Annotated in this window: 103 protein-coding genes (2 of these 103 cut by a window edge); 41 read left to right on the forward strand and 62 right to left on the reverse strand. The window is 68.2% G+C overall.

What is annotated here, in order from left to right:
• Positions 1-18 carry the 5' portion of a sugar phosphate isomerase/epimerase gene (locus tag ASC87_RS26585; RefSeq protein WP_056670154.1) on the reverse strand. It extends 792 nt beyond the left edge of the window, so only the first 18 of its 810 coding nucleotides appear in the window; its start codon is at positions 16-18; the stop codon falls past the left edge of the window.
• A 286-nt stretch (positions 19-304) separates the two neighbouring features.
• Here ASC87_RS26585 and ASC87_RS26590 point away from each other — a divergent pair, with 286 nt between their 5' ends.
• Entirely contained in the window at positions 305-853 is a 549-nt protein-coding gene (locus ASC87_RS26590) for a chemotaxis protein CheW (protein ID WP_369820797.1), read from the forward strand.
• A gap of 33 nt (positions 854-886) precedes the next feature.
• Positions 887-2,656, forward strand: a complete 1,770-nt coding sequence (locus tag ASC87_RS33630; RefSeq protein WP_056670158.1) for a methyl-accepting chemotaxis protein — start codon at positions 887-889, stop codon at positions 2,654-2,656.
• Between the two features lie 26 nt (positions 2,657-2,682).
• On the opposite strand, the gene ASC87_RS26600 is transcribed toward ASC87_RS33630, so the two are convergent.
• From ASC87_RS26600 to ASC87_RS26620, 5 genes are all read right to left on the reverse strand, one after another.
• The gene (locus ASC87_RS26600) at positions 2,683-3,177 is read right to left on the reverse strand and encodes a hypothetical protein (protein WP_157604383.1); all 495 of its coding nucleotides are present in this window, start codon (positions 3,175-3,177) and stop codon (positions 2,683-2,685) included.
• Positions 3,178-3,339: 162 nt separating this feature from the next.
• Positions 3,340-3,678 (reverse strand): hypothetical protein, encoded by a 339-nt coding sequence (locus ASC87_RS26605; RefSeq protein WP_056670164.1) that lies wholly within the window; start codon positions 3,676-3,678, stop codon positions 3,340-3,342.
• An 86-nt stretch (positions 3,679-3,764) separates the two neighbouring features.
• Positions 3,765-4,139: a response regulator gene (locus ASC87_RS26610; protein ID WP_162255212.1), complete on the reverse strand. Its 375-nt coding sequence runs from the start codon at positions 4,137-4,139 to the stop codon at positions 3,765-3,767.
• A gap of 87 nt (positions 4,140-4,226) precedes the next feature.
• Positions 4,227-4,457, reverse strand: coding sequence for a hypothetical protein (locus ASC87_RS26615; protein WP_056670168.1), 231 nt, complete (start codon positions 4,455-4,457; stop codon positions 4,227-4,229).
• A 153-nt stretch (positions 4,458-4,610) separates the two neighbouring features.
• Complete coding sequence (locus tag ASC87_RS26620; protein ID WP_056670170.1) at positions 4,611-5,717, reverse strand: substrate-binding domain-containing protein; 1,107 nt, start codon at positions 5,715-5,717, stop codon at positions 4,611-4,613.
• Positions 5,718-5,823: 106 nt separating this feature from the next.
• Here ASC87_RS26620 and ASC87_RS26625 point away from each other — a divergent pair, with 106 nt between their 5' ends.
• The 3 genes from ASC87_RS26625 to fdhD are packed head-to-tail and all read left to right on the forward strand — an operon-like array spanning position 5,824 to position 9,183.
• Entirely contained in the window at positions 5,824-8,139 is a 2,316-nt protein-coding gene (locus ASC87_RS26625; RefSeq protein WP_056670172.1) for an FdhF/YdeP family oxidoreductase, read from the forward strand.
• On the forward strand, positions 8,120-8,383 hold the full coding sequence (locus tag ASC87_RS31305) for a hypothetical protein (RefSeq protein ID WP_082568979.1): 264 nt from the start codon (positions 8,120-8,122) through the stop codon (positions 8,381-8,383). Before ASC87_RS26625 ends, ASC87_RS31305 begins: the two co-directional genes overlap by 20 nt.
• Complete coding sequence (gene fdhD, locus ASC87_RS26630) at positions 8,380-9,183, forward strand: formate dehydrogenase accessory sulfurtransferase FdhD (protein ID WP_082568980.1); 804 nt, start codon at positions 8,380-8,382, stop codon at positions 9,181-9,183. The genes ASC87_RS31305 and fdhD overlap by 4 nt, the downstream gene beginning before the upstream one ends.
• 123 nt (positions 9,184-9,306) lie before the next feature.
• Here fdhD and ASC87_RS26635 read toward each other — a convergent pair whose 3' ends face one another.
• From ASC87_RS26635 to ASC87_RS26655, 5 genes are all read right to left on the reverse strand, one after another.
• Positions 9,307-10,257, reverse strand: a complete 951-nt coding sequence (locus tag ASC87_RS26635) for a hypothetical protein (protein WP_157604384.1) — start codon at positions 10,255-10,257, stop codon at positions 9,307-9,309.
• Between the two features lie 126 nt (positions 10,258-10,383).
• Complete coding sequence (locus tag ASC87_RS26640) at positions 10,384-11,280, reverse strand: DUF2145 domain-containing protein (RefSeq protein ID WP_056670178.1); 897 nt, start codon at positions 11,278-11,280, stop codon at positions 10,384-10,386.
• The gene (locus ASC87_RS26645) at positions 11,277-11,738 is read right to left on the reverse strand and encodes a hypothetical protein (RefSeq protein WP_056670183.1); all 462 of its coding nucleotides are present in this window, start codon (positions 11,736-11,738) and stop codon (positions 11,277-11,279) included. Before ASC87_RS26645 ends, ASC87_RS26640 begins: the two co-directional genes overlap by 4 nt.
• A gap of 46 nt (positions 11,739-11,784) precedes the next feature.
• On the reverse strand, positions 11,785-13,707 hold the full coding sequence (locus tag ASC87_RS26650; RefSeq protein WP_056670187.1) for an AI-2E family transporter: 1,923 nt from the start codon (positions 13,705-13,707) through the stop codon (positions 11,785-11,787).
• A gap of 44 nt (positions 13,708-13,751) precedes the next feature.
• The gene (locus ASC87_RS26655; RefSeq protein ID WP_056670189.1) at positions 13,752-14,414 is read right to left on the reverse strand and encodes a DUF3313 domain-containing protein; all 663 of its coding nucleotides are present in this window, start codon (positions 14,412-14,414) and stop codon (positions 13,752-13,754) included.
• A gap of 280 nt (positions 14,415-14,694) precedes the next feature.
• On the opposite strand from ASC87_RS26655, the gene ASC87_RS26660 reads away from it, so the two are divergent.
• From ASC87_RS26660 to ASC87_RS26670, 3 genes are all read left to right on the forward strand, one after another.
• Positions 14,695-15,312 carry a TetR/AcrR family transcriptional regulator gene (locus ASC87_RS26660; protein WP_056670192.1) on the forward strand — a complete coding sequence of 206 codons (618 nt, stop codon included), beginning with the start codon at positions 14,695-14,697 and terminating at the stop codon, positions 15,310-15,312.
• Positions 15,313-15,511: 199 nt separating this feature from the next.
• A complete protein-coding gene (locus ASC87_RS26665; RefSeq protein WP_082569001.1) occupies positions 15,512-17,053 on the forward strand; it encodes a methyl-accepting chemotaxis protein in 1,542 nt (513 codons plus the stop codon).
• Between the two features lie 109 nt (positions 17,054-17,162).
• Positions 17,163-19,790, forward strand: a complete 2,628-nt coding sequence (locus tag ASC87_RS26670; RefSeq protein ID WP_082568982.1) for a 2-oxoglutarate dehydrogenase E1 component — start codon at positions 17,163-17,165, stop codon at positions 19,788-19,790.
• A 70-nt stretch (positions 19,791-19,860) separates the two neighbouring features.
• Here ASC87_RS26670 and ASC87_RS31310 read toward each other — a convergent pair whose 3' ends face one another.
• The 6 genes from ASC87_RS31310 to ASC87_RS26705 form a co-directional block, all read right to left on the reverse strand.
• Positions 19,861-20,607, reverse strand: coding sequence for a TylF/MycF/NovP-related O-methyltransferase (locus ASC87_RS31310; protein WP_082568983.1), 747 nt, complete (start codon positions 20,605-20,607; stop codon positions 19,861-19,863).
• A gap of 96 nt (positions 20,608-20,703) precedes the next feature.
• Positions 20,704-21,951 (reverse strand): leucine-rich repeat-containing protein kinase family protein, encoded by a 1,248-nt coding sequence (locus tag ASC87_RS26680; protein ID WP_162255213.1) that lies wholly within the window; start codon positions 21,949-21,951, stop codon positions 20,704-20,706.
• 116 nt (positions 21,952-22,067) lie between these two features.
• A complete protein-coding gene (locus ASC87_RS26685) occupies positions 22,068-22,706 on the reverse strand; it encodes a PEP-CTERM sorting domain-containing protein (RefSeq protein ID WP_056670203.1) in 639 nt (212 codons plus the stop codon).
• Between the two features lie 1,046 nt (positions 22,707-23,752).
• Positions 23,753-26,371: a winged helix-turn-helix domain-containing protein gene (locus ASC87_RS26695; RefSeq protein ID WP_056670217.1), complete on the reverse strand. Its 2,619-nt coding sequence runs from the start codon at positions 26,369-26,371 to the stop codon at positions 23,753-23,755.
• An 11-nt stretch (positions 26,372-26,382) separates the two neighbouring features.
• Positions 26,383-27,612, reverse strand: a complete 1,230-nt coding sequence (locus ASC87_RS26700) for a cytochrome P450 (RefSeq protein ID WP_056670220.1) — start codon at positions 27,610-27,612, stop codon at positions 26,383-26,385.
• A complete protein-coding gene (locus tag ASC87_RS26705; protein ID WP_056670224.1) occupies positions 27,613-29,493 on the reverse strand; it encodes a hypothetical protein in 1,881 nt (626 codons plus the stop codon).
• 277 nt (positions 29,494-29,770) lie between these two features.
• Here ASC87_RS26705 and ASC87_RS26710 point away from each other — a divergent pair, with 277 nt between their 5' ends.
• The 3 genes from ASC87_RS26710 to ASC87_RS26720 all read left to right on the forward strand — a co-directional run bounded on the left by ASC87_RS26710 (position 29,771) and on the right by ASC87_RS26720 (position 32,824).
• The gene (locus ASC87_RS26710; RefSeq protein ID WP_056670232.1) at positions 29,771-30,478 is read left to right on the forward strand and encodes a LuxR C-terminal-related transcriptional regulator; all 708 of its coding nucleotides are present in this window, start codon (positions 29,771-29,773) and stop codon (positions 30,476-30,478) included.
• A gap of 205 nt (positions 30,479-30,683) precedes the next feature.
• Positions 30,684-31,595 carry a hypothetical protein gene (locus ASC87_RS26715; protein WP_056670235.1) on the forward strand — a complete coding sequence of 304 codons (912 nt, stop codon included), beginning with the start codon at positions 30,684-30,686 and terminating at the stop codon, positions 31,593-31,595.
• Positions 31,596-31,639: 44 nt separating this feature from the next.
• Positions 31,640-32,824, forward strand: a complete 1,185-nt coding sequence (locus ASC87_RS26720) for a hypothetical protein (RefSeq protein WP_056670237.1) — start codon at positions 31,640-31,642, stop codon at positions 32,822-32,824.
• On the opposite strand, the gene ASC87_RS26725 is transcribed toward ASC87_RS26720, so the two are convergent.
• The 6 genes from ASC87_RS26725 to ASC87_RS26750 all read right to left on the reverse strand — a co-directional run bounded on the left by ASC87_RS26725 (position 32,812) and on the right by ASC87_RS26750 (position 39,369).
• On the reverse strand, positions 32,812-33,918 hold the full coding sequence (locus tag ASC87_RS26725) for a mechanosensitive ion channel family protein (RefSeq protein WP_082568984.1): 1,107 nt from the start codon (positions 33,916-33,918) through the stop codon (positions 32,812-32,814). The two genes, ASC87_RS26720 and ASC87_RS26725, sit on opposite strands and share 13 nt — an antisense overlap.
• A 129-nt stretch (positions 33,919-34,047) precedes the next feature.
• Complete coding sequence (locus tag ASC87_RS26730) at positions 34,048-34,809, reverse strand: ChaN family lipoprotein (RefSeq protein ID WP_056670241.1); 762 nt, start codon at positions 34,807-34,809, stop codon at positions 34,048-34,050.
• Positions 34,799-36,031, reverse strand: a complete 1,233-nt coding sequence (gene senA / locus ASC87_RS26735) for a selenoneine synthase SenA (protein WP_235582310.1) — start codon at positions 36,029-36,031, stop codon at positions 34,799-34,801. The genes ASC87_RS26730 and senA overlap by 11 nt, the downstream gene beginning before the upstream one ends.
• 151 nt (positions 36,032-36,182) lie before the next feature.
• On the reverse strand, positions 36,183-37,451 hold the full coding sequence (locus tag ASC87_RS26740) for a hypothetical protein (protein WP_056670245.1): 1,269 nt from the start codon (positions 37,449-37,451) through the stop codon (positions 36,183-36,185).
• On the reverse strand, positions 37,448-38,218 hold the full coding sequence (locus tag ASC87_RS26745) for a LytTR family DNA-binding domain-containing protein (RefSeq protein ID WP_056670247.1): 771 nt from the start codon (positions 38,216-38,218) through the stop codon (positions 37,448-37,450). The genes ASC87_RS26740 and ASC87_RS26745 overlap by 4 nt, the downstream gene beginning before the upstream one ends.
• A 2-nt stretch (positions 38,219-38,220) precedes the next feature.
• On the reverse strand, positions 38,221-39,369 hold the full coding sequence (locus ASC87_RS26750) for a sensor histidine kinase (protein WP_082568985.1): 1,149 nt from the start codon (positions 39,367-39,369) through the stop codon (positions 38,221-38,223).
• Positions 39,370-39,506: 137 nt separating this feature from the next.
• Here ASC87_RS26750 and argH point away from each other — a divergent pair, with 137 nt between their 5' ends.
• From argH to ASC87_RS26780, 6 genes are all read left to right on the forward strand, one after another.
• Positions 39,507-40,904 (forward strand): argininosuccinate lyase, encoded by a 1,398-nt coding sequence (argH, locus tag ASC87_RS26755; RefSeq protein WP_056670250.1) that lies wholly within the window; start codon positions 39,507-39,509, stop codon positions 40,902-40,904.
• A gap of 23 nt (positions 40,905-40,927) precedes the next feature.
• A complete protein-coding gene (locus ASC87_RS26760) occupies positions 40,928-41,323 on the forward strand; it encodes a DUF6869 domain-containing protein (RefSeq protein ID WP_056670253.1) in 396 nt (131 codons plus the stop codon).
• Between the two features lie 31 nt (positions 41,324-41,354).
• A complete protein-coding gene (locus ASC87_RS26765; RefSeq protein WP_056670256.1) occupies positions 41,355-42,020 on the forward strand; it encodes an HAD family phosphatase in 666 nt (221 codons plus the stop codon).
• A 93-nt stretch (positions 42,021-42,113) separates the two neighbouring features.
• Positions 42,114-42,485, forward strand: a complete 372-nt coding sequence (locus ASC87_RS26770; protein WP_056670259.1) for a DUF5329 domain-containing protein — start codon at positions 42,114-42,116, stop codon at positions 42,483-42,485.
• 6 nt (positions 42,486-42,491) lie between these two features.
• A complete protein-coding gene (locus tag ASC87_RS26775; RefSeq protein ID WP_056670263.1) occupies positions 42,492-43,007 on the forward strand; it encodes a GFA family protein in 516 nt (171 codons plus the stop codon).
• A gap of 89 nt (positions 43,008-43,096) precedes the next feature.
• Complete coding sequence (locus ASC87_RS26780) at positions 43,097-44,059, forward strand: alpha/beta hydrolase (protein ID WP_082569002.1); 963 nt, start codon at positions 43,097-43,099, stop codon at positions 44,057-44,059.
• 90 nt (positions 44,060-44,149) lie between these two features.
• Here the strand turns inward: ASC87_RS26780 and ASC87_RS26785 are convergent, their stop codons facing one another.
• From ASC87_RS26785 to fliF, 14 genes are all read right to left on the reverse strand, one after another.
• A complete protein-coding gene (locus ASC87_RS26785) occupies positions 44,150-45,649 on the reverse strand; it encodes a polysaccharide lyase family 1 protein (RefSeq protein WP_056670266.1) in 1,500 nt (499 codons plus the stop codon).
• A 570-nt stretch (positions 45,650-46,219) separates the two neighbouring features.
• Positions 46,220-46,981, reverse strand: coding sequence for a flagellar biosynthetic protein FliR (gene fliR, locus ASC87_RS26790; RefSeq protein ID WP_056670269.1), 762 nt, complete (start codon positions 46,979-46,981; stop codon positions 46,220-46,222).
• A 20-nt stretch (positions 46,982-47,001) separates the two neighbouring features.
• The gene (gene fliQ, locus ASC87_RS26795) at positions 47,002-47,271 is read right to left on the reverse strand and encodes a flagellar biosynthesis protein FliQ (protein ID WP_056670272.1); all 270 of its coding nucleotides are present in this window, start codon (positions 47,269-47,271) and stop codon (positions 47,002-47,004) included.
• A gap of 9 nt (positions 47,272-47,280) precedes the next feature.
• Complete coding sequence (gene fliP / locus ASC87_RS26800; RefSeq protein WP_082569003.1) at positions 47,281-48,030, reverse strand: flagellar type III secretion system pore protein FliP; 750 nt, start codon at positions 48,028-48,030, stop codon at positions 47,281-47,283.
• A gap of 20 nt (positions 48,031-48,050) precedes the next feature.
• Positions 48,051-48,398, reverse strand: coding sequence for a flagellar biosynthetic protein FliO (gene fliO / locus ASC87_RS26805; RefSeq protein WP_056670275.1), 348 nt, complete (start codon positions 48,396-48,398; stop codon positions 48,051-48,053).
• 12 nt (positions 48,399-48,410) lie between these two features.
• Positions 48,411-48,842 (reverse strand): flagellar motor switch protein FliN, encoded by a 432-nt coding sequence (gene fliN, locus ASC87_RS26810; protein WP_056670278.1) that lies wholly within the window; start codon positions 48,840-48,842, stop codon positions 48,411-48,413.
• Entirely contained in the window at positions 48,835-49,836 is a 1,002-nt protein-coding gene (gene fliM, locus ASC87_RS26815) for a flagellar motor switch protein FliM (RefSeq protein ID WP_056670281.1), read from the reverse strand. Before fliM ends, fliN begins: the two co-directional genes overlap by 8 nt.
• Before the next feature lie 34 nt (positions 49,837-49,870).
• Positions 49,871-50,467, reverse strand: coding sequence for a flagellar basal body-associated protein FliL (gene fliL / locus ASC87_RS26820; protein WP_056670285.1), 597 nt, complete (start codon positions 50,465-50,467; stop codon positions 49,871-49,873).
• A gap of 127 nt (positions 50,468-50,594) precedes the next feature.
• Entirely contained in the window at positions 50,595-51,863 is a 1,269-nt protein-coding gene (locus ASC87_RS26825) for a flagellar hook-length control protein FliK (RefSeq protein ID WP_056670289.1), read from the reverse strand.
• Positions 51,864-51,883: 20 nt separating this feature from the next.
• Complete coding sequence (gene fliJ, locus ASC87_RS26830; protein WP_056670293.1) at positions 51,884-52,363, reverse strand: flagellar export protein FliJ; 480 nt, start codon at positions 52,361-52,363, stop codon at positions 51,884-51,886.
• A gap of 14 nt (positions 52,364-52,377) precedes the next feature.
• Entirely contained in the window at positions 52,378-53,748 is a 1,371-nt protein-coding gene (gene fliI / locus ASC87_RS26835; RefSeq protein WP_056670521.1) for a flagellar protein export ATPase FliI, read from the reverse strand.
• 65 nt (positions 53,749-53,813) lie between these two features.
• A complete protein-coding gene (locus ASC87_RS26840) occupies positions 53,814-54,599 on the reverse strand; it encodes a FliH/SctL family protein (protein ID WP_056670296.1) in 786 nt (261 codons plus the stop codon).
• Entirely contained in the window at positions 54,586-55,581 is a 996-nt protein-coding gene (fliG, locus tag ASC87_RS26845) for a flagellar motor switch protein FliG (RefSeq protein WP_056670300.1), read from the reverse strand. The genes ASC87_RS26840 and fliG overlap by 14 nt, the downstream gene beginning before the upstream one ends.
• A 38-nt stretch (positions 55,582-55,619) precedes the next feature.
• The gene (fliF, locus tag ASC87_RS26850; protein WP_056670304.1) at positions 55,620-57,296 is read right to left on the reverse strand and encodes a flagellar basal-body MS-ring/collar protein FliF; all 1,677 of its coding nucleotides are present in this window, start codon (positions 57,294-57,296) and stop codon (positions 55,620-55,622) included.
• A 190-nt stretch (positions 57,297-57,486) separates the two neighbouring features.
• Here fliF and fliE point away from each other — a divergent pair, with 190 nt between their 5' ends.
• Positions 57,487-57,828, forward strand: coding sequence for a flagellar hook-basal body complex protein FliE (gene fliE, locus ASC87_RS26855; protein WP_056670307.1), 342 nt, complete (start codon positions 57,487-57,489; stop codon positions 57,826-57,828).
• Between the two features lie 21 nt (positions 57,829-57,849).
• On the opposite strand, the gene ASC87_RS26860 is transcribed toward fliE, so the two are convergent.
• Entirely contained in the window at positions 57,850-58,998 is a 1,149-nt protein-coding gene (locus tag ASC87_RS26860; protein WP_082568988.1) for an AI-2E family transporter, read from the reverse strand.
• 151 nt (positions 58,999-59,149) lie between these two features.
• Between ASC87_RS26860 and ASC87_RS26865 the strand changes: the two genes are divergently transcribed.
• A complete protein-coding gene (locus tag ASC87_RS26865; protein ID WP_056670310.1) occupies positions 59,150-59,578 on the forward strand; it encodes a GFA family protein in 429 nt (142 codons plus the stop codon).
• A 65-nt stretch (positions 59,579-59,643) separates the two neighbouring features.
• Positions 59,644-60,324, forward strand: coding sequence for a TIGR02117 family protein (locus ASC87_RS26870; protein ID WP_056670313.1), 681 nt, complete (start codon positions 59,644-59,646; stop codon positions 60,322-60,324).
• A gap of 55 nt (positions 60,325-60,379) precedes the next feature.
• Here the strand turns inward: ASC87_RS26870 and xopX are convergent, their stop codons facing one another.
• The 10 genes from xopX to ASC87_RS26920 form a co-directional block, all read right to left on the reverse strand.
• A complete protein-coding gene (gene xopX / locus ASC87_RS26875) occupies positions 60,380-62,497 on the reverse strand; it encodes a XopX family type III secretion system effector (protein WP_235582311.1) in 2,118 nt (705 codons plus the stop codon).
• 245 nt (positions 62,498-62,742) lie between these two features.
• The gene (locus ASC87_RS26880; protein ID WP_056670318.1) at positions 62,743-63,492 is read right to left on the reverse strand and encodes a class I SAM-dependent methyltransferase; all 750 of its coding nucleotides are present in this window, start codon (positions 63,490-63,492) and stop codon (positions 62,743-62,745) included.
• A gap of 45 nt (positions 63,493-63,537) precedes the next feature.
• On the reverse strand, positions 63,538-65,217 hold the full coding sequence (locus ASC87_RS26885) for an alpha-amylase family protein (RefSeq protein WP_082568989.1): 1,680 nt from the start codon (positions 65,215-65,217) through the stop codon (positions 63,538-63,540).
• A 159-nt stretch (positions 65,218-65,376) separates the two neighbouring features.
• Complete coding sequence (locus tag ASC87_RS26890; RefSeq protein ID WP_157604388.1) at positions 65,377-66,528, reverse strand: ABC transporter substrate-binding protein; 1,152 nt, start codon at positions 66,526-66,528, stop codon at positions 65,377-65,379.
• A 221-nt stretch (positions 66,529-66,749) separates the two neighbouring features.
• Positions 66,750-68,099 carry a methyl-accepting chemotaxis protein gene (locus ASC87_RS26895; protein ID WP_056670324.1) on the reverse strand — a complete coding sequence of 450 codons (1,350 nt, stop codon included), beginning with the start codon at positions 68,097-68,099 and terminating at the stop codon, positions 66,750-66,752.
• Between the two features lie 31 nt (positions 68,100-68,130).
• On the reverse strand, positions 68,131-68,844 hold the full coding sequence (locus ASC87_RS26900) for an RNA polymerase sigma factor FliA (RefSeq protein WP_056670327.1): 714 nt from the start codon (positions 68,842-68,844) through the stop codon (positions 68,131-68,133).
• Positions 68,845-68,859: 15 nt separating this feature from the next.
• Positions 68,860-69,636, reverse strand: a complete 777-nt coding sequence (locus ASC87_RS26905) for a hypothetical protein (RefSeq protein ID WP_056670330.1) — start codon at positions 69,634-69,636, stop codon at positions 68,860-68,862.
• Positions 69,637-69,679: 43 nt separating this feature from the next.
• A complete protein-coding gene (gene flhF, locus ASC87_RS26910) occupies positions 69,680-71,311 on the reverse strand; it encodes a flagellar biosynthesis protein FlhF (protein WP_056670333.1) in 1,632 nt (543 codons plus the stop codon).
• A 79-nt stretch (positions 71,312-71,390) separates the two neighbouring features.
• Positions 71,391-73,481, reverse strand: coding sequence for a flagellar biosynthesis protein FlhA (gene flhA, locus ASC87_RS26915; RefSeq protein WP_056670336.1), 2,091 nt, complete (start codon positions 73,479-73,481; stop codon positions 71,391-71,393).
• A 3-nt stretch (positions 73,482-73,484) separates the two neighbouring features.
• A complete protein-coding gene (locus ASC87_RS26920; RefSeq protein WP_056670339.1) occupies positions 73,485-74,618 on the reverse strand; it encodes a flagellar biosynthesis protein FlhB in 1,134 nt (377 codons plus the stop codon).
• A gap of 207 nt (positions 74,619-74,825) precedes the next feature.
• Here ASC87_RS26920 and ASC87_RS26925 point away from each other — a divergent pair, with 207 nt between their 5' ends.
• Positions 74,826-75,716 (forward strand): methylglyoxal synthase, encoded by an 891-nt coding sequence (locus ASC87_RS26925; protein WP_056670528.1) that lies wholly within the window; start codon positions 74,826-74,828, stop codon positions 75,714-75,716.
• A gap of 21 nt (positions 75,717-75,737) precedes the next feature.
• On the opposite strand, the gene ASC87_RS26930 is transcribed toward ASC87_RS26925, so the two are convergent.
• Positions 75,738-76,490: an expansin EXLX1 family cellulose-binding protein gene (locus tag ASC87_RS26930; RefSeq protein ID WP_235582312.1), complete on the reverse strand. Its 753-nt coding sequence runs from the start codon at positions 76,488-76,490 to the stop codon at positions 75,738-75,740.
• 965 nt (positions 76,491-77,455) lie between these two features.
• Between ASC87_RS26930 and xopAI the strand changes: the two genes are divergently transcribed.
• Complete coding sequence (gene xopAI, locus ASC87_RS32260; protein WP_157604389.1) at positions 77,456-78,175, forward strand: type III secretion system effector XopAI; 720 nt, start codon at positions 77,456-77,458, stop codon at positions 78,173-78,175.
• A 344-nt stretch (positions 78,176-78,519) separates the two neighbouring features.
• Here the strand turns inward: xopAI and ASC87_RS33635 are convergent, their stop codons facing one another.
• Together ASC87_RS33635 and ASC87_RS26940 are read right to left on the reverse strand one after the other, a co-directional pair.
• Positions 78,520-80,448 carry a methyl-accepting chemotaxis protein gene (locus ASC87_RS33635; protein ID WP_056670345.1) on the reverse strand — a complete coding sequence of 643 codons (1,929 nt, stop codon included), beginning with the start codon at positions 80,446-80,448 and terminating at the stop codon, positions 78,520-78,522.
• Between the two features lie 164 nt (positions 80,449-80,612).
• Positions 80,613-82,241: an alkaline phosphatase gene (locus tag ASC87_RS26940; RefSeq protein ID WP_056670348.1), complete on the reverse strand. Its 1,629-nt coding sequence runs from the start codon at positions 82,239-82,241 to the stop codon at positions 80,613-80,615.
• A gap of 162 nt (positions 82,242-82,403) precedes the next feature.
• On the opposite strand from ASC87_RS26940, the gene ASC87_RS26945 reads away from it, so the two are divergent.
• The gene (locus tag ASC87_RS26945) at positions 82,404-82,982 is read left to right on the forward strand and encodes a DJ-1/PfpI family protein (RefSeq protein WP_056670351.1); all 579 of its coding nucleotides are present in this window, start codon (positions 82,404-82,406) and stop codon (positions 82,980-82,982) included.
• A gap of 70 nt (positions 82,983-83,052) precedes the next feature.
• Positions 83,053-83,421 carry a ribbon-helix-helix domain-containing protein gene (locus ASC87_RS26950; RefSeq protein WP_056670354.1) on the forward strand — a complete coding sequence of 123 codons (369 nt, stop codon included), beginning with the start codon at positions 83,053-83,055 and terminating at the stop codon, positions 83,419-83,421.
• A gap of 215 nt (positions 83,422-83,636) precedes the next feature.
• Here ASC87_RS26950 and polA read toward each other — a convergent pair whose 3' ends face one another.
• Positions 83,637-86,423, reverse strand: a complete 2,787-nt coding sequence (polA, locus tag ASC87_RS26955) for a DNA polymerase I (protein ID WP_056670357.1) — start codon at positions 86,421-86,423, stop codon at positions 83,637-83,639.
• 46 nt (positions 86,424-86,469) lie between these two features.
• Here polA and ASC87_RS26960 point away from each other — a divergent pair, with 46 nt between their 5' ends.
• From ASC87_RS26960 to ASC87_RS26975, 4 genes are read left to right on the forward strand one after another with little or no spacing between them, the layout of a single operon-like run.
• Entirely contained in the window at positions 86,470-86,775 is a 306-nt protein-coding gene (locus ASC87_RS26960) for a hypothetical protein (RefSeq protein ID WP_056670360.1), read from the forward strand.
• Positions 86,775-87,737 carry a homoserine kinase gene (locus tag ASC87_RS26965; protein ID WP_056670364.1) on the forward strand — a complete coding sequence of 321 codons (963 nt, stop codon included), beginning with the start codon at positions 86,775-86,777 and terminating at the stop codon, positions 87,735-87,737. Before ASC87_RS26960 ends, ASC87_RS26965 begins: the two co-directional genes overlap by 1 nt.
• Before the next feature lie 8 nt (positions 87,738-87,745).
• Complete coding sequence (locus ASC87_RS26970; RefSeq protein WP_082568990.1) at positions 87,746-88,567, forward strand: BPSS1780 family membrane protein; 822 nt, start codon at positions 87,746-87,748, stop codon at positions 88,565-88,567.
• Between the two features lie 2 nt (positions 88,568-88,569).
• Complete coding sequence (locus tag ASC87_RS26975; RefSeq protein WP_056670367.1) at positions 88,570-89,331, forward strand: SDR family oxidoreductase; 762 nt, start codon at positions 88,570-88,572, stop codon at positions 89,329-89,331.
• A 23-nt stretch (positions 89,332-89,354) separates the two neighbouring features.
• On the opposite strand, the gene ASC87_RS26980 is transcribed toward ASC87_RS26975, so the two are convergent.
• Positions 89,355-89,789: a hypothetical protein gene (locus ASC87_RS26980; protein ID WP_082568991.1), complete on the reverse strand. Its 435-nt coding sequence runs from the start codon at positions 89,787-89,789 to the stop codon at positions 89,355-89,357.
• 148 nt (positions 89,790-89,937) lie between these two features.
• On the opposite strand from ASC87_RS26980, the gene ASC87_RS26985 reads away from it, so the two are divergent.
• The 4 genes from ASC87_RS26985 to ASC87_RS27000 are packed head-to-tail and all read left to right on the forward strand — an operon-like array spanning position 89,938 to position 93,615.
• Positions 89,938-90,600, forward strand: a complete 663-nt coding sequence (locus ASC87_RS26985; RefSeq protein WP_056670372.1) for a response regulator transcription factor — start codon at positions 89,938-89,940, stop codon at positions 90,598-90,600.
• A complete protein-coding gene (locus ASC87_RS26990; protein ID WP_056670375.1) occupies positions 90,593-91,369 on the forward strand; it encodes a transporter substrate-binding domain-containing protein in 777 nt (258 codons plus the stop codon). The genes ASC87_RS26985 and ASC87_RS26990 overlap by 8 nt, the downstream gene beginning before the upstream one ends.
• Before the next feature lie 12 nt (positions 91,370-91,381).
• Positions 91,382-92,629 (forward strand): HAMP domain-containing sensor histidine kinase, encoded by a 1,248-nt coding sequence (locus ASC87_RS26995; protein WP_056670378.1) that lies wholly within the window; start codon positions 91,382-91,384, stop codon positions 92,627-92,629.
• A gap of 32 nt (positions 92,630-92,661) precedes the next feature.
• Entirely contained in the window at positions 92,662-93,615 is a 954-nt protein-coding gene (locus tag ASC87_RS27000) for a 2-hydroxyacid dehydrogenase (protein WP_056670381.1), read from the forward strand.
• A gap of 393 nt (positions 93,616-94,008) precedes the next feature.
• Here the strand turns inward: ASC87_RS27000 and ASC87_RS27005 are convergent, their stop codons facing one another.
• Complete coding sequence (locus ASC87_RS27005; protein WP_056670384.1) at positions 94,009-95,853, reverse strand: PhoX family phosphatase; 1,845 nt, start codon at positions 95,851-95,853, stop codon at positions 94,009-94,011.
• A 393-nt stretch (positions 95,854-96,246) separates the two neighbouring features.
• On the opposite strand from ASC87_RS27005, the gene ASC87_RS27015 reads away from it, so the two are divergent.
• Entirely contained in the window at positions 96,247-98,598 is a 2,352-nt protein-coding gene (locus ASC87_RS27015) for a cellulose binding domain-containing protein (RefSeq protein WP_082568994.1), read from the forward strand.
• A gap of 30 nt (positions 98,599-98,628) precedes the next feature.
• On the opposite strand, the gene ASC87_RS27020 is transcribed toward ASC87_RS27015, so the two are convergent.
• On the reverse strand, positions 98,629-100,977 hold the full coding sequence (locus ASC87_RS27020) for a UvrD-helicase domain-containing protein (RefSeq protein ID WP_056670386.1): 2,349 nt from the start codon (positions 100,975-100,977) through the stop codon (positions 98,629-98,631).
• Positions 100,978-101,157: 180 nt separating this feature from the next.
• On the opposite strand from ASC87_RS27020, the gene ASC87_RS27025 reads away from it, so the two are divergent.
• Complete coding sequence (locus ASC87_RS27025) at positions 101,158-102,135, forward strand: GMP reductase (protein ID WP_056670389.1); 978 nt, start codon at positions 101,158-101,160, stop codon at positions 102,133-102,135.
• A 179-nt stretch (positions 102,136-102,314) separates the two neighbouring features.
• Here the strand turns inward: ASC87_RS27025 and ASC87_RS27030 are convergent, their stop codons facing one another.
• The gene (locus tag ASC87_RS27030) at positions 102,315-103,568 is read right to left on the reverse strand and encodes a cation:proton antiporter (protein WP_056670392.1); all 1,254 of its coding nucleotides are present in this window, start codon (positions 103,566-103,568) and stop codon (positions 102,315-102,317) included.
• 185 nt (positions 103,569-103,753) lie between these two features.
• On the opposite strand from ASC87_RS27030, the gene ASC87_RS27035 reads away from it, so the two are divergent.
• Positions 103,754-104,086: an AraC family ligand binding domain-containing protein gene (locus tag ASC87_RS27035; protein WP_056670395.1), complete on the forward strand. Its 333-nt coding sequence runs from the start codon at positions 103,754-103,756 to the stop codon at positions 104,084-104,086.
• Here ASC87_RS27035 and ASC87_RS27040 read toward each other — a convergent pair.
• A complete protein-coding gene (locus ASC87_RS27040; RefSeq protein ID WP_082568995.1) occupies positions 104,031-104,765 on the reverse strand; it encodes a helix-turn-helix transcriptional regulator in 735 nt (244 codons plus the stop codon). The genes ASC87_RS27035 and ASC87_RS27040 overlap by 56 nt on opposite strands.
• A gap of 52 nt (positions 104,766-104,817) precedes the next feature.
• On the opposite strand from ASC87_RS27040, the gene ASC87_RS27045 reads away from it, so the two are divergent.
• Positions 104,818-105,933 carry a cytochrome P450 gene (locus ASC87_RS27045; protein WP_056670398.1) on the forward strand — a complete coding sequence of 372 codons (1,116 nt, stop codon included), beginning with the start codon at positions 104,818-104,820 and terminating at the stop codon, positions 105,931-105,933.
• Between the two features lie 27 nt (positions 105,934-105,960).
• Here the strand turns inward: ASC87_RS27045 and ASC87_RS27050 are convergent, their stop codons facing one another.
• Positions 105,961-106,176 (reverse strand): hypothetical protein, encoded by a 216-nt coding sequence (locus tag ASC87_RS27050; RefSeq protein ID WP_056670401.1) that lies wholly within the window; start codon positions 106,174-106,176, stop codon positions 105,961-105,963.
• Between the two features lie 201 nt (positions 106,177-106,377).
• Here ASC87_RS27050 and dbpA point away from each other — a divergent pair, with 201 nt between their 5' ends.
• Both dbpA and ASC87_RS27060 read left to right on the forward strand, forming a co-directional pair.
• Complete coding sequence (dbpA, locus tag ASC87_RS27055) at positions 106,378-107,760, forward strand: ATP-dependent RNA helicase DbpA (RefSeq protein WP_056670404.1); 1,383 nt, start codon at positions 106,378-106,380, stop codon at positions 107,758-107,760.
• Between the two features lie 103 nt (positions 107,761-107,863).
• Complete coding sequence (locus ASC87_RS27060; protein ID WP_157604392.1) at positions 107,864-108,088, forward strand: hypothetical protein; 225 nt, start codon at positions 107,864-107,866, stop codon at positions 108,086-108,088.
• On the opposite strand, the gene ASC87_RS27065 is transcribed toward ASC87_RS27060, so the two are convergent.
• Positions 108,082-108,915: a metallophosphoesterase gene (locus ASC87_RS27065; RefSeq protein WP_056670411.1), complete on the reverse strand. Its 834-nt coding sequence runs from the start codon at positions 108,913-108,915 to the stop codon at positions 108,082-108,084. The genes ASC87_RS27060 and ASC87_RS27065 overlap by 7 nt on opposite strands.
• On the reverse strand, positions 108,912-109,883 hold the full coding sequence (locus tag ASC87_RS27070; RefSeq protein WP_056670414.1) for a diacylglycerol kinase family protein: 972 nt from the start codon (positions 109,881-109,883) through the stop codon (positions 108,912-108,914). The genes ASC87_RS27065 and ASC87_RS27070 overlap by 4 nt, the downstream gene beginning before the upstream one ends.
• Positions 109,884-110,222: 339 nt before the next feature.
• Here ASC87_RS27070 and ASC87_RS27075 point away from each other — a divergent pair, with 339 nt between their 5' ends.
• Entirely contained in the window at positions 110,223-110,669 is a 447-nt protein-coding gene (locus ASC87_RS27075; RefSeq protein WP_056670417.1) for a hypothetical protein, read from the forward strand.
• 58 nt (positions 110,670-110,727) lie between these two features.
• Here the strand turns inward: ASC87_RS27075 and ASC87_RS27080 are convergent, their stop codons facing one another.
• Positions 110,728-111,387 (reverse strand): TetR/AcrR family transcriptional regulator, encoded by a 660-nt coding sequence (locus tag ASC87_RS27080; protein ID WP_056670420.1) that lies wholly within the window; start codon positions 111,385-111,387, stop codon positions 110,728-110,730.
• A 191-nt stretch (positions 111,388-111,578) separates the two neighbouring features.
• Positions 111,579-112,037, reverse strand: coding sequence for a BON domain-containing protein (locus ASC87_RS27085; RefSeq protein ID WP_056670423.1), 459 nt, complete (start codon positions 112,035-112,037; stop codon positions 111,579-111,581).
• 95 nt (positions 112,038-112,132) lie between these two features.
• Between ASC87_RS27085 and ASC87_RS27090 the strand changes: the two genes are divergently transcribed.
• Together ASC87_RS27090 and ASC87_RS27095 are read left to right on the forward strand one after the other, a co-directional pair.
• Positions 112,133-112,792: an RluA family pseudouridine synthase gene (locus ASC87_RS27090; RefSeq protein WP_056670424.1), complete on the forward strand. Its 660-nt coding sequence runs from the start codon at positions 112,133-112,135 to the stop codon at positions 112,790-112,792.
• A 6-nt stretch (positions 112,793-112,798) separates the two neighbouring features.
• Positions 112,799-113,379: the 5' end (the start) of an MFS transporter gene (locus ASC87_RS27095; protein ID WP_255359250.1), read on the forward strand. It continues 655 nt past the right edge of the window; only the first 581 of its 1,236 coding nucleotides appear in the window; its start codon is at positions 112,799-112,801; its stop codon lies off the right edge, out of view.

The raw sequence follows: 113,379 nt of genomic DNA on the forward strand, positions 1-113,379 counted from the left end.
GGAGATCGGTCGGGTCATGGCGCGCAATCTATCGAAAACACATCGATCGGAGAAGGCACCAGGCGTGGGGGCGATGGACTTCGTGGCGAAACCCCCATGGTGCAAATGAGGCACCTTTTGGGGCTTGTTCGACAATTTATGCCTCTCTGAATCAGAAATGATTCACAGGGTCGCGCCATTGGCCGATAGCCAACCTGGAGGCGGGATCGCCTTCTCTCCCGACCTGAACAGACATCGCAGCGCCAGCGACGGCTGCATGCCCCCCCCCGAAGCGTCGCCCTTACCTTCCATCCCGGAGGCACCTTTGAGCGCCCTGCAGAACATCGAACCGGCCGCGCACACCACCAACGTTGCGTTGAGTGCTGCGCCCCGCCCCAAGGCTGGCACGCCTGCCCGCGAATACCTGACCTTCCGACTCGGCGAAGAGGAGTACGGCATCGACATCCTGAAGGTGCAGGAGATTCGCGGCTACGAGAACCCCACCCGCATTGCCAACGCACCTGCGTTCATCAAGGGCGTGCTCGACCTTCGTGGGCTGATCGTGCCGATCATCGACCTGCGTTTGCGCTTCTGCCTCGAGCATGCCGCCTATGACGCCCTCACGGTGACGGTCATCCTCAACGTCGCCGGCCGCGTGGTCGGCGCCGTTGTCGACTCGGTCAGCGACGTGGTCGAGCTCAAGGGCGAACACATCAAGCCGGCGCCGGAGTTCAACGCCGCAGTGGACGCGCGCTACATCACCGGCATCGGCACGATCGACCACGCCGCTCTGCAACGCATGCTGATCCTGGTCGACATCGAAGAAATCATGTGTCGCGCCGGCATGGGGCTCGCCGCGCAAACCTTGCAGTGAACCAGCCCGACTCTCATTTTCAAAGGATCGACAATGAACTTCCAGAACGCGACACTCGCGACCAAATTCACAGCAGCAGTGATTGTTTCCGCCGTTCTCCTGGTCGCGATGATCGGGATGGGCACATTCAGCATGAGCACCATCAAGCACCACCTGGACAAGGTTGCCGACGACCGCGTGCCCAAGGTCATCGCCGCGAAAGACATGATCATCAATCTTCGCACCGCGGGCGTCGCGGTACGCAACATTGCGTTGCTGAGTGACGAGGCCGGAATGAAGAAGGAGAAGGATCGCCTCGACCAGTTGCGACTGGACTTCGCCAAGCTGGAGAAGCAGCTGAGCGCGACGATCACCTCGGATGCCGGGAAAGCCGCGTTGGCCAAAGTCAGTTCGACCGCGTTGTCGATGATGGCCCCCTTGGACAAGGCGGTGTCGTTGGCCCTGGCGAACAAGAACGAGGAAGCGACCAAGGTGTTGATGGGCGAGGTACGGCCCGTGCAGGCCAAGGCGCTCGAAGCTGCAGAAGAACTGGCCAGCTACCAGTTGGCGCTCACGGACAAATCGCAAGCCGAAGCCGACCAAGCCTACAGCGCGGCCTTGATGGCGATGCTGATCGGCGGCGGCGTGACGGTCGTCTTCCTCTCGTTCGGCGGCTGGATGCTCGCGCGCTCGATCGTTCGCCAGCTGGGCGGCGAGCCGGCAAGGGCCACGGAGCTGGTGCGCAGCGTGGCCGCCGGCGACCTTGCCGTGCGCATCCACCTCAGAGAGGGCGACACGACCAGCCTGATGGCGCAACTCAAGGAAATGCAAACCAGCCTGGTGAAGGTGGTGTCGAACGTGCGCCAGAATTCGGAATCCGTGGCCACGGCATCGGCGCAGATTGCCCAGGGCAACAACGATCTGAGCCAGCGCACCGAGGAACAGGCGTCGGCCCTCGAAGAGACGGCAGCCTCGATGGAGGAACTCAGCTCCACCGTCAAGCAGAACGCGGACAACGCCAGACAAGCGAATCAGCTCGCGCTGGGCGCATCCACCGTGGCCATCAAGGGCGGCGAAGTCGTCGGCCAGGTGGTGGACACGATGAAAGGCATCAACGACAGCTCGAAGAAGATCGCCGACATCATCAGCGTCATCGACGGCATCGCGTTCCAGACCAACATCCTTGCGTTGAACGCGGCTGTCGAAGCGGCACGCGCCGGCGAACAGGGCCGCGGCTTCGCGGTGGTGGCCAGCGAGGTGCGCAACCTTGCGGGCCGTTCGGCCGAAGCGGCCAAGGAGATCAAGAGCCTGATCGTCGCCAGCGTGGAGCGCGTCGAACAAGGCACGGCACTGGTCGACCAGGCCGGCGCCACGATGACCGAAGTGGTCAGTTCGATCAAGCGCGTGACCGACATCGTGGGCGAGATCAGTGCGGCCAGCACCGAGCAGAGCGCAGGCGTTTCGCAGGTGGGCGAGGCGATCAACCAGATGGACCAGGTCACGCAGCAGAACGCAGCACTGGTCGAAGAGAGCGCCGCCGCTGCCGAGAGCCTGAAGGTGCAGGCACGGCAACTGGTGCAGGCGGTGGCGGTGTTCAAGCTGACGCAGGGCACACAGGCCTCCGTCTCGTCCGGCTTCGAGGCGGCAGCGTCCGTGGCCGGCAGCCCACGCAGCGTCGAGCGCCGCGGACCTGACCGCGCGAAGAACGTGATACGGCCGGCCTTTGGAAAGACCAAGCCGGTTGTGGCCCCCTCACTGCCTTCAACACCACCCGCCGGCGCGATTGCCGCGCGCAACGGTACCGACGACTGGGAAGGCTTTTGACGGACGCTCGGCGGTCCAGCGGGGCGTCAGAACGACAACAGCGAGTCGCCTGCCGGGAAGGTGACCGCGCCGCGGGCCGGGGTGGTGGACAGCCCGATCACCGGCATCGCGCGCAGCGACTGGTTGGCCAACGCCAGCGCGTCGCGTGTTCGGGTGAGTGCCACCTGCGCTTCGCGTTCGGCGAGCACGGCCGCCTCGAACGCGCGGGCGTTGGCCAGCACCGCCGCCGCGTGGGCCACGAAGGTGTCGAGGTGGGCCATCTGGAACGCGGCCAGGCGTTCGCTGACCCGCACCACCAAGGCGCCCAGGGGGCCGTCGTCATGGGCCATGAGCGGCAACGTGAAGATGCTGGTGTGCCCCCCCTGCTCGACAAACGTGCCCTCACCTTCGGTGCCGAGCCACACCTGGACGTGCTCGGCGCCGCAGTCGACGAGGGCGCGGGCGATGGCGTCGCGAGCGCCGGCCACCGTGCGGTGCCGGGCGATCTCGGCCATGGCGCGCGGAAATTCGCCCGTTTTCATGGGCGCGGGCCCGAAGGCGTGTAAAGCATGCGGAGTCTCAGTGGGAACACGGTCGGTGCAAAACACCGCACCGGTGCCCACTTTACGCAATGACGATGCGGAAACGGGTCGGCTTTGCATTGCGTTACCAACACGTCCGGCCGGAAGGGGCCGGACGCACGGTCAAGGCGCGCTGACCACCGCCGGGCCGTACACGGCCGACTCCGTGCGTACACCCAGGCCCTGGCGGAACGTGCCGGGGTCGAACCCTTCGGCCGCATGCAGTGCATCCATCACGGCCTTGGCCGCGGTCATGGCACGGGCGTCCGCCCATTCCACCACCGTCATCAGGTTGAAGCCCTCGGCATCGGCCGGGCGCATCAGCGCGTGCGCCTGCCGGCAGCCGGGCTGCGCGCGCAGGCGGGCCTGGTTGCGTTCGACCTGGGCGAGCAAGGGGCCCATCGCCGCAGCGGGCACGGCAAGGCGGTCGATGCGGAACACGCTGGCGGAATCGTGGGACATGGATGACAGTGCCTGGTGAAAGCGCGGCACGAGACCGCAGGAACTGCAGTCTGGAACCTCAAGTCCCCTTGAGGTCAAGCGGTTGGTCAGTCGATGGGCGGCAGGAACCGCCGCAGGTCGCTTCCACCCACGGGTTTGGTGAGCAGGAAGTCGATGCCGGCGATTTCAGCCTCGTCGCGGTCGGCGGCGGCCGAACTGCCGGTGACCGCGATGATGACCAACTGGGTGCCCACCCGCTGGCGCAACTGGCGCGCCACCTCGCTGCCGCGGATGCCTGGGAGGCCCAGGTCGAGCAGCACGCAGTCGGGGGAGAAGTGGTCGAGCAGGCCGATGGCGGCCTCGCCGGAACTGGCGCCCTGCACGAGGTACCCGTCGGATTCGAGCAACATGGCGAGCGTGTCGCGCACGTCGGCATCGTCCTCGACGATCAACACTCGCACCTCTTCATTGGTGGCGGACATGGACATGGCACCCCGGAAACCTTGTCGAGCGCCCATTTTAAGGGGTCCGGGCCCACCGGGGTGCTCGAGGGACCCCCGGAGCGCCCGTCAGCGGGGGCGGCGCCGCCAGAGACGCTGGAGCAGCTGGCCGGCACCGAACAGCACGACCCACGGCAACGCCGCGAACTCGAACATCAGGATCAGGCCGAACACCCAGCCGAGCGCATCGCTGCCGAGGACCTTGGCCAGCATCAGCATGCTGACGGGGAACCCGAGTGCCACCGCGGTCACGAGCACCGCCGTGCCGCCGTGGTGGCGTTCCAGGTGATTGACGGACATGGGCGCCGCCGTCAGGCGGGAAGGCTGGACTCGCATGGCACAACGCTTTCGAACAGGGAGATCAAGGTCCCCATTGTTCGAATCCACTGATTCACGCCAATTGCGTCGGAGGGGTCCCCATGTTTCATTTGTTGCCGACGGAACAGTGGCCCGTCAGCCCTTCGCGCGCGCCCGGCCCCGCGGCGCAGGTGCAAACGACTGGAACGCCTCCGCCAACCCCAGCACACGGCCCGCGTCGGCCGCCTGGTATCCGGGCAAGCCGTCCACCGCGGCCTGGAATACCGGCCCGCGCAGGATGGTCAGCAACTCCTGCACGTCGTCGCGCTCCAGGCTGCGTTCGTCGCACAGCAGGAAGTAGCGCTCGCGGTGGCTCGGGATGAAGTCGAGCTTGAACTGGCGGGCCGGGGTTTCCACGCCATACGCCGCGTCGGCCATGCCGCTGGCCACGAAGGCCGCCACCGCGGCATGCGTGTACTCGCACTGCTCGAACCCCGAGATGCGCGCCGGCGCCACCTTGGCCTGTTGCAGCAGCAAGTCGAGCAGCAGCCGGGTGCCGGAGCCGGGCTGGCGGTTGATGAACCGCACGCCGGGCCGGGCCAGGTCCCTCGGTTCGTAGATCTTCTTCGGGTTGCCGGGGGCCACCATCAACCCCTGGCTGCGCACGGCCACATGGATCAGCCGGTAAGCCCGCGCGGTGAGCCAGGGCCGGTAGTGGTCCACCACGGCGGGTTCGAATTCACCGATGGGCACCGCGAACCCGGCCAGCTCGCACACCTGGTTGTTCAGTGCGGCCACCGCCTCCACGCTGCCGCAGTACCGGAACTCGTGTGGCACCCTCGACCCCAGCAGCCGGCTGCGCAACGCCTCGACGGCAAACCCGTGGTTCGCATGGATGCGCAGCAGCGGCGCGCTGGGCGAGCTGACTTTCTCGATCTCGGCCTCCAGTTCCGACGCGAGCGAATCCAGCACCGGCGACAGCCGGGCGCGGATGCGCCGGTCGGCCCAGACGAGCTTGCCCCCGAGCGGGGTCAGCACCGATCCCTTGCCCCGCGACTTCACCAGCAACGGGGCGCCCATGAGCTGGTCGCCTTGCCGGATCAGTTGCCACGCGTGCCGGTACGACACATTGGCCGCCTGGCAGGCCGCGAGCAGGCTGCCGTGTTCGTGCACCCCCACCAGCAGGTCGACGAGGCGCTGCGCGAGGGCGCTGCCGTCGGGGCCGATGATGCTCCATTGCGGGTGGATCGTGACTTTGTGCATGGTTCGCTTGTGCTGTGCACAGCCGATGAACTGCGCGTTGGGGCGCTTATTGTGCGCGTCACCGATGGTCGCTACAGTCGGGCGATCCTTATGCCGTCTTCCACCTATGAGCGAACAAAAGATCGAGTTCTACAAAGGCCCGGCCGGCGGCTGGGGTGCCCTCAAGAGCGTCGCCAAACACCTGCTGCAGGAAGGCGCCCCCGCCAAGGGCGCCCGCACCATGCTGTCGGCCAACCAGCCCGATGGTTTCGACTGCCCGGGTTGCGCCTGGCCTGACCGCAGCCACACGTCCACGTTCGAGTTCTGCGAAAACGGCGTCAAGGCCGTCGCGGCCGAATCCACGTCCCGGCGGGCGACGCCCGAGGTCATCGGCGCGCACACGGTGTCGTGGTGGGCCGAACAGTCCGACCACACGCTCGAGCACCAGGGCCGGCTCACCGAACCCATGGTGTACAACCCCACCACCGACCGCTACCAGCGCATCGCCTGGGACGACGCGTTCGCGCTCGTGGCCCGCGAACTGCAGGCCCTGCCCGACCCGAACCTCGCGAGCTTCTACACGTCGGGCCGCACCAGCAACGAGGCCGCGTTCCTGTACCAGCTGTTCGTGCGCGAGTACGGCACCAACAACTTCCCCGACTGCTCGAACATGTGCCACGAGCCGAGCGGCAGTGCACTCAAGCCCACCATCGGCGTGGGCAAGGGCACGGTCACGCTGCACGATTTCGAGCAGGCCGACCTGATCCTCATCTTGGGCCAGAACCCCGGCACCAACCACCCGCGCATGCTCGGCGAGCTGCGCGACGCGGCCAAGCGCGGCGCCCGCATCGTCAGCGTCAACCCGCTGCGCGAACGGGGCCTCGAGCGCTTCGCCAACCCGCAGAGCGTGGCGGAGATGGCCACCCTCGGCTCCACGCCCATCAGCTCGCACTATGTGCAGATCCGCATCGGCGGCGACTTCGCGTTCCTCAAGGGCCTGTGCAAGCTCGTGCTCGAGGCCGACCAACACGCGAAACTCAACGGCCTGGACCCCATCGTCGATTCGGCCTTCATTGCCGAACACACCACCGGCTTCGACACGTTCATGCAGGACGTGCTCGACGAAGACTGGGCCATGATCGAGCTGGAGAGCGGCCTGTCGAAGGCGCAGATCGATGCGGTGGCAAGCCAGTACATCTCGGCCGAACGCGTGATCGCATGCTGGGGCATGGGCATCACCCAGCACCAGCATTCGGTGGCCACCATCCAGATGATCCTGAACCTGCTGATGCTGCGCGGCAACCTGGGGCGCCCGGGCGCCGGGGTGTGCCCGGTGCGCGGCCACAGCAACGTGCAGGGCGACCGCACCATGGGCATCTTCGAGAAGCCCACGCCGGCGTTCCTCGACCGCCTGGGCCAGGTGTTCGGTTTCGAGCCGCCGCGTGCGCACGGCTTCGACACCGTGGGCACCATCGAGGCCATGCTCGACGGCCGCTGCAGGGTGTTTTTCGCGATGGGCGGCAACTTCGCCGCCGCCACACCCGACACCAACGCCACGTGGCGTGCCTTGCAGTCGTGCGACCTCACCGTGCACGTGGCCACCAAGTTCAACCGCAGCCACGTGATCCACGGGCGCCAGGCGCTGCTGCTGCCATGCCTCGGCCGAACCGAGATCGACATCCAGGCCGGTGGCAGCCAGGGCGTCACGGTGGAAGACTCGATGAGCATGGTGCACCTGTCGGCCGGGCTCAATGCGCCGGCCTCGGAGCACCTGCTGTCCGAGCCCATGATCGTGGCGAAGCTGGCGAAGGCCACGCTGCCCCACAGCAAGACCCCATGGCTCGACCTCGTGGCCGACTACCGCCTGATCCGCGAGCGCATCGAGGCCGTGTTCGACGACTTCGCCGGCTTCAACGACCGCATCACCGCGCCGGGCGGCTTCCGCCTGCGCAACACGGCGTCCGAGCGCACCTGGGTCACCGCGTCCGGCAAGGCCGAGTTCCGCGCGCATCCGATTCCGCGCGACACCTTCGCGCACCGCGCGCGCCGCAACCCCGCCCACCTCGACACCGTCGTGCTCACGCTGGCCACCGTGCGTTCGCACGACCAGTACAACACCACGGTGTACGGCATGGACGACCGCTACCGCGGCGTGTACGGCCACCGCCGCGTCGTGTTCATCAACAAGGACGACCTGCGCCAGATCGGCCTGAAGGGTGGCGACTGGGTCGACATCACCAGCCTCTACGCCGACGGCGTGGAACGCCGTGCCGACAAGTTCATGCTGGTCGAGTACGACATCCCGCGCGGCAACATCGCGAGCTACTACCCCGAGACCAACCCGCTGGTGCCGCTGCAGAGCTTCGCGATCGGTGCACGCACGCCCACGTCCAAGTCCATCCCGGTGAAGCTCACGTGCCACGATGCGGGCAAGGCCGCTTGACGACCTCGAGGCCGCCGCGCTCGCGCGGCTGGCCGAACTCGACACCGGAGATGGCGTGCCCCTCACCCGCCTGGCCAAGCAACTCGACCAGCGTGTCAGCGTGCTGATGCGCACGTTCACGATGCTGAGCGACGCCCGCCTGGGTGGCGTGGCCGGCCCCGGTTTCGTGCGCATCGCGGAAGACGAAGGCCGCTGGCGCGCGTGGGCCACCCCGGCGGGCCGCGCTTTCCTGGCACACCCATGACCGAACCCATTCGCACCGTCGACGTGTGGCGCAACGGCGGCCCGGCCCACACCGACCAGGTGGCCGTCGAGACCCCGGTGGCGCTGGTGTTCAACGGCATCTCGCACGCCGTGATGATGGCCACGCCCACCGACCTCGAGGCCTTTGCGCTCGGCTTCGCGTTGTCCGAAGGCCTGCTGCTGTCGCGCGCGGAGTGTTACGGCATCGAGGTGGTCGAGGGAGACGCGGGCATCGAGGTGCAGATCGACGTGGCCACCGCGGCCGAGGTGCGGCTGAAGGACCAGCGGCGATCACTCGCGGGCCGCACCGGCTGCGGCCTGTGTGGCATCGACAGCCTCGTGCGGCTCGATCTCTCGCCCGAGGCCCTCGTGCCGGCGCCGTGGGTGGCGTCGCTCACCCCCGACACCGTGCAGCGCGCGCTCGCCGCGATGGGCGGCCGCCAGCCCATCAACGCCGCCACCGGTGCCTGCCACGCGGCCGGCTGGGCCGACACCCGCGGCGACATCGTCGACGTGGCCGAGGACGTGGGCCGCCACAACGCGCTCGACAAGCTCCTCGGCCGGCGCGCCGCCGCCGGCCTCGCGAACGGCGAGGGATTCGTCGTGATGTCGAGCCGCGCGAGCTACGAGCTCGTGCGCAAGTGCGCCCGGCTGGGAGTGCCGGCGTTGGCGACCATCTCGGCGCCCACGTCGCTTGCGATCGACATTGCACGAGCGGCCGGATTGACGCTCTACGGGTTCGTGCGGCCGGGACAAGCCGTCCGGTATGCGGGCGGCAATCCGGGTAGACCGCTTGTGTGATGTGGGCAGGGGCCCGGAACGGAACAGCACACCATCGGCGTTGCCGTCACCTGCAGGCTTCAAGTGCGGCGGAACATTGGCCTATGGCCCAGGACCTTCTCAAGTCCGGGCCTTGATGTCGCGTCAGCGGCCCGGTCGATTGAGTTCCGCAATGCGTGCGTCGATGGTGTCGAAGTACGCTTCCCCGCGAGCCGCCATCTCCATCCGCGGATGTGGTTTGTCCAGACTTTCGAACGCGTCAATCAAGTCTCCACGCCGCCTCTCGGGAAGTTCGGCAAGCGCGGCCAGGATCTCCTGTTGGGGCGTCGCTTCTTCAGTGATCTCGTGCAAAGCATGTTCCTCCATGCGATGCAAATGAGGGTTCTCGATGATGCTCTGCAGGAGCGCCTCCGCCTCGTCCGTGGAGCCGGGGTTGAGTTCCTTCAGACTCAAAGCGGCCGTATGCAGCAGATAGTCGCTGTAGCTGCGCTGCTTGTCTTCGAACGCGCGAATGACGTCTTCGTGGTCGACTTCACCGGGGTTTTTCATTTGCGCAAGCAATTCCTCGGGAATCTCCCCTCGTTCAAACTCGGCATCGAATGCCCCTCGGGGATGACCCTTCATCAACTCAAAGATCTCGGCACCAGCGTCTCGAGCTTTCGCCTTGGCAGTGCGATTCAGCTGGGTCGTGTCCTCAGGCCCTTGGTGGATGACTTCGTGGCCTGAGGTGGCCTTGGCTGCCCGGTCATAGTTCACTTTTGCAGTCTTTTTCTGGGCAAGCCTGGCCGCTTTCTCCTCTTCCCCGCGGATGAAATTGGCCGTGAACGCGGTTGGTTCATCGGCGTGCATCAGTCTCGCGAGCGAATTTTCCCCAAGCACTTTGCCCGGCTTTGGCTGCAGTGCGCTGCGGGGGGGCATGGACGGTGCCGATGCCGAGGCGGAGGTCGAACTACGCCGCTTCAAGCCAGGCAGCGAGAAGCCAAATATCTGGCTCTTTTCACTGCGCGGCTGCGGCGCTGGCGCGGAGTTGTCCCCGGCACTCGCTTTGGGCTTCTTGGTGGCATGCGAAAGGCCAATGCGACTGAAAACGGACATGGTGTAGGCCTGCGGGATGGAAAGATGTCGCCAAACGGCTCGAACTCACCCAGTGTGGCCCCCTCGGAGACGGATGCGCTGCCACAGGCGAAGCCAAGCTCTGCTACGCGAAAATCGCCATCCAGGTCAATCCAGCGAAACCACCCGGTCCCCTTCGCCAGGGCGGCACCCATCCGCGATCGGTGTCCACCCCCGGTGGACGACGGCCTGCCGGCCATCGTGGCAGATCTCGACACGCTCGCTGCCGGGCAGGCGTTCCCGCACGAAAGCTTCGAGTGCGGATGGCAGGCTGACCCGCAGCTTCATGGCGAATCGATCGCTCTCCGGATGGTCGTCCAGGTGCAGCATCGGCACGAACGCCGAAGCGAACATCAAGGCGTGCGAGTCCACATTCACGGGTTCCGGCGCGTAGTCCGCATCGTGGAGCCAACGCTGGGCTCGCCCGCGCAAGTCTGCGCCGTCGGCCAGGCCGCCCCAGGCCACGGCAAGCAGTTCCGCCACCCATTGGTTGCAGTTCTGGTAGCGCAGGCTGAACGGGTAGGCATTGGCGCTGTAGCTCGCCGCCAGCAGGTTCAGGACACGCGGCGTGTCGAGCGAGGCACGTCGCAGCGACTGCGTGGCCTCGGCCGGAAGCCGCACGATCGAGATGTAGCCGGCCGAAGGGTCATCCATGCCCATGGTGAACCCGGCGAGCCCCTGATCGTAGATCCGCGGCCGGCTTTCGTCGCAAGCGTAATAGAGCTGGCGCGCCGCCCATGCGCCGCTGTCGCTCCGCCACGCAACGGCAGCATGGGAGTAACGGATGCGAAAGCGCGAGAGATCGAGGCCGGAGCGGCTGATCAGCGCGGCACCATCCTCCGTGGAGCCGAGTTCTTCGCGAACGACGGCTGCAAAGCGCAGCAGGCGGGCCTGCTGGCCGGCCGACATCGAGGCGGTACGGGTGCAGAACTCGGATGACCCCCGGGCCTGGGCCGTGCCCGCCGCGACGGCGGCCACCAGGACGATCGCGCGGCCGATTTTCAAAGGCGCACCGGACGCGCGGCCAGTTCGTCGTACCAGTCGTCGGCCAGCACCAGGTAGAACGGCTCATGGACCGTCTCGCTGTGCGCGAACTCGAACCCGTACACGCGCCGCTGCGCGTGGACGAGGTCGCCACGACCCAGGCCTTGCTTGTCGGCGATGGCCTGCGGCAGGTCGAGCACGATGCGCTGGTCCACCGCCGCATCGGCTTGCATCGTCACCCGCGTGATGCCGGGGCGATCCGGTGCCTTGGCAACTTCGACGATGCGGTAGTCACCAGTGGCGGTCTTGTCATTGCCCGTCGAGCTGTTGCTCGATCCGCGAAGCGAGTCGGACACACTGCCGCTGGACGCCGAACCCGCGCTGGAGGCCGACGAGGTGAAGCTGTCCGCATTCGCATGCGACGCGCACCCGAGGACGGTGGCGAGGCAGGCGACTCTGAAGGCGATGCGAAAGGTCATCAAGAACTCCTTGAAATGAAACAAGATGGATGGGGCCGGTGGCCCGCTACCCGGCGAATGGACCAGGTTCGAAGGAACGATCGATTGTGTCGTGAACGGCCCGCGTCTGCGCGGGGCCTCCTGCAAGGCGCGCGTGCATTTCGGCGGCCACCTGCTCGTAGGAGCAGATGGTGCGATCGAGCACCTCCCCGAGTTCGGGCTGCTCGAAGCCTTCCGCCATGCCCCCCAGCAGCAATGCCGACAGGTCCGCGCCAGGCGCTTCGGCTCGCATTCTTCGAGCCAGCGGAACAATGCTGCCCGGCGCGGCGGCCGGTACCAGCGTGACCAGGCAGATGGCCCGGACCGCAGGCACCGCCGTGCGCAGGTCGGGCATCGATTGCATGTCTTCGAACGACAGGTGGCGGGCATCGAGACTCAGCTGCCGCAGGATGCGGACCAGCAACTCGGTGGCCAGGTCGTCGCCCGGGGCACCCAGGCCAACGCACAGCACGATCGGCGCCGCATCCTGCGGTGCATTCGATTCAGTGCGCTGGCGAAACATCCGCCTCTCGCGAAGCATGCGGCCGGAGCTGGTCTCTACCAGCACCGTGGTGCGTTCGGTGGGCGAGGCCGAGGGCCGTTCGGCACCCGCGAGCGTCTCGACGACTTGCACGATGGCCGTTCGAAGTTCGGTCTGCTGTCGAAGGGTGGTGCGGCCGTTCGCGAAGTCGACCACGCCGAATCGAAGCGAAGGCATCAGCACGGCGTCGCAATAGGCCGCGAACGACCGTCGCTTCAGGAACTCGCGCGCCCCTGCGATGATCTCGCCCGAATCCCCGGACAAGGCGCGCTGGTAGAACTTCTGGGCCATGGTCAGGGCCGGGCCGTCGCCCAGCACGATGTCCAGGAAACCCAGGGATTCGGCATGGCGGCCGGCGACGGCGAGACACAAGGTCAACGGCGTGGCGATGATGACGCCGGCAGGCCCCCACAGCCAGCCCCAGAAAAGCGTTGCCAGCACGATGGAAAGCCGTGACAGGCCCGTCGCCTGGCCGTAGACGCGGGGCTCGATGACATGCGCGGCGAGCAAATCGATCACCAAGAAAACCGCCGCCGTGAGCAGCATGAGCGTCCAACCCTCGGACACACCCAACGCGAGGGCCATGGCAAGCAGCGCCACGACCGGAACGCCCACATACGGCACGAAGCGCATCACCGCCGACAGCGCGGCGAACAATGCAGCCTCCGGCAAACCCACGCACGTCAATGCAACCCAGATGGCCAGGCCGAAGCCGATGTTGACGGCGAACTGGCGCGCCAGGTATCGGGAAAGCCGTTCACCGGCATCGTTGATCGCTGACGTGGTGGCACTCAGGTCGGCCCCTCCGACCAGGCGGATGAACCGATCCCTCAGGGACTCCCGTTCCAGGAGCAGGAAGATCAACACGAGGACGATGATGCCGGCGCTGCCGATCGGTCCCCACGCCCAGGACAGCAGGCGCTGCACCCGCTCCATCGGGGCCGGCTTTGGCGGGCGAACCTCGACCGGGATCGCTTGCCCCGCCGGCACAAGCTGGGCGGAGCCATCGGGCGCATCGAGCATCTGCTCGGCGGCGCCCCAGGTGCGGTCCATCGCCGAGAAGGCGAATCGTCGAAGCGCGTGCAGGTTCTTGTCGAGCCGTGCCTGGTAGGCCGGCAGGTTGCCGGGGATCCGCAGCGCATGGAAGCCGATCAGGCCGCCCAGCAAGGAGATCACCACCACCGATGACAAGACGGCGGCCAGCACCGACGACACATGGCCGAGCCCCACGTCACGCAACTTGCGGACAAGCGGGCTGATCGCAAAACACAGCACCACCGCCATGGTCATCGGCACGAGTATCGATCGCCCCAGGTGGAGCAGGGCCAGCACGGCTGAAGCCGCCAGCACGATCAGTGCGGCGCCCCAGGCCTTCGGCAACGTCGTGCCGGGCGATTGGAGGGTGTCCATGTTCGATCTCATCACTGGCGGCATGCTGAACTAAAGCGCCTGCGTCATTTCAAGTACGCAACCAGTTGGTCCGCCCCGTTGTCAATGCCGGCCTCGGACGCGCTCATGGCGCCCATGCCCGCCTTGAGGTTCCATGCATTCGGGTACTGCTTCGACACGTAGGCACCCAGGAGCTTGTTGGTCGGGGCATCGTAGATTTCCACGGCGAAGCTGACGGAACCGGTCAGGGCGCCCTCCTTGCCTCGCACCGCCTGCACGGCGTTGTAGGGGCCACCCAGCAAATCGAACCGGGACAAGGTGCTCAGGACGGCCGTGTTGGCCTTGGCCCCGGTGAGGGTGAGCTTGATGCGCAACACGTCTTCGCCCGCACCCGGAACGACCCTGAACCGGGTCTGCAGCTTCTCCGTGAATCGGGTTTTCATGGATTTCGCCAGGTGGGCTTTTTCTTGCTCCGAGATGTCATCGAACTGGCTGTCGGTGCCTCGGTAGATCACGACCGGATCGATGGTGACGGCGGCGTATTTGCCCCAGTCCGTGTCACTTTTGTATTCGTAAGGAACGCGGCCGGTCGCATCGTGCTCGTTCGCACGCAACTGCTGTGACGACGCAAGCCCCGAATAGGCCGTGGGCTGCGTGGTGGAGCAAGCGGCCAAGGTGACGCAAAGCGCCAAGGCGGCGACGCGGCAAACGTTGAGCAAGGTGGGCATATGGGTTTCCATTTCGGTGGGTGTCTTACAGACGAATGAGATTGGCGGAGCGCCTGTGCCTCTGCCGTGACGCCGGGCGCGGCATGACGGCCAGACAAACCAGGAACCCCAGCAGGTTTGCGAAGAGGCGCAGGGATCGGAACATGGGGATGACTCCTGGAACGTGCGTGGGACCGGCCAGCGGTTAAAACGATACGGTACCGACCTGTTTCATTATTGAGCCAGCCTCGTTGGTGTGTCAACAAAAGAGTACGATCCCGTTCCATTTAGAAAGGTGACCATGAGGGTGAGGACCCAGGCGCGGCGTGACGCCATCGTTGCGGAGGCGGCCAAGCTGTTCGAGGAAAGCGGCTACGAGGGTGCGTCCATGAGTGAACTCTCGAAGCGCCTCGGGGGGTCGAAGGCAACGCTCTATCGCTACTTCCCGTCCAAGGAGTCGCTCCTCGTGGCGGTCGTGCAGGCGGTCGCCACCTCCCATCTGACCGAGGCCGTGAACGGATTCACGCAGGACACACGAGGCGAGTTCGACCTCAAGGAAGCCCTTCAGCGCTTCGGTGAAAAGATGCTGGCGGTGATGAACAACGACCGGCGGGCGACGGCGATCTACCGCGTGGTCATCGCCGAATCGGGGCGAACTCCGGTAGGCCAGCTGTTCTATCAGTCAGGCCCCAGCGAATGCATCGCTGCGATCAGCAGCGTGCTTGGCGAAGCCATGGATCGCGGGGAACTGCGTCAAGCGGACCCCCGCGTGGCCGCCCTTCAATTCACGTCGCTGTTGACGGCCGAAACGGAAATGCGGATCTATCAGCAGGAGCCGCCCGCCATCACTCACGCACAGATCGGTGAGATGGTCGTTCGGGCGGTCGAGCAGTTCTTGTTCGGCGCCTCGCCCCGGTAGCATCCGAACCCGCCACACAGGGGCGACACGCCAGCGCGCGACGGGCTTGCCAACAAAGTCCGCAATCCCCCCTTGAACCGACTTCATCGACCGTGCGGGATGCCGAAGAGACGGCATCAGTTGTCGCTTGAACCCACCCAAGATGGGCCGAGGCGGCTGCACTGCATTGGCCGTCGAGGCCGTCAAGGGAGTTCACACGATGAGTCTTTCGAACCTGAGGATCGGTTCGCGCTTGGCGCTGGCCTTTTCCGTTGTCATTGCGCTGCTGTTGGTGACGCTGGGCGTCGCCATCTCTGTCCTCAATGGATCGAGTACCGTCATGGACAGCGTGGTGGATGAACGCTACGCGCAGATTGCGCTGAGCAACACGATCAAGAACGTGGGCGATCGTGGCGCGAACACTCTCGGACGGATTCTGCTGGCCTCCAATCCCGGCCAGTTGAAGAAGTACATGGACGAGTACGCGGCCATCCGCACGGCCAACACCCAGAACCTGGCCGACTTCGAGAAGCTCCTCCGTTCCCCCGAGAGCAAGGCGATCTTCGAAGAGCAGTCGAAGGCTCGCAAGGTGTACGGCGCCGCGGTGCGCAAAGTCTTCGATTTGCTGGCGGCCGGCCAGCGCGACGAAGCCATGGCCGTGTACCAGAACGAGTTGGCCGAGCCGCAGGCGCGCTACTACGCGCAGCTCGACACGATGGTCGATCTGCAGGCGCGAAGCATGGTCAGCGATGTGGCCAGTGCCAAGGACAAGTCGCAGCGGGCAAAGCGCCAGATGGTTGCAGCGTCGGTGCTGGCGGTGCTGATCAGCGTGGGCACGGCCTACGGCATCACCCGATCCATCACCCGGCCCATCCAGCGCGCCATCGCGCTCGCGGAATCCGTGGCTGAAGGCAACCTGACCTACCAGGTGCAGCCGGAGGGAACGAACGAGGTGGGACGCCTGATCACGGCGCTCCAGCGCATGGTCGACAGCCTGCACCGCATCGTCTCCGAGGTGCGCAGCGGTGCGGACACCATTGCCACGGCGGCCCACGAAGTGTCACAGGGCAACATGGACCTGTCGACCCGCACGGAGCATCAGGCCGGCGCGCTTCAGGAGACGGCGTCGGCGATGGAGCAGTTGACCTCGGCGGTCAAGCTCAGTGCCGACAGTGCCAACCAGGCCAGCAAGTCGGCGATGTCAGCCTCCACGGTGGCCTTGCAGGGTGGTGAGGTCGTGGGTCAGGTCATCAACACCATGAACTCGATCTCCACGTCGTCCAAACGGATTGTCGAGATCATCGGCGTCATTGACGGCATCGCCTTCCAGACCAACATCCTCGCGTTGAATGCGGCCGTCGAGGCGGCTCGCGCGGGGGAACAGGGCCGGGGCTTCGCCGTCGTCGCCAGCGAAGTTCGCAGCCTGGCGCAGCGCAGCGCGCTCGCGGCCAAGGAAATCAAGACGCTGATCGACGCCTCGGTCAACCAGGTTGACGAGGGCAGCAAGATGGTCGAACACGCGGGTGCCACGATGCAGCGGGTCGTCACCAGCATCAAGCACGTCAGCGACGTCGTGGCGGAGATCAGCGCGTCGAGCCGAGAGCAGAGCATGGGCATCGAACAGGTGAACTCAGCGATCCTCGAGATGGACGAAACCACGCAGAAGAACGCGGCGATGGTGGAACAAGGCACGGCCTCGGCAAGTGCCCTGCAGGATCAGGCCAGGCAACTTGCCGATGCCGTGCGAGCGTTCGCGCTCTAGGACACGCCGCGCGCCCCCCGCGCCATGGCGGCCAGACGGGAGTCCACCGCCGTCATGACGAGGTCACGGAGCCGTTGCTCCGCAATCAACCCGTCAGGGAGAAAAATAAGTGCCAACGACCTTGTCTCACCGCCCATCGTGGCGGCTGCGGGACCGCATCAGGCTGGACGCTCACCTGGGCGCGGCACCTGCCGCGGCCCAAGTCAAACCAGACGTCCAGCGTTTCATCGACGCCCATCGCCAGCAGGGCTTTCGCTGTGCCTCGCTCGACCCGTTGGGGATCGCCAATCCCGTCGACGCGCGATGTCTCTCGCCGGAGCGATTCGGGCTGTTGCCGGCTGACACCCTGACGGCGGATGGTTCGGCGCTGCTGGGCGCCCACGATGTCCACGCGTTGGATCAGCGCCTCAAGGCCATCTACTGCGGGTCACTGGCGCTGGACTGTTCCGGCGTGCGCGACGAGACTCGCCGCGCATGGCTCCATGCCTGGATGGAGTCCGCCACCGGGTTCTCGCACGGCGGCGGGAAGGGCCTCCTGGATCGGCTCATCCAGGTCCAGGCGTGGGAGCATCATGTGGCCCGGCACTTTCCTCATGCGAAGCGCTTCTCGCTCGAAGGATGTGAAGCGCTGGTGCCGCTGCTGGATGCCTTGTTCGAAGAAGCCGCCGCTCACCGCATCGATGAGGTCTTCATGGGAATGCCCCATCGCGGGCGAGTCAATGTGCTGGTCAACGTGCTGGGCATGCCGCCCGACGAGGCGCTCGCCCATTTCGATCCGGAGGCTCGGCCTGCGGAACTGCACCACGACCTGATCTATCACCTGGGAGGTCAACGCGTCCTGGCGACACACCACGGCGAGATCTCGGTCACGCTGGCGCACAACCCGTCCCATCTGCAGAGCGTTTACCCCGTGGTCATCGGCATGACGCATGCCCGCCAAACCCGGCCGGCGTCTCGGCGGGGGATCGGCGAAGCCATGGCTGTCGTGCTGCACGGCGACGCCGCCTTCGCCGGCCAGGGCGTCGTGATGGAAACGCTGGCGATGGCGCAGAAGCCGGGCTACTCGGTGGGCGGGGCCGTGCACGTGATCATCAACAACCAGCTGGGTTTCACCGAACCCAACATGATGAACGCCCAGGCGCCGCACTATTGCACCGACGTGACCCGCATGGTCGATGCCCCCGTGCTGCGCGTCAATGCGGATGCGCCGGAGGAGATGGGCCGTGCCGCCCGGATCGCCCTCACCTACCGGATGGCGTTCGGCACCGATGTGGTCATCGACGTGATCGGCTATCGCCGGCTGGGCCACTCCGAGCATGACGTGCCCTCGCTGAGCAGCCCGCGGATGTACGCCATCACGGAGCTCAAACCCTCGGTCGTGGATGCGTACGGGGCGGCCCTGGCCTGCGCCGGCATGGCACCACACGCCGACATGGGCGCCTACATCACGTCCGGGCGATCCGCGGCGAGCGAGGCCTTTGCGCGCAAGGCCATGCATCCTCACGCCCCACGGACCGCTGCACAACCGCCCCTGCCGCGGATCCCCCCGCTTTCACGCGCCGTGCTTCAGGCCACGGTGTCGGCCATGACCCGGCTGCCCGAAGGCTTCGAGGCGCATCCGCTTGTCCTGGCGATGATTCAGCGGTGGCACCTCATGGCGGCCGGCGAGAGCGCCTGCGTGGACTGGTGTTTCGCGGAGAACGTGGCGTACACCACCACCCTGAAAGCCGGCATCGGCGTGCGCATTTCCGGGCTCGACGTGCGCCGGGGAACGTTCATGCACCGGCAGGCGGTGTGGTACGACCAGGCGGCGGCGGTCATCGACGGCAGCGAGTTCATCCCGCTCCAACACTTGGGTGAGGATGCAGCACGGTTCGACATCTTCAACTCGGTGCTGTCCGAAGAGGCCGTGCTGGGCTTCGAGTACGGCTACAGCGTGCAGGACCAGCGCTCCCTGGCGATCTGGGAGGCGCAGTTCGGCGACTTCGTCAACGGCGCACAAGTGTTCGTCGACCAGTACATCAGCGCCGGTGAGGAAAAGTGGGGATGCAGCTCCGCCCTGGTTCTCCTGCTTCCCCACGGCCACGAAGGCGTGGGGCCGGAGCATTCAAGTGCACACCTGGGCCGGTTCCTGGCGCTTTGCGCTGGGGACAATCTGCGCGTGGCCAGCCCATCCACCTCGGCGCAGTGGTTCCATCTGCTTCGGCGGCAAGCGTTCTCAGCCGTGCGCAAGCCGCTCGTCGTGATGACACCCAAGACCGCACTCTACAAGGAGGCGGCATCGCATTCGCCCGTCCGGCATCTGCTGGCGGGGGAGTTCCAGCCCGTCCTGGACGATGCCGGCGAGGTCGACCCTTCGGCCGTCACCCGCGCGGTGTTGTGCAGCGGCAAGCTGTACTACGACCTCGAGCGCGCGCGCCTGGCGGGCGGCTTCTCTCACGTGGCCCTGCTGCGTCTCGAGCAGTTCCATCCCTTCCCGCATGCCGAGTTGCGCCGGGTACTTCAGCAGTACCCCCGGCTGCGCACCTTGGCATGGGCCCAGGAAGAAAACAAGAACCAGGGCGCCTGGGCCTTCGTGCGCGATGAACTGATCGCGCTGTGCGCACCGCGCATCGCACTGCAACATGTGGCGCGGCCGGACACCGCGTCGGGTGCGACGTCGTTCCATGCCGTTCACCTGCGCGAGCAGGGCGAGCTGGTGGCCCGCGCCATGGGCCCGGAGGGCTCGGCGCACTGAGAGACCGAGGGGTTGCCCTGCCTGCAAGCGCAGTGGATTGCATTCGTGCCATCGACGGGCTTGCACGCGGTCACCCCGCGGTCTTGTCGACACGCAACGACCCCGCCGAGTCGTCCAGCGTGAACTGCCCGGCGACCTGCGGCAGGAACTCGTCCGTGGCCTTGCGGCACCCTCCCCAGTCCAGGTAGTCGTCGAGGATGATGCTGCCGCCCACGACCAGCCGGGGGAACACCCGTTCCAGGCACGTCTTGACCGGCTCGTACCAATCGACGTCCACGTGCGCCAGGGCGACGGGGCCGTCGAGCACCAGGGTGTCCTGCACCAACCCCTTGATGAGTGAGATGGCGTGCCGGTCGCAGTCCAGGTCGAAGCTCGCCAGGTTGGCCTTGACCACGTCATACAGGTCGTCGAGGTAGCCGTAGTAGCGGTCACCCCCGATGCCCGTGGACTGTCCCTGCACGATGGTGCGGTAGCGGGCGTGGACGTCGCCCGTGTCGTCCGCCGTGGGCGGCGGGATCATGCCGAAGACGTCGTACACACGGAGCGGCCGCTCCCGGCGCTTGACCGACGCCAGCAGGATCGCCGAGCCGCCCAACGCACAGCCGGCCTCCAGGAAGATGCCCTCGAGGTGCCTGGCCTCGATGGCACGGCTCGTGGTGACCAGCGCCGCGAGCTTGCGGTCGGTCAGGTAGGTCAGCCTCCTGTCGTGGATGCGGGCCAGCAGCCGCCGCTCCGACACGCTCAACCCCGCCAGCGGGCCCCCGGGGTGGAGGTGCCGAAGGGTACGGCGAAGGCGGTCCGCGAGGCGGTTGGACATGGCGGTTCCCTCCAGGAGCCTGGTTTGGGCGACGGATCACGGCCTTCACGGCCTTGTGAACCACAGTACCGGGCTTCCCGGCAAATGCCACGTTTTTTACAACTGGGGGTCGCCCGATCGTGCCGTCAGTTCACCCACCAGGATCTGCAAGGCACGGCGGTCCAGCGCCTGCAGGGCATCGGCCCGCACCGGATCGTCGCCCGGCAAGAACGACGCCGCGCCGAAGTCGCTGAGCAACGCCTGGCCCTGCCCGTTCACCAGCAGGTTGTGGGCGTACAGGTCGCCGTGGGTCAGGCCCTGCGCATGCAGGTGGGCCAGTGCCTCGGTGGCGGCGCGGGCCACGGAGGCCACCTGTGCCGGCGGCAGGCGCATGCCGGCGGGATAAACGTCGCGGGTGCAACTGGCCATGCTGGGTGGACCGGCCAGCGGCGCCCAGTGGGCCGCCAGCCGCGGCAGCACGAGCCCCTGGGTGTCCCGCGGGTGCCCGGCCAGCACACCCAACACCCCCACCAGGTGGGGGTGCCGGCCGGCCACCAGCGTGGCGGCCATCTCGCATTGCGGCAGGCCGTCGCTGGTGACGGTGCCCTTGAACAGCTTCAGCGCCACGTCCTCCACCGCCCCGGCGGCCGGCGTCCAGCGTGCTGCATGGATGTGACCCGACGCGCCCTCACCGATCAGGGCCTGCAGCTGCAGTTCGGCCCAGGGGATGGCGCGGGCATCGGCCGGCGTGGGCGCCGCCTGCTCGCGCGCCGCGCTGAACGGGTTGCCGGCATGGGCCAGCCAGGCCAGCCGCGGCAACGCCAGCAGCTCATCGGGCAGCGCATGCGCCACCCGCTCGAAGCGGTTGGCCGACAGCCGGATCAGCTCCAGCCGCTGCAGGCGGTGCAGGCCCGCGGGAAGCCGGACGAGGCGGTTGCCCGCGAGCATCAGCTTCTGTAGCCGGGTGCAGTGGGTCAACGTGGATGGCATCACGGCGATGCGGTTGTCGGTCAGGATCAACCAGCGCAGCGTGGGCGCCAGCGCCGCCGCGGGCACGTCGGCAATCTGGTTGGCCTTGAAACCCAGTGTGTCGAGCACGGGCAGGCGGCCCAGCACGGACGGCAGCGCGGTGAAGCGGTTGCTGGAAGCAAACAGCGTGTGCAGGCGGGCGAAGCGCGCAAGGCCGTCCGGCAACATGGAAAGCGCGTTGCCGGACACGTCCAGCACCTCCAGCGTGTCGGCGAGGGCCCGCACCTCGGCGGGCAGCTCGGTGAGGCCGCAGCCGCGCAGGTCCAGGTGGGTGCTGCCTCGCAGTTCTCCCGACCGCAGTCGGGCGAGGGTGGGCTCAGGGGCGGTCATCGGCATGAAGGGGGCCATCGAACGGGGCTGGAGGATCAGCCCGCATTCTCGGCCAGTTGCCGCTCACCAGGACTGCGGCGACTTCGGGGGCCGTGCGGCCACCGAACCGCGCAGACGCCCGGTCAGTGCTTCGGCGCGCCGTGATGCTGGCGGGCGCGCCAGCCCAGCACCGCCGCCACCCCGATGGCCATCATCAGCACGGCAGACGGTTCCGGCACTGCCGCGTGGATGCCTTCCGCGAAGACGAGGTCGTAGTCGGTGCTGAAGTGGTCGGGCGCAAACCCGCCGGTGAGCATCTGGCCGCCGGTGTAGCTGTTGTCCAAGGTCAGGCGCACGCCGAGGCTGTCGGTCGCGATGAACAGTTCCGCGACGTAGGTCTTGCCCACCTGCAGCGCGAGCGTCTGCGGCAGGTCGAAGTGGAACCAGTGGCTGCCCTGCTGGTCCACCGCCACCGGTGCGGATTCCGCGAGGATGTTGCCCGCGAGCCCGTCGAGCCCCGCCAGCCCATCGCGCACGCGCAGGATCACCTGGGTGTCGAAACCACCGAGCAGGAAATCGAACGCATCCACCGCCCCCAGCCCGGCCGTGAAGGACTGGCCGAACGACCGCGGCGCCAGCAATCCCGACGTGCCGGTGAACGGGCCGGGGTTCTGCTGGTCGATGGTGGCGATGGGCAGGGCCCATGCCGCTGACCCGGCGGCCAGCGACAGCAGTGCCGCGCCAACAACCCGAGCGAAACGCTTCGATGGTGAGTACGTCATGAAACCCTCCTGTGACGAACACGGTGCGGCCGCACCGGCGTCAGGTTGTACCACCGGCGTCCGGCAACGGCGGGTTCAAACTAGGGGGTGGGTGGGATGACAGCGCTTGGGGGCGACGGGTGGGCAAGGCCCCAATCCCCAAGTCGTCCCCGCCGTCATCGGTCCGCGAGAGGATGCCCCGCAGCCGCAAAACGGCGACGCTCCAGCATCCGTCCGGCGTGAGTTCAGGCGCCGACCCGATTCGGTTGCGAGGACTTCTGCGTGGCACGCATTGCATTGATGACCCTGCATGGTCAGGGCGTCATCCTGAAAGACTACGCCGACGACCTGCGCCGCCACCTGGCGCAACGGCTGGACACGGCGTGGGAAGACGTGGCGTTCGAACCCGTGTATTGCCAGGGCATCCTCCAGCCCAGCATGCGCGCGGTATGGCAGCGCACGCTGTCGGGCAGCCAGGTCCGGCAGCAGGAATGGCGCACGTTCCTGCTGTTTGGCCTGGCCGACATGGTGGGCCTCGAGGCGCGCAAGGAGTTGCCCGGCTCGACCTACGAACAGACCCAGCTCGAGATCGCCCGCAAGCTGCTCGCCGCACGCGACCAGCTGGGGGGCAACGGGCCGGTGGTGTTCCTCACCCACTCGCTCGGCTGCCAGATCCTGTCGAACTACCTGTACGACGCGCAATGTGTGCCGGGTGACATCACCGCCGGCATCTGGCGTGACATCGACGCCCACGCGATGGAGATCGCCGGCCACCCGTTGAACGACGACGAACGTGCGTTCCTGCGCGGTGACACGATCGCCTGCTGGGTGACCACCGGCTGCAACATCCCGGTGTTCGTGGCGGCCGACAACCGCATGCGCATCCGGCCCATCCGGGCACCGAACGACCACTTCCGCTGGTTGAACCTGTACGACCCGGACGACGCGTGCGCCTGGCCGCTGCAGCCGCTGGGCGCGGGCTACGACACGCTCGTGCACGACATGCGTGTCAAGACGACGCACCACGGCGACCCGTCGCGGCACACCGAACCGATGCGCCACACCGACTACTGGGGTGACGAGGATGTGCTGCGGGTGGTGTCGGGCACGCTGGACGAGCTGCTCGCCGAGTCGACGGCCGAAGCGGCCGCGTGGCCGGTGTGGGCGCCGAGCGCCGCCTCGAGCATGCGCGCCAGCGCATCCTCGGTGGACACCGCCCCTTCCGACAACCAGACCTGAACCTGGCCCGCGGCGAAGGTGACGCCGAGCAGGCGCATCACCTCGTCGCGTGCCCGCTGGCGGATGCCGTCGCGGGCGGTTTCGCCATGGTGGTGGAAGGCATCGGCCGCGCCGGTGAGCTGGGCCGCCGTCTGCACGCGGCCGAGACACGCCATCAGCCAGGCGTACACGTCGCAGTGGGCGAGGAAGATGCCGCAGCGGCGCAGCAGCGGCACGCTCTGCAGGCTCACTTCCACGGCCTCGTCGAACCGCTGCTGGGCGGTCAGCGCGGCCGTCAGGCCGGCGAGGGCCTGCGACAGCGTGAGGCCCTGCGAGCGGCGGTGCCGCGCCCGCTCGGCGAGCCGGTGGAACTGGTCGCCCGCCTGTTCGGCATGCCCCAGCTGCAGGTGCACGCGGGCCATGTCGGCCAGCAGGATGAGCACGTAACGTTCGATGCCGGCGGTCTCGGCCATGTCGAACGCGCGCTGCGACACGGCCAGCGATGCCTCGTGGCGCCCCTCGGCGGCGTGGATCAGGCCCTGCACGCGCAGGCGGCGCACGCGGTCGGCCACGGGCCAGCCCGCCCGCTCCATGGCCTCGGCCTGGGCCAGGGTGTCGCTGGCGCCGGCGAGGTCCTTGCTGGCCAGCAGCGCCTCGGCGCGCATGCGCAGGCACGCGTGCACCGGGCGCTCCTGGCGCAATGACGTGAACAGCGCCTGCGCCCGCTTCAGTGCCTCGACACAGCGCGACGTGGGCAGGCGGCCGTCGACGCCCCCACGCCCGAGCCACTGCCAGTAGCGCGCGGCCAGCAGCGGCGGCGTGGCGGCCGTCACGAGCGGTTCCACTTCCAGCAACCGGTGCATGCCCTCGCTCACCATGCCGGCCACGGCCAGCACCATCGACGACGACGTGGCCAGGGCCACCGCGATCTCGTCGTCACCCCCGGGGCCCGTGGCCCAGGCGAAGGCCGCGCGCACGTTGTTCATCTCGGCCCACAACCAGTCGAGGTCGCGCTGGCGCACGGCGCGGTCCACCAGCGTGCGCGTGGCCTCCGCGTGGCGGCGCAGCCAGTGGTCGATGTGGCCCGCCTCGGCGAGTCGCTCGAACGCATACGCGCGGGTGGTCTCCAGCAGCCGGTAGCGGGGCCGCGTGCCGTTGTCCACCAGCACGAGGGACTTGTCGACGAGGGCGCTGAGCAGGTCGAGCACGGCCCAGGCATCCACGTTGTTGTCTGCCGCGAGTGCCTGCGCCCCTTCGACGACGAAACCGTCGGAGAACAGCGCCAGCCGGCCGAACACCTTCTGCTCGTTGTCGCTCAGCAGCTGGTAGCTCCAGTCGAGCGCGGCCCGCAGCGTCTGGTGGCGCCGCAGCGAGACCCGCGCGCCGCCAGTCAGCACGCGGAACCGCTCGCCAAGCCGGTCGTGGATGCCGTACACCCCGAGCAGTGGCACCCGCGCCGCGGCGAGTTCGATGGCCAGCGGCATGCCGTCGAGCCGTGCGCAGATGTCGACCACCGCGTCGATGTTGCGTTCGTCGAGTTCGAAGGTGCGTTCGAGCGCCCGGGCGCGTTCGGCGAAGAGCTGCACGGCGCCGAAGTGCCGGGCCCGGTCGAGGTCACGTTCCACCGGCACAGCCAGCGGGGATACCTTGTACACCCGCTCCTCGGCCACCCGCAGCAGCTCCTGGCTGGTGCCCAGCAGCCGCACCGACGGGGCGCTGCCCAGCAGGCGCAGCGCCAGCGCCCCCACGGCGTCCACCAGGTGCTCGCAGTTGTCGAGCACGAGCAGCAGGTGCTGCTGGCGCAGCGCGTCGGCCAGTTCGTCGATGGGCGGGCGGGCGCCGGACAGCGGGATGCCGATGGTCTGGGCCACCAGCGGCACCAGCAGGTCGGGGTCGGTGACCGCGGCCAGCTCCACCATCCAGGCCCCCTGGGCATGTTGCCCGCGCAGTTCGTGTGCAACGGCCTGGGCGAGCCGGGTCTTGCCGATGCCCCCGGCGCCGGTGATGGTGACGAGCCGCTGCGATTCGAGCATGGCACGCAGCGCGGCGAGGTCGTCCGCGCGGCCGATCAGGTCGGACACGTGGACGGGCAGATTGCCGTCGGCCGCGTGCACCCCCACCTCGCGGGACAGCGCTTCCCCGGCGTCGGGCTGCGGCGGCGCAGGCGGCGCGCCCACCGGTTCGGCTGTGAAACGGTAGCCGCGGCCCGGCACGGTGGTGATGGCCGACGGACCCAGCAGCTTGCGCAGCGCGTGGATGTGGACCTGGAGGTTGTTTTCCTCGACCACGAGTTTCGGCCACACCACGTCGAGCAACTCGTGTTTCGACACCACGCGGTCGGACCGCTCGACGAGCGCCACCAGCAGGTCGAAGGCCCGCGCACCGATCTGCACCACCTGCCCGCGCACGGCGAGGCGCCGCTCGCCGGGCCGGACCTCGAAGTCTGCGAAGAGCCAGGGCGCGTTCATGGTGGGGGGAATCAGGTTCTCAAGGGCAGGCTTGCAAATCCTCTGAAGTATGGATCGGATTCGCGCACGGGGGCACGTTCCCCGAGCGCGAGCGTGGGAAGGGACTCGACGATGCGGCCCAGGATGACCGGCACCACGTCGGCCACGAGTCCGGCACCGATGCAGCGGTGGATGCCGTGGCCGAACGCCCGGTTCTGGTCGGGCAGGTGCTCGCGGCGGATGTCGAACCGCTCGGCCGAGGCACCGAACACCGCCTCGTCGTGATTGGCGGACCCATAGATCACCGTCATGCGGGAGCCCGCCGGGATGTCGCATCCACCGAGGTGGACATCCTTGGCGGCGAAACGGTCGGCCACCTGGAACGGTGCATCGTGGCGTTTCATCTCCTCGATCGCGCCCGGCCGGAGGGACGGGTTGTCGAGAAAGGCCTGGTACGTCCCGGTGGTGAGCAGGTTGTGCAGGCCGGTGGTGAGCAGGAACTGCGTGGAGAGGTACCCGCCCAGTGCGAAGTGAAGCGACGTCTTCGTGATCTCCGCCTTGGTCATGCCCGCGTCGCCGCCCTCACGCACGATGCGGCCCAGCAGGCCCTTCGGCTTCGGGTGCACCGGGCAGCCCTTGGCCAGCTGGGCGAAGTAGGCGAGCAGCACCCCGCCCGCCAGCAGCCCGGGCGCGCGGCGGTAGGACGGCAGCATGTTGTCGTAGTGGCCGAGCATCAGGTCGATGAGCCAGCCCACGAACTTCCAGTGGCGTGGCGGCACACCGTACGTGGCCATGAACACGTTGCGCATGATGCGGTTGGCCAGCGCGCGGGTGGCGTCGAAATCGCGCGGACCAGCCAGCACGTCGCGCAGGGCCTCGACGGTCATGCGGTCGGCCAGGTCGGCGGCGTCGGCCGTGGCTTTGGCGAACAGCGGGTCGAGGATGCAGCGCACCTGGGCGTGGCGCGGCGGGTCCATCTCGAACAGCCCGCGTTCGCCGGTCTCCGACACCGGCTGCTTGAGGAACGTGGCGGTGTCGGCGTTGACCTCGTCGACGAGGGCGTGCGTGAAGACCCAGTAGCTCTTGTACCGCCCATGGCGCACCTCGCACACCGGGGCGTGGCGGCGGAACTGGGCGTAGTACGGGTACGGGTCCTCGCGAAACGCCGGGTCCTTCGGGTCGAAGGTTTCCGGATCGAACGCGGCCGGGGCCCGGTACCAGGGATCGCTGCCGAACCCGGCTGGCGGCCAGGAGGCACTCATCTAGAACCCTCCTTCGAGCGACGCCAGGTACCGCAGCCCGCGGTGCCCCGGCATCAGCAGGTACAGGCTGCCGCGGGTGGTGACCAGGCGCGGCACGGCCATCGCCACCGTGTTGCCGGCCTCGCCCGGGAAACGGAACTGGCCGGAGAGGTTCTGTGCGCCGATGAAGGGGTCCTGCGTGCCGCGCACGTTGCTGGCGGCGATGTCGCCATTGGCCCACGCCTGCATCAGGAAGTCGAACTGGCGCGAGATGTCGGCGCAGATGAACAGGCCGAACAGGCCGCGGCGCACGCCCGGGGCTTCACCGTCCTGCCACGCCGGGCCATAGGCCATGCCGCGGCGGATGATGCGCCGGCTGTGCGGGCGGCCTGCCACGACGGCGCTGCGCGGGTTCATGCGGCGCACGTGCGAGCCGATGGGGCAGCGCACGCCTTCGTGGTCATCGAAGGTTTCCGGGTTGGCGTGGGTGGGTGCGTAGTCGAAGTCGTTCTCGCCGCCGGGCCCGGGGCGGTTGAGCGGGCGGCCGTCCCGCCACCGGCCCATCATCTTCGCGGCGATCAGTTCGGGGTCCATGCCGAGCCGCGTGCTTTCGTCTTTCAGCAGGCGTTCGAATCCGGCGGCATCCTGCTCGATGATGCGCACGACGGCGAAGGTGCCGTTCTGGCACAGGCGGGCCGGCATGCCGTCGAGCGACGGGCCACCGTACACGCTCGGGTAGTTCGTGCCCAGCAGCACCTCGCCCACCGCACACCGGGGCTGCATGTCTGCCTTGCCGTTGTCGGGCACGCCCACGATGCGCGGGTTGGTCAGGCCGTCCCGGTACCCGAAGTGCACGCGCCCGTCGGGCAGCGCCTCGGCACGGAACGGGTCGCTGACAAGCGCCAGGCCCGGGCGTTCCCAGAACACCGACAGCTGCGCCAGGCGGCGTTCGAACTCGCCGCGGTTGTCGCTGCGGCCGAACAGCGAGAGCAGCAGGTGCACCGGCTGGCCAGGGCGCCCCACCTCCCAGCGCTCCGGGGCGCTGCCATCCACGTCGCCGTTGGCGCGCGCCCGTTCGGGCTCCCCGGGGCCCTCCAGGAACGCGGCCGGCATCGCGCCCAGCTCGTCCGCGGGCACCCCGAGCGCGCGCAATCCGGCGGCGGTGATGCCGAGGTTCAGCAAGTACGGCGGCGGGGCCCCCTTCTCCCAACGTTCGCCGTGGCTCAGCGTGGGGCAGTCTTCACCGTCACCGTCGAGCAGCGTGAGGATGAGCCGCCGTGCCGCCGCGGCACTCTCGATCTGGACCGACAGGTGCACGGCCAGCTCGGACCGGTACCCGCTGAGCACGTTGCCCTGCACGTCGCTGAACGTGATGGGCACCGGCTTGGGTTCCTCGACCGGGGGCGGCAGCCCGATGCGGCGTGCGCCCACGATGTCGATCACCGTGCGTTTCGGGTAGGCGCTGTAGATGGGGAAGTTGTCCCATTCCGCGAGGCCCGGCAGCACCACGACGCGGTTGTTGCGTTCGATGAAGGTCCAGAATGCGCGCGGGTGGTTCTGCACCGGCAGCGGCGGTGCATCCTTGACGAACCCGAGGATGAACGAGAAAACATCGCCGATGGCCACGGCGAAGTCCATCACGTAAGGCTGCAGCGGGCCATCGAACTCGGTGATGACCAGCAGCGCCTTGTTGCCCCGGGTGGGCAGGAACCGGGCGAAGTGCACGAAGTGCAACTCGCCCAGCGCCTGCTGCACCTTGGTCATGTGCAATTTCAGGCCGGCCAGCAGCGCTGGCATGGCCATGGGGCATTTGAGTTCCAGCGTCAGGTTGAGACCGTTGCTGACATTGTCTTGTGCCTCGACGGCCACGCGGCCACCGACGTTCCCTGGGTGAAGCGACATCTCCGGTCCTCCCGCCTGCTTGTGGTGTGCATTCGGTGCTCTCCGGCACCCTCCCCCTGTCGATGGATATTGGCATGCACCCCGGGGTGCTGCAAGGCGCGGGTCCGCTTCAGCGGCCTGAATTCAGAACGCTTAAGGGTCGAACCAAGGACTTGAAAGGCAACTGCGGACAAAGTTGGCTCTGCCTCGCCGGATCCGCCGTGTGGGGGCCCTGCCAGGCCCCATCGTTAATCGACTGGAAATCGGCGCTCGTGAAGTCCACCCTCTGGAGGTCACCATGTTGTCTGCTCTCGCTGAAGTCCAATCGTTCCGCCCGCCGGCCCGCGCCCCGCTCTACACCGCCTACGTCAACCCGCAGCCCGCCCGCGCGGCGGCGCCGTCGATGCTGCTGGCGGTGCTCGACGAGGTGAACCACGGCCTCGTGCTGGTCACCGAGGCGGCCGAAGTGGCCTTCGCCAACCGCGTGGCCCGCCGCGACTGCTCGGCCGACCGGCCGCTGCACATCGACGGCACCCGCCTGCGCGTGACACGGTCCGCCGACCGCGACGCGCTGCTGCGCGCCCTCACCGCGGCCAGCCTGGGCCGCCGCACCATCCTGACGTTCGCGGACGCCAGCGGCGACATGTCGGTGGGGGTGGTGCCGGTGGGTGCCGCGCAGGCCACCGGCGACGCGGTGGCGCTGCTGATCCTCGGCCGCCGCGGCCATGGTGAACCGCTCACGCTGCAGTTCTTTGCGCAGACCCACCACCTGACCTCCGCCGAAAGCGGCGTGGTGAGCGCGTTGTGCGAAGGGCTGCGCCCCACCCAGATCGCCTCCCGCAGCGGCGTGGCCATCAGCACGGTGCGCACGCAGATCAGCAGCATCCGCCAGAAGACCCAGGCCAAGAGCATCGGGCACATCGTGCGGATGATCGAAGCGATGCCCCCGATCGCGTCGGCCCAAGGGATGCCCGCCGGCTTGGCGACGGGGCGCCAGGCGGACTGACGCCCTGGTGGTGAACGGCGCAGCTCGCACTGCGAGGTGCGACCGGCGCCAGGCCGCCATTTTTTCTTGACCGTCGCATCAGCCTGTTGGCATTTGGCCCCAGAATCCGCGGGCACCGGCGCCCTCCATCCGCGCCCGGAACGCGAACCGCCACGCCATGGTTGCCCATGCGGGCACACACCAGAGGTCACCGATGCACGAGGCAATGGGCTCGACGATTGGCAAGCTGCGAGAAAAGATCGAGGCGCGTGCACCGGGCACCCTGGCAAAGTTTCCCGTCTCCGCCTACATCGCGTTGTTCGATGCCTACCCGGCGCTCGAGAACTACGGGTTCACCAGCCCGGCGGTCTCCGACATGGCGCGTGCCATTGCCACGTCGGCCGGTGAGCAGACCTCGTTCGACTACCACCGGCTGCTGCTGCTCGAGCTGATTTCGAAGAACCACGCGGCAGTCGCCGCCTCGGACCTGCCGGCGGTCATCAAGACCTTGTACGCGAAGAACTTCTCGAGGATCGTGGACGACGTGGCCCTGGAGCGCCAGCCGCCCGACTTCCATCGCCACACGAACGACAAGTTCCTGAAGGACCTCGGCGTCTGCAACCGGAGGATCATCCCGGCCGGAACGCAGAAGCTGAACAGGTACAAGTTCCCGCTGGGCGCGTTGAAGGGCCTCGGATTGGCCGGGGCGCTGCAGTCGGGGATGCACCTCGTGACCCGGTTGGGCGGATTGAGCCCGGTGTACGACATGCACACGGATTCGCACGACGCCGACCTGATGGCCGAGTTTTCGCCCGAAGGCTGGCGGCGCTTCTACCTGAACGTGGCGGCGCTGCTGCAAGTGCACACCGACGTGAAAGGCCTGTACGGCATCGGTTGGTTCTTCGACGCCAAGGTGCCGGAGATCAGCCCGCGCCTGGCCTACTTGCGCGAGCTCGTCATCGAAACCGGTGGCAGGCTCTCCGCGGTTGGGGTCACGGATGGCGCCCGCGAAAGTGCCTTGGCCACGTCGCCCACCCGCCGCAAGCTCCATGCAGAAGGCAAGTACTTGCCCACCGATTTCCTGGCGATCTGGGACCGGGGGTCACTGATCCGGTGGGCCCGGGCCAGCGTCCGCTGACAGGCTCTCCCTCCGGAGGCCGTCGCACTCACAGGGGGGAGCCCATGAAAATCGTCAAGCAGATTACCGACCTGTCCTCGGTCGCCGCGAGCTGGCTGCTGTCCAGCCGAAGCCTGGCGCGCAAGCGGGCCGGCAAACGCACCCACGTGCTCTTCTGCATGTGCGACCACTACGAGCCAGGCACCGGCAAGGTGACGGCCGAGGTGGGAAGCGGCCGTGTGGACGATTTGCTGCGGGAGTACCCGCTCATCGCGGACGCCCACCACGACAGCCATGGCTGCAAGCCGAGGCGCACCTGGTTCTTTCCGCCGCATTACCACCAGCACGGCTGGCTCAAGAAGCTCGTCTCCCTGTGCGAGCGCGGTTATGGCGAGGTGGAGTTGCACCTGCACCACGGCAAGCAGGAGCCCGACACCTCCGAGAACCTGCGCGCCACGCTGCGCCAGTGTGTCGATGAGTATGGAATCTTCGGCATCTTCGGCGACGTCGAAGGGGGCAAGCAGTACGGCTTCATCCACGGCGACTGGGCGCTGGACAACTCCCGCGACGGCGAGTTCTGCGGCGTCGACGACGAAATCACCATCCTCAAGGAAACCGGCTGCTACGCCGACTTCACGTTCCCTTGCTACAACGATGCCACGCCGAAGCAGATCAACTCGATCTACTACGCCGAGGACAACCCGCTGCAGCCCAAATCGCATGACACCGGAAAGCACGTCTGCGTGGGCGGTCCGCACCAGCACCACGACCAGTCCAACCGCGACCTGATGATCGTCGCCGGGCCCCTGCATCCCCATTTCCGGCACGGCCGGCTCCGCGGGTTGCGGGTGTTCGGCGATTCGATCGATCTCGAGCAGACCGTGACACCGACCCGCATCGACCAGTGGGTTCGCACCGGCATCTCGGTGAAGGGCAAGGAAAACTGGGTGGTGATCAAGACGCACACCCACGGCGCATCCGACGGCGACATCGCCATCGGCCCCAACATGCACGAGATGTTCTCGCACCTCGAGACCCGCTACCGCGACCACGAGGACTACGCGCTGCACTACGTGACGTCGCGCGAGCTCTACAACGTCATCAAGGCAGCAGAAGCGGGCGAGCCGGGCGAGGATCCGGCGCCCTACAAGGAATACCGGGTCCGGGCGCCGGTGTATGACTCGTCCCCCGATGTCATGGAGGCCTCGGCGGTGTTGCAGGGCATGGTGGCGAAGAGCTATCGCGGCTGAGGCAAGTCGGGTTGGGCCGGCGGCGGCGGGGCAGTCGACCGGTCGTCCACCTCGGCCCGCAACCGGGGCAGGAACAGAGGGTGCTCGCGCTGCACGAAATCGATCAGCGCCTCACGCACGTGGCACCGCAGGTCCCAGGCCTTCGACGCGCTGGCGGCGCTCACGAGGCAACGCAGCTGCATCGCCCTGTCGCCCGCCTCCACCACCTGCAGCAGGGCCAGCCGGCCGTCCCAATGTTCGGAGCCGGTACAGGCCGCCTGCAGCGCCTCGCGCAGCGGGGCAAGCGGCATGCGGTAGTCCACCCACAGGAACACCGTGCCGATCAGCTCGGACGTGTTGCGCGTCCAGTTCTGGAACGGGTGTTCGACCCACCACTGCAGCGGCACGACCAGCCGGCGCTGGTCCCAGATGCGCACCACGACGTACGACCCGGTGATCTCCTCGATCACGCCCCACTCGCCTTCGACGATCACCACGTCGTCGAGGCGGATGGGCTGGGTGAGCCCGATCTGCAGCCCCGCGATCAGGTTGCCGAGCACCGGCCGGGCCGCAAAACCGGCCACGATGCCCACGAGGCCGGCGGATGCGAGCAGGCTGGCACCGATCTGGCGCACGGCCGGGAAGGTCATCAGCATCAGCGCGGTACCCACGAGCACGATGGCCCCGGACACGGTCTTGGCGATCACGAGGGTCTGGGTGTGCACGCGGCGGGCGGTGAGGTTGTCGGCCACCGTCACCGGGTGCGCGGCCACCACCGCCCGGGCGAACCCGTTGACGCAGCGCACCGCGAGCCAGGTGAGCACGGCGATCAGCAGCAGGCCCGTCCAGCGTTGCACCGGGGCGAGGCCCGGGAGGTCGTCGGGTGCGCCCTGCCACACGAGGTTCAGCGCCAGCAGGCGCAGCGCCCAGCCCACCGGCACCCGCGCGGCCTGGGTGACCGTGATGGCCACCGCCGAGTGGTGCGCGGTGCGGGCGATGATGCGTTCGCCGATGCGGTAGACGGTCTCGGCGACCACCAGGCCCACCAACGCCGCACCGAGCGTGGTGAACCAGGCCGACAGCACGTCGGGCATGCCGAAGGCGAACGCCCTCATCGGACGGCATGGGCCGCGGGCGCGGCGAAGAAACGGCGACGGGTCGAGTGCACCCCCGAGCATCACCCGAATGCCGGCCAAAATCTGTAGGACGGCAGCGCAAACGTGGGGCGTCAGAGACTCAGCCGCTCAGCCCTTCGGGAGGGCTTTGCGCAAGGCCTCGCAGCGGTCCGGACCCGGGCTGACTTCGGCTGCGCGGCGCTCATCGCCTTGCAGCCCGTCGCCTTCGCCGCCGAACAGCACCACCCGGATGGCACGAGCCGGCAACACGTCGCCGGCCACCAGGTGCCACGGCACGCCCCGGTCGCGCGACGCGTGCTGCGCGCCGGTCAGCAGCAGCACCTGGCCGGGCCGTGCCGGATCGGCGAGGCGCTCGCCCACCACCGCGGCCATGCTGCGGTCGCGGGCCACCTGGATGCGGCGCATGCCCGGCGCCATGCCCTCGGGCAGCAGGCCGCAATGGCCGTCGCGGATGGCGGCGGTGAGGCGGTCGGCGAGGTCCGGTGGCACGGCAGTGTCGAGCGAGGTGTCGTCCATCGCGGCCCGCATGGCCGGCCGCGGCAGGTTGCCACCCCACACCGGCACGCCGGCGCGCACCGCGGCCATCACGACGGGACCGTATTGCACCCAGGGCCACCCGCTGTCGGTCCAGGCGAGCGCCTTCCGGGCCGCGTCGTCGCCGGCGTCTGGAGGCAACCCGGCGGTGGACGTGCCACGGTCGGCCATCTCCAGCACGACGGCCCGCAGCGCACCGCGCGCCGCGAGGTGGGCCACCACCCCTGCCACCTGGCGCTGCTGGTCGACCTGGTCGTGGCGTTCGCCAAAGACGGTGAGCTGTGGCGATGCGCAACCCGCCATCAGCACGGCGGTGAGGAAGAGGCTAAAGCGCACAGCTGCGGAACCCGGTGAACGTGTCGTCGCGCTCGGGGCGCAGGAAATGGCGGTACTTGGGGTGGCGCATGCGTTCGCTGGTGATGAAGGACGCGCCGCGCAGCACCCGGTGGGTGGCGAAGGCCGGTGGCGAATACGTGGTGTCGGGGCCCGGCTGGAACCCCTCGTAGGGCCGGAAGGTGCCGGCCGTCCATTCCCACACCTGGCCCCAGCGGAAACCGCGCGACGCGCCCTGGTGCGCGGCCAGCTCCCATTCGAGTTCGGTGGGCAGGCGCCGGCCGGCCCAGCGGCACCAGGCATCGGCTTCGTACCAGGCGATGTGCATGGCCGGCTGGCCCATCGGCACCCGCACGGTCTGGCCGAAACGCTGCACGAGCACGCCGTGGCGCAGCTGGTCCACGTGGCGCGGCGTGCGGCGCCCTTCGCGCTGCACCCAGCGCCAGCCGTCGGTCTGCCACCAGCGCGGGTCGTCATAGCCACCGTCCTCGACGAACTCGGCGTACTGGTCCCAGGTGACGACCTGCGCGTCGATCTCGAACTCGAGCACCGGTTCGAATTGCACGGGCCGTTCGTTGTCGAACGAAAACCCGCCCGGGTTGCTGCCGAGCGGCCACAGTGCCGCCGGGAACACCAGCGGGTCGCGGGGTGGCACGGCCACCACGGCAGGAAGCCAGGGCATGGGCAGCCCGAGCGTCTGCGACAGCGCGGCGAAGGCCTCGGCCTGGCGGTCCTCGTGGAACAACGCCAGGCGGAAGAAATAGAGCGAATCGTCGTCGGCCCCGGCGTGGTCGAGGAGATCGAGCGTGGTTTCAAGGGTGTCGACGAGGTACTGCCGGGTGGCGTCGAGGTCGAGCGGCTGCAACTGCCAGCGCACGTCGAACGGGGAGCGGGCCGGGTCGTAGCAGGCGTCGGTGGACGGGTCGATGGACGCGAGGCGCGTGGCACGCGGGTCGGCGCGCTCGCCCTGCTGGCGCTGCAGGTTGCGCGCGATCCAGTATTCCTGGAACCAGCCCAGGTGGCCCAGCGCCCAGAGCGGCGGATCGCAAGGCTGCAGCTCCGCGAGCGGCCCGAGGCCCCACCGCGAGTTGGCGAGCGCCTGTTCGTTCGCGCTCGTCCAGCGCAGCGTGCGGTTGCGCGCATCGATCAGCGCAAGCGACAGCAGGTCGCGGCCGGCGCGACGCATGTGTTCGGCGGGAATGGGCGGGGCTTCGATGTCGAGCAAGGAGGGTCTCCGCACCGCATGGGGCGGTGCCGATGTGCCCATTGTGGCAGTGCCCGGCCTCGGCCGCCGTGCCCTGATCAGGGGGCCGGGGTAGCGGCGGTGCCGCGCGGCGACCGGGTGGTGAGCGCCAGCCCGGCGGTGTCGAGCCCGCTCACGGGATGGCGGGTACGGCGGAGGCCGACGCTTCGGCGCGGACGAGCGCGCGCCGTTGGGCCTCTGCAGCAGCCGCCCAATACGCCAGCGGCTTGCCGGCGGCCGCGATGGCGCGCCGCGCCCAGGCCACTTCGCCGAGGAGGCCGGCGTCTTCGAAGTGGCTGATGCGGCGGCGGACGTCGGCACACGACAGCGACGCTTCGCGCAACGTCTCGGCAGAGATGAAGGACAGCGCAGCGGCTTCGTCGCGCAGGGGTTGCAGGCGCTCGGCAGGCCAACCGACCGCCTCGCCGATCTGGATGGCCGTGGACAGGTCGGCCGGCTTGCGGCCGTGCTGCCAGAGCACCTGGGCCATCGATTCACACAGCTGCAGCCGGTTGGCATCGCGCGCCGTGGGCGAGGTGCACTCCTTCGCGGCGTCTGCGAGACCGATGGCATCGAACCGCGCCACTTCGCCCACGACCGCTTCGGTCTCGAGCGCACCCGTGCCAGGAGGCACATGGGCGACGGCAATGCCCGGCAACCGGCCGGCACGGCCATCGACGGCGCGAGCGATGGACATGCGGAACTGGGCGTCGGTCATCGCCGCCCGGTCACGCCGCGTCGACGCCTGCTGGTAGACGCTGGCCCACGCCACCGCATTGTCCGGATCGAGCCGTGCCCACTGCTCGGCCGACAGCATGCGGCAGGCCGACGTGGTGTCCTGGGCGCCCTCGGTGGAACACACCCGCCACGCCAATCCGTACACCTCGGGCGAGCGCGACGTGAGGGCCAGGCGGGCCAGCGCGTCGCGTGGTGCGGTATTGGCCGCCACTTCGCCGCCATGGCTGCTTTCCATGGCCAGCGCGAGGCCGCGGGTGAGCGGGTCGGCACTCGCCTTCAGGGCCGTGACGGTGCCCTGCCGCGCCACACCTGACGCTGCATCGAAGGCTTCGCGCCGCGCAGGCCGGTTCCATTCGGCCTGGGACATCAGGCCCACGGCACACACCTCGATCAGCCCCGGCGGCAGCGTGGTGGCCGGCGAGGCCGGCAACACGACAGGCACCATCACCCTGCCCGGGGCCGAGGCGGCCGATGCCGCCCCGCCGGGCTGGCGCGCAGACCGCGACACGGCGGCAACATCGCCCGGCGGCGGATCGCCCCGGCCGGCAGCCAGCCACCCGAGGCCGGCCAGCAGCGCCAGCACCAGCGCGCCGCCGGTGAGGGCCGCCCCGCGGCCCCGGGCGGCGTCGTCGGGTTCGCGAACGTACAGCTTGGGCTTGCTCACAGGCCGCCCTCCGCGATGGCATCCTTCACGGCAGACACCTGCCGGCGCGACACCGTGAGCCATTCGCCCACCGGGCCCACCCGCACGGCCCACCCTTCGGCCACGTCGTCGGTGCCCTCGCCGGGCACGAGCCGGCGTTCCAGGGCCTGCATGGCACGGCGGGCGACCAGCGCGTTGCGGTGCACCCGCAGGAAACGCGGGCCCAGCCGTTGCTCCAGGTCGGTCAGGGAGTCGTCGAGCACGTGGGTGTGGGTGGCGGTGCGCAACGTCACGTACTTCAGCTCCGCCTTCAGGTACAGCACGTCGGAGACCGGCACGCGCACGCGCCGGCCCAGGTCGTTGACGATCAGCATGAGTTCGCTGTCGCCCGGGGCCGCGGCGGCCTGCGCGGCCGGGCGGCCGCGTTGGGCCACCCGCTGCAGGGCCGCCTGCAGCCGGTCGCGGCGGACGGGTTTGGTGAGGTAGTCGACCGCGTCGAGCTCGAACGCCTGCAGCGCGTGTTCCGCATGGGCGGTGACGAACACGATGGCCGGGGCATCGGCCTGGCTGCGCAGGTACCGCGCGAGGCCCATGCCGTCGAGCCCGGGCATGTGGATGTCGAGGAGCACCAGGTCGCAGCGGTCGGCGGCCAGCCAGGCCACGGCCTCCTGGGCGTTGGCCGCCTCGCCGACCACCTGGGCCGCGGGCGACGAACACTCGGCCACGAGCGAACGCAGCCGCAGCCGCGCCAACGTTTCATCATCCACCACCAGCACACGCAATCCCATCGTCACAACGGCACCACCACCTGAACACGAAAGAACTGATTGTCGGAACGAACCTCGAACTGCGCCGTCACATCGTGCATCAGCCGGAGGCGCTCGCGGACGTTGCGCAGCGCGATGCCGTTGCCCGGCTGCGAGGGACGGCCCGGCATGGTGTTGACGATGACAATCACCGCGTGCGCCCGCTTCACCCGGGTGCGAATGCGGATTTGCCCCCCTTCCGGCGACGGTTCCACCCCGTGCCGCACCGCGTTTTCCACCAGCGGCTGCAACAGCAACGGGGGCACGCGGGCCTGTCCGGCGTCTTCGTCCAGCTCCCAGGTCACTTTCAATCTGTCACCAAATCGCACCTGTTCGATGGCCAGGTAGCGTTGCGCCAAGGCCACTTCGTCGGACAGCGTGACCGCCTGGCCGCTGTCGTTGAGGGCCACGCGGAACAGTTCGGCCAGGTCTTCGAGCAGGGTTTCGGTGCGGGCGGGATCGAGCCGGGCCAGCGCGATGGCCGTGTTGAGCGTGTTGAACAGGAAGTGCGGCCGGATGCGCGACTGCAGTTCGGCCAGGCGTGCCGTGGTGTCGGCCGGGAGCCGGGCACGGGCGCGCAACGTGAGCCAATAGAACATGGCCGCGGCGAGCACCGCGCCGGCCGCGGTGGGCGCCCACCAGCGCAACTCACTGGCCTTGCCCAGCCCGAGGCCCAGGCCGCCCGCGTTCAGCAGCATGCAGGCCCCGGCCCCTCCCAGCGCACCGAGCCCCATGGCCGCCGCCCACTGGGCCCACCCGGGCAGCATGGCCAGTGGGCGCTTCAGCAGGCACGCGATGACGAGCCAACCCAGCACGGCCGGCAGCGTGCCGCTGGCGGCCAGCGCCAGCAGCGTCAGCCAGCCGGCCAGGTCGCCGGTGCCGAACAGCAGGCCGACCCCGACCACGGCATGCACGAACAGGACGGCCCGGAGCACGACGCCGACGTGGCACACGTCGAACGCCGAGCGGGCACCCGGGTCGGGGGCGAGTGCCGACGCGCCGGGACCGAAACCGGTGGGGCCGAACAGGCTGCTGGTGAGGCGGAGGTCCCCCGGGCGGGTGCTGTCGCCCCAGGCCGCATCGGCCTGGCGGCGGGCGGCGCGATCGGGTGGCGGAGGGGCGGGCGTAGGCATGGGATCCGGCGGAAGGCAGGCGGCGGTGGAGGAATAGAATCCGGGCTCCGGCCCGGCCGTGTCGCATTGTCGCCAAGTCGCGTCGTGCGGCAATCCCTTCTTCCCTGGCGTGACCCTCACGCGTGCCCCCTTTCGCCATGTCTTCCAACCAACTCGACAAAAAATCCCAAGCCTGGTCTGCGCTCTTTTCCGAGCCCATGAGCGAGCTGGTCAAGCGGTACACGGCCAGCGTGTTCTTCGACAAGCGCCTGTGGAAGGCCGACATCGCCGGCAGCCTGGCCCACGCCGAGATGCTGCAGGCCCAGGGCATCATCCGCGCCGAGGACCTCGCCGACATCCGCCGCGGCATGGCCCAGATCACCGCCGACATCGAATCCGGCGCGTTCGAGTGGAAGCTCGACCTGGAAGACGTGCACCTGAACATCGAGGCCCGCCTCACGCAGCTGGTGGGCGACGCCGGCAAGCGCCTGCACACGGGCCGATCGCGCAACGACCAGGTGGCCACCGACGTGCGCCTGTGGCTGCGCGAAGAGATCGACACGCTGCTGCCGCTGCTGGCCGACATGCAGCGCGCGCTGGTGGACGTGGCCGACCGCAACGTCGAGACCATCCTCCCCGGCTTCACGCACATGCAGGTGGCCCAGCCGGTGAGCTTCGCGCACCACCTGCTGGCCTACGTGGAGATGTTCGCCCGCGATGCCGAACGCCTGGAAGACGTGCGCCGCCGCGTGAACCGCCTGCCGCTGGGCGCCGCCGCGCTGGCCGGCACCAGCTACCCGCTCGACCGCGAGCGCGTGGCCAGGACCCTGGGCTTCGACGGTGTGTGCCAGAACAGCCTCGACGCCGTGAGCGACCGCGACTTCGCGATGGAGTTCTCGTCGTTCGCCGCCATCACGATGGTGCACGTGTCGCGCCTGGCCGAGGAAATCGTGCTGTGGATGAGCCAGAACTTCGGTTTCATCGACCTGGCCGACCGCTACTGCACCGGCAGCTCCATCATGCCGCAGAAGCGCAACCCCGACGTGGCCGAGCTGGCGCGTGGCAAGAGCGGCCGTGTGGTGGGCCACCTGATGGGCCTCATCACGCTGATGAAGGGCCAGCCCCTCACGTACAACAAGGACAACCAGGAAGACAAGGAACCGCTGTTCGACACGGTGGACACCGTGCGCGACACACTCCGCATCATGGCCGAGATGGTGGGTGGCATCACGGTGAAGACCGAGGCCATGGAACGCGCCGCGCTGAAGGGTTACGCCACGGCCACCGACCTCGCCGACTACCTCGTCAAGAAGGGCCTGCCGTTCCGCGACGCCCACGAGGTCGTGGCACATGCCGTGAAGCAGGCCATCGCGTCGGGCGTGGACCTGGCCGAACTGCCGCTGGCCACGCTGCAGGGCTTCCACGCCTCCATCGCCGCCGACGTGGCCGACGTCCTCACGCTGCGGGGTTCGCTGAACGCACGCAACGTGCTCGGCGGCACGGCACCGGTGCAGGTGCGCGCCCAGATCGCCCGGCACCGCACCCGCCTGGCCTGAGAAACCGAGATCCTTTGACATCGATGACCGACAACGACGCCCTGTCCCTCGCCACCGACTGGATCGCCTACTGGCAGGCGCCGGAAGGTTCCATCGAGAAGGACGAACTCTCCTGGACCGCGGACAAGGAATGGCAGCTCATCCGCGAGGCACCCCAGCACGCGTGGAAGCTCATCCTCGCCATCGTGAAGCTCGACCCGCCCGCCGAGATCCTGGCGGCCGTGTCGGCCGGGCCGCTGGAAGACCTGCTGTCGTACCACGGTGAAGCGATGATCGACACCATCGAGGCGGAAGCGCGGCACAACCCCCGGTTCGCCACGCTGCTGGGCGGTGTCTGGAAGAACGCCCTGCCCCATGCCGTATGGGCTCGGGTGCAGGCCCTCCGGGAGACCGTGCCCCGCGACGACAAACCCGCCTGACCCGCCCGTCAACCCGCTGCCGGAGCCTGCCTTGGCCATCCACGCCGTTCTCTTCGACCACGATGGCACCATCGTGGATTCCGAACCCACCCATCACCAGATGTGGAACAGCGTGCTGGCGCACCATGGGGTCGAGCTGACCGAAACGCAGTACAAGGACTGGTACGCCGGCATGCCCACGGCCGCGAACGCCATCGACATCCAGTCGCGGTTCGCGCTCGACGTGGTGCCTGCCGCGCTGGCGCAGGCCAAGAACGACGCCACCACCGATCACCTGTCGCGGCAGCCGTTCCCGTTGATGCCCGGCACCCACGACGTGCTCGTGGCCCTGCAGCAATTGAAGCTGCGGCTCGGGGTGGTCACCGGTGCCGGAGCCAGCGCCGTGCAGGCCACGCTGCGCCTGCACGGGCTGCAGGCGTTTTTCGAGACCGTGGTGTCGGCCGACGACGTGGAACACAGCAAGCCCGCGCCCGACTGCTACCTGCTCGCGGCCCGGCACCTCGGGCTGCAACCGGCCCAATGCGTGGCCATCGAGGACACCGAGCACGGCCTCAACGCCGCCGCAGCAGCCGGTGTGCCGTGCATCGCCATCCCCACCGACATGTCGCGGCACCACGACTTCTCCAAGGCCACCGTGGTGGTCCCCCGCCTCGCGGAGGCGCTCGAATGGATCCGCCACCGCGCGGCGGCTGCATGAACCGTGCGGCCACCTTCCGGGCCACCCGCCTCGAAGCCCTGGCGCGTTGAGCCGGCGGCGCGGCACGCCCGTGCTGGTGCAGAATTCCAGTCCATGCGCCCCACCCTCCTTGCCGCCTCGTTCGCCCTGATCTCGTCACTCGCCCAGGCCGGGCCGCTGCCGCCCCCCGCGCGTGCCGAGGTCGATGCCCTGCTGACAGCGCTCGAACGTTCGGGCTGCGAGTTCAACCGCAACGGGTCCTGGCACAGCGGCGGCGAGGCGAAAACCCACCTGCTGCGCAAGCTCGCGTACCTCGAGGACAAGAACGCCGTCACCACGACCGAGCAGTTCATCGACCGGGGTGCCGCCAAGAGCAGCTCGACGGGCAAGCCCTACCTGGTGCGGTGTGCCGGCGCCGCGCCCGTGGAGAGCAAGCAGTGGCTGGCCGCACGGCTGGCTGCGGTGCGGGCCGCGGCCCCGAAGTGACCGGCAATGGACGCCCCGACCCCATCGTTCGACGGCGGCTGCACGTGCCGCCAGGTGCGTTACCGCCTGAACAGCCCGCCCCTGGTCGTGCACTGCTGCCATTGCCGCTGGTGCCAGCGGGAATCGGGGGCCTCGTTCGCGCTCAACGCGATGATCGAGTCGGATCGCGTGGTGCACCTGGCCGATGAACCCGAAGTCGTGCACACGCCATCGGCCAGCGGCGCGGGCCAGCAGATCGCGCGCTGCCCCACGTGCCGCGTGGCCGTGTGGAGCCACTACGCGGGCACCGGGCCACTGACCCGTTTCGTGCGCGTGGGCACGCTGGACGAGCCCGACCGTTTGCCGCCCGACCTCCACGTCTTCACCGAGTCGAAACAGCCCTGGGTGGTGTTGCCACCTGGCGCCGTGGCCTTCCCGGCGTACTACGACCGCAAGTTGCACTGGTCTGCCGGGAGCCTGGCGCGATGGCAGATGCTGCGCCCGCTGATCGACGCGTACCGCCAATCGCGCCCGCCCGCGTGACGGCGGAGACCGGGGAATTCCCTCACCCACGCCCGGAAGGCCGGTTGTCCTGCACCGGCACCGTTGCCGACGGCGTATGCTCCGAGGCCATGCACCCATTGCCCCGCCCTTTCCGCGTCACCCTCACTGCCCTGCTGCTGACCAGCGCCCTCACGGCGTGCGCGCCGGTGGCCACCCTCAACGCCTTGTCGCCGCGCAGCACCTATGTGCTGACCGAAGGGGTGGCCTACGGCAGCCTGCCACGCCAGCAGCTCGACGTGTACAAGCCGGTACTGCCCGCGCCCAACGGCGGCTGGCCGGTGGCCGTGTTCTTCTACGGTGGAAACTGGAACGAAGGCGCACGGGCCGACTACCGGTTTGTCGGCGAGGCCCTTGCGTCCCGCGGGGTGCTCACGCTGGTGGCCGATTACCGGCTCTACCCCGAGGTGAAATACCCCACCTTCCTCGAGGACAGCGCACAGGCAGTGGCTTACGCACTGAACCAGGCCAGGTCGCTCGGGGGCAACGCCCGCCGCGTGTTCATCGTGGGCCACAGCGCCGGCAGCTACAACGCGGCCATGCTCGCCCTCGACCCCCGGTGGCTCCGTGCCGCCGGCACGTCGCCCGAGGCGCTGGCCGGCTGGGTCGGCCTGGCAGGCCCCTACGACTTCTACCCCATCGAGAACCCCGCCGTCCAGCCCGTGTTCTCGCACCCCGACTACCCGCCGAAGTCGCAGCCCGGTGAGTTCGTCACGCCGCATGCACCACGCACGTTCCTCGGCACAGCCCGCAAGGACAGCCTCGTGAACCCGCAGCGCAACACCGTGGCCCTGGGTGAAAAACTCAAGGCGGCGGGCGTGCCGGTGCAGGTCAAGGTGTACAAGCACCTGGGCCACTTGACCATGGCCGCCACGATGGCGGCCCCGCTGCGGTGGCTGGCGCCGGTGCTCGACGACGTTGCGAACTTCATCGAGACGGGCCGCCCGGCACGCCGCCAACTGAGCGGCGCCGAAACGCCCGGGGTCCCGGTGGCGGTGGGCGCCACGCCGGCTCCGCCGGCTTCACCCACCTGAGCCCACTGCGGCCTGGGGCGACACGACCTCGGGTGGCCGTGCCGCCGAGGGCACCGGCAAGGCGGCCAGGCCGCCCTGCCGGTCACGGCATCAACGCACCATCAGCTTGCCCACACCCGCATGGGACGTCACCGTCGCCTTGACGTCAGCCGTCTTCAGCAGCGTATAGGTGTACGGCACCGTCCAGCCCACTGCGGTGCTGAAGCTGCAGCCGCTGGCCAGGTTCAGCGCTGCGCCGTTCAGCATGGAGCCGCTGTCGACGATGGCGCCCGACTTGCTCGACGAACCCGGGTTCTTGACCACGTGGCCGCAGTTGCTCGCGCCGGCGATCTCGTAGACGTTGTTTTCCGAGATGATCTTGGCCATGTAACCGACCCCGATGCTGTAGCCGTACGCGTAGGCCTTGTCGTTGCGGTCACCTTCGTGCAGGTTGTTGTACACGTGCACGCGGCCGAAACGCACGCGCGGTGCGCGTTCCGAGACATCGGTGAAGCGGTTGTTGTGGAACGTGACGGTCAGGTGGCCGTCGTCACCCTTGGCGTTGTCCGACGAACCGATCAGGTTGTTCTTGTCGTGCTGGTCGAACACGTTGTGCGACACGGTGACGTAGTCCGACGCGCCTTTCACGTCGAGCGCGCCGTCGTGGCACTGCTTGGTCTTGCCGTTTTCCACCGGCAGCTTGTCGTCCGTCACCGGGGTGTCGCTGAACACGTTGTGGTCGACCCACACGCGCTTGGAGCCGTCGACGACCAGTCCGTCGTACTCCGAGTTCCAGTTGCCGGCTGAGCCGTCATTCGGGTCCCAGAGCGGCGCGATGTCGCACGGGTTGACGATCGTCAGGTTGCGCACGATGACGTTTTCGACGTCCTTGATCGAGATGCGGGCGTTGACCAGCTTCGTGTCGGCGCCGAGGCCGATCAGCGTGGTGTTGCTGCCGAGCTTGAGGGCGTTGCGGGCGGCCTGGTCGGAGGCGCTCTTGAACGGACCGCCGTTGTCGGCGGCGGCCATGTCGATCGTGCCGTACAGCTTGATGATCTTGGCCGTGTCACCAGCGCTCTTGAGCACCGACACCAGCTGGGAAGCCGAGCTGACCTTGTAGATGAACTGCGAGGTCGCCGCGGCGCCGCCGGTGGTGCCGCCGCCTTGGGTGGCCCAGCCGGTGGTGGCACGTTCGACGCTGGCGTCGGCGGCCGGTGCGGGCGCAGGGGCCGGTGCGGGGGTGGGCGCTGGCGCCGGAGCGGGAGCGGGTGCAGGAGTCGGCGCAGGCGCAGGCGCGGGCGTGGGGGCGGGAGCCGGTGCGGGGGTCGGCGCTGGCGCCGGCGCGGTCGTCTTGCTCACGGCGCACTTCTTCGTCTTGCCGGGGTACGGGTCCGACTTGAAGGCCGCCACCGTGCAGGCCACTTGACCCGACAGCGTCTTCACGACCCACTTGTCCTTGATGCCGAACGACACCTGGCGCTTCGCCGACCCGATGTCGCAGGTCTCGCGCTCGTCGGCGCACTTCGAGAAACCGGACGGCCAGTCGACGGCAAGTGCCGGGGTCGAACACAGTGCCGCGATCGCGGCGCAAAGAAGAGTTTTCTGGTTCATGACGGTGTTTCTTGTGAGTTTGAAGGCGCGTCGTCGGCCTCCCATCACCGCCGTCGCGGCCGGATTACACCGCCCGCGTTGATGTATGACAAGTGACGACAAAGCTCGAATGACGTCCATTTGTCGCAGGAAATGCGCTAAACCTCAGCACGTTACCGACCAGTCATACGATCTCAAGCCCACAGGGATGACCCTGTTTCTCCCATGAAAACCCCGTCCGCCGCAGCCCATCAGCGCGCGGTTCGTGACCGAACACACACCCATGCCGGGCACTTGCAGTCGTTGCAGACTGTTGCACGCGCCCCCTACCGTGAGGGGGGCGACGGCATCGCACGCGGCACGGGTGGAGATCCCGGCCTCCGCCGGGATGACCGAGGAGCACGGGATGACGGAGGGGCGGGGACGACGAAGGAGGGGGCGAGCAAAGCGAAGCGAGCAACGCCCCGAACCGCGTGCGCCAGGAAAGCAAGCGCAGCGAAGCGACAGATCAAGCTACCGCCGAGCCCGGGTCCCCCGGGCGACCGCGGGCTCCCCCATGGGGGGACCGGCGCGACAGCGCCGTAGGGGGCTCTATTGAAATTTGCTCAGCATTTGTTCCAGCGCCATCGTGAATGGCGCCTGCATCATCGGCAGCGTGAGCAGCACCCCGACGAGCCCGACCGACACGGTGATCGGGAACCCGATGGCGAAGATGTTCATCTGCTGCGACACCCGCGAGATCACCCCCAGCACCAGGTTGACGAAGAGCAGCATCGTCACCATGGGCAGCGCGATCCACAGGCCGAGCTTGAAGATCTCGGCGCCCCACAGGTGGGGTTGCAGCTGGCGCAGGAACTCGAACGGCTCGGGACCCACCGGGAACGCCACGAAGCTCTGCGTCAGCGCGGCGATCATCAGCAGGTGGCCGTTGGTGATCACGAACAGCAGCACCACCACCGTGCCGTAGAAGCGGCTCACCGCGGTGGTCTGGCCGTTGGTGGCGGGGTCGAAGAAACCGGCGAAGTTCAGGCCCATCTGCAAGCCCACCAGCTCCCCGGCGAACTCGATGGCCGCGAACACGATGCGGGCCGCAAACCCGAGCGAGATGCCGATCAGCACCTGCTGGATCACCACGAGCACCGCCAGCGGCGTGTCGAGCGCAATGACGGGCATGGCCGGCAGCGACGCCTGCGCACACAGCGCGATCACGAACGCGAGCGACACCTTCACCCGAACCGGCACGCTGCGCTGCGACAGCACCGGTGCCGACGTGAACATCGCCAGCACCCGCAGGAACGGCCAGAGGAGCGGACTGATCCACTCCAGCACCTGGGCTTCGGTGAAGGTGAACATGGGAACGTGCGGTCAGTCTCTCAGCCCACGACGGTGGGAATCGACTGGATCATGCGCTGCAGGTACTCGACGAGGGTCGTCAGCATCCACGGGCCGGCAAAACCCAGCACCGCGACGGCCGCGATCATCTTCGGCACGAACGACAGCGTGGCCTCGTGGATCTGCGTGGCCGCCTGGAAGATGCTCACGAGCAGGCCCACGGCGAGCACGGTGAGCAGCACGGGGGCGGCCACGATCAACAGCAGGTAGAGGCCCTGCTGGCCGAACGTGAAGACTTGTTGAGCATCCATTGGGGGGCCTCAGGTGGAGAAGCTCGCCGCGAGCGAACCGAGCAGCAGGTTCCAGCCATCGGCCAGGACGAACAGCATCAGCTTGAACGGCAGGGCCACGAGCACCGGGCTCAGCATCATCATGCCGAGGCTCATCAGCACGCTGGCCACGATCATGTCGATCACGAGGAACGGGATGAAGATCAGGAAGCCGATCTGGAATGCGCTCTTGAGTTCGCTCGTGACAAACGCCGGCACCAGCACCTTGAACGGCACGTCCTCGGGCTTGACCGCCGGGTCCACCTTCGCGAGGCGGGCGAACAGCATCAGGTCGGCCTGGCGGGTCTGCTTCATCATGAAGGCGCGCATCGGCACTTCGCCCCGCTTCAACGCTTCATCGAACTGGATGCGGTTTTCCGCGTACGGCTGGTAGGCCTCGGCATACACCTTGTCGATGGTGGGGCTCATCACGAAAAACGTGAGGAAGAGGCTCAGCCCGATGATGACCTGGTTCGGCGGCGCCGACTGCGTGCCCATGGCCTGGCGCAGCAGGCCCAGCACGATCACGATGCGCGTGAACCCCGTCATCAGCAGCAGCACGGCCGGCAGGAAACTCAAGGCGGTGAAGAACAGCAGCGTCTGGATGGGCACCGAGTAGCTGGTGCCACCCGCGCCCTGGCCGATCACGAGCGGCAGGCTGGGTGCGGACTGGGCTAAAGCCGCCACAGGTGCGGCCGATAACACCGTCAAGGCCAGGAGCGCGGCACGGTGGCGGCGCAGCCGGGAATAAAAGACAGCGGTCACTTCGGGGTTCCTTGGTCGCCGCGCAGCTTGTTCAGCAGTTGCGCAAACGGCGGCACGGCCTGGCCGGAGGACGGCAGGGGCTCGGCGCCGGGCTCCATGGTGTGGAGCGTGGTGATCTGCTGCGGCGTGACACCGAGCACGAGCCACTTGCGCTGGTCGCCCTGCCCCACCTCGACGGTGACCAGGCGCTGGTTCTGCGACAGCGACAGCACCCCGACGGCACGCATCGTGCCGTGTGCCGCGCCGCCCCCGATGGGCGTGCGCTTGAGCAGCCACAGCGCGATGGGGATCAGCGCGATGACAACGATGAAACCGAGCAGCGACGTGAAGCCGGAAGAAGGCATGCGGATCTCCGGTCAGGCCGCGCGGCTCAGGCGGCGCATGCGCTCGCTCGGCGTCACGATGTCGGTCAACCGGATGCCGAACTTGTCGTTGACCACGACCACCTCGCCCTGGGCGATCAGGTAGCCGTTGACCAGCACGTCCATCGGTTCGCCGGCCAGTGCGTCGAGTTCGACGACCGAGCCCTGCGCCAGCTGCAGGATGTGCTTGATGGGGATGCGCGTGCGACCCAGTTCCACGGTGAGCTGCACCGGGATGTCCAGGATCATGTTGATGTCGTTCGTCGCCCCCGTGGCCGCAGCGGCCGCGAAATCGGTGAACGCCACGGGCGCCGCGCCCGCTGCGGCGCTTTGCACCTCGGAGGCCACCTCGGGTTTGGCCTCGGCGAGCGCAGCCGCCCACTCCGCGGCCATGTCGTCTTCAACGGAATTGGTGTTATCAGACATTCTGGTCTCCCAGCCAGCCCATGGATGAGCTGGACAACATGCGATCGACCTTCAACGCGTACTTGCCGTTGGAGGTCCCGTAATGACATTCAAAGATCGGCACACCCACCACCTTCGCCTCGATGCCCGCACTGAGGTCGAGTTCGATGAAGTCACCAGGCTTGAACGAGAGCAGCTGCTCCACGGTGGCCGGCGCGTGCGCCAGTTCGGCCACCACCTCGACCGAGGCCGACTGGATCTGCTGCTTCATCAGGTTGACCCAGCGGCGGTCGGGCTCGTTGCTGTCGCCCTGGATGGTGGAGTACAGGACGTCGCGGATCGGTTCCAGCGTCGAGTACGGAATGCAGAAGTGGATGGTGCCGGTGGTGTCGCCGATCTCGAGCGTGAAGCTCGTGGCCACGACGATCTCGCTCGGCGTGGCGATGTTCGCGAACTGCGGCTGCATCTCCGAGCGCTGGTAGTCGAGCTCGAGCGGGTAGATGCCCGCCCAGGCCTTCTTGTATTCCTCGGTCACCACCTCGACGAGGCGCGTGATGATGCGCTGCTCGGTGGGCGAGAAATCGCGCCCTTCGATGCGGGTGTGGAACTTGCCGGCGCCGCCGAACAGCGCGTCGATCACCGCGAACACGAGCGTCGGGTCGCACACGATCAGGCCGCTGCCGCGCAGCGGGCGCACCGAGACGATGTTGAAGTTCGTGGGCACCACGATCTCGCGCAGGAAGGCGCTGTACTTCTGCACCTTGATGCCGCCGATCGAGATTTCCGGGCTCTTGCGGATGAAGTTGAACAGGCCGATGCGGATGTTCCGCGCGAACCGCTCGTTGATGATCTCCATCGTGGGCATGCGCCCGCGGACGATCCGTTCCTGGCTCGCGATGTCGTAGTTGCGGATGCCGCCGGCCTGGACCTCTTCCTGCTCGAGCTTCTGGCTCTCGCCGGTGATGCCTTGCAGCAGCGCATCGACTTCGTCTTGCGAAAGGATCTGCTGGTTCATGGGGTGGCCTGGCCTGTGGGGGGCGGTTGCCGGATCACTGGACGATGAAGTTCGAGAAGTGCACGCGCGAGACGGGGTTGTGCACCGCGCTCTTGCGCTTTTTCTTGCGCTTGCCCTGTGCCGGCACTTCGTCCTCGTCTTCCACTTCGATGCCGAGCGGCAGCACCGACTCGCGCAGGATTTCCTTCTGCAGCGCCAGCTTGCCTTCCTGCGACAGCAGTTCGGCCGAAGTCTTGTGCGCCAGCACCATCAGGATGCCGTTGCGGATGGCGGGCATGTAGGCCTTGAGTTCGTCGGCGAACTTGGCGTCGTCCACCTCGAGGGTGACACCCACCTGAGCGAAGCGCTCCGTCTCCTTGTCGGCCAGGTTCACCACGAAGGGTTCCAGCGGGACGAAGGTGGGGGCGTGCTTGGGATCGTGCTTGCGCGTCTCGGCGTGCGCCGGGGCGGCTTCTTCACCGCTCTCCTCTTCCTCGTCCGCGGCGGCAGCGGCCGCGGCGGCCTTCTGCTTGGCGATGTAGGCGAACGCACCGCCGCCGATCCCGACCAGCAGCACGACGGCCGCGATGATGACGATCAGCTTCTTGTTGCCCTTCTTGGGGGCATCGGCAGTAGCGCTCGCGCTCGACATGAAATCTCCTTCAGGCGCACACCCAGCGGGTGCGCATGAGGGAAATTATCGAAAAGGGGGGCACCGGCCGATGGCCGGAATAACGGGGGAAAAGCGCCGCTTCCCCGCCGCGGGCTCGCGCACCGTCTCAGGCGTACAGGTCGACGCCGCCAGCCCGGACGGTCCGGGTGGCCGGGCTGGCCACGGCGGCCGGTTCGTCCCCCGAGCCTTGCCGGCCCGGGACGTGGCCCGGTTGGCCACCTTCGCGATCGCGCTGGCCCTGCTGCTGGGCCTGGCTGTGCACCCCGCCGCCGGACAACGTGAACCCGGCGTCGCGCAGCGCAGCGGCCAGTTCGGGCAGGCCGCTTTCAATGATCTGGCGCGTGATGGCCGAATCCGCGCCGAAGTCCACCTTGGCCTGGTCGCCATCCAACGCGATCTGGACCGAAATGGGGCCCATGTCGGCGGGGTTCAGATGCAGTTCGGCCTGCTGGACGCCCTCCTTGGCGAACACGCTGAGCTGGGCGCCGAGCGCCTGCGGGAATTCGGGGGCGTCGGCCGGCGTGGCCACGTGCACCACGGTGGGCGCGGCCATTTCGGCGGCCGGGCGTTCGGCGAGCGGCGTGGCGCCCGACAGGGCCTGGGCGGCGGCGGCCATGTCCACTTTGGGCGACGACTCGCCGGTCAGTGCACGGGCTTGTGTGACTGGCAGGGACACCTGCTCCATCACCGCCTGGAACGCCGCCGGCAACTCGGCGGCCTGGCGTGCGTCGGCGCGCGGGCCGGGGCGTTCGACCTTCAGGTCTTCGGGCTCCTGGCGCTGGCGCTGCGCCGTCTCGCTGCTGCCGACCAGGGCCGGTGCGGCACGGCGCGCGGCGCCACGCTCCGCGGTGGCCTGGGTGGCGGTCAGGTCGGATCGGGCTTGTTCGGCGACGGCGTCCGAGCCAGCGGGCATCGCGGCATGCGGGTCGGCCGGTTGGGCCTCGGCGGCGGGTTGGGCCGGCGGCATGTTCAGCGAGGCGAGCCATTCGGCGAGCGACGGGTCCACGGCGGGGTCGGTTTCTTCGGCGGCCGACACCGGGGCATCCACCGGTTCGGTCTCGGCCATCTCGGCCGGTGCGCGGGGTTCACGCACAGGGGCACCATCGGCCGGCTGCGGGCGCGTGCCGGCCTGGCGGTTGGCCCGCAGCTGGCGGCCTCTGGCCTCGTCGGCGGTTCGGGTGGCCTGGGCGTTGTCGGCGGCGGAGGTGTCCTCGGCCTTCGGTTTGTCGGCCGGTGCCGGCTCGGGCGGGGCCTCGGCGCGCCGGGCGTCGAGCATCTGGGCGAAACCGGCGCCGCGCACGGGCGCGGGCGGCGCGCTCAAGGCGGCAGCGAGGTTGGTGGATGGCAGGGCGGGCGTGGAGACGGCGGCGGTCATCGGGAGGCTCGTGGCGGCAATCAGGCGGATGCGGACTGGCGGTCTTCGTTCAGGCGGTTCCAGGCGGCGCGGCTCGCGAATTCGTCGGTCTGCTTCTGGTCGCGGCGGTCGGCGGCCAGGCGCAGCTCGGCCAGGCGGCGTTCGATCAGCTTGCGCACCGATGCCACGCGCAGTTCCTGCTCGCGCACCACCGCACGGGCGGCCTCGACGCGGCGGGCCGCGTTGGCGACCATGAGCTGCTGCTGGTCCACGGCCAGCGACAGGCGGCCCATGAAGCCCTGGTAGGTCTGGAACTGGTCGATGGACGCCTGGCGGCTGAACTTCTCGCGGTACCGGCCTTCGTAGTCGAGGCGGTACGCCACGAGCTGCTCGGCCTGGCCCTGGGCGGTGGCCTGCGCGGTCTCGGCCCGGCGGGCATGGCCCACGGCGTCGTCGCGTTCGCGTTCGGCCTGGCCCAGCAGGGCCATCAGCGGGGAGAGGGACGGGTCGGTGTGGCTCATGGTTCAGTCCTGGTTCAGGCGCCGACGAGGGCGCGAAGTTCGCGCACGCTCGCGGGCAGGCTCGACGGTTGGTGCATGCCCTGCTGCAGCAGCTCGACCATCTTCGGGTGCAGGCGCACGGCGTGGTCCAGTTCCGGGTCGGCCCCCGGCGAGTACGCGCCGAGCTGGATCAGGTCGCGTGCCTTGTTGTGTTTCGCGTAGAGCTGGCGGAAGCGGCGCGCCGCGTCGATGTGCTCTTGCGGGCTCACGTTGGTCATCACGCGGGAGATCGAGCGTTCCACGTCGATGGCCGGGTAGTGGCCGGCTTCGGCCAGTTCGCGCGACAGCACGATGTGGCCGTCGAGGATGCCTCGGGCCGCGTCGGCAATCGGGTCCTGCTGGTCGTCGCCCTCGGACAGCACGGTGTAGAACGCGGTGATCGAGCCCACACCGTGGATGCCGTTGCCGCTGCGCTCGACGAGCTGCGGCAGCTTCGCGAAACAGCTGGGCGGATAGCCCTTCGTGGCGGGTGGTTCCCCGATGGCCAGCGCGATCTCGCGTTGGGCCATCGCGTAGCGGGTCAGCGAATCCATCAGCAGCAGCACGTGCTGGCCGCGGTCGCGGAAGTGTTCGGCGATCGCGGTAGCGTAGTTGGCGCCCTGCATGCGGGTGAGCGGCGGGGCATCGGCCGGAGCGGCCACCACGACGGAACGGGCGATGCCCTCCTCGCCGAGGATGTCCTCGATGAATTCCTTGACTTCACGGCCCCGTTCACCGATCAGCCCGACCACGATCACGTCGGCCGCGGTGTAGCGCGCCATCATGCCCAGCAGCACCGACTTGCCCACGCCGGTGCCGGCGAACAGGCCGATGCGCTGGCCCCGGCCCACGGTGAGCATCGAGTTGATCGCACGCACGCCGGTGTCGAGCGGCTTCCTGATGGGGTCGCGGTCCATCGCGTTGATGGGGCGGCGGATCAGCGGTTCGTTGTGCACGTTCTGCAGCGGGCCGCGGCGGTCGATGGGGTGGCCGTGCGAGTCGATGACACGCCCGAGCAGGCCGTCGCCCACGGGCAGGTGCAGCGTGCGGTCCTCGCCACGGCGCCACGGGTGGTGCGGCGCGCCGAGTTTCAGCGGCACGATGGGTGACGGGCGCGGCACCACGCGGGCGCCACTGGCCAGGCCGTGGGTTTCACCGGTGGGCATCAGGTAGGCGCGGTCGCCGGAAAAGCCGACCACCTCGGCCAGCACCGGCGGTTGCCCGTCCTGGCGCGGGTCGTCCATGAAGATCTGGCACACGGAGCCCACCGGCACGCGGATGCCCGCGGCCTCCAGCACCAGCCCGGCCACCCGCACCAGCGTGCCCTGGGTTTCGAGCGGCACGGGGTCGGCCGAGAAGGTGGTCATGTCGGCGAAGTAGCGCTGCCACTTGTCGGTGGCCTCGACGGCACCGGACTCGAAGGGCGAATGTTTCATGCGTCGGTGTCCTCGTCTTCCGTGGTACCGGCAGGCAGCGGGGCTTCCTTCCACGATTCGTCGCAGCCGATCGAGGCCGCGGCACGGCGCCAGCGGGTCTCGACGCTCGCGTCGATCACGCCGATGTCGGACTCCACGAGGCAGCCGCCGCGCAACACGGAGGCATCGCTGACCACCCGCGCACCACGTGCCGCCAGCACGTCGGCCGCACCTTGCGACACGAGCGCCACGTCGTCGGGGTTCACGCGCAGCGTGATGTGGCGGGCGCTCAGCAGCAGCGTCTCCACGGCTTCCTCGGCCACGGCCACGACCAGCTCGGGGCGCTGCACGATCTCGCTGCGCACCATCTGGCGCGCCAGGTGCGTGGCCGACACGGCCAGCGCACGCGCCATCTGCTGCTGCAGCGCGTCGAGCTGCTCCATGTACGACTGCGTCACGGTGCCCAGCTGGGCCGTGACCTGCGATGCAAAGCTCTGCTTGAACCCTTCGAGGGCCACCAGGCCGTCGCGGTACCCGTCCTGGTAGCCGGCCGTGCGCGCCGCGCGCGTGGCCTCGGCCAGCACCTGTTCCTGCGACGGGGCTTCGGGTTCCGGCGGCGCGGGGCGCTGCACGCCCTTGTCGGCGGGCGCCGAACCGTCGAGCGAACCGAGGTTCCACGCGGCAAACGACGACAGTTCCTCGCGCGGGATGAAGCGGCCATAGCCGGACGGCTTGGCGGCCTGGTTGTTCGTGTTCGGCGGCGGCGGGGCCGGACGCGACGGTCCGTTTTTAGAGGAACTCATCGTCGCCTCCGGTGGTGAGGACGATCTGGCCTTCGTCGGCCAGGCGGCGAACCACCTTCAGCATTTCCTTCTGCTCGGCCTCGACCTCGCTCACGCGCACCGGGCCGCGGCCTTCCAGGTCTTCGCGCAGCGTTTCGGCCGCACGGGTCGACATGTTGCGGAACACCTTCTCGCGCATCTCCGGCGTGGCGCCCTTCAGCGCGATGATGAGGGACTCCGACTGCACTTCCTTCAGCAGCAGCTGGATGCCCTTGTCGTCGATCTTCTCGAGGTCGTCGAACGTGAACATGTTGTCCATGATCTTCTGGGCGAGCTCGTTGTCGGCTTCGCGGATGTAGTCGAGCACCGAGGTCTCGATGCTGCCGCCCATCAGGTTGATCATCTCGGCCGCGGTCTTCACGCCGCCGAGCGATGCCTTGCGCAGCTTGTCGCCGCCGGCGAGCACCTTGCTCATCACTTCGTTCAGGTCCTTCAGCGCGGCCGGCTGGATGCCGTCCAGCGTGGCGATGCGCACGAGCACCTCGTTGCGCTGGCGTTCGGTGAAACACTTGAGCACGGACGACGACTGGTCGTAGTCCAGGTGCACGAGGATGGCGGCCACGATCTGCGGGTGTTCGTTGCGCAGCAGTTCGGCCACCGAACCGGCGTCCATCCACTTGAGGCTTTCGATGCCGCTGATGTCGCCGCCCTGCAGGATGCGGTCGATCAGCAGGTTCGCCTTGTCGTCGCCCAGCGCCTTGCGCAGCACCGACTTCACGTACTCGTCGGTGTCGCTCACGAGCATGCTCTGCTCGGACGCCACCACGGCGAAACGTTCCAGCACCCCGTCCACGCGTTCGCGCGGGATGCTTTTCATCCTGGCGATCGTCTCGCCCAGGGCCTGCACTTCTTTCGGCGCAAGCAGCTTGAACACCTCGGAGGCTTCTTCCTCTCCGAGCGACATCAGCAGGATGGCCGAGTCTTCGAGTCCCTTGGAGTCCATGGCGTGGTCGTTCGTCCGGTTCAGTCAGGGAATGGAGGTCAGGCGATTTCGCCATTGACCCAGCCGCGCACGATGTTCGCGACGGCGGCGGGGTTGTCCTTGGCGAAGGCGCGTGCGCCAGTGAGGTGGGTGCTCGCACGCGGCGCCTCCAGCTGAGGCAGCTTGCCGGGCTCCACGATGGGCAGCAGTTCGTCGTCGGCGACCACGGCATCGAGGTTGTTGCCCTTCGGGTCCATTTCCACCCTGGCCGTCTTCAGCGCCGGGCGGATCAGGCCGAACACGATCGCCAGGGCCACCACCGCCAGCGCTGCCGGCACGGCCGCGGCACGCAGCAGGTCGAGCACTTGCGGCTGCTTCCACAGCGGGGTGTTGTCGACAGCCACCGGCTCCACCTTGAAGGGGGCGTTGATGACCTTGACCGAATCGCCGCGCTTTTCGTTGTAGCCGACGATCTCGCGCACCAGTGTCTCGAGCTTCTGGAGTTCATCCGGCGTCAGCGGCACGGTGGTGACCTTGCCCTTGGCGTCGGTGTTCGTGCGGTGGTTCACGACCACCGCCGCATTCAGGCGGCGCACGGTGCCTGTCGCGTTGCGGGTCACGCGCACGGTCTTGTCGACCTCGTAGTTCGTGACCGAGTCCTTGCGGCTCGTGCTGTTCGAGGCCGCACCACCCTGGGCGGTCTGCAGCGGCTGCGAGGCACCGGTCAGCGGCGCGGTGGCGGCCACCGGGGGCTGGTTCGACGTGGCGCCCGGGATGCCGGTGGCGCCCGAACCGTTCTGGCCGTTCTGCTCGGTGCGCTGCATGCTGCGCACGGCGGCTTCGGCGTTTTCGCCCTGGTTCGGCCGGAACTCTTCCGACGTGGATTCGGTGCGCGAGAAGTCGATGTCGGCGGTGACCTGGGCGCGCAGGTTGTCGCGCCCCACCACCGGGTCGAGGATGTCGAGGATGCGCTTGTTGAACTGCGTCTCGACCTGGTTCACGTACTGCAGTTGCTGGGCGTCGAGGCCCGAACCGTTGTCTTCGGGCGAACCCGACAGCAGCGCGCCGGTCTGGTCCAGCACGCTGACGGCCTTGGGGTTCAGCTCGGGCACGCTGCTCGACACCAGGTGCACGATGCCGGCCACCTGGGCGCGATCGAGGGTGCGGCCGGGGAAAAGGGTCAGCATCACGGAGGCGCTCGGCTTCTGCTGTTCGCGGAAGAACCCATTCTGGTTCGGCAGCGCCAGGTGCACGCGTGCGTTTTGCACGGAAGCCATCGATGTGATCGAGCGGGTCAGTTCACCTTCGAGGCCGCGCTGGAACGTCAGGCGTTCCTGGAACTGGGTCTGGCCGAACTTGGCGCCGTCCATCAGCTCGAAACCGACGACGGACCCCTTCGGCAGGCCGGCCGAGGCCAGCTTCAGGCGCAGGTCGTGCACGTTGGCCGCCGGCACGAGGATGGCGCTGCCGCCTTCGGAGTACTTGTAGGGCACGCCCATCGTGGACAGTTGGGAGATGATGGCGCCGCCGTCCTTGTCGGACAGGTTGGCGTACAGCACCTTGTAGTCACCCTGGCTGCTCCACAGCGTGATGGCGGCCAGCACGGCCACCAGGGCCGCCACGCCGAGGCCCAGGCTCACCCGGCTTTTCATCGGCAATGCGGCCAGGCGCGTACCGAGCCCGGGGGCGGCAGGTACCAGCGTGGTCGGTGTAGCGACGGCGATCGCGTTGTCCATGGTTTTCGATTCAGGCAAGGCAGGCACAGGCCCACCGGTTGAATCGAATTATTTGGAAACTTGAGGGGGACGGATCGGGGGAACAACCAGCCAAACGGCCGTCAGTTCCCAACACCCCCGTTCACATCTTTCCCTAAAGTCACACCATCGACCGCCGACCCCCTGTGCCCGGCGTCACCAAGGAGCTCTCATGGACGTGACCCTCAAACCTTTCAACTTCGCCCAGGCCGCCGCCCGGGCGGGGCTGGGTGTCAACGGCCTGCCCCTGGCGAACAACAACAAGGCCGCCGGCACCGCAGGTGTGCAAGGACCGGATTTCCAGCAGGCGCTGTCCCAGGCGCTGCGGGGTGTCAGCGACACCTACAACCAGGCGAGCGACATGCAAAAGCAGGTGCAGCTCGGCAACCCCACCGTCAGCCTCGAGGAGACCATGGTGGCCATGCAGAAGGCGCAGATCGGCTTCCAGGCCACGATGCAGGTGCGCAACAAGCTGGTTTCGGCTTACTCCGAGATCATGAACATGACCGTGTGACGCCCCGGCGGAAGCCAGGGGTCACTCGGGCCGATCGTGCGGCGGCGGCGAATCCCGGCGTTCGGCCGGATGACTGACCACGATGTGTTCGATCTGCTCCGGGAACTCGGCCCGTTCCACCACGAACAGGTCCCACACGGCCATGAACATGGCGGCGATCACGGGGCCGATCACGAACCCGTTCAGGCCGAAGATGGCCATGCCGCCCAGCGTGGAGATCAGCACCACGTAGTCGGGCATCTTGGTGTCCTTGCCCACGAGCACCGGGCGCAGCACGTTGTCGACCAGGCCGATCACCAGCACGCCGTAGCCGATCAGCACCACGCCCTTCCACACCGCCCCGGTCACGAGGAAGTAGATGGCCACCGGCGCCCAGATCAGGCCCGCACCCACCGCCGGGAGCAGCGACAGGAACGCCATCAGCACGGCCCACAGCAGCGCCGCATGGATGCCGAGGAAGGCAAACGCGATGCCGCCGAGCGCGCCCTGGGCCACCGCGACCAGCACATTCCCCTTCACCGTGGCCCGGACCACCGTGGCGAACTTCGCCGACAGTTCCCGCTTGTGCGCATCGTTCAGCGGCACCGCGTCGCGGATGCGGCGCGACAGCCCCACCCCGTCGCGCAGCAGGAAGAACATCAGGTACAGCATGATGAAGAAGCTGATCACCACGTCGAGGGTGTTCTGCCCGATGGCCAGTGCCTGCGTGGCCACGAACTGGCTGATCTGGCGCAGGCTGGAAGTCAGCTTCTCCTGCAACTCGGCGAGGTTGCCGAGCCCGGCGCGGTCGAGCAGCGACGTGAGCCAGTGGGGCAGCACGGCATAGACCTGGGCGAAGTAGTTGGCGAAGTTCAACTCGCCGCTCTGGATGCGCTCGTACACCGCAGCCCCTTCGCGCACCAGCGCCCCGGTGATCAGCCCGAGCGGCAGGATGACGATCACGAGGATCACCGCCATCGTCAGCAACGCCGCCAACGTGCGCCGCCCCTTGAGCCGCGGCACCAGCTTGCGGTACAGCGGCGAAAACAAGATCGCCATCACCACGCCCCAGAACACCGCCCCGAAAAACGGCACCAGGATCCATCCGAACGCGAGTGTCACCGCGACCAGCAACAGCAGGAAGACCCGGGATTCGAACCGGGAGGACTTGAGCGGGCGAGGCAGGTTCATCCCGCCATCCTATCCGCACGCCAGGAAGGGAACGCGCAAGCGAAGCAAAGTGTCCGTCGGTCGATGGCCTCAAGTGCCCGAAGGTAGGGGGGGCTGCAAAATGTGCGCTGCCCCCTAAACTGTCCACCTGACGGCCGCAAGGAGTGCCCGCATGACGACCACCCCCGACCTGCTCGGCGGCTGCCAGTGCCGCGCCGTGCGCTACCGCGTGACGGGTGCCCCCATCGCCGCGGCGCTTTGCCACTGCAGCATGTGCCGCCGGGCCAACGCCGCCCCCAGCGTGGCGTGGGCCATGTACCAGCAACTGCAGGTCGATTTCCTGTCGCTGCATCCCACCGTGTACGAATCCTCACCCGGTTGCCGCCGCGGGTTCTGCCCGCGGTGTGGCACCCAGATCATGTTCGCGGCGGACTACCTGCCCGGGCTCGTGGACCTCACCATCGGCAGCTTCGACGACCCCGACGCCCTGGCCCCGGCGTTCCAGTACTGGCATGCGGAACGCCTGCAGTGGGTCGAGACGGTGGAACAACTGCCGAGTTACGCCGAGTTCCCTCCGTCGGAGGTGCTGTGGCCGGGCTGACCCCGGCACGCAGCGTGGTCTCCGGGGGAATTACCCTAGAGGCCTCACCATCACTTCGACCCACCATGCGCCGCGCACTCTTCGGAATCGGCTGGACCATCGCGGGGGCCTTGACAGCCGTGGCGCTGTACGCGGCAACGGCGTTTTCGCTCCCGCTGCTGCCCGTGGGCACGCCCGCCCCTGCCGCCGACATCGAGGCCTACGTCGTGTCGAATGGCGTTCACACCGACCTCGTGCTGCCGGTGCGCTCGGAACGCATCGACTGGACCTCGGTGTTCGATCCGGCGCATTTCCGCAGCATGCCGCCCGATGCCTCGTTCGTGGCCATCGGCTGGGGCGACCGGGAGTTTTTCCTCAACACGCCGGAATGGCGCGACCTCACGGTGGGCCGGGCCGTGGGCGCGCTGTCAGGCACGGGACGATCGCTCATGCACGTGACGTGGTTGCGCCGTACGGACCTCGGCACACGTGTGTGGCGGCTGCCGCTGGACGCCGCCGGCCACGACGCGCTGGTGCAGCACATCACGGCCACGCTGCACGACGGCACGACCCCGGCGCGGCCCGTGCCCGGCCGCCACTACGGCCCCACCGACGCCTTCTTCGAAGCGCGCGGCGCGTACGATCTCTTCACCACCTGCAACACCTGGACGGGCCAGGGCCTGCGCGCGGCACGGGTGCCGGTGAGCCCGTGGACCCCGTTCGCCCCCAACGTCGTGTCGCGCCTCGCGCCCGCACCTCGCCCGTGAGGGCGAAGGCGAGCAGGCATCGACCGCTCCTGCGCGCGGCTCCTGGGACCCGGCGTTACGCCACGACGGCCTTCCCGCGATCGTCCTCGCCCTCGGGGACCTCGGGCAGGTCGGTGATCTCCGTGAGCGTCACGCCGGCGTTCGACGGGCCCGCGGCGGGGTCGGTGGCCTGCTTCGCATCGGCCATGACCTGGGACAGGTTCTCCATGACGCGCTGCTCGAAGGCGGGCAGTTCATCGTCGCCGAGGCCTTGGACGTGCTCGGACACCGCCTCCGTCCACGCCACCAGCGCCTCGGGTGTCGGGGGCGCCATCGTGACCAGTTCCGTGCCGTCGGGGCCCTTGAACAGGCTCGCGATCGCGTTGCCGCCCCAGTTCATGGCCAGTTCGGCACCACGCGCGACCGGGCCGGGCATGGTCATGGCCATCACCGTCATCACCAGGGCCGCGTAGTACGGCGCCTCGGGCGATGCCTCGATCAGGCCGTCCGGGGTGAAGGCCTTGGCGAGCTTGTCGACCGACAGCGCCATCGCCATCACCATGCTGGTAGCGGCCATGCCCTTGAAGCGCTCCATCGCGTCTTGCCGCGTGGCCTGTTTGTTCCAGGCCGACTGCGCCATCACCGCCGTCACGACCACCGCATCGGCCGACAGGTCCACCGTCCCGATGGGATCGGGCTGGATCAGGAACACCGTCGCCCCCGTGACGCCAGCGGCGAAGATGGTCAGGGCCAGCTTGGAGGCGAAGTTCGTGTCGCCGGCGGGCACCACGGCGCCCTCGGGCCCGTTTGCCGCAGGTGCCAGGTTGAACGCTTTTTCCAGCCGGTCAGCGCACCGGCCGATCGTGCCCAGCAGGTGCGTGACCTGCGAGTTGAGCGTGCGCGTCAGTTCGCGCCCGGACGCCGGATCCGTGAAATCGGCGCGGGCCTTCGTGAGCGCCACGCGGCCGGCCTCGAGCTCCTTCCACAGCCCTTGCAGCTCCGTGTGGACGTGCCCGCCCACCTCGCCGGGCGTGAGCCGCCTGCGCATGGCGTCCGCCTCCTGCGCATGGCCCCGCCAATCCTCGATGGATGCCCCCGCGCGCACGACGGCGCCCGTCGCCTTGCTCGCCACGTTCTGCACGCTGTCCCACACGAACGGCGCGATCAAGGCCATGCCGCAGGCCGCCGCGATGCCGGCATGGCCCAGCTTGTTGTGGTCGAACGATTCCATCTGGTGGCGAGCCGACTCTGAGCCGAACTTCTTTGTCATCTCCAGCGACAGGAAGATCGCATTCAGCAGCGCCGGGTAGAAGTGCACTTCATCGGCCTGGCGTCCCAGTTCGCCACCCATCAGCGGAAACGGCAGGCCGTCGGCCGTGGCGCGCAGCGTGGTGCCCGCCACGCCCACCACCGCCTTCGTGGCCGCTGCCACCGTGTAGGCAAAGGTCTTGGCCTGGTTGGCCAGCAGCGGGCTGGGCACGACGACCGGCCACAGATTGACCAGGTTGGCCAACGCCTTCAGCGCGCGGCCCCCGGCCGGCGTGCCGTTCTCCAGGGGGTCGAGCGCCTGCTCCACGGCCTGGATGTCCTTGAGCAGCGTGGCCTGGAACTTGGCCTCCAGGCCGTGACGGGCCTCCACGAGACGGCGCAGGTCGCCCACGTGCCGCCGGCACTGGGCCAGCGTGGCCTCGGTCGGCGCCTCGAGGTCATTGCCGCGCAGGATCCGCAGGAAATCGGGATCGTCGGCACGGGGCTGCAGCATGGTGCGCAGGTCGGTCAGCGTCCACAGATGCCTGGCGGCCGTCCCCAACGTGGAAGGTGCGTTGCGCAAGGCAGAGGGGATTCCCATGACCACCTGGGTCAACTTGGCCGGCGCATTCATCACGCCATGCGCCAGCTTGGCCGGGGCGTGGCCGATGTTGACCGCTGCGTGCTTCAAGCCCGTGAAGATCGTGCCGGACCAGGAATCCGCGGTGGCGCCAGGCAATTGGGCCGCACGCGGCGCCCGCGCGGCGGCAGGATCGCGATCGGGCGAGGGGGTGCCGCGACCCATGCGTGAAGCGGCGGGCAACGCATCGAGTGCGCCGTGGGATGCAGGCGTGGACGTGGCAACCGGCGACGGTGGAAGGGTCGAGGCGTCGGCGGAGGATGCGGAGGACGGGCGTGGCGACACGCTGACAGATGAGGTCTTCAAGTTATGAGCTCCCTTGATCGGCCGCACGCCACGGCACCGCATGACGGGTCGCCTGGGGCGCGCTGAGCCGTACTGCGGTGAAGGAACGGGAACGGTGGCGCGCTCGCCATGACGCGAAAGCGGCGGGCCGTCCCCCTCCCGGGAGTCCGATGATGGCGACGGCATCCGCCGTGGTCCTCCGGCCCGCGAAGCCATGGCTGCCGGCACGAAACGCCGACAACGCCCGGGCGCAGTCCGTCGCTCCCTCAGCGCCACGGCGCCCGGTACAACCACACCGGACGTCCGTCGGGGCACTGCGCCACGGCGGTGGGTTTCACACCCGCAGCCTCGAACTCCAGGCTCGCGAGCCACGCACCCGGTTTCAGTTCGGTGGCCGCCTTGGCCATCGCGCGCGGCATGCTTTCGGGCCGCTGGAACAGGTAGACGAGGTCATAGGCCGACCAGTCCTCGCGCCAGATGTCGGCGCGGCGCACCGCTGCCGGAACGCCGAGCCAACGGCAGCGCAGGCGGCACAACAACGTCAGCGGCCAACTCCACTCCAGGCCCACGAGCCGCGCCGCAGGGTAGGCCGCATGCAGTTCACGGAGGCCGTCTCCGAACCCGCAGCCCGCGTCCACCGCCTGTGCACCGGGCGGCAACGGCACCAGCGCCGGCAGGCCACCGAGCGCACCGCGCGGCGTGGGGAACACCGGGGCATCGCGCCACGCGTGCACCGGGTACAGCGCGAACACGGCTGCCAGCGGAAAGAGCCACACCCACGCCGGCACACCGGCCGCAGCCCCCGAGGCCAGCAGCGACAGCGGGAACCCCAGCGCGATGAATACCGTGCGCCAGCGGGTGCCCCCGAACAGCGCCCCACACACCCCGAGCGCGGTGGCCAGCACCAGTGCGAGCCAGGCGGGCACCGCGTCCACCCGCGAGAGGCCGATGAACAGGGCCCAGGCGGCGGCCCAGGTGAGCAGCGCCGGGAGAGGCCAGATCAGGCGGAGGGACATGGCGGCATTCTGGCCGCAAACCCGGCCGCCCCCCGTGCGCTGCCGTCAGAACTTCAGGAACCGCCCTGCCATCGCCGGCACCGGGATCACATAGCCGTCGGCACCCGGCACCACGAGGCTGTTGTCGCCCAGGTCGGTCAGGTTGCCGGGCGAGCCGATGGCCGAGGCCTTCAGCGTGACCGTGGCCTCGCGGGTGCTGGTGTTCATCACGAACAGCACGCGGTTGCTGCCCGCATCCTTGCGGTCGATGTAGACGTTGGCATCCGAGTACACGTGCGTGCGCGAGCCGGCGGCCAGGGCCGGGTTCGTGTCACGCAGGCCCATCAGCGTGGCAACGTGGGCCTTCAGGTCGGTCTCGCGGGCCGACAGGTTCAGCACCTTGCCGGTGGTGCGGCTCACGTGATCGTCGCACAGGCCCTGCACCGCGCAGTTGCTGGTCACCTGGGCCGCGAAGTTCGCCACCTCCTGGCCGATCTCGTCACCGTAGTACAGCGTCACCGGGCCGCTGTGGGCGGCCATGTACGCGAACGCGGCCTTGTGGCGCTGCCAGTAGATGTCCTGGTCGGGATTGCCGAGGCCCGCGCGCTGGATCAGGTCGCCGAACCGCACGAGGTCGTGGTTCGTCAGCATCAGGTTGGGCATCGCGTGGTCGGGGTACGCCGCGTAGGTGTCGTACGTGCCCGCGAGGTTGCTGGCCGGCAGGTTGGCCTTCTGGCTGGTGGCCTGCGCCTCTTCGCCGGCCAGCGTCTGCACGAGGCGGTAGCGGCCGGGGAAGTCGAAGGCCGAAGGCAGCCCGGGTGCGCCGGCCGTGCCGTAGCCGCGGGCCTGGATGTCGGCCTCGCCCGCCCAGAGTTCACCCACCATGTGGCCGAGGGGCTGCACCGTGGCGCCGGTGCCGTTGGTGTAGCTGACGCTGGCGGAGGCCGTGGCCACGGTCTGCCTCAGCGCGGCCCACTGCGCCACCGGCACTTGGTAGGCCTGGTCGAGGCGCCAGCCGTCGATCTTGTACGTGGTGATCCAGTGGGTCACCACCTCCTGGAAAAACGCGAGCGTGGCCGGATCGCCGTAGTCGGCGCAGGCCTGGTTCGCACCCGGGGCATACGTGCCGCCCTGCAGGTTCGTGCAATTGCCATTCTTCGGCAGCTTCGACGTGGGCGACACGGCGAGGTTGTCCTTGTAGTGCCCGAACACGCCGTCGAGGAACACGTAGAGGCCGCGGGCATGGGCCTCGTCCACCAGCGTCTTGAACTGCGCCGAGGTGCCGAACTTCGGGTCCACCTTGAAGTAGTTGCTCGCGAAGTAGCCGGTGGCGTCGAGCCGGTCGGTCCAGTCGTCCTGGCCGCTCTTTTCCACGGACTCGAAGATCGGCGTGAGCCACAGCGCGTTGACACCGGTGCCCTTGATGTAGTCGAGCGCGTCGGTGATGCCCTTCAGGTCGCCACGGTGTGTGCTCGAACCGTAGCCGGTGCCGTAGTTGGCCGACGCATCGCCATCGGCGAAGGCCTCGACCATGACCTGGTACATGCGCAGGTTGCATTCGGGCGTGACCACGCCCTTGAAACACGCGAGGCGCGCCTCCGGGGCGCCGGCGGCCGCGGACACGGTGACGGCGATCGGGCCCGCGGGTGCCGGTGTGGCTGAATCACCGCCTCCGCCGCAGGAAATCAACGGGAGGGAGAGGCTCGCGATCAAGAGCCCGGAACGGAATTTGTGGGAGGACGTCATGGGTGGCGCACGGACAAGTAGGTCGGGACGCGCCAATTCTGAATCGGTTAAGAGATCTGTCAATGGTGGTCCACCCGGACAGTCGGGAGGAATCGACGCGCGTGGCTTCGCCAACCCTCTTCGCCGTTCCGGCGGGCCCGCGCCGAGGGCGACGAGCGCTCAGTTCAGGATGCGGCCATTGGCCCCGATCACGCTGATCTCGACGTAGTTGGAGCCTTGGTTGCCCTTCGTGTCGAACTGCACGCGGTAGCCGCCCAGGTCGAACGGCGCGGCATGCAGCGCGGCCGCCAGGCGCTCGCGGGTGGGGTTCGCGCCGACCCGTTCGAGGGCCGCCACCACGAGCCGTGCGTTCACGTAACCCTCGAGCCCGTAGTACGACGGTGCGGCGGGTTTCGAGAAGGCCGCGAGGTCGCGCTTGTAGTCACGCACGACCTCCAGCTTGTCACCCCACGGGTACGGAATCACCTGCGCCACCTGGATGCCGCGCGACGCGTCGGGGCCCAGCTCGGCGATGAGCTGGTCGGTGCCCACAGGCGACAGCGCCACGAAGTACGGGTGTTGCCCGGTCTGGCGCATCTGCTGGATGAACGCGGCCGTGGGCCGGTACAGGGTCACCATCACGACCGCCTGCGGCTTGGCGGCCGCGAGGGCCGTCACGGCCGCGCCCACGTCGACCGAGTTGCGCGTCACCGCAGCAGTGGCCACCGGATTCAAGCCCCGTGCGGTCAACGCGAGCTGCACGCCCTTCAACCCGGCTTGGCCGAAGCCGTCGTCCTGGTACAGCACGGCGATGCGGTTCATGCCCACGGTCAGCAGGTTGCGCACGATGGCCGCGGTTTCGTCGCCATAGCTCGCACGCAGGTGGAACATGTTCCGGTTGGCCGGCGAACGCAGCGCCTCGGCACCGCTGATGGTGCCGATCAGCGGCACTGCCGCACGGTCGATCACCGGCATCACGGCCACCGACGACGCGGTGCCGTAGAAGGCCATCAGGCCGAACACCTTGTCCTGCTCGATCAGCCGCCTGGTGTTGGCCACGGCGGGGTCGACCTCGTAGCCATCATCCAGCGCCACGAGCTTCAGCCGCTTGCCCTGCACACCGCCGGCCCCGTTCACACGGGCGAAACAGGCTTCGATGCCCTCCTTCATCTGCCGGCCGTAGGCCCCGGTGGGACCGGACAGCGGCGACGACATGCCGAACAGGATGGTGTTGTCGACGATGCCGTCGACGGCAAACGCCCCGCCCGCAGCCAGCGCACACAGGAGGCCGGCCAAGCCGGTTCGGAGGTCACGCAGGAATCGGGAATACATCAGGGGATCCATGGGTCAAGGGGCGGGCATTCTGCCGAGCCAACCCTTGCTGCGGGCTGACAATCCCCGATGGACCGGCCCCGCTAAAGGCCATAGGCGAGTCAATCCCTAACTCGAAAGTCAGGGTCCCGCGACGGCCTCTCGAGGACCGCCGGGCCGCTCCAGGTTTCCTCGGAACCCCATGGGGGGGCGGGCTGGGCGTGGCCCTGCCCTGGGGGCCCTCAGAAGTTGAAGGCGAGGCGCAAGCCACCCCAGTGTTTGCCGTTCACCACGATGGGCGCCGCGGCTTCCTTGAGCAGCACGAACTTGCCGCCACCCATGTCGCGCCGATAGGTCTGCAGCAGGAACGGGCGCTTGTTGCGCGCCGACGCGAGGCCGGTGCGGTCGTTGAAGATGCGGCGGTAGCGGCTGTTGGCCGTGTCCCACGCCAGGTCGCCACGCTGCGGGTTGCAGTACACCTTGTTGTGCGTGGCCACATAGCCGTTGCGGTCCACCGCGATGCAGAACACCGCCTTGCCGTGCGCGCCCAGCACACGTTCCTGCACCTGCGGGAACAGCCGGTCGGCCAGCTCGATGAAGCGGGTGGTGTGCTGCGCCGGGTTGGTGTTGGGGAGGGGCCGGTAGCTTTCGTCGAACAGGTCGGCCATCGAGATGGCGTTCGTGCGCACCGCGTCCTCGAGCAACTGGCTGATCTGCGCGGCAGCGTCGGTCACGCCCTGGATGAACGGGGTGTCTTCTGTCTCGATGCCACATTCGGCCACCAACTCGATCAGGTGCTCCGATACCTTCAGGAAGGCTTCGCTGCGGGTCATCGCCGAATCGAGCGCATGGCTCGACCGGTTCATCTCGGTCTCGATCTCGGACATCTGGCCGTTCAGGCCATCGCACACCTCGCGGCTGCGGTCGGCCGCGCCGTTGATGCTGGACACACCGGTTTCCACTTCGGCCAGCGCTTTGTGCACGGCACCCTGCTCCGCGTGCTCGGCCCGCACCTGGATCTCGCGCGACAGTGCGCCGATGCGCGCATCGAGCTGGCCCACCGTGCTCATGATGGCCTTCGACGATTGCTCCACCTTGGAGGCCAGGTCCTTGACGGCATCCGCGACCACGCCAAAACCGCGGCCGGCCTCACCGGCACGCTTGGCCTCCACCGACGCGTTGAACGCGACCAGGCGCGTCTGCAACGCGATCTGGGTGATCTGCTGGGCGGCACCCGCCACGTCGCGCAGCGAGTCCACGATGCCGGAGACCTCCGTCCCCACGTCCACCACGGCCTGGCGCGCGCGCGACACGGCACCGAGGCTGCCGGTGCTCACGGCGCGGATGTCGTGCTGCGCCGCGGTGATCTTCTTGAGCTGGTCGGCCAACGCCGCCACGGCCTGGGCCTGGCGGGCCGACACCTTGATGGCATCGTCCAGCTGGCCGCGCACCTCGGCGGCCTCGCGCCCCATCGTGGCGGCCTGCTGGCTGATCGACTGCACGGCGGCGCGCAGATCGGGCTGGCCCGCGGCAGCAGCAACCGGTTCGGCCTGCGGGGCGTTGGCCGCGGCCTTCTTGAAGACATGGAACATGGACTGGGGTCCGTTCAATGAGCGCGTGGATTCACCACTCGCGGAGTTTGACGCGCAGCCGGGCGATGGATTGGCTGTGCAGCTGGCACACACGCGATTCGGTGACTTTGAGCACCGCCGCGATTTCCTTCAGGTTCATGTCGTGCTCGTAGTACATGCTCATCACGTACTGCTCACGCTCGGGGAGCGTCTTGATGCCCTCGACGAGCGCCTCGCGCATGCGGTGGTCCTGCAGCTGGGCGAGCGGGTTGCCGCCCTCCTCTGCCACGTGGCGGTCGAGGAAGTCGTTGTCGCCTTCGTCGCCACTCATGTCCTCGAGGTACACGAGCTGGGTGCCACGCACCTTGCCGAGCAGTTCCTGGTACTCGACCAGCGTGACGCCCATCTCGCGGGCGATCTCGCTTTCGGCCGGCGCCCGTCCGAGCTTCTGCTCGAGCTTGTGCACGGCGGACTCGATGCTGCGCTGCTGCTTGCGGATGCCGCGCGACAGGTAGTCGTTGCCGCGCAGTTCGTCGAGCATCGCACCGCGGATGCGCTGCGTGGCGAAGGTCTCGAACTGCACGCCCTGCTGGGCATCGAAGCGGCTCAGCGCATCGGTCAGGCCGATCATGCCGACCTGGATCAGGTCGTCGAGTTCGACGTTGGCCGGCAGCTTGGCGATCATCTGGTGGGCGAGTCGCCGCACCAGCGGGCTGTACTGCTTGAGCATCGTGTTGACATCAAGTTGGCCTTTGGCGGTGTACATGTGGGCTCCGAGAGGTCAATTCAGCGCGTGCTGGAGAGGGTTGGCGCGGAACGAACCCGCGGCAAGGGGGGCGGCGGCGGGGCCCATCACCTCGCGCGCCCAGCGGCGCAACGCGGGGGCCGGCGCTTCGCGGGCGTCCGAGGCGGGGTCGACGTGCAGCCAGTCGCGCAGCACCGCACCGAGGAAGTTGTCCGCGCAGGTGGCGATCTGCGTGGCGATGCGCTCGACCCGGGGCGACGCGGGCGCGGCGCACAGCAGCAGGTCGTGCACCATCAGCTGCGCGCGTTGGGTGAGCAGCTTCATCGCCGCGTAAGCGTGGGTGACGCTGGCCGGGCGATCGTCGGCCAGCAGCAGCGGGCGGGCCTCGCTGCGCATGAAAAGGCGGCACAGGTCGGATTCGGTGGCGTGCACGAGGATCACGTCCACGTGCGGCGCGGCGTCCGACGCGGCCTGCAGGAACGCGGCCGTGGAGCCGGTGGAATCGACGTAGCGCAGCGGGAGCCCGCGGGCGGCCATGTACGAGACCTGGGGCGACAGCGTCTCGATGCATTCGGACAGGTCCATCACCGACAACTCGGAGGTGGCCGGGGCCCGATCGGAGGCGTCGATCACCATCACGTGCGCGCCGAGTTCGGCGAAAGCGGTGCAGAGGCGCTCCAGCATCACCCCGCCGAAAGCCATGTGCGGGTTCGCGACCACCGGCACCATGCGCACGCGGGCATGGGCGAACAGCTGGCGCAGACCGTGGGCCTGGTCTTGGGGGTAGAGGGAGTCTTGATAGTCGTCGTGCATGGCGGCGCTGTCTGGGGAACGCGGGGTCGTCGTCGGGGCGCGATCAGGCATGCAGCGTCGGGCGCGGACGCTGGGCTTGCTGGCGGGCCGTGAAGATCAGGTTCACGTCGTCGGCGTCCATGCGGTACGCCGGGTTCGTGCTGGCGCGCAGCGCGCGGTGCACGAGCGCGTGGGCCGACAGGCGGTGCCAGTCTTCCGGCACACGCTGGCCGTTGGCCACGCCCACCACTTTCAGCTTGTGGCGGATCACGGCGTCGAGGGCCGGGGCCAGCTTCACGGCTTCGTCCATCTTCGACAGCACGATGCCCTTGCAGGCCGAGGCCTTGTACGCGAGCATCACGTCCTCGATGGTTTCACCCTGGGCCGAGGCGTTCACCACCAGCAGCTTCTGGATGGAGCGGTGGGCCAGCATGTCGAGCAGTTCGCGGGTGCGGCTGTCGCGCTGGGCCATGCCGGCCGTGTCGATCAGCACCATCTTCTTCGACGACAGCAGCTCCAGCAGGTCTTCGAGCGAGGCCCGGTCGTGGGCCGTGTGCACCGGCACGCCGAGGATGCGGCCGTAGGCGCGCAGTTGTTCGTGGGCGGCCACCCGGTAGGCGTCCAGCGTGATCAGGCCCAGGTTGGCGGCGCCGTACTTGGTGGCGAATGCCGCCGCGATCTTCGCGGTGGTGGTGGTCTTGCCCACGCCGGTGGAACCGATCAGGGCGTACACACCGCCCTGGTCTTCCAGGGCCGGTTCGGCTTCGCCGGTGATCAGGTTGCGTTCGAGCACGTTGGCGGCCCACGCGGTTTCATCGGCCGCGTCGGTGGGCAGCGTTTCGGTCAGCTTGCGCACGAGGGCGGGCGAGAAGCCGCAGTCGAGCAGCTTCTGGATCAGCTGGGCCTGCGCCGGGTGGCGCTGCATCTTTTCCATGAAGGCGAGCGCACCGAAGCGGTCCTCGATGAGGCCCTTCATGGAGCGCAGCTCGTTCATCATGTCCTGCTGTTCGCGGCGGGCCGAGGCCACGGCGGCGGGCGCCAGGCCGGCGTCGGCGAGCGACGGGATCGGGGTGGCCGGCGCGGCGGCAGCAACGGCCGCGGCGGCGCGCACTTCCTCGCGCAGCACGGGTGGTGAGCGGTGGGTCTGCGCCTGGCGGGCCATCGGGGCTGGCGCCGGGGCCGGGGCCACCTCGATCGGTTGCACGGGCTTTTGCGGCATGGGCACCACGTTGCGGGCGGCCAGGCGTTGTTCGATGGCCACCGGCAGCTGCTCCGGCTCGGCGCCGAACGACGGTTCCTGGTGACGCTGGTTTTCGGCGCGCAGCGCGGCCTGGCGGCGCTTGAGCATGCGTTCGCGCACGTAGTCCTGGAACGACAGCGTGCTCATCGACAGGCGGGCCACGTCGTCGGTGATCTCTTCCTGGTGCGACACCGCGGGGGCGGCCACCGGGGCGGCGGGCCGGGCGGCCGGCTTCGGCTGGCGCGGGGCGGCGGCACGGGCCGGGGCATGGGCGCCGGACATCGACGAGGCCGACAGGCGCTCGATCTGCTGGACGCTCTCAGGCGCCATCGCCAGCACCTCCACACCTTCCGGGCAGGGCTTCGTGGACAACACGACGGCGTCATCGCCGAACGCCTGGCGCACCAGGGTCAGGGCGTCGCGCGAGGTGCGCGCGGTAAAGCGTTTGACGTTCATGGGTTGCCTCCAAGGCGGGAAATGCGCGGAATCGAGAGGGAGCGGTCAGCGCGACCGGTCCGGCAGAACAGGTTCAGGCTCATGGCGTGCCCCCGATGATCGAACCGATGCGGATCGAGTGGGTTTCGGGGATCTCGCTGTGGCCGAGCACCCGCAGGCGGGGCGCGGCGCGTTTGAGCAGGCGGGCCATCGGGGCGCGGATCAGGTCCGGCACCAGCAGGCAGGCGGGGTGGCCCAGGTCTTCCTGGCGCTTCGCCGATTGGGCGGCGCTGCGGGCCAGCGTGTCGGCCACGCCCGGGTCGAGCGCGGCACCGTGCGGCGAATTCAGCGCCTGGGTCACGATGCGTTCGAGTTCGGGTTCGAGGGCGATCACGTCCAGCTCCTGCACCGGGCCGTAGATCTGCTGCACGATGGACGGGGCCAGGCTGATGCGGATGCGGCGGGCCAGTTCGGCCGGGTCGCTGACGACGGAGGCGTGTTCGGCCAGGCTTTCCACGATGGAGCGCATGTCGCGGATGTGCACGCCTTCTTCCAGCAGCAGCTGCAGCACTTTCTGCAGGGCCGGAATGGCGACCATCTTCGGAACCACGTCTTCGATCATCTTGGGTGCCAACTTCGTCACGTGTTCAACCAGTTGCTGGGTTTCGACGCGTCCCAACAAGCGGGCCGCATTCACTTGCATCAAGTGTGAAAGATGGGTGGCCACCACGGTCGAGCAATCAACAACGGTAAATCCGTTCATTTGGGCTGATTCGCGCTGGCGCTCCTCGATCCAGACGGCGGGCAATCCGAATGCCGGGTCGGTCGTCTTGGTGCCGATCAGGGTGGTGGTGGCACCGCCCGGGTTGATGGCGAGCAGCATGCCCGGGAAGGCCTCGCCCTCGCCCACGACGGCGCCGCGCAGCGTCAGCCGGTACATGCTGGGCTTGAGCTCCAGGTTGTCGCGGATGTGCACGGGCGGCGGCAGGAAACCCACGTCCTGGGCGAACTTGCGCCGCACGCCCTTGATGCGCTGCAGCAGGTCGCCCTGGCGGGCCTTGTCGACCAGTGCGATCAGGCGGTAACCCACCTCGAGGCCCAGGGTGTCCACCGGCAGCAGGTCGTCCCAGCTGGCTTCGGCGTTGGGTTCCTGCGACGGGGTGACGGCACGGGGCGGCGGTTCGGCCTTGCGGCGTTCGTCGCGCTTGTGCATCCACCAGGCGCCGTAGCCGAGGCCGCCCGAGATCATCAGGAACACCAGGTGCGGCATGCCGGGGATGATCCCGAGCAACCCGATCACGCCGGCCGTGATGCCCAGCACGCGGGGCGAGTTGAACACCTGGCCGGAAATCTGGGTGCCGACGTCCTGCTCCTTGCCGACGCGCGACACCACGAGGGCCGCCGCCACCGAGATCAGCAGCGCCGGCACCTGGGCCACGAGTGCGTCACCGATGGCGAGCAGGATGTAGCTGTTGGCGGCTTGGGCCGCCGACAGGTCGTGCTGCACGACGCCGATGATGAAGCCGCCCACGATGTTGATCGCGAGGATCAGCAGGCCCGCCATCGCGTCGCCGCGCACGAACTTGCTGGCACCGTCCATGGAGCCGAAGAATTCCGCCTCGTCGCCCACCTCGGCGCGGCGGCGCTTGGCCTCGCGTTCGTCGATCAGGCCGGCGTTCAGGTCGGCGTCGATGGCCATCTGCTTGCCGGGCATGGCGTCCAGGGTGAAGCGCGCGCCGACTTCGGCGATGCGCTCGGCACCCTTGGTCACCACGACGAAGTTGATCACCACGAGGATGGCGAACACGATCAGGCCCACGGCGAAGTTGCCGCCGATCAGGAAGTGGCCGAACGACTCGATCACCTTGCCCGCCGCGCCCGTGCCGGTGTGGCCTTCGAGCAGCACCACCCGGGTGGACGCGATGTTCAGCGACAGCCGCAGCAGCGTGGTCAGCAGGATGACCATCGGGAAGGCCGAGAAGTCGAGCGGCTTGACCATGTAGGCCGCCACCATCATCACCATCAGCGCGATGGCGATGTTGAAGGTGAACAGCAGGTCCAGTGCGAATGCCGGCAGCGGCAGCACCATCATCGACAGCAGCAGGATGATGAAGACGGGCGCCATCAACGCCTTGATGGCGGTGGCGTGGGGGCCGAGGAGGCTTTGCAGTTTGGCGATCAGTGCGTTCATCGATCAACCTGCCGGTTTGTGGTGGGGGTCGAGTTCGACCGGGACGTTCAGTTCGGGCAGCGCGCCCGGCATGGCCATGCGGCCGGCGAGCGCGGCACGCAGCTGGTACACGTAGGCGAGCACCTGGGCCACCGCCGAGAACAGTGCGGCCGGGATCTCCCGGTCCACTTCGGCGTGGGCGTAGAGCGCGCGGGCGAGCACCGGGGCCTGGAGCACGGGCACCTGGGCCTCTTTCGCGGTGTCGCGGATCTTCATCGCCATCAGGTCGGCGCCCTTGGCGACGACCTTCGGGGCGCCCATGCCGCCCTCTTCGTACTTCAGCGCCACGGCGTAGTGGGTCGGGTTCATCACCACCAGGTCGGCGCCCGGGACGGCGGCGATCATCCGGCGGTTGGCCATCTCGCGCATCCGGGCGCGAACCTTGGCCTTCATCTCCAGGTTGCCTTCGACGTCCTTGTGTTCCTGCTTCACTTCCTGGTGGCTCATCTTGAGCTTGGCCATGTGCATGTGGCGCTGCAGCGGCACGTCGATGGCGGCGAACACGGCCAGGGCCACCAGCAGCAGCAGCAGGCCGCCCAGGATCACCGAGCCGGCATGCGACAGCGCGGCGGGCAGCGGCATCGACAGCGCGCCACCGAACGAATCCACGTGGCGGCGCAGGTAGACCGCGCCGATGGTGCCGAGGATCAGCGCCAGCACCGAGGCCTTCAGCGCGTCGATCAGTTGCTGTTTCGAGAAGACCCGGCCCAGGCCGGACAGCGGGTTGAGCTTCATCAGGTCGGGTGTCATGGGCTTGAACGTCCACACCCAGCCGCCGATGGCGATGCTGGCGCCCACGGCCACGAGGGACATCAGGGCGCCCATCGGCAGCACCACGAGCAGCATCTTCATCACCAGCTCGCCGAGGCGCTCACCCATGAACCCGGTGTTCTGCACCGAGGCGGCGTTGAACCGCAGGCCGTTGGCCAGCAGGTCCTTCATCCAGCTCGACAGCATGGGGGCCGCGGCCACCAGCACCCCGCCACCCGCCGCGATGGCCGCCAAGTGGCCGAAGTCGCGCGAACGGGCGATCTGCCCGTCTTCGCGGGCCTTCTGCAGCTTGCGTGCTGAGGCGGGTAAATTCTTGTCTTCGGACATGACGGAGGTGGAGGAATGGCCTCGTCATTGTTTCAAGCAGTACCGAAAACTTGAGGGCGATCAGAGGGGGAAACGCCGCCCAATTCGGCCCCTGGCGCCGCAGCGGCCCGCCCGAAGGCCCGGGCCTGCCCGTGATGGAAATCACGCCCCGAAGCGCCCTGCAGGCTGCGAGAATCGGTTCAGATGTCCGACCCTTCGATGCCATCCATGACCGACACGTCCCGCACCGCCCGCCGCTTCGGCCTGGCCGCCAGCAAACTCCACCGCACGTCTCCGGACGGCGGCCTGCTCACCTGGGCCCGGGAAAGCGGCGACAGCATTCGCGCCATGGGCCTGCGCCTGCACGCGGTCGGCGGCGCCTACGCCACCCTCTCCCGCTCGGCGTCGCTGGGCGGGTACGAGGGCCTGGTGGCCTACCCGTCCGGCGGCGAAGGCGGCCTGATGCGGCTCGTCTCCCACATCGCCGGGGGCGCCTACGAGAACCAGGCCCTCGACGGCATCGTCTACCTGATCGACCCGGTGGACCCCTCCACGCTGTACCCGGAGGCCGCGGCGCTGAAGCGCCAATGTGTCACCCACCAGAAACCGTTCATCTCCACCGTGGCGGGTGCCATCGAGTGGATGGCGGTGGAAGGGGCCCACGCCGGCGTGGTGGACGACACCGCCCGCGGCCTGCTCGACGTGTCGAAGCGAAACCTCGCGCTGATCGCCCACGATGCGCTCAAGGCCCAGATGGTGGAATTCGCCGCCGACAACTTTGACCTGCTGAGCCGCGCCGTGAGCCGGGTGGCCACCGGCACCACGGGGCAGCGGCTCAACGAACTCGCGTGGTCGCGCGGCTGGCCGCGGGCCACCCCCTGGGTGCACCGTTACCTGAGCGGCCCGCTCGGCGGCGACGCCCAGATCGCCGAACTGGTGCTCGACCAGCGCTGCGACAAGGTGCTGTTCTTCGAGGACCCCCACGTGGCCCGCCAGCACGAGGCCGACATCCAGCTGCTGGAACGCTCCGTGTGCAGCGTGACGCGGCACGCTACCTGCGCCAACTCCCCGGCGATGGCGCGGCGCTGGGCGGTGGCGGTGGGGATCGCGTCGAGCTGAGAGGCCGAGGGCGCTGCGCGCTCACGGGAACTGCGCCGAGCCTTGAACGACCAGCCCGCCCTGGGGCTCGGGCAACGTCTCCAGCAGCGTGGCGCCACCCAGCGCCGTGACACGCACCTCCACGGGGCCGGCGGCGATGGCCGCGGGATAGACGAAGTAGTTGTATTCCAACCGCTCCACCGTGATCCATGCCGTGCTGCCGCTGGGCTTGATGTCGAGTGCGGTGATGGGCAAGCGGTGGTTGCGCACCTGGATCGCCACCCAGAAGCGGGTGCTGCCTTCCTTGTAGCGGTAGGCCACCGGGCCGCTCACGTCGCCGGCCACCACCTGCCAGCTGATCGGCACGCGCCCGGCCACGGGGTCGGCAATCTTGGCGAAGGCCTGCTCGCTCAGGTCGATGTCACCCGGCTTGCATTCGGGGCAGCGGTCCGTGATGCGGACGGTGACCGTGCCTTTCGGCCCCGTCACCTGGACGAACTCGCCACACGCCGCGCTGCCGGCATAGTCGGTCTGGTTCATCGCCGCGACCATGAGGTTGCCGGGGCTCGCATCGAAGCTGCAGTTGCCTTGCCCCGTGGCGCCGTAGAACGTGCCTTCACCCGTGTGAGTGGCGGACAGCGTGGTGCCGGTGCCAGGGGTGGTCGTGGTGGTGTCGTCCCCGGCGCCAACCTGCCCCTGGCCGGAGTCCGACGCGTCGCCACCGCCGCCTCCTCCGCAAGCTGCCAGCATCAAGAGCATGACAAGTGCGACGGAGCGCGCGGCGCTTTGGTTCATTTTCATTTCCACCCTGGGTTTTCCCACGCCGTTGCAGGGCACGACCTCACCTTGAGGTTGGCCCAGGCAGCACAACGCCATCCATTTCGCGGCTTGGCGTGATTCTCTCCTGCCCTGTGACAAAACTGCCGCCCCGCGGATGTTCGAGAGCGCAAATTGCGTAAGCACTTCGCAGTCGCCGAACTGGCCAATCTGCGGGCACGGCCGCCCAAGTTCGGTGATTGCGCAGCGGAGGACCTGCAACAAGCCATGACCAGACTGCCACCCAGGATAGGCAGCCGGGTGTGTCTTCTTCGCTGTTTCCCGTCCGACTTCGCCTTCTGCGCATCCAGTGTGGGAGTGAGCGATCAGGATGGCGTCTTCCTGGTTCAAGGTGACACCTGGGTTGTTGTCTTGACAAAGTTGGAGGGCATGCGCCCCGCGCAACGCCGCAACGGAGTAGGCATAAAAGCGAGGCGCAGCTGTACAGCTCGTCCGGTCTGGCCAATCCGGTGATTGCCAAGAAGCGCCTTCTGGAAATGACGCTATAAGGCATTGGTTCGCCTTGAGCGTGAATAATGCCATTCCATCACACGAATCAATATTAATTTCCGCTGATCCGTTCAAATCGTGAACTCGAAATTCCGCTCATGCTGGCATGACCGAATACGGAGTTGATCAGCGGCCCCTAAGGAAATCTTGGAATCAAAATGGGTTGCAGCATCTCGAGACACAGCACGAATTCCCCCGCCGCCAGTCCCGCGCGCACAACGCACGGCACTGGCGCGCATAGGCATCAAGCGCATTCACTGGAAACTCACGAGTATTTGCACTCTCGTTCAGGCAGCTCGACAAGTTCGGCCGGCTCCAGCCCACCACGCAATCCCGCCCCTGGAAGGGCCTCAGATTCGGCCAACGCACCTCGGATACCAACGTTTTTTGCATCGCCCGTCACATTTGACGAGCCGACATTATTCACTCACCAATTGACAGAAGAGTACCCGCACCTCTATTCCGAGGAAGCAAAAACCGAGTTGAAGCATAAGATATCCCAACAAGGTTCCGACTTCAGAACCACGGAGGAAGATCGGCAGGAGTTCAAGAGGGCATTCTTATCGCATGTCAAGACCAGCCGATTGACGACGCAATACCACAGGACACCCGAAGCGGTATACGCCGACTACGCAGAGAAGATCAACCACATAAAAAGTGCCAATCCAGATATCAGGCATATCCCCACAGAAGATCTCATTGCATTGCGCTCATGGACTGCATCCACTCATCATCCAATTGTCATGAACGCTTTGGAAGGAGACGAATTACCTGATAATCCGCTGGGACTGTCGTATGCCAAAGCAATTATTTCCGCACTCAATGCCCTGCCGGATCGGTTCATTCACGAGGGCCATGTTTATACGGGCGATGACCAGCCTCTCGACCGGGTACTAGGGAGGCACAAAGAAGGTGAAAAATATACTGACTGGAGCTTCTTTGCAACGGCCAGCTCAAAAGAAAATGCATGGCAAAATCGCAGCGTGGAATGGGAGACGCATTCAACATCTGGCAAATGCATAGCCGAATTTTCAATACACGCGCACGAGTCGGAGGTCCTCTTTCCTCCAGGAACTCAATATTTGACAAATAAAATCGAAGAAAAGAACTCTCCTCGGCATTTCCTGAGCATTACTCAGGAACAAGTTGATTGACGGGTTTGGTACGTTGATTGGCAGTCGTCGACCCAGCGCGAGATGCTGTAGCACTTGATCCAGCAGGCAACTCCGCACGTTCTGCAGCCTCTGATCGATCCCACCCGTTCGCCGTGATCGACTTACGGACGGACGTCCTGGCAGAACTACAGGGAGCCGCCGTTTACTGCGGCGGCATGGTGTGCATCGACGCACGCCTGGCACACGCGTTTTCCACAACAACGGCAACGGCAGCTTTCAACCGGTCGACTACGCGCCAGCCTGCAACAACTGAGCGGCGTGATGGCGCTTGCACCTCGGTACCGGCGCGCCCCACCACGGGCTCGTTCTGCCCTTTCGAGAGGTCAGGCAGAACCATCCAGCTTGAAGACCGACATGGCCTGAACGACCTGCTGGGCCTGCGCCCTGAGGCTTTCGGCCGCGGCAGCGCTCTCCTCCACCAGCGCTGCGTTCTGCTGCGTGGTGCGGTCCATCTCGTTGACGGCGTGGCCCACTTGCTGGACACCGCTGTTCTGTTCGTCGGTGGCCGCGCGGATCTCGGCAACGATGTCGGTCACGCGGCGGATCGCGGCCACCACCTCGGCCATCGTGGCGCCCGCCTGGCCGGCCAGCGCGCTGCCCTGCTCCACACGTTCCACGCTGGTGGCGATCAGCGTCTTGATCTCCTTGGCCGCCTGCGCGGAGCGCTGGGCCAGCGAGCGAACCTCGGCGGCCACCACGGCAAACCCGCGGCCCTGTTCGCCGGCACGGGCAGCCTCGACCGCTGCGTTGAGCGCGAGGATGTTGGTCTGGAAGGCAATGCCGTCGATCACGCCGATGATGTCGGCGATGCGCTTGGAGCTGTCGTCGATGCCCTTCATCGTGCCCACCACCTGGCCCACCACGTCACCGCCCCGGGCCGCCACCTCGCTCGCGCCCTGCGCCAGCGTGTTGGCCTCGCGGGCGTGGTCGGCGTTCTGGCGCACGGTGGAACCGAGCTGCTGCATCGACGCCGCCGTTTCCTCGAGCGCGCTCGCCTGCCGTTCGGTGCGCTGGCTCAGGTCGTTGTTGCCTTGCGCGATCTGGGCGCTGGCCACGGCCACGCTGTCGGCGTTGCGGCGCACGCCGTCGAGCGACGCGAGCAGCATCGTGCGGAAGCGCTCCATCGCGCCCATCAGCTGGCCGATCTCGTCCTGGCTTCGCGACACGAGCGGCCGGGTCAGGTCACCCTCGGCCAGCTGGGTGAGGCGGGCCTGCAGGTCGGCCACGGGCTGGGTGATCAGGCGGTTCGACACGAACACGATCACACCCGCGAGTGCGACCAGCGCCACACCCACCGCCAGCCACAGCAGGCGCAACAGGCGCACCGCGTCAGCGGTGATCTGGTCCACCGGGACCTCGGCCACGACGGCCCAGTTCCAAGCCTTGTTGCGTGCGAACACGCGGCGCACCGCACCGCCCGGCGTGGCCACGACGGTGTCGCCGGCCTCGTCGGATTGCAGCGTCTTGAGCAGCGCCTGATCGTCGTCGCTGCCCTTGGCGAGGGACTGTTCCTTGTCCACCCCGAACACGTTGCCGAGGCTGGCGCCCGGGCGCAGTTCCACGGCGTAGAGGCGTCCGGTCTCGAACGGCGGGCGGGCCTGCATCGACTTGCGCATCTGCGCGAGGTCATCGGTCATGGGCACCCCCACGTACAGCACACCGATCGTGCGGTCACCTTCGCGGATGGGTTCGTAGACGTGCATGTAGACCTTGCCGAACAACGCAAAGCGGTCCACCCGCGTGCGGCCGTCGACCACGTCCTGGTAGGCCGGGGACTGCTTGCCGAGGAAGGTGCCGAGCGCGCGGCTGCCGTCCTCTTTCTTGACCGAGGTGGTGATGCGCTGGAAGTCGTCACCGACCCGGGCAAACACCGTGGCCACCGACCCGGTGCTCGCGGTGAAGCGGTCCACGACCTCGAAGTTGCCATTGACCGCCTCGCCGTGGTGCAGCAGCTGCGACGCCGGTTTGCCATCCGACGCCTCGCGCTCGACCAGCTGGAATCCCTGCGAGAACGACGACTTGAAGATGCCGAAATCGCGCATCGCCGACTTGCGGTACGCGGCGTCCGACGTGGTCAGCAACATCGAGGCGGTGTCCACCGCGGCGGTAATGCGGCGCTCGCCGGCGTCGGCGGCCTGGCGCCACAACGAGATGCTGACGAACCCGATCGCGACAAGCAGCACGACGGCGGTGGCCCCGATGGCACTGGCCGACAACTTGACGCCGATGCTCCGAAAGGTGAATGAAGACATGGAAAGGATCCGGTGGCTGTGAACGATGGCCGCCTGATCCACTGCGGCTGGTAGTCCAACTTCGGCCGCCCCGGCCATTCCTTGAGCCCGATCAGGGGGTTGACCCGCCACAACGGGCCGATTGCGAACTACGTCACGCGTACGGCCCGTCTTTCACCCGTTTGTCATCCCCAGCGCGGCGACAGCGCCTTGCGGTACACCGACGTGCCGTTCAGGTCGCGCAGGTCCACGGCGAGTTCCCCGCTGCGGCCGTCGATGTTCACTTCACCGAAAAACTGCATGCCCGCGTACGGCGACAGGTTGACCTGCCCGGCCGCGGGTGCCTTCACGAACGCGAGCTGCGGGCCGAAGGTGCCGTCGAGCACGTTGGGGCCGAACGTGCCCGCGTTCAGCGGGCCCGCCACGAACTCCCAGAACGGGTCGAACTCGCTGTAGACCGCCTTGTTCGGGTCGTAGTAGTGGGCCGCGCAATAGTGCACGTCGGCGGTGAGCCACACCGTGTTGCGGATGTGGCGGCGCTGGATGAACGTCAGCAGTTCGGCGATCTCCAGCTCGCGGCCGCGGGCCGCGCCGTTGTCGCCGTTGGCCACGCCTTCCCATTTCGCTTGGGCCCGGGCATCCTTGCCGTCGGGCACGCCCAGGCCCACGGGGAGGTCGGCGGCGATGACCTTCCACACAGCCCGGGACTGGGCCAGTTGCTGCTTGAGCCAGTCGAGCTGCTCGCGGCCCAGGATGGCCGCCGCGTCGCCAGGCTGGGCCTGCAGGTTCGCCGAGTTCGGGCCGCGGTACGAGCGCATGTCCAGCACGAACAGGTCCATCAGCGGGCCATGGCTGACCTTGCGGTACACCCGCTGCGATTCGCGGGCATCGAACGGGCGCATCGGCGCGTAGTCGAGGAAGGCGCGCATGCCGCGGGCCGTCAGCAGCGGCACGTTCTTTTCCGTGTAGCGGGCGTCGGCCGACAGGTCCTTCGAATCGGACCAGTTGTTGGTGATCTCGTGGTCGTCCCACTGCCAGATCTGCGGCACCTCGGCGTTGAAGCGGCGCAGGTTGTCGTCGAGCAGGTTGTAGCGGTAGCGGCCGCGGTACTCGTTCAAGGTCTCGGCCACCTTCGACACCTCGGGTGTGACGAGGTTGCTCCACAGGCGGCCGTCCTCGGCGGCGACCGACGCGGCGATGGGCCCGTCGGCGTAGATCGTGTCGCCGCTGTGCACGAAAAAGTCCGGGCGGCGCTGGCGCATCGCCTCGTAGATCTTCATGCCACCGAACGACGGGTTGATGCCCCAGCCCTGCCCGGCGGTGTCGCCGCCCCAGACGAAACGCACATCGCGGGCGCGCGGACGGTGGCGGAAGTCGGTGTCCGCGGCGACCGGGGCCACGGTGAACCGGCCCGTCACCGGGGCACTGACGGCGCGGGCGTTGTCGAGGCCCTGGAAGCTCACCCGCACGAACACCTCGCGGCCTTCGGGCAGGCCGGCCAGGTCCTGGCGGGCCGTGAAATCGGTGGTCTCGAGGGCGTGCGGGCCCATCACCTTGCGGGCGTTCGTGAAACGCTCGTCGAAGGCGTACTCGACCACCATGCGCGCCAGGCGGTCGCTGCGCGACCACACCATCACGGAACCCGGCTGCGGGTCGCCGAACTGCACGCCCTGGGCGGCCACCGGGCGGTCGGCGTCGGAGACGATCACCGCGGCGGACTGCTGGGCGGCGGCCCAGCCGGGCACCAGCAGGCCGCCGGTGGCGGCCGCGGTGGATTGGAGGAAATGGCGGCGGTTGGGCGTGTCGAACGGCATGGCAGGCTCCGGCGATGGCGAAGACCGCATCTTCTGGACATGCCGTGACGCCGGGATGACCCCCAGTGCAACAGCCGGCTGTTACCCACCCGCCGCGGGCCGTTCCGAGAATGTTTCCAGGCCCCGGCGCGGTGCGGGGGCGGTGCCGAAGGAGCAACGACGATGGGCAAGAAAATCCTGATGCTGGCGGGTGACTACGCCGAGGACTACGAAACGATGGTGCCGTTCCAGGCGCTGCAGGCCGTGGGCCACACGGTGCACGCGGTGTGTCCCGACAAGAAGGCCGGCGACTTCGTGATGACGGCCATCCACGACTTCGAGGGCCAGCAGACCTATTCCGAGAAGCCGGGCCACCGCTTCACGCTGAACGCCACCTTCGCCGACGTGAAGGCCGAGGACTACGACGCGCTGCTGATCCCCGGGGGCCGGGCACCGGAGTACCTGCGCATGAACAAGGACGTGCTGGCCATCGTGCAGCACTTCTCCCGTGCCGACAAACCGATTGCCGCCGTGTGCCACGGCGCCCAGCTGCTCGCGGCGGCCGGCACGATCCGCGGCAAGCGGGTGTCGGCGTACCCCGCGTGTGCGGCCGAGGTGGAACTCGCCGGCGCCACCTACGCCGACATCGCGGTGGACCAGGCCATCACCGACGGCAAGCTCGTCACCGCCCCCGCGTGGCCGGCGCACCCGGCGTGGATCCAGCAGTTCCTGGTGGTGCTGGGCACGAAGATCACCCTCTGAGGAAATCCCCCTGTCGCAGCGGGGGCTCCGGAAGGTCCAAGATAGCGCCTTGGCCGGACCGGAGACCCCCATGTGTGAGATCTTCATCAGCGCGAGTCCCGAAAGCTACGAATCGCGCACGCGGTCCGTACGCCTGCACGGCGTGGTCACGAGCCTGCGGCTCGAGAACCTTTACTGGGACGTGCTGGCGGAGATCGGTGAACGCGACGGGATGACCGTCACCCACCTGCTGGAGCGCCTGTACGACGAACTCGTCGCCTCCCGCGGCGAGGTGGGCAACTTCGCGTCATTCCTGCGTGTCAGCGCGCTGCGCTACATGGCGCTGCAGGCCCACCGGCGCATCCCCACGGACGTGACCGTGCCCATCCGGTCACTGGACGCCCGGGCCGTGCTGGCGGACTTGCCCCAAATGCTGAAGGGTGAACGGACGGCGGCATAGGCGCGGGCATCGCCGCGCCTGGCATCGTTGGAGATCCCGGCTGCGCCGGGATGACAAACGGGGGCGAGCAAGCGAAGCGAGCAACGCCCCGAGCCGCGAACGCCAGGGAAGCAAGCGCAGCGAAGCGCCAGATCAAGCTACACGCGAGCCCGGGCCCCCCGGGCGACCCGTGGCGCCCCTCGGGGGCAGGAGCGAAGCGACTGGGGGGCCAACAATCAATGCGCCTTGTCCCAGTTGGGACCGGTACCCACTTCAGCCAGCAACGGCACCTTGAGCGCCGCCACCCCCGCCATCAACCGCGGAATCTCGACCTTCGCCCAGTCGAGCTCCTCGTCCGGCACCACCAGCACCAGTTCGTCGTGCACCTGCATCACCATGCGGGTGGCGAGGCCCTGTTCGTCGAGCTTGCCCTGCACCGCGATCATCGCGAGCTTGATCAGGTCGGCGGCGGTGCCCTGCATGGGCGCGTTGATGGCCGCGCGTTCAGCGCCCGAGCGGCGCGGGCCGTTGGGGCTGTTGATCTCGGGCAGCCACAGGCGGCGGCCGAACACGGTTTCGACGTAACCCCGGTCCTTGGCGGAAGCGCGGGTCTCGTCCATGTAGCGCTTCACGCCGGGATAACGAGTGAAGTAGCGGTCGATGTAGGCGGTGGCCGCGCTGCGCTCGATGCCGAGGTTGCCCGCCAGGCCGAAGGCGCTCATGCCGTAGATCAACCCGAAGTTGATGACCTTCGCGTAACGGCGCTGCTCGCTCGTCACCGCCGCGGGCTCCACGCCGAAGATCTCGCCGGCGGTGGCACGGTGCACGTCCATGCCTTCGGCAAACGCGCGCAGCAGGTTCGTGTCGTCGCTGATGTGCGCCATGATGCGCAGCTCGATCTGCGAGTAGTCGGCGCTCAGGATGGTGTTGCCGGGGGGAGCGATGAAGGCCTCGCGCACACGCCGGCCTTCTGCCGTGCGGATGGGGATGTTCTGCAGGTTGGGGTCGTTGCTGGACAAGCGCCCCGTCACCGCCACCGCCTGCGCGTAGTTGGTGTGCACGCGGCCCGTGTCGGGGTTCACCATCAGCGGCAGCTTGTCGGTGTACGTGCCCTTCAACTTCGCAAGGCCGCGGTGTTCGAGCAGCTTGGCCGGCAGCGGATAGTCTTCCGCCAGCTTCTCCAGCACCTCCTCGTCGGTGCTGGGCGCGCCGCTCATCGTCTTCTTGATGACCGGCAGGCCGAGCTTGCCGAACAGGATCTCGCCGATCTGCTTCGGCGACCCCATGTTGAACGGCTGCCCCGCCAGCTCGTGGGCCTCGCGTTCGAGCGCCATCATGCGTTCACCGAGCTGCTGGCTCTGTGCGGCCAGCACGTCCGGGTCGATCAGCACCCCTTCGCGTTCGATGCGCTGCAACACGCCCGACACCGGCATCTCGATCTCTTCGTATACCTTGCGCAGGCCGGGCTCGGCCTCGATCTTCGGCCACAGCGCCTGGTGCACCTGCAGCGTCATCTCGCTGTCCTCGCCCGAGTACAGCGTGGCCCGTTCGATGTCGACCTGCGAGAACGGGATCTGCTTGGCGCCCTTGCCACACACGTCCTCGTAGCTGAGGCCCGCGCGGCCCAGGTGGCGCGAGGCCAGGCTCTCCAGGCTGTGCGGCTTGTGGGCCTCGAGCACGTAGCTCTGCAGCATGGTGTCATGCTGGAAGCCCGCGGCGCGGATGCCGTGGTTGGCCAGCACCTGGATGTCGTACTTGATGTTCTGGCCCACCTTGGGCGACCGCGCATCCTCGAGCCACGGCTTCAGGCGGTTGAGCACCTCGTCCATGGGCAGCTGGTCGGGCGCGCCAGCGTAGTCGTGGCGCAACGGCACGTAGGCGGCCACGCCCGGCTCCACGCTGAACGACACGCCCACGATGCGCGCCCGCATGGGGTCGAGCGAATCGGTTTCGGTGTCCACCGCGGCCAGCGGCGCGGCCTGCAGGCGGGCGATCCAGCCGTCGAGCACGGCGAAGTCGAGCACGGTCTCGTAGCGCTTCTCGAGCGCGGGGCCTTCGGGGACCGGCGGGTCGGCGAACAGATCACCCGACACCGGCACCGCAGCCGGGCTGGACCGCGACAGCGAGGTTTCCAGGTCCTTCAGCAAGGTCTTGAAGCCGTAGCGCTTGTAGAAGTCGAGCAGGCGCTCGTGGTCGATGGGGCCGAGGGCCAGCGACTCGAACGCGGGCCAGTCGCCCACGTGGCCCGTGAGGTCGCAATCGGTCACCACGGTGATCAGGCGGCGGCCCTGGGGCAGCCAGTCGAGCGCGCGGCGCAGGTTTTCACCGGCCACGCCCTTCATGCCGGCGGCCGCGGCCATGACCCCTTCGAGCGAACCGTGTTCGGCGATCCACTTGGCCGCCGTCTTCGGGCCCACCTTGTCGACGCCCGGCACGTTGTCCACCGTGTCGCCGATCAGCGTGAGGTAGTCGATGATGCGGTTGGGCGGCACGCCGAACTTCACCGCCACGCCGGCCACGTCGAGCGCCTCGTTGCTCATGGTGTTGATGAGGGTCACCCGCTCGTCCACCAGCTGGGCCATGTCCTTGTCGCCGGTGGAGATGACCACCAGGTGGCCCTTTTTCGCGGCGGCGCATGACAGCGTGCCGATGGTGTCGTCAGCCTCGATGCCCGGCACGGTCAGCACGGGCCAGCCGAGCAACCGCACCATCTCGTGGATGGGTTCGATCTGCCTGGCCAGGTCTTCCGGCATGGGCGGGCGGTGGGCCTTGTACTCGGCGTACCAGGTGTTGCGGAAGGTGTCGCCCTTGGCATCGAACACGCAGGCGCCCAGGCGGGCGGGGTACTGGTCGCGCAGGCGCTTCATCATGGCGGCCATGCCGTGCAGCGCCCCGGTGGGGAAACCGTCGGGGCTGCGCAGGTCGGGCAGTGCGTGGAAAGCTCGGTACAGGTAGCTGGAGCCGTCCACGAGCAGCAGCATGCCGGGCTCGGCGAGGATCGAGGCTTGGTTTTCGGCGTTCATCGGGCGATTGTCGGGGATGCCGGCAGGCCTGCCTACAATGGAGGGCATGAAGTGCCCTGCCCCCTTCCTCGTTGCCGCCGGGCTGCTGTTGCTCGGCGGGGCCGCTCGTGCGGCGGAACCCCCCGTGGCCGCCCCCGGCGTACCCTCCGGCAAGCCCGAGCCGGTCGTCGAGTACCTGATCGTCGAGGACGACGGTGCCCGCATCGAGGAACTGCGCGTGCGCGGTGAACCGCAGCGTGTGACGGTGCGCACGAAGGGGCCGCTCAAGAGCGAATACGAAATCGTGGTGCCCCACCGTGGCAGCACCGGCGGAGCAGTGGGCCAGCGTGTCTGGCACGTGCTGTCGTTCTGATGGCAGTCTTCACCGAAGTCGGGTTCGACGAGGCCGCCGCGCTGATGGCGCGGCTCGGCATCGGCCCGCTGGAATCCCTCAAGGGCATCGCCTCGGGCATCGAAAACACCAACTTCTTCGCCGACACCGCGAAGGGCCGCTACGTGCTCACGCTGTTCGAGCGCCTGAGCGCCGAGCAACTGCCGTTCTACCTGCACCTGATGAAACACCTGGCGGGCAAGGGCATCCCGGTGCCCGACCCGCAGGCCGATGCATCGGGGGAAATCCTCCACACGCTGTGTGGCAAACCCGCCTCGGTGGTGGACCGCCTCTCCGGCGGCCACCAGCTCGCGCCCGACGCGTTGCACTGCGAACAGGTGGGCGCCATGCTCGCCCGCATGCACACGGCCGGCACCGACTACCCGCGCTTCCAGCCCAACCTGCGCGGCCTCGACTGGTGGACCGACACCGTGCCCGTGGTGCTGCCGCACCTGGCGGCCGAACAGGCCGAGCTGCTGCAGTCCGAGCTGGCCTTCCAGCAGCACCTGGCCACCACCCCCGCCTACGCGTCGCTGCCACGCGGACCGGTCCACGCCGACCTGTTCCGTGACAACGTCATGTTCGACGGCCACCGGCTCACCGGTTTCTTCGATTTCTACTTCGCCGGGGTCGACACCTTCCTGTTCGACATCGCCGTGTGCCTGAACGACTGGTGCATCGACCTCGACACCGGCCGGCTGGACGCCGACCGGGCCACCGCCTTCGTGGCCGCCTACCACCGCGAACGCGAACTCTCCAGCAGCGAACGGCGCCTGATGCCGGCGCTGTTGCGGGCTGGCGCGCTGCGCTTCTGGATCTCCCGCCTGTGGGACTTCCACCTGCCGCGCGACGCTGCCGTGCTGAAGGCCCACGATCCCACCCACTTCGAGCGCGTGCTGCGCCAGCGGATCGACGATCCCTGGCACCCCGGCCTGACCACCTGATCGCCCCCATGTCCGTCGAGATGAAGTTGAAGCAGGTGCCCGCGCTGCGCGGTGCCGTGTGGGTTCGCCAGGGGTTCCAGGCCTTTGCGCTGCGCCCGGTTGCCATGTCCGCGCTGCTGGCCACGTTCCTGTTCGGCGTGGTGCTGCTGATGATCCTGCCGATCGTGGGCCCGCTGTTCGTGCTGGGCAGCCTGCCGATCGTGTCGCTGGTGTTCATGCTGGCCACGCAGGTGGCACTCCGGGGCGTCGCCCCGTCACCGGCGCTGTTCGCCGCGCCATTCAAGCAGGGCCGCGCGCAGACCCTGGCTTTCGTCAAGCTCGGTGGCCTCTACATCGTGGGCACCATCGCCATCATGCTGCTCAGCCACTGGGTCGACGGCGGGCGCTTCGCGCAGCTCCAGGACATGATGCAACCGGGCGGCAAGGCCACGCAGGAGGAAGTCAATGCGCTGCTGCAGGACCCGGCCCTCCAGATGGGCCTGTTCGTGCGGTTCGGCCTCGCGGGCCTCTTGAGCGTGCCGTTCTGGCATGCCCCGGCGCTCGTGCACTGGGCGGGCCAGGGTGCGGCGAAGTCGCTGTTCTTCAGCACGGTGGCCGTGTGGCGCAACCGCGGTGCGTTCGCCGTGTACGGGCTCACCTGCGCCGGGGCCGTGATGGCGCTCGGCGTCGCCGCTACCCTGCTGCTCGCGCTCATCGGCCAACCGGAACTGGGCGTGTTCATCATCATGCCGGCCGGTTTGCTGGCCGCCACCGTGTTCTACGCCACGCTGTTCTTCACGTTCTTCGACAGCTTCGAGCCGTCGATCCCCCCCACCGTCCCGGAGGCCTGACGATGAACGCACCCGCCCGCAAGATCGCCCTCGTGACCGGTGCAGGCACCGGCATCGGCCGTGCCACCAGCCTCGCGCTGCTGCGCGCCGGGTACGGGGTGGTGCTGGCGGGCCGCCGCAGCGAGCCCCTCGCGAAGGTGGTGGCCGAGGCCGGCGACCTGGGCGTCCAGGCGCTGGCGGTGGCTGCGGACGTGGGCAACCCCGATTCGGTGAAGGCCCTGTTCGACGCCGCGGAAGCCCGCTTCGGCCGCCTCGACCTGCTGTTCAACAACGCCGGGTCCGGCGCCCCGGCCGTGCCGCTCGACGAACTGACGTACGCGCAGTGGAAGGCCGTGGTGGACGTCAACCTCACCGGCGCGTTCCTGTGCACGCAGGCGGCGTTCCGGATCATGAAGCGCCAGTCACCGCGCGGCGGGCGCATCATCAACAACGGCTCCATCTCGGCCCACACGCCGCGGCCGTTCACCGCACCGTACACGTCGACCAAACACGCCATCACGGGGCTGACCAAGTCCACGTCGCTCGACGGCCGGGCGTGGGACATCGCGTGCGGCCAGATCGACATCGGCAACGCCGCCACCGAGATGACCGAGCGCATGGCCGCCGGCATCCTGCAGGCCAATGGCCAGACGATGGTGGAGCCCCGCATGGACGTGCAGCATGTGGCCGACGCCATCGTGCACATGGCCGCGCTGCCGCTCGAATCGAACGTGCAGTTCATGACCATCATGGCCACGAAGATGCCGTTCGTGGGCCGGGGCTGAGGAACTGAGCCCCGCGAGGGCGTTCAGACGTCGTTGAACTGCACCCGGCCCGTGGTGCAGTCGATCACCATCTTGAACGGCCCCAGGGAACGACAGGCAACCTCCCGCCGGGAGGCCGGCCACCACCGGACGAGCCCGAACGCGACATGGGCACGATCCCACCCCGCGTGAGCGGGTACCCTCCTGGCCGTGCCGCCCACCAGGTCGAGCACCTTTCGAAACCGGGCGGCCAGGGCCTCTGAACTCGTCACCGCATCGGCCCGCATGCCGGATTCCGCCGAAACGGTCAGGTCGGTCCCTGGCAGGAAGTCCTTGCACAGCACCGGTTCACTCGACAGCTCGACCGACGCCGTCCGCGCCAGCTCGAGCAGGTAGATGGATGCCGCGGACCTGTCGGGGGTGCCGCCGGGTACGTGCAGGAACTGGGAAACGTCGCCCGTCGGGCGGATCGGTGGCATCGGCATGGGATGGCAACCTCGCGTTGAACCACACCGATTTCAACGGAAGTGCGGGTGGCCTGGAAGATGGGAATCCTCATGCTTGGCCCGCGCCAGCACCTCCGCCCTACCATGCCCGGCGCCGCCTGGGCAAGTGAAGGACCTGGGGATGGCGAACTCGCGCGCGGTCGAGGAGGATGCGGCGAGCGAGGAAACCGCGCCCATGAAAAAGAACATGCTCATCGTCGAAGACCATCCCTTCGTGGCCGAGGCCACGAAGTCGCTCTTCCTCGCCATGGCCGACGATCACGTCGAGATCAGCAGGAACTCCGATGACGCCATGGCACGGCTGCATGCCCGCACCGACTGGTTCCGGATCTGGCTGGACGTCGATGTGCCGGGCGCCCAGGGGCTGAGCCTCGTGCGCCACGTGCACGACATCGGCCTCGCGCCACGGGCCGCGGTGATCACCGCCAGCGACAACCCGCAATGGCAGGCGGACGTGGAATCGATGGGATTCCTGGGGTACGTGCTGAAGACGGCCTCCGTGGAGGAGTTCAGCCGCGCCCTCCGTGACATCATGAACGGGCGCCCCTGCTTCAGCCGGTCGCGCCACCCCCGGCAGCCCAGCCACCTGACCCACCGCCAGATCGAGATCCTGAGCCTGCTGCACGACGGGTTGAACACCAAGCACATCGCCAGGCAGCTGAACCTGTCCCCCGGCACCATCGACAACCACGTCAGCAACGTCATCAGTGCCTTGCGGGCGAACGACCGCACCCACGCGGTGGCACTCGGCATGCAATATGGCTACATCCGGCACCATGCGTGAGCTTCGATCGGCTGCGAAACGGCTGGCCGTGCTGGGCCTGGTGCTTTGCGCAGCGCTGTGTCCCGCACGGGCCCAGGAGGCGCCGAAACCCCGGGTGCTGAAGCTCCTGCTGCTGCAGGATGCCCCTCCCTTGAGCCACCGCGATGCCACGGGCCGCTTCGTCGGGTTCAACGTCGACCTCGGCCGCCTGCTGTGCGACACCATGCGCATGCCCTGCGAGTTCCAGGAAACCGTGCAGACACGCGTGCTCGACCTCGTGGCCTCCGGGGCGGTCGACATCGGCATGGTCTCGCTCATCGTCACGCCGGAACGGGCCCGGCAAGTCCTCTTCACCAACCCCTACAGGCTGAGCAAGACGTTCTGGATCTCCCGCATCCCCATGACGCAGTCCCGGCATGCGAAGGTCGCCGTGGTGAGTGGTTCCGTGCAACACCGCTGGGCCTCGCGCAAGCGCACCGAACACGGCTGGGAGCTGGTGCCGGTGGCCGTCAACACCGACCTCGCGCACGCGCTGCGCGACGGGCGCGCCGACGCGCTCATCTCGCCATCGAGCACCGCGCTGGAGATCATGCGGGAGAAGGACCTGAGCGCCGCGGGGCTCAGCGCCCGCGCCATTGAATCGGACGAGTTCAACAACCCCATCGCCATCGCCGTCAACCCGGCCGACGCCGAACTGCGCGAGCGCTTGAACGCTGCCCTGCAATGGGTCAAGACCAGCGGCGAGCTGGACAAGATCAACTCGAAGTACTACCCGTTCCGGGTGTTTTGACACCGGCACGGCATGAGAGGCCGCAAGTACGCCAGCCTGTGGACCGCCAGCCTGTGGGCCGGCGTGTGCGTGCTGGTCTTCACGGTCCTCGTCGTGGGCATCCTGGGCCTGCAGCAGCGCATCCTCGCCCTGACGAACGAGACGCGGGACGTGCTCGTGCCGAAGTTCCTCGAACAGATTCGCGCCGTCCGCAACCTCGAGATGCTCGCCCACTACGGCAGCCTGGCCGTCGGGGCGGCCGACCCGGTCACACGCCAGAACGCCGCCTTCCTCGCCGCCTATGCCGCGGCCAACCCCGGCAACCAGACCGACGAGCGCACGCGGCGCCTCGCGGCGAAGGCCTACCAGCAGATCCAGGAGTTCGCTGCCCGGGAGCGGAACCCCGCCGAGTGGAAAGTCCTGGAGGAGGAACTCTCGGCGCGGGCGGATGAACTGGCGGTGGCCACCGGCAACCTGGTGATGCAGCGGGCCACGAGCATCCGCGATGCCTCGCTCACCGTGCGCAACGTGGCCATCGCCCTGGCCTTGCTGTTCGCCGGCAGCATGGGCACGATGCTGGTGGTGGGCCGGTCACTGACGGCCCGCATGCGGGCCAAGTCCCAGCTGTTCAACGAAGCGAGCCATGATTTCCGGCAGCGGTTGCACGGCATGCAATTGCTCATCAACACCGCCAAGCACGCGCCGCCGCCGCAGAGCGCGGCCATCATGTCGCGCATCGAGGCCACCACCGACGACCTGCACCGGCACCTGGAGAACTTCCTGGAGATCGCACGGCTCGACGCCGTGGTGCTCAAGCCGGTGATCCGGCAGGTCGTGCTGCACGACGTCTTCCAGCACCTGGAACTCCAGTTCCAGGAGGCGGCCCTGCACCGCGACGTCGACATCAAGTTCCGCCACACCCGGTTGAGCTGCGCCACCGACGAGCGGATGCTGCTGCGCATCCTCGAGAACCTCATCGCCAACGCCGTCAAGTTCACCCGCAGCAAGGTGCTCGTGGCGGCCCGGCAGCGGGAAGGCCGGATCGAGATTTCGGTCACCGACAACGGTCCCGGCTGGCCGGCGCCCTCGATGCGCAACCCGTGCCACGCGTTCGTCCAGGTGACCGACGCCCCGGCAGGTTCCACCCCGCAGGGTTTCGGACTGGGCTTGTCGATCGTCACCCGCCTGGCCGGCCTGTTGGACGCCCCGATCAGGATCGCCACCCGGACAGGCCGCGGCGCCACGGTGTGCATCGGGTTGGGTGCGGCGGCACCACCATGAATCAATCAACGCTGTTTTCCCCTGGAGCACGGATGCGCCCTCAGATCCTCGCCGTCTCGAAACTGCCCGACATGCTGGCCGTGTCGCTCGAGAAGAACTTCTGCCTCCACCGCCAGACCCACGAGCACGAACCCGACCTGTTCGCGGCCATCGCTTCGCAGATCCGCGGGGTGGTGGTGGGCGGCAAGTACCGGCTGCCCCGGTCGCTGATGGACCGGTTGCCGGCGCTGGAAGTGGCGTCCGTCGTGGGGGCCGGGTATGACGGCGTCGATGTGCCGGCCGCGGTGGAACGCGGCATCGTGGTCACGCACACCCCCGCGGTGCACACCGACGACGTGGCCGACTTCGCCATGGCCCTGATGCTGTCGCTCGGCCGGCACATTCCCCAGGCGGACCGTTTCGTCCGCGCAGGCCGGTGGCCCGGCGGCTCGCTGCCGTTCAGCTCGACCATGGCGGGTAGCCGCATCGGGATCGTCGGCATGGGCCACATCGGGTGCGCCATCGCGGACCGGGCCGGAGCGTTCAAGATGTCGGTCGCCTATGCGGCACGCACCGAAAAGCCTCACCTGCCCCATCGCTTCTTCCGGCACGTCGCGGACCTGGCCGCGCAGGTGGATTTCCTGGTCGTCGCGGCCTCGGGAGGCCTGTCCACGAGGCACCTGATCGGCGCCGAGGCCCTCGCCGCGCTGGGGCCCGACGGTTTCCTGGTGAACGTGGCCCGGGGCACGCTGGTCGATCAGGCGGCCCTGGTGGAGGCGCTCGTGGCACGGCGCATCGCTGGCGCCGCGCTGGACGTGTTCGACGGCGAACCGCATGTGGACGACCGCCTGCGGTCGATGGACAACGTGATCCTGACGCCGCACATCGCGAGCGCCACCCACCAGACCCGCAAGGCGATGTTCGACCTCACGATCGAGAACCTGCGCCGGCACTTCGACGGCAGCCGGCCGCCCCACCCCATCCCGGAGTGTTCGAACAGCCGGTGACCATCCCTCGCTTGTCATCCCGGCGCAGGCCCATTGCTGTCCGGGGAAAATTTGAGCGCTGAGCGGTAAGTTGTTGCGGGGGGTGGTGATTCGGGATAGATCCCGGAGCGCCAACTGAATCAGCAACAGCGCCGGGAACATGCGCAAAGTAAGCCGAATCAGGCAGAGGGCCTGATCCTGAGAGACCGGCTCTGCGCAAACGCCAATGCGTTTCCCCGCACAGCCCTGTCGTCCCCCGTGCACCGCTGGAGATCCCGGCGTTCGCCGGGATGACCGAGATTTTCCCCGGACAGCAATGGGCGCAGGCCGGGATGACAGAGTGTTTGAGCCGCAGGCGAGTTGTGGGCTCGCCCACCCGTGGGTCCCGGCTTTCGCCAGAATGACCCCCAAGGGTCAGGCCCCGACCGGCCGCCCGTCCGTGCGGCGGATCACCACCGTCGACGACCGTGCCGGCAACGTGTTGCCCTGCACGTTGGACGGCCACGTCTTTTCCGGATGCTGGATGTTCACGAAGAACGTCTTCAGGTCCGGCGTGTAGGCGATGCCGGTGATCTCGCAGCCGTCCGGGCCCACGAGGAAGCGGGTGGACTTCTTCGTCACCGGGTCCACGTGGTACATGGCGTTGTTGCCGAAGGTGTTCGTGATCGCCGCGTCGGTGTTCGCGTCGGTCTGCACCCACAGGCGCCCTTGCGGGTCCACGCGCAGGCCGTCCGGGCTCGAGAACGTGTCGCCCACGATGTTGCCCTTGGCGGTGGCATCGGTGAAACGCGTGTCGCCGCCCAGAAGGAAGATTTCCCACGTGAAGGTGGTGGCAAGCGGCGAGTCACCCGTTTCGCTCCAGCGGATGATGTGGCCGTGCGGGTTGCCGGCGCGCGGGTTCGCCGCGTCGGCCACCTTGCGGCTGCCGTTTTTCGTGAGCGTCACGTAGATCTTCTTGTCCGGACCCACGCTGACCCACTCGGGGCGGTCCATCTGCGTGGCGCCGGCCACGCGGGCGGCCGCCTTCGTGTTGATCAGCACGTCGGCCTGGGTGGTGAAGTCCACCGTGGTGGGCGTGGGCGCGGTGGCCGATTGCGGCACGAGGCCCGGGTCGGTGGCACCCACCGTCAGGTTGTTCGTGCCCTGCACCAGCGCGATCCACTGGCCGGTGCCGTCGGCGTTGAACTTGGCGGCGTACAGCGTGCCGTTGTCGAGCACGGTGCCGTTTGCGGTGCGGTCGGCCAGGTTGACCTTCGCGCTCGGCACGAACTTGTAGATGCAGCCCGGCGTGCCGTCGTCACCCATGTACAGCGCCATGTTGTTCTGCGCGTCGAGCATGTACGAGGTGTTCTCGTGGTCGAAGCGGCCGAGGGCCGTGCGCTTGACCGGCGTGTTCGCGAGCTTGCCCTGCGGGTCGATCTCGACCACCCAGCCGTAGCCGTTGGCGTTCTGCGTGGGATCGAGGTAGTTGTCGGTCGTTTCCTCGCACGTCAGGTACGTGCCCCACGGCGTGGTGCCGCTCGAGCAGTTGTTCAGCGTGCCGATCACCGTGGCGCCGACCACCGGCGCGGCCGGGCCGCTGACGCCGTACGACGAGTTGCCGGTGTAGCGCTTGTTGTACGGCGAATCCTTCTTGACGGCCCACTTGCCGTCCTTCAGTTCGATCTCGATCACCGAGACCCCCACCGACGACAACACGATCTTCTTTTCCTCGGCCGTGGCGGTGGCCGCGTTGTACGTGCCCGTGGCCGACAGGATCTTGGCGTCGGGGGCCTCGTGGTTGATGGCGAGCAGGCCGCCCTTCGACGGGTCCACGCCAGGCAATTCGTAGAAGAACATGCCGTCGTGCTGGCCGCCGGCGAACTTCTCGGTGTCGGCCGAGCCGAGGAACGTGCCGGTGAACGGCACGGAACCGGCCACCACGGCGTCGCCCGCGCTGAACATCACGTCCACGGTGTAGCCCTCGGGCACCACCACGGTGTCGCCGGTGGCCGCGGTCACGCCCTTGAACGAGACCTTGAAGTTGTCGGCCGCAGGGGCCGCGACGGCGTCATCGTCGCCACCGCCGCAGGCGGTCAGCATCGAACCGCCGAACACGGCAGCGATCGTGGCGCCGAAGGTGCCACGCAGCAGAGAACGGCGCTGCACGGTGGCGTGGCGCAGCACGTCTTCGAACATCTGGCCGGGGACGGTCTCGACCTCGGTGCGGCCCAGGGCCAGGGCGGAGTCGGCGCGGAAGCGATCGGTGATGTGTGACATGTTGCTTTACATACGGCTGAAGAAGCCCGGATGCTAGAAATTGGACATGACCAGCCAGTGACCCGACCGTGACGTGGCCGTCACATTTCCCCGTCCACAAGCCCTGGCTGACCTCGCCCGCACCTGCAACAACGTGCAAGTGATGCAAGCCGGGCAGGCCACCCGGCAGGTCACCGAACGTGATGCCATTCACCTGGGAAAAGCAGCCGCTTGACGCGCCCGATGTCGCATGACTGTGCGAGGTTTTGCGCCATTCCTGTGACATATGGCCTGTTCCGGCGTTCATTCCGGACATGTTGTCGCTTGTCTGACATCGGCACGATTGTTCTAATCCGCGCCGCGTGGCCTGGCGGAGTGCCGCGTTGCGCACTACCCCCTTCGGAGAGAACAACGATGAAGAAGACCCTCTTGGCGGCGGCCATCGCCACCTGCCTGTCGAGCACGCACCTCTCCGTGGCCCACGCGGCCAGCCCCGCCACCCTCAGCTACACCGTCAACAACCAATGGGGCGGCGGTTACTGCGCCACTGTCAAGGTCACGAACCCGAACGCGCAACCGCTGGTGTGGAGCGGCACGCTGACCATCCCCGGCCGCGTGATGAACCTGTGGAACGGGGTCGGACAGCAAACTGGCTCGACCCTCGCGCTGAGCGGTGTGGAATGGAACCGTACCTTGGCCGCGCGCGCCTCCGACACCTCCATCGGCTTCTGCGCCTCGGGCACGACGGCTGCACCTGCACCTGCACCTGCACCTGCACCTGCACCTGCACCTGCACCTGCACCTGCACCTGCACCTGCACCTGCACCTGCACCTGCACCTGCACCTGCACCTGCACCTGCACCTGCACCTGCACCTGCACCTGCACCAGCACCAGCACCAGCACCAGCACCAGCACCAGCACCAGCACCAGCACCAGCACCAGCACCAGCCCCGGCACCGGCACCGAGCCCCGCCGCCGGCTCACGCCAGGTCGAACGCCTGGACCGAGGTGTGGTCGCCGTGGCCACCACCAATGGCGTGTACGTCGGCTGGCGGATGCTGGGCACCGAGGCGGATGGCGTGGCCTTCAACGTCTACCGCAACGGCGTGCGGCTCAACGGCAGCCCCATCACCACCAGCACGAACTGGCAGGACACGGCCGGCAGCGCGGGCGCCAGGTACACGGTGACGGCAGTGGTCAATGGTGTGGAACAGCCGGCGAGCGCTGCGGCCGCGGTGTGGAACCAGCAGCACATGACGGTCAAGCTGCAGCGCCCCGCCGGCGGCACCACGCCGGACGGCGTGGCCTACGACTACAGCCCGAACGACGTCAGCGTGGGTGACGTGGATGGCGATGGCGACTACGAGTTGATCGTCAAGTGGGACCCGTCGAACGCGAAGGACAACTCGCAGTCGGGTTACACCGGCAACGTGTTCGTCGACGCCTACCGGCTCGACGGCACACGCCTGTGGCGCATCGACCTCGGCCGCAACATCCGCGCCGGCGCCCACTACACGCAGTTCATCGTGTACGACCTCGACGGCGACGGCAAAGCCGAGGTGGCGATGAAAACCGGCGACGGCACGGTCGACGGCACCGGCGTGGTCATCGGCTCGGCCACCGCCGACCACCGCAACAGCACCGGCTACATCCTGTCGGGCCCCGAGTTCCTCACCGTGTTCAACGGTGCCACGGGCAAGGCCCTGGCCAGCACCGCCTTCGTGCCCGAGCGCGGCAAGGTATCGAGCTGGGGCGACAGCTACGGCAACCGCGTGGACCGCTTCCTCGCCGGCGTGGCCTATGTCGACGGCCAGCGCCCGAGCCTCATCATGTCGCGCGGCTATTACACCCGCGCCGTGGTCACCGCGTGGGACTGGCGCGGCGGCAAGCTCGCGTCGCGCTGGACGTTCGACTCCGACAAGGGCTACACCGCCTACCGCGGCCAGGGCGCCCACAGCCTGGTGATCGCCGACGTGAACGGCGACGGCAAGGACGACGTGGTGTTCGGCGCCGCCACGATCGATTCGAGCGGCAAGGGCCTGTACAGCACGGGCCTCGGCCACGGTGACGCCTTGCACGTCTCCGACTTCGACCCGAGCCGGCCGGGCAAGGAAGTGATGATGGTGCACGAGGAGCCGGGCTCCTACGGCGCCCACGGCATCGAGATGCACGACGCAGCCACCGGCAAGATCCTGTGGAGCCTGCCCGGTGGCGGCACCGACGTGGGCCGCGGCGTGGCCATGGACGTCGACGCGCGTTACCCCGGCGCCGAAAGCTGGGCCAGCGTGGGTGGGCTCACCAGCGCGAAGGGCCAGCAGATCTCGGTGAACCACCCGCCCCGCATCAACTTCGGCGTGTACTGGGACGGCGACTTCCTGCGCGAACTGCTCGACGGCACCACCATCGACAAGTGGAACCCCGGCACCGAGAAGCTCGAGCGCCAGCTCACGGCCTCGACCTTCGGTGCAGCGTCGAACAACACCACGAAAAGCACGCCGGGAGTATCGGCCGACCTGTTCGGCGACTGGCGCGAAGAGGTGATCTGGCGCAACGCCAACAACACGGAGCTGCTGATCTTCACCACCACGATCCCGACGAACGAGCGGCTGCGCACGCTGATGCACGACACGCAGTACCGCTCGGCCATCGCGAACCAGAACTCGGCGTACAACCAGCCGCCCAACCCGAGCTTCTTCCTCGGCGCCGGCATGGCCAAGCCGCCGCAGCCGAAGGTGTACGAAGCGTCGCCCGCCACGGCGAAGTGACGCGGGCCGCGGTGCCGGGAGGCACCGCGGTCAGTCGACCGGGGTGAGTTTCGCGACGCTCAGCGCCAGCCACTTCATCCCGTGGCGGCCGAAGTTCACCTGGGCGCGGGCATCCTCCCCCTGCCCTTCCAGGGTGACGATCATCCCCTCGCCGAACTTGTTGTGGAACACGGCCTGGCCCGAGCGCAGGCCGTGGCTCGACGTGGTTTTCGGGCCGGCGGACATGGGCGCCGCACGCGGCTCCACCTTGCCCGCCCCCACGATGCCCGACAGCCCGGACCCCTTCGACCAGGCAGACTGGTACTCGCGCGCAAAACCTGAACCGAAACCCTGGTTGCGCGGCGTGAGCCAGCGCAGCGTGGCCTCGGGCAGTTCGTCGAAGAAGCGGCTCTTGACGTTGTAGCGGGTCTGCCCGTGCAACATGCGGGTCTGGCTGAAGCTCAGGTACAGGCGCTTGCGCGCCCGCGTGATGGCCACGTACATCAGCCGGCGCTCCTCCTCCAGGCCGTTCAGGTCCGACACGCTGTTCTCGTGCGGGAACAGGCCCTCCTCCAGCCCGGTGATGAACACTGCGTCGAACTCCAGCCCCTTGGCCGCGTGCACCGTCATCAGCTGGATGGCATCCTGGCCGGCCTGGGCCTGGTTGTCACCCGCTTCGAGTGACGCGTGGGTCAGGAACGCGGCGAGCGGCGACATGATCTCGCCGGTCTCGGCATCGGGGGCCAGGTCCACCGCGGCGATGGCCGGCGGCATCCCCTCGCTCATCGAGCCCGCGTGTTCGTCCACCGGCAGCGCCACGGCGTCCTTGCCAAAACCCTCCTGCGTGACGAACGCCTCGGCGGCGTTGACCAGTTCCTCCAGGTTCTCGAGGCGGTCCTTGCCGTCCTTGTCGGTTTCGTAGAACGTGACGAGGCCCGAGGCCTGCAGCATGTGTTCGATGATCTCGCGCAGCGTGAGGCCGCGCGTGCCTTCGCGCATGGCGTCGAGCAGGGCCACGAAGCCCTGCAGGTTCGTGCCGCTCTTGCCCGCCACGGCACCCACGCTCTGGCTCAGGCTGCGCCCGCTGGTGCGCGCCGCGTCCTGCAGCTGCTCGATGCTGCGTGCACCGATGCCGCGGGTGGGGAAGTTCACCACGCGCAGGAAGCTGGTGTCGTCGTTCGGGTTCTCGATCAGGCGAAGGTAGCTCAGCGCGTGTTTCACCTCGGCGCGTTCGAAGAAGCGCAGGCCGCCATACACCTTGTAGGGCATGCCGGCGTTGAACAGCGCGCTTTCCATCACGCGGCTCTGCGCGTTGCTGCGGTACAGCAGCGCGATGTCGCTGCGCGGTATGCCGTCGCGGTGCAGCTGGCGCGCTTCCTCGACGAACCACTGGGCCTCGGCGAAGTCGCTCGTGGACTCGAACACCCGCACCGGTTCGCCGGGCCCGGCCTCGGTGCTCAGGTTCTTGCCGAGGCGGCGCGAGTTGTGGGCGATGAGTTCGTTGGCCGCATCGAGGATGTTGCCGAACGAGCGGTAGTTGCGTTCGAGCTTGATGACCTGCTGCACCTTGAACTCGCGTTCGAAGTCGGTCATGTTGCCCACCTGCGCGCCGCGGAACGCGTAGATGCTCTGGTCGTCGTCGCCCACCGCGAACACGGCGGCGTCGGGGCCGGCGAACATCTTCAGCCACGCGTACTGCAGCCGGTTGGTGTCCTGGAACTCGTCCACCAGGATGTGGCGGAAGCGGCGCTGGTAGTGGTCGCGCAGGGCCGCGTTGTCGCGCAACAGTTCGTAGGTGCGCAGCATCAGCTCGGCGAAGTCGACCACCCCTTCGCGCTGGCACTGGTCCTCGTACGCCTGGTACACCTGCACGAGCACGCGGCGCTGCTCGTCATGCTGCTCCACGTCCTGCGGACGCAGGCCTTCTTCCTTGCTGCCGGCGATGAACCACGTCACCTGCTTGGGCACGAACCGTTCCTCGTCGAGGTTCATCGCCTTGATGACGCGCTTGACGGCCGACAGCTGGTCGGCAGAGTCGAGGATCTGGAACCCCTGCGGCAACGCGGCCAGTTTCCAGTGCGCGCGCAGGAAGCGGTTGCACAGGCCGTGGAACGTGCCAATCCACATGCCGCGCACCGGCATGGGCAGCATGGCCCCCAGGCGGGTGAGCATTTCCTTCGCGGCCTTGTTCGTGAACGTGACGGCCATCACCCCACCCGGCGACAGCTGGCCGGTCTGGATGAGCCACGCGATGCGGGTGGTGAGCACCCGCGTCTTGCCCGACCCCGCCCCGGCGAGGATCAGCGCCGGGCGTGCCGGCAACGTGACCGCGGCGAGCTGCTCCGGGTTCAGGTTGTGCAGCAGGGGGGAGTTCAGCTCGGGAGAAACTTGGGGGTGCATCCCCGCATTCTATTGAGGCCGGGCACGCCGGCCGACTGCCCCGCAGGGGCATCCGAGCGGCGTAGAATGCGCCACCGGGCCCAAATATTGGCGCCCGGTTTTTTGTTTCCGGCCCGCCGCCGGGAAAACCGGGTTTCCAGGTCAAGCGCTCGCGTCAATTCACACGCAAGGAGCGATCTGATGGAAATCTTCGACTACGACAACGTCCTGCTGCTGCCCCGCAAGTGCCGGGTCGAGAGCCGGTCCGAATGCGATCCCGCCACCGAACTCGGCGGCCGTTCGTTCAAGCTGCCGGTCGTGCCGGCCAACATGAAGACCGTGGTGGACGAACCCATCACCGAGTGGCTCGCCGCCAACGGCTACTTCTATGTGATGCACCGCTTCGACCTGGACACGGTGACCTACGCCACGCGCATGCGGTCGAAGGGACTGTTCGTGTCGGTCAGCTCGGGCGTCAAGCCCGCGGACTACACGGTGATCGACCGCCTCGCCGACAGCGGCGTGGGTGCCGACTACATCACCATCGACATCGCCCACGGCCACGCGGAAAGCGTGCGCAAGATGATCGAGCACATCAAGACCCGCCTGCCCGACACCTTCGTGATCGCCGGCAACGTGGGCACGCCCGAAGCCGTGATCGACCTGGAGAACTGGGGGGCCGACGCCACCAAGGTGGGCATCGGCCCGGGCAAGGTGTGCATCACGCGGCTCAAGACCGGCTTCGGCACCGGGGGCTGGCAACTCAGTGCGCTGAAGTGGTGTGCCCGCGTGGCCACCAAGCCCATCATCGCGGACGGTGGCATCCGCGACCACGGCGACATCGCCAAGAGCGTGCGTTTCGGTGCGGCGATGGTGATGATCGGTTCGCTGTTCGCCGGCCACGAGGAGTCTCCGGGCAAGACGGTCGAAGTGGACGGCAAGCTGTTCAAGGAGTACTACGGCTCGGCCAGCGACTTCAACAAGGGCGAGTACAAGCACGTCGAGGGCAAGCGCATCCTCGAACCCATCAAGGGCCACCTCGCCGACACGCTGCGCGAGATGAGCGAGGACGTGCAGAGTTCGATCAGCTATGCGGGGGGCACGCGGTTGGCGGACATCCGAAAAGTCAACTACGTGATCCTGGGCGGAGACAACGCCGGCGAACACTTGTTGATGTAGCCCCCCACGTCGCTTCGCTCCTGCCCCCCCGAGGGGGGCGCCCCGGGTCGCCCGGGGGACCCGGGCTCGCGGGTGGCTTGATCGGTCGCGTCGCTTCGCTTGCTTTTTCCTGGCGTTCGCAGTTCGGGGCTTTGCTCGCTTCGCTTGCTCGCCCCCTTGCCTCTTTCTTGTCTGGTCCCTCAGGTGCTGGGTGCTGCTTCCGTGACCGGCACGGTCTTCGCACGGCCCGCGATCAGTGTCATCAGCGGCCCGGTCATCGCTGTCGTGACAAGCGCCATCACCAGCAGCATCGTGAAGAGTTCCGGGCCGATCAGGCCGGCGTCGTAGCCCACCTTGATGACGATCAGTTCCATCAGCCCGCGGGCGTTCATCAGTGCGCCGGTGGCCAGGCTGTCGCGCCAGTCGTAGCCAGCCAGGCGGGCCCCGGCCGCGCCGCCAGCGATCTTGCCGATGGCGGCCACCGCGAAGATCAGGCCCATGGCGCCCAGGCTCGCGCCAGAGAACGCGCTCGCGCTGGTGTTGAGTCCAGCCAGCGCAAAAAACAGCGGCATCAGCACGACGATGGACAGTGGCTCGATGCGCTCGGCCAGCGACCCGAGCAACCGGTCATCGCGCGGCAGGCAGGTGCCGAACAGGAAAGCGCCGAACACGGCGTGCAGGTGCACCCATTCGGTGGCCAGCGAACAGGCCAGCAGCCCGATCATCAACGCAGCCAGCACGGTGGCCGACGGCTCACCGTCGGGCGCACGGGTGCGAAGCAGCCACGCGTAGGCCGGCTTGAGGACCAGGTACACGACGGCCAGCAGCACCACGACCCCCACGCTGATCTTGAGCAGCCCCGGGTACCCCTCGCCCGTGCCGGCCATGGCCACCACCAGCGCCAGCAGGACCCACGCGAAGGCATCGACCACCGCGGCGGCACTCAGCGACAGCTGGCCGAACGGGGTGCCGGCCTGGCCGCGGTCCTTCAGGATGCGGGCCATCACGGGGAACGCGGTGATGGACAGCGCCGCGCCGATGAAGAGCGCAAACGGCCAGAACCCCACGCCTGCCGGAGCCAGCGCAGGGTGCAGCACCGGCGCGATGGCCAGCCCCATGACCAGCGGCGCGGCGATGCTCAGCAGGCCCACGAAACCGGCCGCGCGCACCTGTTGCCGCACCCCCTGCTGCGGGCGCAGCTCGAGCCCGATCACGAACATGAACAGCACGAGGCCCACGGTGGACAGCGACGTCAGCCCCCCGAGCGACGCCTTCGAGAACAGCTCGGCGTGCACGCCAGGGAACAGCGCCCCCATCACCACCGGGCCGAGCACCATGCCCGCGGCCATCTCGCCCACCACGCTGGGCTGGCCCAGGTGCTTGAGCAACCACCCGCACACACGTGCCGTGGTGAGGATGACGATGAGCTGCAGCAGGAGTGTCGTGGTCGACATGGGGTGACGCGATGGTGGGCGGGGGAACGGGAATGGTAGCGGCATGGGGCCGGGTGAGTGCCCGGCTCGCACTTCAACACCGGAAAACGCTGATTCCGGGGATGGAGGGGCCCCCCAGACCGGGATGGACGCCGCGCGCCCGCTGGCCTACAGTGGGCGCGTCACTTCTTTCAAGAGGAGATCGGATGGCTACCCCGCATGCCCGGTCCGGAGAACTGCTGGACGTCCTGCCGTTTGCCGAAACCTTTCCGCTGGAGCAATCCATCGCGCTGGTGCGCTCGGAACACTGGGAAGTGTTCCGCCTCGTGATGCCCACCGGCAAGGTGGTGCCCGAACACAAGGTGTCCAGCGTGACGTTGCTCCAATGCATCGAGGGTTCGGTCGAACTCAAGGCCCACGGCAAGGTCCAGAAGCTGCGCACAGGCCACCTCGTGTACCTCGCGGCGGGGGAACCGCATTCGCTCAAGGCGCTGAAGGATTCGTCAGTGCTGGTGACGATGCTGGTGGCGCGGGAATAGGGGCGCACCCGTCACCCATCGCCACACGCCCCTTCGGCGTCACCGTGAGCGCGCGGCTGTCGAGGTCGTTGACCACCCACTGCCGAACCAGCGCGGCCTGCAGCACCGCGGCCCCCAGGCTGCCCGCCAGGTGCACGCGCCGTTCGCTCCAGTCCATGCACGGGCAGGCAAAACGCCGCCGGGCTGCACGGGCGCCTGCCACGTCCACGCCCCACGAGGCCAGGGCCGCCTCGCCCGGTGCGGTCACGTCGTAGCCCTCGCCGTGCGGCACGAGCCACCCCGCGCCCAGCAGGTGGTCGTGCAGGTGCACACCCAGTTCGCCCGCGATGTGGTCGTAACACGTGCGCGCGGCACGCAGCCGCGGCGGGGTGCCGGGCTTGAACGGCAGCGCAGCGCCGTCGGCCAGCACCAGCAGCGCTTCGAGTGCGCGCGCCACATCGGGGCCCGCGAGCCGGAAGTACCGGTGTTTGCCCTGGGCGAGCATGGCCACGAGGCCGAGGTCGCGGAGCTTGGTGAGGTGCGCGCTGGCCGTGGACGCACCCACGCCCGCCACCACCGACAGTTCGGTGGCCGTGCGCGCCCGGCCGTCCATGAGGCAGCACAACATGCGCGAGCGCGCCGGCTCGGCAATGGCCGCAGCCACCCGGGCCACGCGGCTGTCCGCGACTTCAGCATCCATGGTTCGATCGTAGACGAAACGTTGCTTTGCCAGGTGCCCACAATGGCGCCCCATGGAACCCCTCGATCTGCTCCAGGCCGTGAGCCACCCGGACCCCTACCCCGCCTACCGCACGCTGCGCGAGGGCCCGCCGGTGGTCTTCGACCCGCGGCTGCAGGCCTGGATCGTGACCCGCGCCGCGACGATCGCGCGGGCCCTCGCCACGCCGGCGCTGCGCGTGCGGCCCACGGCGGAGCCGGTGCCTCGCCCGCTGGTGGGCACCCCGTGTGGCGAATGGTTCGGCCAGCTGGTGCGCATGAACGACGGCCCCGACCGGCACGGCACGCCGAAGGCCGGCCTGGAGCGGGCGCTCGCCGCGGTGGACCTCGCCAGCGTGGCCGGCCACGCCCGCCGCGCCGCGGCAGCGGTCCCGTGGGGGCCGGCCTGGTCGTTCGAGGTGCCGGTGCGGGCCGTTGCGGGCCTGCTCGGGTTCGACGAGGCCTTGCATGCCGACGTCGCCCGCTGGGTGGGCGACCTCGTGTCGGCCATCGCGCCAGGCGCCGCCGCGGACACCCTGGCCCGCGGCCAGGCGGCGGCAGGGGCGCTGTCCGAACGGATGGCCGCACTGTTGCACACGCCGGCCCGGGCCGGCTCGGTGGTGGCCCGCGTGCAGGCGGCCGACGGGCTGTCGCAGGCTGCGCTGCGCGCCAACCTGGTCGGGCTGTTGTCGCAAACCCACGATGCCACGGCCGGACTGCTGGGCAACAGCCTGGTGGCGCTGGCCCGAGGGGCCGACGCGGGCGACCTGGGCGCGGTGGTGGACGAGACGATGCGGTTCGATCCGCCGGTGCAGAACACCCGCCGGTTCGCGGCCGAACCGGTGCAACTGGACGGGGTGGATTTGCCGGCCGGTGCGGCCGTGCTGCTGGTGCTGGGGGCGGCGGGGCGGGACCCGGCCTTCAACCCGGACCCGGACACCTTCCGGCTCGAACGGCCGGACCGCCGGACACTCGGGTTCGGCTGGGGCCCCCATGCCTGCCCGGGGTCAAGCATTGCGCGGGCGATCGCCGTGGCGGCGCTGGCGGAATGCTGGCAGGAAACGCTGCGGGATTCGCTGCGGTGGGGCTATCGCCCTTCGGTCAATGCCCGCATCCCCGTGTTCGAAAGGCCGGGCGGCGGGTGGCGCTGAGGGCCGCGTGCAACGCGGCCCGGGTACTCAGTGGTAGCGAGGCGACACCGCGGGGGTGGCGAACTCGCGGCCGACGACGGCGCGGGCGTACAGGTAGTTGTCCCGGGCGCGGTCGCTCAGGGCGTCCATCTGGACGTGCCCTTCGGCGTCGCACGGGAAAGTCAGTGCTCGCCCCTCCTGGAACAGGGACTGGAACCGGATCTCATAACCGGCCTGAATGGCATCAAGCGTCTTGGTTTTCATGATGGTGCCTCTTCCGTCATCCCGGGTTCTCGGGCGAGGGCTCTTCCCCTCTTCCCGCCGGCACCTGGAATGGCAGCGCCGACACCTGAAGATTAGGCTCACCGCCGTTTCAACGCTGTCGGGGCCGCGCCGTGCCGCGTGTCAGCGAAACACCATGCCGCCCGTCAGCGCCCGAGACTGGCGGGGGGCGGATAATCCCGCATGACTGCACGTTTTGACCAGCTTTCGCTGGCCCCCTCCACGCTGGCGAACCTCGACCAGCTCGGCTACCACACGATGACCCCCATCCAGGCCGCGGCGCTGCCGCTGGCCCTGGCCGGGCACGACGTCATCGCCCAGGCCAAGACCGGCAGCGGCAAGACCGCCGCGTTCGCCCTCGCCCTGCTCTCGCGCCTGCAGACCCGCCGGTTCGACGTGCAGGCCCTCGTGCTGTGCCCCACCCGGGAGCTGGCCGAACAGGTCACCCAGGAGATCCGGCGCCTGGCCCGCGCCGAGGAAAACGTCAAGGTGCTCACGCTGTGCGGCGGTGCCGCCATCCGCCCGCAGGTGGCCAGCCTCGAACACGGCGCCCACGTGGTGGTGGGCACCCCCGGCCGCATCCTCGACCACCTCGAGCGTGGCAGCCTGGCGCTCGCAACGCTGAACACGCTGGTCCTCGACGAGGCAGACCGCATGCTCGACATGGGGTTCTTCGACGACATCGCGGCCGTGGCCAAACAATGCCCGCCGCAGCGCCAGACGCTCCTGTTCTCGGCCACCTACCCGGAAGGCATCGCGCAGTTGAGCGCACGGTTCCTGCGCCAGCCGAAGGAAGTGAAGCTGACCGAGACACACGCCGCCGGCCAGATCCGCCAGCGCTTCTACGAGGTGGCCGACACCGACCGCCTGCACGCCGTGGGCCGCCTGCTGAACCACTTCCGGCCCGCCAGCACGCTCGCGTTCTGCAACACCAAGCAGCAGTGCCGCGACCTCGTCGACGTGCTGACGGCCGAGGGCCTGTCGGCGCTGGCGCTGCACGGCGACCTGGAACAGCGCGACCGCGACCAGGTGCTGGTGCGGTTTGCCAACGGCAGCTGCTCGGTGCTCGTGGCCACCGACGTGGCGGCACGCGGGCTCGACATCGCGGGCCTCGAGGCCGTGCTCAACGTCGACATCGCGGCGGACGCCGAAACACACGTCCACCGCGTGGGCCGCACCGGCCGGGCCGACGCCGACGGGTGGGCCTGGAGCTTCGCAAGCCTCGATGAAATGGGCCGCGTGGGCCGCATCGAGCAGGCCCAGGGCATCGTCTCCGACTGGCACCCCATCGACGAGCTGAAACCGGCGCCGGGCGGCCCGCTCCAGCCGCCACGCATCACGCTGCAGATCCTCGGCGGCCGCAAGGAAAAGATCCGCGCCGGCGACGTGCTGGGGGCGCTGACGAAGGACGCCGGGTTCGCCGCGGCGCAGATCGGCAAGATCAACGTCAACGACTTCTCCACGTACGTGGCCGTGGACCGCGACATCGCCCACGACGCGCTGCGCAAGCTCAACGCCGGCAAGGTCAAGGGCCGCAGCGTGAAGGTGCGGTTCCTCGACGACTGAGGCGCCGCTTTACAAAGCAGCAACACCGGTGGCGTCAACAGAACAGCGCCGGGTGCCGTTGTCGGTGGAGGGGCCTTCGTCGAGGCCCCCTGGAGCTACGAACATGAAGCAACGAACCTTGTTGCGCACCGGAGTGACCCTGCTGGGCGCCGGCCTGCTGGCCGTGAGCCTTTCGGGCTGCGTGGTGGTGCCCTTGCCCCATGCGCGTGCCCGCGGCGGCGTCGTGGTGATGGAGCCCGGTTACGGCAACGGCCCGCCGCACTACTACCGTGACCGCTATGACCGCCGGGATGACCGCCGATACGACCGCCGTGACGGCCGTTACTGAAGCGGTACGGGCGCCGTCGAAAACTCGTTGAGATCCTCGGTCGAGACACACTCGAACCGCAGCGTCTTGTCGTCGAAGTCCCACCGTTCGACGGTGACGGTGCGCCGGCCGTGCGCGAGGCCGGCCGGGCGGATCACGTTCACCGAATTGCTCGCCCCACGGCGCAGCCGGGCCGACACCGCGGTGCCGGCCTGCACCGCCCACACGGTGTGCGGCAGCCCGTCGTAGCGGCGGTGCAGCGGCACGATGAACGGCAGGTGGATGTGCCCGCCGAGCACCAGGTCGGCGCCCGCCTCCGACCACGCCAGCACGGCGGCACGGTGGCCCTTCAGCAGGTTCTTGCGGTCTTCCGGCTTGGTCACCGCCACAGGCTGGTGCGTGACCACCACCCGCACTTGCTCGCGGCCCGCGTGTTCGAGCCGCTTGGCCACCCGTTCGATCTGTGCCGCGGACACCGCGCCGTTTTCATGGCGCAGGCGCCGCGTGGTGTTCACCGTGATGATGAGCAGGTCGTCGGTCTCGAACGTGGGCTCGAGGTTGTCGCCGAACACCTTGCAGTGGTTCGCGAACGGAGCGAACAGCCGCGCGGGCAGGTTGAACAGCGGGATGTCGTGGTTGCCCGGCAGCACGAGCTTGTGGGGCACGCGCAGGCGATCGACGAACGCGCGAGCCGCGGCGAACTGCGCGGGCCGCGCGCGCTGCGTGATGTCACCCGACAGCACCAGCACGTCGGGCGACAAGGCCTTGGATAGACGCACGAGCGCGTCCACCACCGGCACACGTTCGGTGCCGAAGTGGGTGTCGGACACCTGCAGCAACGTCGTCACGCGATCATTCCTCCCATCGTGTCGCCCGGTTCAGGGCGCAACAGCATCAGCGGGTCCGGGGCCACGCTGAACGCGATCGGGCCGCGCATCCAGGTTACCTCGCCATCGGCGGCCACCTTCACGCGGCGCATGCCCAGCGGGCGAACCGGCGTCACGGCAATGCGGCGGAACGCAAAGCTGTGCACGTTGTCCGCATCCCCGAGCGTGCCCAAGGCACCTCTCAGCATGAGCCATGCCATGGCCAGCGTGCCCACGGGTCGAACGGCCACCGCGGCCAGCATGCCACGATCGAGGCACGCCGCCTCGTTCATGCCGATCTGCTCGAGCTGCAGGCGGTTGTTGCCCACGAACAGCGTGGGCGTGCGCAGGTTCGTCACCTCGTTGCCGTGTTCGATGCGCAGCCGGAGTTGCCGGTGCTGTCTCAACAATGTGACAAGGCTGGACAGCAGTGCGATGAACCGGCTGCGGCCGTACTGTTGCTTGAACGCTTCCCGGTCCTGGAGCAATTGAGGGTAGAGGCCGAGGCTCGCGTTCACGAGGAACGCGCGGTCGTTGATGAGCCCCACCTGCACCGGGTGCGCGCGAGCACGCAGCAGCAGGCGCACGGCGGCCTCGGTGTCGGCCGGGATGCCGTGTGTGCGGCTGAAGTAGTTGAACGTGCCTTGCGGCAGCACCCCGAACGGGCAGCCACTGCCCAGTGTGGCCTGCGCCAACGTGTTGATGGTGCCGTCACCGCCGGCCGCGATCACCACGCCACGCCGCAGCTGGGCCTGTTTCACCGCGGCGCGCGCGGCAGCCACGAGGCGCGACGGGTCGGTCACCACATGGATCGCGTGCTGGCGTCCGGTCTCGGCCATGATGCCTTCGATGGTGTGCTGAACGGCCTGCGCGTCATGGCGCCCGGAAGCACCGTTCATCACGATGAAAAAAGGAGCGTCGGGCTGAATCGTCTGGGGCGTGGGCGTCATGTATGGCAAGGGTCGGCCTCGGGTCGCACACGCGCCGGACCATGGAGATCATCAAACCAGAGATCGGTGCCGAAGGCCAGCGGTCGATCGGCTCTCGCGGCGTAAGAAGGTGCCTACGGTCATCGATTCGTCCTCCTCGGTCCGATGTTCCGCCCGTTCGGCGGTGTTCGCGCGGCAGCCCCTGACGGATGCAGGGATTCGTCGCGATGGCCGATACACGACCAAAGTCATGTGTGGCGTACCTCAGAATGGCATGGCTCGGATGAGGGAGGACCTGATTTTCCCCGGCGGGCGACAACCGTAAACCCGTTTCAAAACAACCGTTTGAGGAGTGATTCCATGTCCGTTCGCCTGCTGTTTGCCACCCTCGCCCTGTGCCTGGGCGTGATCGCCACCCCCGCCCATGCCAAGCGGGGCATCGGCATCATCAACACGGGGGACGAACTGTTCGAGGTCGCCGATTTCCCTGCAGACGTCGTCGCGGCCATCCCGCAGACCAAGAACATGAAGGTGGGCTACAAGTGCAGCCACTTCGGCTTGTTCTGGGCCGACGTGTGGACGTGGGACTGCGAGCTGGTGGGTGTGAGCGACGAGAGCAGCTACACGAGCCTGCCTGACGAACTGCGCACCAAGCTCGCTGCCGACCCCCAGTACGCGTACAGCCACGTCAAGCGCGGCCTGTGGAACCGCTACGGCTTCTGGGGCGCCCTGGCCCTGCTGGCGGTGTTCCTCGGCATCGGCGCAGTGGCTGGCCGCAAGAGCGGCACGGAAGCGGCTGCGGCCTGACGTGCTCCGTCATCCCGGCCCGCGCCTGGCCCGCGCCGGGATGACAAGGCCGAAGCCCTTACAGCCCCCCGCCCCCGAAGCTCACGTATGTGGACCGAGTGCGGTAGTAGGCCGACAGGGCACGAGCCTGATGGCGCGGATCCTGCGCGATGCGCGTGTCGTACAGGTAGCCCAGCATCAGCCCGAAGATCTCGAACACGAACTGCCCGGGATCGGTGTCAACACGCAGCTGGCCCAGCTTCAGCGCGTGGGCCACGAGGCCTTCAAGGCGCTTGCGCCAGTTGGTCATGCCGCTTTGCAGGCGGCGGCCCAGTTCGCTCACGTCCTCGCCCGTCTGGGATTCGTAGTGCGCGCCGAGCAGCGCCTTCATGCTGCCGCCATGGGCAATCCACAGCCGCACCACCGCATCGATCTGCGGCAGGCCCGGCTTCTCGGACAGCGTGGGAATGAGCACCAGGTCGCGGAACTGGCGTTCACATTCGTCGACGACCAGCAGCTGCAGCGCTTCGAGTGAACCGACACGCACGAACACACCGCTCTTGCTGATACCGAGTTGCTTGGCAATGTCGCCGAGCGCCAGGTTCTGGAGACCGTGTCTGGCCGTGAGGTGCATGGCCGCGGCCAGGATGGCCGCGAGCGTCTGTTCGCTCTTCTCGCGTTTGCGGCCGGTGCCAGACACCGGCTTCTGCTTCTCGACCATCACCGACTGGGTGTCCATGGACCCGTCCCCCGAATTTTTCGCACGATATGAAACCATGATTTGTCCGATGCCGCGTCGCGAGAACCCGTAGGAATACGTGTTTTTCGCGCGGTGGAACGGCAGCCCGGGCAAGGCCGCCGCACCGGGCGCAACCGGAATGGTACCGGTCATTGCATGTGAACGATCGTGCGGAATCGGTCGATGGGAGGTCACATCTTCGCGGGCTCCACGGTGAGCTGGTTGTCCACGCTGCGCACCCCCTTCACGCGGGCCGCCAGCTCGGTGGCACGGTCGCGGGCCGCCGCACTCGGGGCGGTGCCCCGCAACGCCACGCGGCCGGACGCCGTGTCCACATCGATCTTCGTGGCGCTCAGGCTGCTGTCCTTCGCGAACTCGGCGTTCACCGCGGTGGAGATGACCGCGTCGGTCACCTTGTCGCCCGCTTCGGCGCCGGCCTGGCGCACGTCGCCCGCCACCTCACGGGCCTTTTCCTTCGCTTCGGTGAGTTCGCGGCGCGATTCGGCACGCACTTCCTCGATCTTGCGCTCGACCTTCTCGGCCACGCTGCCGGGTTCGACCTTCGGTTGAGGGGCGTCGCGCTTGTCGCAGGCGGTCATCGCCACCGCGGCAAACAGCATCGAGGCGGTCGAAAGGGTGAACTTGTCCATGGCGGTCTCCTGTCTGTCGTTCAAGCCGACGCCGACACCGTACGGTGGACCGCGCCGGGCAGCCATCGGCCTGTGTCGCGCCTGGCCGTCGGACGATGCCCACACGGGCCTGCGATGATCGGGGGGTGCCACCCGAATTCCTCCATTGCGATGCCACACTGATCGTGGCGGTGAAACCTGCCGGGCTGCTGTCGGTGCCGGGCCGCGGCGACGACAAGCAGGATTGCCTCGCCACCCGCGTGCAGGCCGTGCATCCGGACGCGCTGGTCGTGCACCGCCTGGACATGGCCACGTCCGGCCTGCTGGTGTTCGCGCGGGGCTCCGACGCCCAGCGCCGCCTCGGCGACGCCTTCGCGCGCCGCGAGGTCGACAAGCGCTACACGGCCATCGTGGCCGGCCACCTGGCCCAGGCAGAAGGTGAGATCGACCTGCCGCTCATTGCCGATTGGCCCAACCGCCCACGCCAGCACGTGGACCCCGTGCACGGAAAGCCTTCACTGACGCGGTTCCGGGTGTGGGGGCACGATGCCGCCTCGAACACGACCCGCGTCGAACTCGAGCCCGTCACCGGCCGGTCCCACCAGTTGCGCGTTCACCTGTGCGCCATCGGCCACCCCATCGTCGGCGACCTGCTGTACGCGCCGCCCGCGGTCCAGGCCCTGGCGCCCCGGCTGATGCTGCACGCCCGCTCGATCGCGCTGCCCCACCCCGACGACGGCCGCCGTGTCGCGTTCGAACACCCCACTCCCTTCTGACCGCCCGTGACCGCCCCCGCCGCCCCCACACTACTCCCGTCTGTCTTCGCCCTCCCGGCATTCATGCGCTTCTGGTACGCCCGGGTGGCCGGCACCATGGGCAACCAGATGCTCATGGTGGCCGTGGGCTGGCAGATGTACGACCTGACCAACAGCGCCTGGGACCTGGGCCTCGTGGGCCTGTTCCAGTTCCTGCCCGCGCTGCTGCTCACGCTGGTGGCCGGTCACGTGGCCGACCAGTTCGACCGCAGCCGCGTGCTCGCGATGTGCATGGGCACCCAGGTGGTCATCGCCCTCGTGCTGGCAGTGGCCACGGCGCAGTCCTGGGCCACGCGCGAACTGCTGTTCGTGCTGTCGGTGGCACTCGGTTGTGCCAAGGCGTTCCAGATGCCCGCGCAGCAGGCGCTCGTGCCGCTGCTCGTGCCGCCACCGATGCTGGCCCGCGCGCTTGCATTCAGTTCGGCCGGCATGCAGGCCGCCATCATCGGCGGGCCAGCGCTGGGCGGGTTCATCTACGTGGCCGGCCCGAAGGTGGTCTACGGCGTGTGCGGCGCGCTGTTCGCGCTCGGGGCATTCCTGTTCCTGCG

The organism is Rhizobacter sp. Root1221 (assembly GCF_001425785.1).
Classification (GTDB): domain Bacteria; phylum Pseudomonadota; class Gammaproteobacteria; order Burkholderiales; family Burkholderiaceae_C; genus Rhizobacter.

What these genes read in the sequence shown, in the direction of transcription:
- ASC87_RS33630 (WP_056670158.1), top strand. Translation starts at nt 887, where the DNA reads ATGAACTTCCAGAACGCGACACTCGCGACCAAATTCACAGCAGCAGTG.
- ASC87_RS26600 (WP_157604383.1), bottom strand. Translation starts at nt 3,177, where the DNA reads ATGAAAACGGGCGAATTTCCGCGCGCCATGGCCGAGATCGCCCGGCAC.
- ASC87_RS26605 (WP_056670164.1), bottom strand. Translation starts at nt 3,678, where the DNA reads ATGTCCCACGATTCCGCCAGCGTGTTCCGCATCGACCGCCTTGCCGTG.
- ASC87_RS26610 (WP_162255212.1), bottom strand. Translation starts at nt 4,139, where the DNA reads ATGTCCGCCACCAATGAAGAGGTGCGAGTGTTGATCGTCGAGGACGAT.
- ASC87_RS26615 (WP_056670168.1), bottom strand. Translation starts at nt 4,457, where the DNA reads ATGTCCGTCAATCACCTGGAACGCCACCACGGCGGCACGGCGGTGCTC.
- ASC87_RS26620 (WP_056670170.1), bottom strand. Translation starts at nt 5,717, where the DNA reads ATGCACAAAGTCACGATCCACCCGCAATGGAGCATCATCGGCCCCGAC.
- ASC87_RS26625 (WP_056670172.1), top strand. Translation starts at nt 5,824, where the DNA reads ATGAGCGAACAAAAGATCGAGTTCTACAAAGGCCCGGCCGGCGGCTGG.
- ASC87_RS31305 (WP_082568979.1), top strand. Translation starts at nt 8,120, where the DNA reads ATGCGGGCAAGGCCGCTTGACGACCTCGAGGCCGCCGCGCTCGCGCGG.
- fdhD (WP_082568980.1), top strand. Translation starts at nt 8,380, where the DNA reads ATGACCGAACCCATTCGCACCGTCGACGTGTGGCGCAACGGCGGCCCG.
- ASC87_RS26635 (WP_157604384.1), bottom strand. Translation starts at nt 10,257, where the DNA reads ATGTCCGTTTTCAGTCGCATTGGCCTTTCGCATGCCACCAAGAAGCCC.
- ASC87_RS26645 (WP_056670183.1), bottom strand. Translation starts at nt 11,738, where the DNA reads ATGACCTTTCGCATCGCCTTCAGAGTCGCCTGCCTCGCCACCGTCCTC.
- ASC87_RS26650 (WP_056670187.1), bottom strand. Translation starts at nt 13,707, where the DNA reads ATGGACACCCTCCAATCGCCCGGCACGACGTTGCCGAAGGCCTGGGGC.
- ASC87_RS26655 (WP_056670189.1), bottom strand. Translation starts at nt 14,414, where the DNA reads ATGCCCACCTTGCTCAACGTTTGCCGCGTCGCCGCCTTGGCGCTTTGC.
- ASC87_RS26660 (WP_056670192.1), top strand. Translation starts at nt 14,695, where the DNA reads ATGAGGGTGAGGACCCAGGCGCGGCGTGACGCCATCGTTGCGGAGGCG.
- ASC87_RS26665 (WP_082569001.1), top strand. Translation starts at nt 15,512, where the DNA reads ATGAGTCTTTCGAACCTGAGGATCGGTTCGCGCTTGGCGCTGGCCTTT.
- ASC87_RS31310 (WP_082568983.1), bottom strand. Translation starts at nt 20,607, where the DNA reads ATGTCCAACCGCCTCGCGGACCGCCTTCGCCGTACCCTTCGGCACCTC.
- ASC87_RS26680 (WP_162255213.1), bottom strand. Translation starts at nt 21,951, where the DNA reads ATGCCGATGACCGCCCCTGAGCCCACCCTCGCCCGACTGCGGTCGGGA.
- ASC87_RS26685 (WP_056670203.1), bottom strand. Translation starts at nt 22,706, where the DNA reads ATGACGTACTCACCATCGAAGCGTTTCGCTCGGGTTGTTGGCGCGGCA.
- ASC87_RS26695 (WP_056670217.1), bottom strand. Translation starts at nt 26,371, where the DNA reads ATGAACGCGCCCTGGCTCTTCGCAGACTTCGAGGTCCGGCCCGGCGAG.
- ASC87_RS26700 (WP_056670220.1), bottom strand. Translation starts at nt 27,612, where the DNA reads ATGAGTGCCTCCTGGCCGCCAGCCGGGTTCGGCAGCGATCCCTGGTAC.
- ASC87_RS26705 (WP_056670224.1), bottom strand. Translation starts at nt 29,493, where the DNA reads ATGTCGCTTCACCCAGGGAACGTCGGTGGCCGCGTGGCCGTCGAGGCA.
- ASC87_RS26710 (WP_056670232.1), top strand. Translation starts at nt 29,771, where the DNA reads ATGTTGTCTGCTCTCGCTGAAGTCCAATCGTTCCGCCCGCCGGCCCGC.
- ASC87_RS26715 (WP_056670235.1), top strand. Translation starts at nt 30,684, where the DNA reads ATGGGCTCGACGATTGGCAAGCTGCGAGAAAAGATCGAGGCGCGTGCA.
- ASC87_RS26720 (WP_056670237.1), top strand. Translation starts at nt 31,640, where the DNA reads ATGAAAATCGTCAAGCAGATTACCGACCTGTCCTCGGTCGCCGCGAGC.
- ASC87_RS26725 (WP_082568984.1), bottom strand. Translation starts at nt 33,918, where the DNA reads ATGAGGGCGTTCGCCTTCGGCATGCCCGACGTGCTGTCGGCCTGGTTC.
- ASC87_RS26745 (WP_056670247.1), bottom strand. Translation starts at nt 38,218, where the DNA reads ATGGGATTGCGTGTGCTGGTGGTGGATGATGAAACGTTGGCGCGGCTG.
- ASC87_RS26750 (WP_082568985.1), bottom strand. Translation starts at nt 39,369, where the DNA reads ATGCCTACGCCCGCCCCTCCGCCACCCGATCGCGCCGCCCGCCGCCAG.
- argH (WP_056670250.1), top strand. Translation starts at nt 39,507, where the DNA reads ATGTCTTCCAACCAACTCGACAAAAAATCCCAAGCCTGGTCTGCGCTC.
- ASC87_RS26760 (WP_056670253.1), top strand. Translation starts at nt 40,928, where the DNA reads ATGACCGACAACGACGCCCTGTCCCTCGCCACCGACTGGATCGCCTAC.
- ASC87_RS26770 (WP_056670259.1), top strand. Translation starts at nt 42,114, where the DNA reads ATGCGCCCCACCCTCCTTGCCGCCTCGTTCGCCCTGATCTCGTCACTC.
- ASC87_RS26775 (WP_056670263.1), top strand. Translation starts at nt 42,492, where the DNA reads ATGGACGCCCCGACCCCATCGTTCGACGGCGGCTGCACGTGCCGCCAG.
- ASC87_RS26780 (WP_082569002.1), top strand. Translation starts at nt 43,097, where the DNA reads ATGCACCCATTGCCCCGCCCTTTCCGCGTCACCCTCACTGCCCTGCTG.
- ASC87_RS26785 (WP_056670266.1), bottom strand. Translation starts at nt 45,649, where the DNA reads ATGAACCAGAAAACTCTTCTTTGCGCCGCGATCGCGGCACTGTGTTCG.
- fliR (WP_056670269.1), bottom strand. Translation starts at nt 46,981, where the DNA reads ATGTTCACCTTCACCGAAGCCCAGGTGCTGGAGTGGATCAGTCCGCTC.
- fliQ (WP_056670272.1), bottom strand. Translation starts at nt 47,271, where the DNA reads ATGGATGCTCAACAAGTCTTCACGTTCGGCCAGCAGGGCCTCTACCTG.
- fliO (WP_056670275.1), bottom strand. Translation starts at nt 48,398, where the DNA reads ATGCCTTCTTCCGGCTTCACGTCGCTGCTCGGTTTCATCGTTGTCATC.
- fliN (WP_056670278.1), bottom strand. Translation starts at nt 48,842, where the DNA reads ATGTCTGATAACACCAATTCCGTTGAAGACGACATGGCCGCGGAGTGG.
- fliM (WP_056670281.1), bottom strand. Translation starts at nt 49,836, where the DNA reads ATGAACCAGCAGATCCTTTCGCAAGACGAAGTCGATGCGCTGCTGCAA.
- fliL (WP_056670285.1), bottom strand. Translation starts at nt 50,467, where the DNA reads ATGTCGAGCGCGAGCGCTACTGCCGATGCCCCCAAGAAGGGCAACAAG.
- ASC87_RS26825 (WP_056670289.1), bottom strand. Translation starts at nt 51,863, where the DNA reads ATGACCGCCGCCGTCTCCACGCCCGCCCTGCCATCCACCAACCTCGCT.
- fliJ (WP_056670293.1), bottom strand. Translation starts at nt 52,363, where the DNA reads ATGAGCCACACCGACCCGTCCCTCTCCCCGCTGATGGCCCTGCTGGGC.
- fliI (WP_056670521.1), bottom strand. Translation starts at nt 53,748, where the DNA reads ATGACCACCTTCTCGGCCGACCCCGTGCCGCTCGAAACCCAGGGCACG.
- ASC87_RS26840 (WP_056670296.1), bottom strand. Translation starts at nt 54,599, where the DNA reads ATGAGTTCCTCTAAAAACGGACCGTCGCGTCCGGCCCCGCCGCCGCCG.
- fliG (WP_056670300.1), bottom strand. Translation starts at nt 55,581, where the DNA reads ATGGACTCCAAGGGACTCGAAGACTCGGCCATCCTGCTGATGTCGCTC.
- fliF (WP_056670304.1), bottom strand. Translation starts at nt 57,296, where the DNA reads ATGGACAACGCGATCGCCGTCGCTACACCGACCACGCTGGTACCTGCC.
- fliE (WP_056670307.1), top strand. Translation starts at nt 57,487, where the DNA reads ATGGACGTGACCCTCAAACCTTTCAACTTCGCCCAGGCCGCCGCCCGG.
- ASC87_RS26860 (WP_082568988.1), bottom strand. Translation starts at nt 58,998, where the DNA reads ATGAACCTGCCTCGCCCGCTCAAGTCCTCCCGGTTCGAATCCCGGGTC.
- ASC87_RS26865 (WP_056670310.1), top strand. Translation starts at nt 59,150, where the DNA reads ATGACGACCACCCCCGACCTGCTCGGCGGCTGCCAGTGCCGCGCCGTG.
- ASC87_RS26870 (WP_056670313.1), top strand. Translation starts at nt 59,644, where the DNA reads ATGCGCCGCGCACTCTTCGGAATCGGCTGGACCATCGCGGGGGCCTTG.
- ASC87_RS26880 (WP_056670318.1), bottom strand. Translation starts at nt 63,492, where the DNA reads ATGTCCCTCCGCCTGATCTGGCCTCTCCCGGCGCTGCTCACCTGGGCC.
- ASC87_RS26885 (WP_082568989.1), bottom strand. Translation starts at nt 65,217, where the DNA reads ATGACGTCCTCCCACAAATTCCGTTCCGGGCTCTTGATCGCGAGCCTC.
- ASC87_RS26890 (WP_157604388.1), bottom strand. Translation starts at nt 66,528, where the DNA reads ATGTATTCCCGATTCCTGCGTGACCTCCGAACCGGCTTGGCCGGCCTC.
- ASC87_RS26895 (WP_056670324.1), bottom strand. Translation starts at nt 68,099, where the DNA reads ATGTTCCATGTCTTCAAGAAGGCCGCGGCCAACGCCCCGCAGGCCGAA.
- ASC87_RS26900 (WP_056670327.1), bottom strand. Translation starts at nt 68,844, where the DNA reads ATGTACACCGCCAAAGGCCAACTTGATGTCAACACGATGCTCAAGCAG.
- ASC87_RS26905 (WP_056670330.1), bottom strand. Translation starts at nt 69,636, where the DNA reads ATGCACGACGACTATCAAGACTCCCTCTACCCCCAAGACCAGGCCCAC.
- flhF (WP_056670333.1), bottom strand. Translation starts at nt 71,311, where the DNA reads ATGAACGTCAAACGCTTTACCGCGCGCACCTCGCGCGACGCCCTGACC.
- flhA (WP_056670336.1), bottom strand. Translation starts at nt 73,481, where the DNA reads ATGAACGCACTGATCGCCAAACTGCAAAGCCTCCTCGGCCCCCACGCC.
- ASC87_RS26920 (WP_056670339.1), bottom strand. Translation starts at nt 74,618, where the DNA reads ATGTCCGAAGACAAGAATTTACCCGCCTCAGCACGCAAGCTGCAGAAG.
- ASC87_RS26925 (WP_056670528.1), top strand. Translation starts at nt 74,826, where the DNA reads ATGACCGACACGTCCCGCACCGCCCGCCGCTTCGGCCTGGCCGCCAGC.
- ASC87_RS26930 (WP_235582312.1), bottom strand. Translation starts at nt 76,490, where the DNA reads ATGAACCAAAGCGCCGCGCGCTCCGTCGCACTTGTCATGCTCTTGATG.
- ASC87_RS33635 (WP_056670345.1), bottom strand. Translation starts at nt 80,448, where the DNA reads ATGTCTTCATTCACCTTTCGGAGCATCGGCGTCAAGTTGTCGGCCAGT.
- ASC87_RS26940 (WP_056670348.1), bottom strand. Translation starts at nt 82,241, where the DNA reads ATGCCGTTCGACACGCCCAACCGCCGCCATTTCCTCCAATCCACCGCG.
- ASC87_RS26945 (WP_056670351.1), top strand. Translation starts at nt 82,404, where the DNA reads ATGGGCAAGAAAATCCTGATGCTGGCGGGTGACTACGCCGAGGACTAC.
- ASC87_RS26950 (WP_056670354.1), top strand. Translation starts at nt 83,053, where the DNA reads ATGTGTGAGATCTTCATCAGCGCGAGTCCCGAAAGCTACGAATCGCGC.
- polA (WP_056670357.1), bottom strand. Translation starts at nt 86,423, where the DNA reads ATGAACGCCGAAAACCAAGCCTCGATCCTCGCCGAGCCCGGCATGCTG.
- ASC87_RS26960 (WP_056670360.1), top strand. Translation starts at nt 86,470, where the DNA reads ATGAAGTGCCCTGCCCCCTTCCTCGTTGCCGCCGGGCTGCTGTTGCTC.
- ASC87_RS26965 (WP_056670364.1), top strand. Translation starts at nt 86,775, where the DNA reads ATGGCAGTCTTCACCGAAGTCGGGTTCGACGAGGCCGCCGCGCTGATG.
- ASC87_RS26970 (WP_082568990.1), top strand. Translation starts at nt 87,746, where the DNA reads ATGTCCGTCGAGATGAAGTTGAAGCAGGTGCCCGCGCTGCGCGGTGCC.
- ASC87_RS26975 (WP_056670367.1), top strand. Translation starts at nt 88,570, where the DNA reads ATGAACGCACCCGCCCGCAAGATCGCCCTCGTGACCGGTGCAGGCACC.
- ASC87_RS26980 (WP_082568991.1), bottom strand. Translation starts at nt 89,789, where the DNA reads ATGCCACCGATCCGCCCGACGGGCGACGTTTCCCAGTTCCTGCACGTA.
- ASC87_RS26985 (WP_056670372.1), top strand. Translation starts at nt 89,938, where the DNA reads ATGGCGAACTCGCGCGCGGTCGAGGAGGATGCGGCGAGCGAGGAAACC.
- ASC87_RS26990 (WP_056670375.1), top strand. Translation starts at nt 90,593, where the DNA reads ATGCGTGAGCTTCGATCGGCTGCGAAACGGCTGGCCGTGCTGGGCCTG.
- ASC87_RS26995 (WP_056670378.1), top strand. Translation starts at nt 91,382, where the DNA reads ATGAGAGGCCGCAAGTACGCCAGCCTGTGGACCGCCAGCCTGTGGGCC.
- ASC87_RS27000 (WP_056670381.1), top strand. Translation starts at nt 92,662, where the DNA reads ATGCGCCCTCAGATCCTCGCCGTCTCGAAACTGCCCGACATGCTGGCC.
- ASC87_RS27005 (WP_056670384.1), bottom strand. Translation starts at nt 95,853, where the DNA reads ATGTCACACATCACCGATCGCTTCCGCGCCGACTCCGCCCTGGCCCTG.
- ASC87_RS27015 (WP_082568994.1), top strand. Translation starts at nt 96,247, where the DNA reads ATGAAGAAGACCCTCTTGGCGGCGGCCATCGCCACCTGCCTGTCGAGC.
- ASC87_RS27020 (WP_056670386.1), bottom strand. Translation starts at nt 100,977, where the DNA reads ATGCACCCCCAAGTTTCTCCCGAGCTGAACTCCCCCCTGCTGCACAAC.
- ASC87_RS27025 (WP_056670389.1), top strand. Translation starts at nt 101,158, where the DNA reads ATGGAAATCTTCGACTACGACAACGTCCTGCTGCTGCCCCGCAAGTGC.
- ASC87_RS27030 (WP_056670392.1), bottom strand. Translation starts at nt 103,568, where the DNA reads ATGTCGACCACGACACTCCTGCTGCAGCTCATCGTCATCCTCACCACG.
- ASC87_RS27035 (WP_056670395.1), top strand. Translation starts at nt 103,754, where the DNA reads ATGGCTACCCCGCATGCCCGGTCCGGAGAACTGCTGGACGTCCTGCCG.
- ASC87_RS27040 (WP_082568995.1), bottom strand. Translation starts at nt 104,765, where the DNA reads ATGGATGCTGAAGTCGCGGACAGCCGCGTGGCCCGGGTGGCTGCGGCC.
- ASC87_RS27045 (WP_056670398.1), top strand. Translation starts at nt 104,818, where the DNA reads ATGGAACCCCTCGATCTGCTCCAGGCCGTGAGCCACCCGGACCCCTAC.
- ASC87_RS27050 (WP_056670401.1), bottom strand. Translation starts at nt 106,176, where the DNA reads ATGAAAACCAAGACGCTTGATGCCATTCAGGCCGGTTATGAGATCCGG.
- dbpA (WP_056670404.1), top strand. Translation starts at nt 106,378, where the DNA reads ATGACTGCACGTTTTGACCAGCTTTCGCTGGCCCCCTCCACGCTGGCG.
- ASC87_RS27060 (WP_157604392.1), top strand. Translation starts at nt 107,864, where the DNA reads ATGAAGCAACGAACCTTGTTGCGCACCGGAGTGACCCTGCTGGGCGCC.
- ASC87_RS27070 (WP_056670414.1), bottom strand. Translation starts at nt 109,883, where the DNA reads ATGACGCCCACGCCCCAGACGATTCAGCCCGACGCTCCTTTTTTCATC.
- ASC87_RS27075 (WP_056670417.1), top strand. Translation starts at nt 110,223, where the DNA reads ATGTCCGTTCGCCTGCTGTTTGCCACCCTCGCCCTGTGCCTGGGCGTG.
- ASC87_RS27080 (WP_056670420.1), bottom strand. Translation starts at nt 111,387, where the DNA reads ATGGACACCCAGTCGGTGATGGTCGAGAAGCAGAAGCCGGTGTCTGGC.
- ASC87_RS27085 (WP_056670423.1), bottom strand. Translation starts at nt 112,037, where the DNA reads ATGGACAAGTTCACCCTTTCGACCGCCTCGATGCTGTTTGCCGCGGTG.
- ASC87_RS27090 (WP_056670424.1), top strand. Translation starts at nt 112,133, where the DNA reads ATGCCCACACGGGCCTGCGATGATCGGGGGGTGCCACCCGAATTCCTC.